General features: G+C 60.8%; 113 protein-coding genes and 1 tRNA gene (1 of these 114 cut by a window edge). 58 read left to right on the plus strand and 56 right to left on the minus strand.

Features of this window, described 5'->3' with window-relative positions; genetic code table 11:
• Positions 1–43: 43 nt before the first annotated feature.
• From AC1DX3_RS11895 to AC1DX3_RS11905, 3 genes are all read left to right on the plus strand, one after another.
• A complete protein-coding gene (locus AC1DX3_RS11895) occupies positions 44–1,117 on the plus strand; it encodes an SGNH/GDSL hydrolase family protein (RefSeq protein ID WP_476989510.1) in 1,074 nt (357 codons plus the stop codon).
• A gap of 94 nt (positions 1,118–1,211) precedes the next feature.
• Positions 1,212–1,841: a DUF2939 domain-containing protein gene (locus AC1DX3_RS11900; protein WP_476989511.1), complete on the plus strand. Its 630-nt coding sequence runs from the start codon at positions 1,212–1,214 to the stop codon at positions 1,839–1,841.
• A 71-nt stretch (positions 1,842–1,912) separates the two neighbouring features.
• On the plus strand, positions 1,913–2,305 hold the full coding sequence (locus AC1DX3_RS11905; protein ID WP_476989512.1) for a VOC family protein: 393 nt from the start codon (positions 1,913–1,915) through the stop codon (positions 2,303–2,305).
• Between the two features lie 160 nt (positions 2,306–2,465).
• On the opposite strand, the gene alaS is transcribed toward AC1DX3_RS11905, so the two are convergent.
• Positions 2,466–5,105, minus strand: coding sequence for an alanine--tRNA ligase (gene alaS, locus AC1DX3_RS11910; RefSeq protein WP_476989513.1), 2,640 nt, complete (start codon positions 5,103–5,105; stop codon positions 2,466–2,468).
• A gap of 237 nt (positions 5,106–5,342) precedes the next feature.
• Here alaS and recA point away from each other — a divergent pair, with 237 nt between their 5' ends.
• Positions 5,343–6,428, plus strand: a complete 1,086-nt coding sequence (gene recA, locus AC1DX3_RS11915) for a recombinase RecA (RefSeq protein WP_476989514.1) — start codon at positions 5,343–5,345, stop codon at positions 6,426–6,428.
• A 215-nt stretch (positions 6,429–6,643) separates the two neighbouring features.
• Here recA and AC1DX3_RS11920 read toward each other — a convergent pair whose 3' ends face one another.
• Together AC1DX3_RS11920 and AC1DX3_RS11925 are read right to left on the minus strand one after the other, a co-directional pair.
• The gene (locus tag AC1DX3_RS11920; protein ID WP_476989515.1) at positions 6,644–8,452 is read right to left on the minus strand and encodes a DUF885 domain-containing protein; all 1,809 of its coding nucleotides are present in this window, start codon (positions 8,450–8,452) and stop codon (positions 6,644–6,646) included.
• 19 nt (positions 8,453–8,471) lie between these two features.
• A complete protein-coding gene (locus AC1DX3_RS11925) occupies positions 8,472–10,457 on the minus strand; it encodes a DUF885 domain-containing protein (protein WP_476989516.1) in 1,986 nt (661 codons plus the stop codon).
• Between the two features lie 143 nt (positions 10,458–10,600).
• On the opposite strand from AC1DX3_RS11925, the gene AC1DX3_RS11930 reads away from it, so the two are divergent.
• Complete coding sequence (locus tag AC1DX3_RS11930) at positions 10,601–12,193, plus strand: FMN-binding glutamate synthase family protein (protein ID WP_476989517.1); 1,593 nt, start codon at positions 10,601–10,603, stop codon at positions 12,191–12,193.
• Between the two features lie 82 nt (positions 12,194–12,275).
• Positions 12,276–12,806 carry a superoxide dismutase[Cu-Zn] gene (gene sodC, locus AC1DX3_RS11935; protein ID WP_476989518.1) on the plus strand — a complete coding sequence of 177 codons (531 nt, stop codon included), beginning with the start codon at positions 12,276–12,278 and terminating at the stop codon, positions 12,804–12,806.
• A 17-nt stretch (positions 12,807–12,823) separates the two neighbouring features.
• On the opposite strand, the gene AC1DX3_RS11940 is transcribed toward sodC, so the two are convergent.
• The 4 genes from AC1DX3_RS11940 to AC1DX3_RS11955 form a co-directional block, all read right to left on the minus strand.
• Positions 12,824–13,168, minus strand: coding sequence for a hypothetical protein (locus tag AC1DX3_RS11940; RefSeq protein WP_476989519.1), 345 nt, complete (start codon positions 13,166–13,168; stop codon positions 12,824–12,826).
• A 96-nt stretch (positions 13,169–13,264) separates the two neighbouring features.
• Positions 13,265–13,678, minus strand: a complete 414-nt coding sequence (locus AC1DX3_RS11945; protein WP_476989520.1) for a hypothetical protein — start codon at positions 13,676–13,678, stop codon at positions 13,265–13,267.
• A gap of 87 nt (positions 13,679–13,765) precedes the next feature.
• Positions 13,766–14,494, minus strand: a complete 729-nt coding sequence (locus AC1DX3_RS11950; RefSeq protein WP_476989521.1) for an anti-sigma factor family protein — start codon at positions 14,492–14,494, stop codon at positions 13,766–13,768.
• Positions 14,487–15,005, minus strand: a complete 519-nt coding sequence (locus AC1DX3_RS11955) for a sigma-70 family RNA polymerase sigma factor (protein WP_476989522.1) — start codon at positions 15,003–15,005, stop codon at positions 14,487–14,489. The genes AC1DX3_RS11950 and AC1DX3_RS11955 overlap by 8 nt, the downstream gene beginning before the upstream one ends.
• Before the next feature lie 166 nt (positions 15,006–15,171).
• Here AC1DX3_RS11955 and AC1DX3_RS11960 point away from each other — a divergent pair, with 166 nt between their 5' ends.
• Complete coding sequence (locus AC1DX3_RS11960) at positions 15,172–16,086, plus strand: metallophosphoesterase family protein (RefSeq protein WP_476989523.1); 915 nt, start codon at positions 15,172–15,174, stop codon at positions 16,084–16,086.
• 8 nt (positions 16,087–16,094) lie between these two features.
• Positions 16,095–16,445, plus strand: coding sequence for a cupredoxin domain-containing protein (locus AC1DX3_RS11965; protein WP_476989524.1), 351 nt, complete (start codon positions 16,095–16,097; stop codon positions 16,443–16,445).
• Between the two features lie 197 nt (positions 16,446–16,642).
• Here the strand turns inward: AC1DX3_RS11965 and typA are convergent, their stop codons facing one another.
• Positions 16,643–18,478 carry a translational GTPase TypA gene (typA, locus tag AC1DX3_RS11970; RefSeq protein ID WP_476989525.1) on the minus strand — a complete coding sequence of 612 codons (1,836 nt, stop codon included), beginning with the start codon at positions 18,476–18,478 and terminating at the stop codon, positions 16,643–16,645.
• 278 nt (positions 18,479–18,756) lie between these two features.
• On the opposite strand from typA, the gene AC1DX3_RS11975 reads away from it, so the two are divergent.
• The 4 genes from AC1DX3_RS11975 to AC1DX3_RS11990 all read left to right on the plus strand — a co-directional run bounded on the left by AC1DX3_RS11975 (position 18,757) and on the right by AC1DX3_RS11990 (position 22,478).
• Positions 18,757–20,322, plus strand: a complete 1,566-nt coding sequence (locus AC1DX3_RS11975; protein WP_476989526.1) for an AAA family ATPase — start codon at positions 18,757–18,759, stop codon at positions 20,320–20,322.
• Positions 20,322–21,167, plus strand: coding sequence for an HNH endonuclease (locus AC1DX3_RS11980; protein WP_476989527.1), 846 nt, complete (start codon positions 20,322–20,324; stop codon positions 21,165–21,167). Before AC1DX3_RS11975 ends, AC1DX3_RS11980 begins: the two co-directional genes overlap by 1 nt.
• 88 nt (positions 21,168–21,255) lie before the next feature.
• Positions 21,256–22,128, plus strand: a complete 873-nt coding sequence (locus tag AC1DX3_RS11985; protein ID WP_476989528.1) for a ScoMcrA-related endonuclease — start codon at positions 21,256–21,258, stop codon at positions 22,126–22,128.
• Entirely contained in the window at positions 22,125–22,478 is a 354-nt protein-coding gene (locus tag AC1DX3_RS11990) for an HNH endonuclease (RefSeq protein ID WP_476989802.1), read from the plus strand. The genes AC1DX3_RS11985 and AC1DX3_RS11990 overlap by 4 nt, the downstream gene beginning before the upstream one ends.
• A 138-nt stretch (positions 22,479–22,616) precedes the next feature.
• Here AC1DX3_RS11990 and AC1DX3_RS11995 read toward each other — a convergent pair whose 3' ends face one another.
• Positions 22,617–24,344 carry a hypothetical protein gene (locus tag AC1DX3_RS11995; RefSeq protein ID WP_476989529.1) on the minus strand — a complete coding sequence of 576 codons (1,728 nt, stop codon included), beginning with the start codon at positions 24,342–24,344 and terminating at the stop codon, positions 22,617–22,619.
• 523 nt (positions 24,345–24,867) lie between these two features.
• Here AC1DX3_RS11995 and AC1DX3_RS12000 point away from each other — a divergent pair.
• The 3 genes from AC1DX3_RS12000 (at position 24,868) to AC1DX3_RS12010 (ending at position 27,166) form a co-directional block, all read left to right on the plus strand.
• Positions 24,868–25,770 (plus strand): alpha/beta hydrolase family protein, encoded by a 903-nt coding sequence (locus AC1DX3_RS12000; protein WP_476989530.1) that lies wholly within the window; start codon positions 24,868–24,870, stop codon positions 25,768–25,770.
• Entirely contained in the window at positions 25,771–26,235 is a 465-nt protein-coding gene (locus tag AC1DX3_RS12005) for a nucleoside 2-deoxyribosyltransferase domain-containing protein (protein ID WP_476989531.1), read from the plus strand. It abuts the gene before it with no gap.
• A 112-nt stretch (positions 26,236–26,347) separates the two neighbouring features.
• Positions 26,348–27,166 (plus strand): hypothetical protein, encoded by an 819-nt coding sequence (locus tag AC1DX3_RS12010; protein ID WP_476989532.1) that lies wholly within the window; start codon positions 26,348–26,350, stop codon positions 27,164–27,166.
• Between the two features lie 69 nt (positions 27,167–27,235).
• On the opposite strand, the gene AC1DX3_RS12015 is transcribed toward AC1DX3_RS12010, so the two are convergent.
• From AC1DX3_RS12015 to AC1DX3_RS12030, 4 genes are all read right to left on the minus strand, one after another.
• Complete coding sequence (locus AC1DX3_RS12015; protein ID WP_476989533.1) at positions 27,236–27,886, minus strand: cupin domain-containing protein; 651 nt, start codon at positions 27,884–27,886, stop codon at positions 27,236–27,238.
• Between the two features lie 104 nt (positions 27,887–27,990).
• Positions 27,991–29,175, minus strand: coding sequence for a S41 family peptidase (locus AC1DX3_RS12020; RefSeq protein ID WP_476989534.1), 1,185 nt, complete (start codon positions 29,173–29,175; stop codon positions 27,991–27,993).
• Between the two features lie 57 nt (positions 29,176–29,232).
• Positions 29,233–30,024 (minus strand): AraC family ligand binding domain-containing protein, encoded by a 792-nt coding sequence (locus AC1DX3_RS12025; protein WP_476989535.1) that lies wholly within the window; start codon positions 30,022–30,024, stop codon positions 29,233–29,235.
• A gap of 55 nt (positions 30,025–30,079) precedes the next feature.
• On the minus strand, positions 30,080–30,523 hold the full coding sequence (locus AC1DX3_RS12030; RefSeq protein WP_476989536.1) for a DUF1801 domain-containing protein: 444 nt from the start codon (positions 30,521–30,523) through the stop codon (positions 30,080–30,082).
• 112 nt (positions 30,524–30,635) lie between these two features.
• Here AC1DX3_RS12030 and AC1DX3_RS12035 point away from each other — a divergent pair, with 112 nt between their 5' ends.
• The 4 genes from AC1DX3_RS12035 (at position 30,636) to AC1DX3_RS12050 (ending at position 33,630) form a co-directional block, all read left to right on the plus strand.
• Positions 30,636–31,760 (plus strand): peptidoglycan DD-metalloendopeptidase family protein, encoded by a 1,125-nt coding sequence (locus AC1DX3_RS12035; protein WP_476989537.1) that lies wholly within the window; start codon positions 30,636–30,638, stop codon positions 31,758–31,760.
• Positions 31,761–31,821: 61 nt separating this feature from the next.
• Positions 31,822–32,187 (plus strand): hypothetical protein, encoded by a 366-nt coding sequence (locus AC1DX3_RS12040; protein WP_476989538.1) that lies wholly within the window; start codon positions 31,822–31,824, stop codon positions 32,185–32,187.
• Between the two features lie 60 nt (positions 32,188–32,247).
• A complete protein-coding gene (locus AC1DX3_RS12045; RefSeq protein ID WP_476989539.1) occupies positions 32,248–33,180 on the plus strand; it encodes a patatin-like phospholipase family protein in 933 nt (310 codons plus the stop codon).
• 75 nt (positions 33,181–33,255) lie between these two features.
• Positions 33,256–33,630, plus strand: coding sequence for a hypothetical protein (locus tag AC1DX3_RS12050; protein ID WP_476989540.1), 375 nt, complete (start codon positions 33,256–33,258; stop codon positions 33,628–33,630).
• A 31-nt stretch (positions 33,631–33,661) separates the two neighbouring features.
• Here the strand turns inward: AC1DX3_RS12050 and AC1DX3_RS12055 are convergent, their stop codons facing one another.
• The 5 genes from AC1DX3_RS12055 to cimA all read right to left on the minus strand — a co-directional run bounded on the left by AC1DX3_RS12055 (position 33,662) and on the right by cimA (position 36,952).
• On the minus strand, positions 33,662–34,024 hold the full coding sequence (locus AC1DX3_RS12055; RefSeq protein WP_476989541.1) for a DUF2200 domain-containing protein: 363 nt from the start codon (positions 34,022–34,024) through the stop codon (positions 33,662–33,664).
• 93 nt (positions 34,025–34,117) lie between these two features.
• Positions 34,118–34,519, minus strand: a complete 402-nt coding sequence (locus AC1DX3_RS12060; protein ID WP_476989542.1) for a hypothetical protein — start codon at positions 34,517–34,519, stop codon at positions 34,118–34,120.
• 53 nt (positions 34,520–34,572) lie between these two features.
• Complete coding sequence (locus AC1DX3_RS12065; RefSeq protein ID WP_476989543.1) at positions 34,573–34,830, minus strand: hypothetical protein; 258 nt, start codon at positions 34,828–34,830, stop codon at positions 34,573–34,575.
• A gap of 17 nt (positions 34,831–34,847) precedes the next feature.
• The gene (locus AC1DX3_RS12070; RefSeq protein ID WP_476989544.1) at positions 34,848–35,174 is read right to left on the minus strand and encodes an ArsR/SmtB family transcription factor; all 327 of its coding nucleotides are present in this window, start codon (positions 35,172–35,174) and stop codon (positions 34,848–34,850) included.
• A 197-nt stretch (positions 35,175–35,371) separates the two neighbouring features.
• Positions 35,372–36,952, minus strand: a complete 1,581-nt coding sequence (gene cimA, locus AC1DX3_RS12075) for a citramalate synthase (protein ID WP_476989545.1) — start codon at positions 36,950–36,952, stop codon at positions 35,372–35,374.
• Positions 36,953–37,094: 142 nt separating this feature from the next.
• On the opposite strand from cimA, the gene AC1DX3_RS12080 reads away from it, so the two are divergent.
• Complete coding sequence (locus AC1DX3_RS12080) at positions 37,095–37,994, plus strand: tetratricopeptide repeat protein (RefSeq protein ID WP_476989546.1); 900 nt, start codon at positions 37,095–37,097, stop codon at positions 37,992–37,994.
• Here AC1DX3_RS12080 and AC1DX3_RS12085 read toward each other — a convergent pair.
• From AC1DX3_RS12085 to AC1DX3_RS12095, 3 genes are read right to left on the minus strand one after another with little or no spacing between them, the layout of a single operon-like run.
• Positions 37,981–38,682, minus strand: coding sequence for an N-formylglutamate amidohydrolase (locus tag AC1DX3_RS12085; RefSeq protein ID WP_476989547.1), 702 nt, complete (start codon positions 38,680–38,682; stop codon positions 37,981–37,983). The genes AC1DX3_RS12080 and AC1DX3_RS12085 overlap by 14 nt on opposite strands.
• Positions 38,683–38,705: 23 nt before the next feature.
• The gene (locus AC1DX3_RS12090) at positions 38,706–39,521 is read right to left on the minus strand and encodes a transglutaminase-like domain-containing protein (RefSeq protein WP_476989548.1); all 816 of its coding nucleotides are present in this window, start codon (positions 39,519–39,521) and stop codon (positions 38,706–38,708) included.
• A gap of 9 nt (positions 39,522–39,530) precedes the next feature.
• A complete protein-coding gene (locus tag AC1DX3_RS12095; protein ID WP_476989549.1) occupies positions 39,531–40,529 on the minus strand; it encodes a transglutaminase family protein in 999 nt (332 codons plus the stop codon).
• Positions 40,530–40,531: 2 nt separating this feature from the next.
• On the opposite strand from AC1DX3_RS12095, the gene AC1DX3_RS12100 reads away from it, so the two are divergent.
• On the plus strand, positions 40,532–41,206 hold the full coding sequence (locus AC1DX3_RS12100) for a GNAT family N-acetyltransferase (protein ID WP_476989550.1): 675 nt from the start codon (positions 40,532–40,534) through the stop codon (positions 41,204–41,206).
• Here the strand turns inward: AC1DX3_RS12100 and lpdA are convergent.
• The 7 genes from lpdA to AC1DX3_RS12135 form a co-directional block, all read right to left on the minus strand.
• A complete protein-coding gene (gene lpdA, locus AC1DX3_RS12105; protein WP_476989551.1) occupies positions 41,203–42,588 on the minus strand; it encodes a dihydrolipoyl dehydrogenase in 1,386 nt (461 codons plus the stop codon). The two genes, AC1DX3_RS12100 and lpdA, sit on opposite strands and share 4 nt — an antisense overlap.
• A gap of 3 nt (positions 42,589–42,591) precedes the next feature.
• Positions 42,592–43,860, minus strand: a complete 1,269-nt coding sequence (locus AC1DX3_RS12110; RefSeq protein ID WP_476989552.1) for a dihydrolipoamide acetyltransferase family protein — start codon at positions 43,858–43,860, stop codon at positions 42,592–42,594.
• 3 nt (positions 43,861–43,863) lie between these two features.
• On the minus strand, positions 43,864–44,907 hold the full coding sequence (locus tag AC1DX3_RS12115) for an alpha-ketoacid dehydrogenase subunit beta (protein ID WP_476989553.1): 1,044 nt from the start codon (positions 44,905–44,907) through the stop codon (positions 43,864–43,866).
• Positions 44,908–44,909: 2 nt separating this feature from the next.
• Positions 44,910–46,139: a thiamine pyrophosphate-dependent enzyme gene (locus AC1DX3_RS12120; protein WP_476989554.1), complete on the minus strand. Its 1,230-nt coding sequence runs from the start codon at positions 46,137–46,139 to the stop codon at positions 44,910–44,912.
• A 276-nt stretch (positions 46,140–46,415) separates the two neighbouring features.
• A complete protein-coding gene (locus tag AC1DX3_RS12125; protein WP_476989555.1) occupies positions 46,416–47,237 on the minus strand; it encodes a glycine zipper 2TM domain-containing protein in 822 nt (273 codons plus the stop codon).
• Between the two features lie 101 nt (positions 47,238–47,338).
• Positions 47,339–48,637: a C4-dicarboxylate transporter DctA gene (gene dctA, locus AC1DX3_RS12130; RefSeq protein ID WP_476989556.1), complete on the minus strand. Its 1,299-nt coding sequence runs from the start codon at positions 48,635–48,637 to the stop codon at positions 47,339–47,341.
• Positions 48,634–49,332 (minus strand): fumarylacetoacetate hydrolase family protein, encoded by a 699-nt coding sequence (locus tag AC1DX3_RS12135; protein ID WP_476989557.1) that lies wholly within the window; start codon positions 49,330–49,332, stop codon positions 48,634–48,636. The genes dctA and AC1DX3_RS12135 overlap by 4 nt, the downstream gene beginning before the upstream one ends.
• A 39-nt stretch (positions 49,333–49,371) precedes the next feature.
• Between AC1DX3_RS12135 and AC1DX3_RS12140 the strand changes: the two genes are divergently transcribed.
• Positions 49,372–49,848, plus strand: coding sequence for a hypothetical protein (locus AC1DX3_RS12140; RefSeq protein ID WP_476989558.1), 477 nt, complete (start codon positions 49,372–49,374; stop codon positions 49,846–49,848).
• A complete protein-coding gene (locus tag AC1DX3_RS12145) occupies positions 49,841–50,653 on the plus strand; it encodes an NAD(P)H-hydrate dehydratase (protein WP_476989559.1) in 813 nt (270 codons plus the stop codon). Before AC1DX3_RS12140 ends, AC1DX3_RS12145 begins: the two co-directional genes overlap by 8 nt.
• On the opposite strand, the gene AC1DX3_RS12150 is transcribed toward AC1DX3_RS12145, so the two are convergent.
• Both AC1DX3_RS12150 and AC1DX3_RS12155 read right to left on the minus strand, forming a co-directional pair.
• Positions 50,610–51,026: a hypothetical protein gene (locus AC1DX3_RS12150; RefSeq protein ID WP_476989560.1), complete on the minus strand. Its 417-nt coding sequence runs from the start codon at positions 51,024–51,026 to the stop codon at positions 50,610–50,612. The two genes, AC1DX3_RS12145 and AC1DX3_RS12150, sit on opposite strands and share 44 nt — an antisense overlap.
• A gap of 68 nt (positions 51,027–51,094) precedes the next feature.
• Positions 51,095–52,192 carry a DUF3667 domain-containing protein gene (locus tag AC1DX3_RS12155; protein ID WP_476989561.1) on the minus strand — a complete coding sequence of 366 codons (1,098 nt, stop codon included), beginning with the start codon at positions 52,190–52,192 and terminating at the stop codon, positions 51,095–51,097.
• Positions 52,193–52,619: 427 nt separating this feature from the next.
• Between AC1DX3_RS12155 and AC1DX3_RS12160 the strand changes: the two genes are divergently transcribed.
• Entirely contained in the window at positions 52,620–53,495 is an 876-nt protein-coding gene (locus AC1DX3_RS12160) for a TolB-like translocation protein (RefSeq protein ID WP_476989562.1), read from the plus strand.
• 128 nt (positions 53,496–53,623) lie between these two features.
• Here the strand turns inward: AC1DX3_RS12160 and msrA are convergent, their stop codons facing one another.
• Positions 53,624–54,283 carry a peptide-methionine (S)-S-oxide reductase MsrA gene (msrA, locus tag AC1DX3_RS12165; RefSeq protein ID WP_476989563.1) on the minus strand — a complete coding sequence of 220 codons (660 nt, stop codon included), beginning with the start codon at positions 54,281–54,283 and terminating at the stop codon, positions 53,624–53,626.
• A gap of 148 nt (positions 54,284–54,431) precedes the next feature.
• Here msrA and AC1DX3_RS12170 point away from each other — a divergent pair.
• From AC1DX3_RS12170 to AC1DX3_RS12225, 12 genes are all read left to right on the plus strand, one after another.
• A tRNA-Ser gene (locus tag AC1DX3_RS12170) sits at positions 54,432–54,521 on the plus strand.
• A gap of 261 nt (positions 54,522–54,782) precedes the next feature.
• Positions 54,783–55,412 carry a DUF433 domain-containing protein gene (locus tag AC1DX3_RS12175; protein WP_476989564.1) on the plus strand — a complete coding sequence of 210 codons (630 nt, stop codon included), beginning with the start codon at positions 54,783–54,785 and terminating at the stop codon, positions 55,410–55,412.
• 6 nt (positions 55,413–55,418) lie between these two features.
• Positions 55,419–55,832, plus strand: a complete 414-nt coding sequence (locus AC1DX3_RS12180) for a DUF5615 family PIN-like protein (protein WP_476989565.1) — start codon at positions 55,419–55,421, stop codon at positions 55,830–55,832.
• Positions 55,833–55,920: 88 nt separating this feature from the next.
• Positions 55,921–56,139: a hypothetical protein gene (locus tag AC1DX3_RS12185; RefSeq protein ID WP_476989566.1), complete on the plus strand. Its 219-nt coding sequence runs from the start codon at positions 55,921–55,923 to the stop codon at positions 56,137–56,139.
• 866 nt (positions 56,140–57,005) lie between these two features.
• Positions 57,006–57,482 carry a hypothetical protein gene (locus tag AC1DX3_RS12190; RefSeq protein ID WP_476989567.1) on the plus strand — a complete coding sequence of 159 codons (477 nt, stop codon included), beginning with the start codon at positions 57,006–57,008 and terminating at the stop codon, positions 57,480–57,482.
• A gap of 93 nt (positions 57,483–57,575) precedes the next feature.
• Complete coding sequence (locus tag AC1DX3_RS12195; protein WP_476989568.1) at positions 57,576–58,751, plus strand: M23 family metallopeptidase; 1,176 nt, start codon at positions 57,576–57,578, stop codon at positions 58,749–58,751.
• Between the two features lie 188 nt (positions 58,752–58,939).
• The gene (locus tag AC1DX3_RS12200; protein ID WP_476989569.1) at positions 58,940–59,551 is read left to right on the plus strand and encodes an RNA polymerase sigma factor; all 612 of its coding nucleotides are present in this window, start codon (positions 58,940–58,942) and stop codon (positions 59,549–59,551) included.
• Complete coding sequence (locus tag AC1DX3_RS12205; protein WP_476989570.1) at positions 59,511–60,494, plus strand: FecR family protein; 984 nt, start codon at positions 59,511–59,513, stop codon at positions 60,492–60,494. The genes AC1DX3_RS12200 and AC1DX3_RS12205 overlap by 41 nt, the downstream gene beginning before the upstream one ends.
• 310 nt (positions 60,495–60,804) lie before the next feature.
• On the plus strand, positions 60,805–64,158 hold the full coding sequence (locus tag AC1DX3_RS12210; protein ID WP_476989571.1) for a TonB-dependent receptor domain-containing protein: 3,354 nt from the start codon (positions 60,805–60,807) through the stop codon (positions 64,156–64,158).
• A gap of 106 nt (positions 64,159–64,264) precedes the next feature.
• On the plus strand, positions 64,265–65,749 hold the full coding sequence (locus AC1DX3_RS12215; protein WP_476989572.1) for a glycoside hydrolase family 28 protein: 1,485 nt from the start codon (positions 64,265–64,267) through the stop codon (positions 65,747–65,749).
• Positions 65,742–67,310: a glycoside hydrolase family 43 protein gene (locus AC1DX3_RS12220; protein WP_476989573.1), complete on the plus strand. Its 1,569-nt coding sequence runs from the start codon at positions 65,742–65,744 to the stop codon at positions 67,308–67,310. The genes AC1DX3_RS12215 and AC1DX3_RS12220 overlap by 8 nt, the downstream gene beginning before the upstream one ends.
• Positions 67,307–68,848, plus strand: a complete 1,542-nt coding sequence (locus tag AC1DX3_RS12225; protein WP_476989574.1) for an MGH1-like glycoside hydrolase domain-containing protein — start codon at positions 67,307–67,309, stop codon at positions 68,846–68,848. Before AC1DX3_RS12220 ends, AC1DX3_RS12225 begins: the two co-directional genes overlap by 4 nt.
• Before the next feature lie 118 nt (positions 68,849–68,966).
• Here AC1DX3_RS12225 and AC1DX3_RS12230 read toward each other — a convergent pair whose 3' ends face one another.
• Entirely contained in the window at positions 68,967–70,262 is a 1,296-nt protein-coding gene (locus AC1DX3_RS12230; protein WP_476989575.1) for a sugar porter family MFS transporter, read from the minus strand.
• Between the two features lie 216 nt (positions 70,263–70,478).
• The gene (locus AC1DX3_RS12235) at positions 70,479–70,874 is read right to left on the minus strand and encodes a hypothetical protein (RefSeq protein WP_476989576.1); all 396 of its coding nucleotides are present in this window, start codon (positions 70,872–70,874) and stop codon (positions 70,479–70,481) included.
• A gap of 374 nt (positions 70,875–71,248) precedes the next feature.
• On the opposite strand from AC1DX3_RS12235, the gene AC1DX3_RS12240 reads away from it, so the two are divergent.
• Complete coding sequence (locus AC1DX3_RS12240) at positions 71,249–72,112, plus strand: hypothetical protein (protein WP_476989577.1); 864 nt, start codon at positions 71,249–71,251, stop codon at positions 72,110–72,112.
• A gap of 311 nt (positions 72,113–72,423) precedes the next feature.
• Here AC1DX3_RS12240 and AC1DX3_RS12245 read toward each other — a convergent pair whose 3' ends face one another.
• Together AC1DX3_RS12245 and AC1DX3_RS12250 are read right to left on the minus strand one after the other, a co-directional pair.
• Positions 72,424–73,578: a DUF2252 family protein gene (locus AC1DX3_RS12245; protein ID WP_476989578.1), complete on the minus strand. Its 1,155-nt coding sequence runs from the start codon at positions 73,576–73,578 to the stop codon at positions 72,424–72,426.
• 85 nt (positions 73,579–73,663) lie between these two features.
• Positions 73,664–74,485, minus strand: a complete 822-nt coding sequence (locus tag AC1DX3_RS12250) for an SDR family NAD(P)-dependent oxidoreductase (protein WP_476989579.1) — start codon at positions 74,483–74,485, stop codon at positions 73,664–73,666.
• Positions 74,486–74,690: 205 nt separating this feature from the next.
• Here AC1DX3_RS12250 and AC1DX3_RS12255 point away from each other — a divergent pair, with 205 nt between their 5' ends.
• Positions 74,691–74,951, plus strand: a complete 261-nt coding sequence (locus AC1DX3_RS12255) for a hypothetical protein (RefSeq protein WP_476989580.1) — start codon at positions 74,691–74,693, stop codon at positions 74,949–74,951.
• Positions 74,952–74,953: 2 nt separating this feature from the next.
• Here AC1DX3_RS12255 and AC1DX3_RS12260 read toward each other — a convergent pair whose 3' ends face one another.
• Together AC1DX3_RS12260 and AC1DX3_RS12265 are read right to left on the minus strand one after the other, a co-directional pair.
• The gene (locus tag AC1DX3_RS12260) at positions 74,954–75,583 is read right to left on the minus strand and encodes an esterase/lipase family protein (protein ID WP_476989581.1); all 630 of its coding nucleotides are present in this window, start codon (positions 75,581–75,583) and stop codon (positions 74,954–74,956) included.
• A gap of 49 nt (positions 75,584–75,632) precedes the next feature.
• A complete protein-coding gene (locus AC1DX3_RS12265) occupies positions 75,633–76,103 on the minus strand; it encodes a hemerythrin domain-containing protein (protein WP_476989582.1) in 471 nt (156 codons plus the stop codon).
• Between the two features lie 228 nt (positions 76,104–76,331).
• Between AC1DX3_RS12265 and AC1DX3_RS12270 the strand changes: the two genes are divergently transcribed.
• Positions 76,332–76,757, plus strand: coding sequence for a low affinity iron permease family protein (locus AC1DX3_RS12270; RefSeq protein WP_476989583.1), 426 nt, complete (start codon positions 76,332–76,334; stop codon positions 76,755–76,757).
• A gap of 3 nt (positions 76,758–76,760) precedes the next feature.
• Here the strand turns inward: AC1DX3_RS12270 and AC1DX3_RS12275 are convergent, their stop codons facing one another.
• Entirely contained in the window at positions 76,761–77,006 is a 246-nt protein-coding gene (locus AC1DX3_RS12275; RefSeq protein ID WP_476989584.1) for a hypothetical protein, read from the minus strand.
• Between the two features lie 243 nt (positions 77,007–77,249).
• Here AC1DX3_RS12275 and AC1DX3_RS12280 point away from each other — a divergent pair, with 243 nt between their 5' ends.
• The 3 genes from AC1DX3_RS12280 to AC1DX3_RS12290 all read left to right on the plus strand — a co-directional run bounded on the left by AC1DX3_RS12280 (position 77,250) and on the right by AC1DX3_RS12290 (position 78,623).
• Entirely contained in the window at positions 77,250–77,582 is a 333-nt protein-coding gene (locus AC1DX3_RS12280) for a hypothetical protein (protein WP_476989585.1), read from the plus strand.
• Complete coding sequence (locus AC1DX3_RS12285) at positions 77,579–77,752, plus strand: hypothetical protein (protein WP_476989586.1); 174 nt, start codon at positions 77,579–77,581, stop codon at positions 77,750–77,752. Before AC1DX3_RS12280 ends, AC1DX3_RS12285 begins: the two co-directional genes overlap by 4 nt.
• A gap of 61 nt (positions 77,753–77,813) precedes the next feature.
• Positions 77,814–78,623, plus strand: coding sequence for an IclR family transcriptional regulator (locus AC1DX3_RS12290; RefSeq protein ID WP_476989587.1), 810 nt, complete (start codon positions 77,814–77,816; stop codon positions 78,621–78,623).
• Here AC1DX3_RS12290 and AC1DX3_RS12295 read toward each other — a convergent pair.
• Positions 78,591–80,726, minus strand: a complete 2,136-nt coding sequence (locus AC1DX3_RS12295) for a malate synthase G (protein WP_476989588.1) — start codon at positions 80,724–80,726, stop codon at positions 78,591–78,593. The two genes, AC1DX3_RS12290 and AC1DX3_RS12295, sit on opposite strands and share 33 nt — an antisense overlap.
• 333 nt (positions 80,727–81,059) lie before the next feature.
• Between AC1DX3_RS12295 and AC1DX3_RS12300 the strand changes: the two genes are divergently transcribed.
• Positions 81,060–84,998 carry a beta strand repeat-containing protein gene (locus tag AC1DX3_RS12300; RefSeq protein WP_476989589.1) on the plus strand — a complete coding sequence of 1,313 codons (3,939 nt, stop codon included), beginning with the start codon at positions 81,060–81,062 and terminating at the stop codon, positions 84,996–84,998.
• Positions 84,999–85,125: 127 nt separating this feature from the next.
• Positions 85,126–85,740, plus strand: coding sequence for a CBS domain-containing protein (locus AC1DX3_RS12305; RefSeq protein WP_476989590.1), 615 nt, complete (start codon positions 85,126–85,128; stop codon positions 85,738–85,740).
• Positions 85,741–85,844: 104 nt separating this feature from the next.
• On the opposite strand, the gene AC1DX3_RS12310 is transcribed toward AC1DX3_RS12305, so the two are convergent.
• A complete protein-coding gene (locus tag AC1DX3_RS12310; RefSeq protein WP_476989591.1) occupies positions 85,845–86,009 on the minus strand; it encodes a hypothetical protein in 165 nt (54 codons plus the stop codon).
• Between the two features lie 245 nt (positions 86,010–86,254).
• Here AC1DX3_RS12310 and AC1DX3_RS12315 point away from each other — a divergent pair, with 245 nt between their 5' ends.
• Positions 86,255–87,373, plus strand: a complete 1,119-nt coding sequence (locus AC1DX3_RS12315) for a heavy metal-binding domain-containing protein (protein WP_476989592.1) — start codon at positions 86,255–86,257, stop codon at positions 87,371–87,373.
• Position 87,374: 1 nt separating this feature from the next.
• Here the strand turns inward: AC1DX3_RS12315 and AC1DX3_RS12320 are convergent, their stop codons facing one another.
• On the minus strand, positions 87,375–87,968 hold the full coding sequence (locus tag AC1DX3_RS12320) for a hypothetical protein (RefSeq protein ID WP_476989593.1): 594 nt from the start codon (positions 87,966–87,968) through the stop codon (positions 87,375–87,377).
• 13 nt (positions 87,969–87,981) lie between these two features.
• A complete protein-coding gene (locus tag AC1DX3_RS12325) occupies positions 87,982–88,659 on the minus strand; it encodes a hypothetical protein (RefSeq protein WP_476989594.1) in 678 nt (225 codons plus the stop codon).
• Positions 88,660–88,729: 70 nt separating this feature from the next.
• On the opposite strand from AC1DX3_RS12325, the gene AC1DX3_RS12330 reads away from it, so the two are divergent.
• Both AC1DX3_RS12330 and AC1DX3_RS12335 read left to right on the plus strand, forming a co-directional pair.
• Positions 88,730–89,299 carry a uracil-DNA glycosylase family protein gene (locus tag AC1DX3_RS12330; RefSeq protein ID WP_476989595.1) on the plus strand — a complete coding sequence of 190 codons (570 nt, stop codon included), beginning with the start codon at positions 88,730–88,732 and terminating at the stop codon, positions 89,297–89,299.
• Positions 89,300–89,301: 2 nt separating this feature from the next.
• Complete coding sequence (locus tag AC1DX3_RS12335; RefSeq protein ID WP_476989596.1) at positions 89,302–89,898, plus strand: SOS response-associated peptidase; 597 nt, start codon at positions 89,302–89,304, stop codon at positions 89,896–89,898.
• Here AC1DX3_RS12335 and AC1DX3_RS12340 read toward each other — a convergent pair.
• Both AC1DX3_RS12340 and AC1DX3_RS12345 read right to left on the minus strand, forming a co-directional pair.
• Positions 89,895–91,010, minus strand: coding sequence for an alpha/beta hydrolase (locus tag AC1DX3_RS12340; protein WP_476989597.1), 1,116 nt, complete (start codon positions 91,008–91,010; stop codon positions 89,895–89,897). The genes AC1DX3_RS12335 and AC1DX3_RS12340 overlap by 4 nt on opposite strands.
• 50 nt (positions 91,011–91,060) lie before the next feature.
• Positions 91,061–92,851: a chloride channel protein gene (locus AC1DX3_RS12345; RefSeq protein WP_476989598.1), complete on the minus strand. Its 1,791-nt coding sequence runs from the start codon at positions 92,849–92,851 to the stop codon at positions 91,061–91,063.
• Between the two features lie 147 nt (positions 92,852–92,998).
• Here AC1DX3_RS12345 and AC1DX3_RS12350 point away from each other — a divergent pair, with 147 nt between their 5' ends.
• Positions 92,999–93,562, plus strand: a complete 564-nt coding sequence (locus tag AC1DX3_RS12350; RefSeq protein ID WP_476989599.1) for a hypothetical protein — start codon at positions 92,999–93,001, stop codon at positions 93,560–93,562.
• Here the strand turns inward: AC1DX3_RS12350 and AC1DX3_RS12355 are convergent.
• Positions 93,559–94,125, minus strand: a complete 567-nt coding sequence (locus tag AC1DX3_RS12355) for a TetR/AcrR family transcriptional regulator (protein WP_476989600.1) — start codon at positions 94,123–94,125, stop codon at positions 93,559–93,561. The genes AC1DX3_RS12350 and AC1DX3_RS12355 overlap by 4 nt on opposite strands.
• Before the next feature lie 196 nt (positions 94,126–94,321).
• On the opposite strand from AC1DX3_RS12355, the gene AC1DX3_RS12360 reads away from it, so the two are divergent.
• Complete coding sequence (locus AC1DX3_RS12360; RefSeq protein WP_476989601.1) at positions 94,322–95,059, plus strand: SDR family NAD(P)-dependent oxidoreductase; 738 nt, start codon at positions 94,322–94,324, stop codon at positions 95,057–95,059.
• A gap of 35 nt (positions 95,060–95,094) precedes the next feature.
• Here AC1DX3_RS12360 and AC1DX3_RS12365 read toward each other — a convergent pair whose 3' ends face one another.
• Positions 95,095–95,988, minus strand: coding sequence for an NAD-dependent epimerase/dehydratase family protein (locus AC1DX3_RS12365; protein WP_476989602.1), 894 nt, complete (start codon positions 95,986–95,988; stop codon positions 95,095–95,097).
• Positions 95,985–96,404 carry a DUF4260 domain-containing protein gene (locus AC1DX3_RS12370; protein ID WP_476989603.1) on the minus strand — a complete coding sequence of 140 codons (420 nt, stop codon included), beginning with the start codon at positions 96,402–96,404 and terminating at the stop codon, positions 95,985–95,987. The genes AC1DX3_RS12365 and AC1DX3_RS12370 overlap by 4 nt, the downstream gene beginning before the upstream one ends.
• Before the next feature lie 106 nt (positions 96,405–96,510).
• On the opposite strand from AC1DX3_RS12370, the gene AC1DX3_RS12375 reads away from it, so the two are divergent.
• The 3 genes from AC1DX3_RS12375 (at position 96,511) to AC1DX3_RS12385 (ending at position 100,246) form a co-directional block, all read left to right on the plus strand.
• On the plus strand, positions 96,511–97,422 hold the full coding sequence (locus AC1DX3_RS12375) for a LysR family transcriptional regulator (protein ID WP_476989604.1): 912 nt from the start codon (positions 96,511–96,513) through the stop codon (positions 97,420–97,422).
• A gap of 129 nt (positions 97,423–97,551) precedes the next feature.
• Complete coding sequence (locus AC1DX3_RS12380; protein WP_476989605.1) at positions 97,552–99,153, plus strand: MFS transporter; 1,602 nt, start codon at positions 97,552–97,554, stop codon at positions 99,151–99,153.
• Positions 99,154–99,217: 64 nt separating this feature from the next.
• Positions 99,218–100,246, plus strand: a complete 1,029-nt coding sequence (locus AC1DX3_RS12385) for an adenosine deaminase (protein WP_476989606.1) — start codon at positions 99,218–99,220, stop codon at positions 100,244–100,246.
• Here the strand turns inward: AC1DX3_RS12385 and AC1DX3_RS12390 are convergent.
• The 5 genes from AC1DX3_RS12390 to AC1DX3_RS12410 form a co-directional block, all read right to left on the minus strand.
• Positions 100,208–100,774: a hypothetical protein gene (locus AC1DX3_RS12390; RefSeq protein ID WP_476989607.1), complete on the minus strand. Its 567-nt coding sequence runs from the start codon at positions 100,772–100,774 to the stop codon at positions 100,208–100,210. The genes AC1DX3_RS12385 and AC1DX3_RS12390 overlap by 39 nt on opposite strands.
• Complete coding sequence (locus AC1DX3_RS12395) at positions 100,771–101,391, minus strand: DUF1287 domain-containing protein (RefSeq protein ID WP_476989608.1); 621 nt, start codon at positions 101,389–101,391, stop codon at positions 100,771–100,773. Before AC1DX3_RS12395 ends, AC1DX3_RS12390 begins: the two co-directional genes overlap by 4 nt.
• Positions 101,392–101,517 carry an entericidin gene (locus AC1DX3_RS12400; protein WP_476989609.1) on the minus strand — a complete coding sequence of 42 codons (126 nt, stop codon included), beginning with the start codon at positions 101,515–101,517 and terminating at the stop codon, positions 101,392–101,394. It lies immediately after the preceding gene.
• Positions 101,518–101,661: 144 nt separating this feature from the next.
• Positions 101,662–101,790: an entericidin gene (locus AC1DX3_RS12405; RefSeq protein WP_476989610.1), complete on the minus strand. Its 129-nt coding sequence runs from the start codon at positions 101,788–101,790 to the stop codon at positions 101,662–101,664.
• A 101-nt stretch (positions 101,791–101,891) separates the two neighbouring features.
• Positions 101,892–102,578 carry a DUF6445 family protein gene (locus AC1DX3_RS12410; RefSeq protein WP_476989611.1) on the minus strand — a complete coding sequence of 229 codons (687 nt, stop codon included), beginning with the start codon at positions 102,576–102,578 and terminating at the stop codon, positions 101,892–101,894.
• Positions 102,579–102,652: 74 nt separating this feature from the next.
• Here AC1DX3_RS12410 and AC1DX3_RS12415 point away from each other — a divergent pair, with 74 nt between their 5' ends.
• From AC1DX3_RS12415 to AC1DX3_RS12440, 6 genes are all read left to right on the plus strand, one after another.
• On the plus strand, positions 102,653–103,831 hold the full coding sequence (locus AC1DX3_RS12415) for a BaiN/RdsA family NAD(P)/FAD-dependent oxidoreductase (RefSeq protein WP_476989612.1): 1,179 nt from the start codon (positions 102,653–102,655) through the stop codon (positions 103,829–103,831).
• A gap of 212 nt (positions 103,832–104,043) precedes the next feature.
• Complete coding sequence (gene putA / locus AC1DX3_RS12420; protein ID WP_476989613.1) at positions 104,044–107,163, plus strand: bifunctional proline dehydrogenase/L-glutamate gamma-semialdehyde dehydrogenase PutA; 3,120 nt, start codon at positions 104,044–104,046, stop codon at positions 107,161–107,163.
• 28 nt (positions 107,164–107,191) lie between these two features.
• On the plus strand, positions 107,192–107,515 hold the full coding sequence (locus AC1DX3_RS12425) for a low molecular weight protein tyrosine phosphatase family protein (protein WP_476989614.1): 324 nt from the start codon (positions 107,192–107,194) through the stop codon (positions 107,513–107,515).
• 232 nt (positions 107,516–107,747) lie between these two features.
• Positions 107,748–108,620: a sulfate ABC transporter permease subunit CysT gene (gene cysT, locus AC1DX3_RS12430; protein ID WP_476989615.1), complete on the plus strand. Its 873-nt coding sequence runs from the start codon at positions 107,748–107,750 to the stop codon at positions 108,618–108,620.
• Positions 108,617–109,462 carry a sulfate ABC transporter permease subunit CysW gene (cysW, locus tag AC1DX3_RS12435; protein ID WP_476989616.1) on the plus strand — a complete coding sequence of 282 codons (846 nt, stop codon included), beginning with the start codon at positions 108,617–108,619 and terminating at the stop codon, positions 109,460–109,462. Before cysT ends, cysW begins: the two co-directional genes overlap by 4 nt.
• Positions 109,463–109,475: 13 nt before the next feature.
• A complete protein-coding gene (locus tag AC1DX3_RS12440) occupies positions 109,476–110,513 on the plus strand; it encodes a sulfate/molybdate ABC transporter ATP-binding protein (RefSeq protein ID WP_476989617.1) in 1,038 nt (345 codons plus the stop codon).
• 176 nt (positions 110,514–110,689) lie between these two features.
• Here AC1DX3_RS12440 and AC1DX3_RS12445 read toward each other — a convergent pair whose 3' ends face one another.
• From AC1DX3_RS12445 to AC1DX3_RS12460, 4 genes are all read right to left on the minus strand, one after another.
• Complete coding sequence (locus AC1DX3_RS12445; protein ID WP_476989618.1) at positions 110,690–111,088, minus strand: DUF3658 domain-containing protein; 399 nt, start codon at positions 111,086–111,088, stop codon at positions 110,690–110,692.
• A gap of 9 nt (positions 111,089–111,097) precedes the next feature.
• Positions 111,098–111,505, minus strand: a complete 408-nt coding sequence (locus tag AC1DX3_RS12450; RefSeq protein WP_476989619.1) for a DUF1835 domain-containing protein — start codon at positions 111,503–111,505, stop codon at positions 111,098–111,100.
• A gap of 57 nt (positions 111,506–111,562) precedes the next feature.
• Entirely contained in the window at positions 111,563–111,829 is a 267-nt protein-coding gene (locus AC1DX3_RS12455) for a hypothetical protein (RefSeq protein ID WP_476989620.1), read from the minus strand.
• 413 nt (positions 111,830–112,242) lie between these two features.
• On the minus strand, positions 112,243–112,702 hold the 3' portion of the coding sequence (locus tag AC1DX3_RS12460; protein WP_476989621.1) for a hypothetical protein. Its footprint extends 2 nt past the window's final position; only the last 460 of its 462 coding nucleotides appear in the window; its start codon straddles the right edge of the window (only 1 of its three bases is visible, at position 112,702); the stop codon is at positions 112,243–112,245.

The raw sequence follows: 112,702 nt of genomic DNA on the forward strand, positions 1-112,702 counted from the left end.
GCCTTACATGCCTTACATCATCCAAAACAAGAGGTAGCCGACCATGCGCCGAGTCATATTGCTGGGAATTTCGCTGCTGACCTTGGCCGGCTGTGCGCGTGAGACACAATTACCCATGGATGTCGGCGGCCGCACCCTGGAGGTCACCGGCAAGAAAACGACCTCCCTGATGTACGAATGGCCGGCGATTTATTTCGAATCGCATTTCAAAGGGGAAACGGTGCGTCTCGACTTCAACGACGCCAACAACAATTTCAATGTCATTGTCGACAGCCGCACGATCATGCTGCTGAAAAAACCCGGCAAGACGAGCATCAACCTCGACCACCTTGGCGCGGGCGACCATACGATTCGCCTCGAGAAGCGTTCGGAGACCCAATATGCGCCCGGCGTGTTCGGCGGATTTTACGTGCCGGATGCAAAATTCGCCCTGCCCGCGGTGCGCCACGCCCGTCAGATCGAATTTATCGGCGATTCGCTCACCGTCGGTTATGGCAACACCTCGGCCTTTACCCAGTGCACGAAGGATGAAATTTTCGAGACGACCGACAGTCAGCAAGGTTTCGGCCCGCTAACCGCCAAGCATTTCAACGCCGACTATCAGGTCAATGCCTTTTCCGGTCTCGGCATGGTGCGCAATTATGACGGCCACGAGCATCCCAAATACCGCATGCCGATGCTCTATCCGCGGGCCGTCTTCGACGTTCCGACACCCGATAACCTCACCTGGCACCCGCAGGCCGTCGTCATCGGCATCGGCGGCAACGACTTTTCGACGCCGCTGCATCCCGACGAGCCGTGGAAGACCGAAGCCGACCTGCGCGCGGACTACGTCAAGACCTATACCGACTTCGTCCGCATGATCCGCAATAAGAATCCCGACGCCCTGATCGTCCTGGCCACCCCGCCCGGCCGTCAGGAAGGCTATACCGGCGGTACCGACGATGTCTTCAAGGCGATCAAGGCTGGCGGCGACACGCATATCGATCGCGTTACCTTGCCCGCCCTGCAATCGACCGGCTGCAACGGCCACCCCAATATCCATTCCGATGCCGACGTCGCCAACTTCTACATCGCCTATTTCGAGGCCCATCCCGAAGTCTCGCAGGGCAAGTAGGTCACACCTGTAACGGAAGCGTGAGGTCAGGGGCGACAAGCCCGATTTACCGTGTTAGGATTGGTTAACGAGTTTTTCCTGGGGGAGCCAGCGCGTGTCGAGACTTTTAAGTATCCTGATCTTGATCGTGGTTATCGGCGGCGGCGGCCTGTTCTACGCCGCGCCGGTTATTTCGTTTTATGACATTCGCAGCGCCTGTAAGAGCCAGGACATCGGCTCCCTCAGCAAACTGATCGATTTCGACGCCGTTCGCACTAGTTTGAAAACCCAGATCGACGCCGGCGACGCCGGTATTGCGGCCCCTGCCCCCAGCGCGCTCAACGACCCGGTCGGCGCCACCGGCGATGCCTTCTCAAAGGTCGCCAAGTCGGTCGGCAAGGCTTTCGACGAACTGGTCAACCCGAGCGCCCCCAAGGCTCCGCCGCCACCGGTCGTCGACGCCAACAGCTTCCTGACACCGAAAGCCATCCTGTCCCTGACCTATGGCGCCGGCAAGGATGCCTATAAAACCGATCCGGCGACCTTTGCCGGCAAGCCGCCCATGCCGAAAATCGCCTTTTTCAGCCTGGAGCACGCCCGCCTGACGGTCAGCGATGCCGAACACGGCACGACGACCTTTACCTTTGAACGCCACGGCATCACCCATTGGCAACTGGTCCATGTMGGCCTGCCGACCGTCGGCGTCGATGCCGTCGCCGCAGCTTCCTCGGCCGCGGGTTTCTGATCCGCACACTTTGTTCTTGATTTGTTCAAATTGCATGATAGGGTCCCAGCGTTCTGTGGGAGGGACACATCATGATCAGTTACGCAACATTCGGCTTCAAAGATAAAGACGCCTCGGTAAAATTTTTCGAAGCGGTGCTGACGCCGCTCGGCTACCAAAAATTCTATGACGACGGCATGGCTGGCTTCGCGCTCGGTGGCGATCCGTCAGGCCCCGGCACGATTTGGGTCGGCCCGCCGTTCGACGGCAACGAAGCCAAGCCGTCCAACGGCGCCATGATCGGCTTCACCGCGCCATCACGCGCCGCGGTTCGCGCTTTCCACGACGCGGCGCTGGCCAATGGCGGCTCCTGCGAAGGCCCGCCGGGCATTCGCGAGGCCTACGGCCCCAACATCTATATGGCCTATGTCCGCGACCCGGTCGGCAACAAGATGTCCGCCATCTGCATGGCCGACAGCGAGTAACAGGTGTTAAATCCACAGATAAGCCAGATAAGGCCAGATGGCGCTTCGCGCCTAAAATAGCCTGCGGCACTAAGAAATTGCCCAGAAATCTGTGCTTATCTGGCTTATCTGTGGACAAAAACCTTATCAAGCCCTGCCACGAACACAGCCGTCAATAAATCTACCCAATCAACGCCTTAACCGCGGCAATGCCCTCATCGGCCTTGCTGTCGTCCGGAGCACCGCCCTGGGCAAAGTCCGGTTTACCGCCGGCGCCCTGACCGCCCATGGCGATCACAGCCGCCTTAGCCAGATCAGCCGCGTTAAACCGGCCAACCAGGTCCGGCGACACCGACACCGTAATCGCCGCCTTGCCATCCAACTTGCCGACCAGGGCGACAATGCCGCTGCCGACCWGCTTCTTGAAGTCCTCGGTTAAAGGCCGCAGATCCTTGCCGCCAACGCCATCCAACACGCGCGCGATCACCTTGACGCCATTGATGTCTTCCGGACCCGAAGCCCCGCCGCCACCGCCGACCGCCAAAGCGCGCTTGGCTTCGGACAGTTCCTTTTCCAACCGCTTGCGGTCATTGATCAAGGCTTCGACCCGGGCCTCGACCTGGCTGACCGGCACCTTGAACTGATCGGCCAGCGATGTCGCGACACCGGCCTGTTCCAGCAGATATTGCCGCGCCGATTCACCGGTGTAGGCTTCGATACGGCGAATGCCGGCGGCAACCCCGCCTTCGGAAATGATCTTGAACAAAGCGATATCGCCGGTCCGCCCGACGTGGGTACCGCCGCACAGTTCGACCGAATAGTCGCCCTCGCCGTCCAATGCGTGGCCGAGCGCCAAAACCCGCACCTCTTCGCCGTACTTTTCACCGAACAAGGCGACAGCGCCCGCTTCGATCGCCTTTTCCGGCGACATCAGCTTGGTCGAAGCCGCTTCGTTCTGCAGGATAACCGCATTAACCTCGGCCTCGATGCGCTTGATCTCGTCATCCGTCAAAGGCGCGCCGTGGCTGAAGTCGAAGCGCATGCGGTCGGCATCGACCAACTGCCCCTTCTGCGCCACATGCGGCCCCAAGACATGCTTCAAGGCCGCGTGCATCAGGTGCGCCGCCGAGTGATTGGCCCGCGTCGTCTGGCGCTTATGGCCATCGACGCGCAGCTCCGCCTTGTCGCCGACCTTGACCTTGCCCTCGGTGATTTCAACACGATGAACGATCAGCTCGCCGGCCTGACGGTGCGTATCCAGCACCTTGCCCTTGCCGTGCAGGAACTCGGCCTCGCCGGTATCGCCGGCCTGGCCGCCGCCTTCCGGATAGAAGGGCGTCTTCTCGAACACGATCTCTACCGTATCGCCGGCCATGGCGTCGTCGGCGCTACCACCGTCGCGGACAATCGCCTGGACGTGGGCCTGGGCATTGAGATGGTCATAACCGACGAAATCCGAGGCGCCGACGGCGTCCTTGATAGTGAACCATTCGGCGGCCGTCGCCTTTTCACCGGATCCGGCCCAGTTCTCCCGGCCCATGCCGCGTTGCTCTTCCATGGCGGCTTCATAGCCGGCCGTATCGACCGTCAAGCCCTTGGCGCGCACGGCGTCCTGGGTCAGATCGAGCGGGAAGCCATAGGTGTCGTAAAGCTTGAACGCGGTGCGGCCGTCCATGACGTCGCCCGCTTTCAGGCCTTGCGTCGCCTCGTCCAGCAAGGTCATGCCGCGGCCCAGGGTCCGGCGGAAACGTTCTTCTTCCTGGCGCAGCGTATCGACAATACTGGCCTCGGCGCGGCGCAGCTCGCCATAATGATCGCCCATCTCGGCCACCAAAGTCGGCGCCAAGCGATGCAATAACGGCTCCTGCGCCCCCAACAGGTAGGCATGGCGCATGGCCCGACGCATGATCCGCCGCAACACATAGCCACGCCCTTCGTTCGACGGCGTAACCCCATCGGCGATCAGGAAGGACGACGAGCGCAGATGGTCGGCGATCACCCGGTGCGACGGCAGATTGTCGCCCTCGGCCGCCACGCCCGTAGCGTCGACACTGGCCTGGATCAGGTTTTTGAACAGGTCGATATCGTAATTATTATGCACGCCCTGCAACACCGCGGCGACGCGCTCCAAGCCCATGCCGGTATCGATCGACGGCTTGGGCAGGTTCAACCGCGTGCCGTCCGGCTGCTGGTCGAACTGCATGAAGACCAGGTTCCAGATTTCGACGAAACGATCGCCGTCCTCCTCCGGCGTCCCCGGAGGACCGCCCCAGATATGGTCGCCGTGATCATAGAAAATTTCGGTACACGGCCCGCATGGCCCGGTATCGCCCATCGACCAGAAATTGTCCGATCCGGCGATGCGGGCGATCTTCGATTCGGGCAGGCCGGCGATCTTCTTCCACAGTTCGAACGCCTCGTCGTCGTCGATATAGACGGTCGCCATCAGGCGATTCTTGTCTAGCCCGTAATCCTTGGTCATCAAATTCCAGGCGAACTCGATAGCGTCGGCCTTGAAATAGTCGCCAAACGAGAAATTCCCCAGCATTTCGAAGAAGGTATGGTGCCGCGCCGTATAGCCGACATTGTCGAGATCGTTGTGCTTGCCGCCGGCCCGCACCACCTTCTGCGACGTCGTCGCGCGCTTGTACGGCCGCGTTTCCGCACCGGTGAACACGTTCTTGAACTGCACCATGCCCGCATTGGTGAACATCAGAGTCGGATCGTTCTGCGGCACCAGGGATGAGGAGCTCACCACCTCATGATCATGCTTGGCAAAGTAGTCGAGGAAGGTCTGACGAATCTGGTTCAAGGAAGGCATGGATAAGACGGAAAAACCGCTCCGATGGTGTGGAATATCGCTCGTATATAGAGGGCGAACGCGCCGCCGCAAAGACCATAATTTGTTATTTCAAATCAGCTGCTTGAAAAATAGTTCACAAATGTTCACGTGAACATATTGCGAACATGGAACAAATGGGGTACGTAGTAGTTCGTCAAACGCGATTGCATTTAACAGCCCGGCAGCGGGAATCGTGACATAGAAGGGAAATTGGTTATGTCATCTCAGGCGGTATTGAAATTGGTAGGCAAGAACGACTCGGAAAAACAACGCGCCCTCGAAGCGGCGCTGGCGCAGATCGACCGCGCTTTCGGCAAGGGCTCGGTGATGAAGCTCGGCCACGGCGGCAAGGTGGCGGATATCGAATCCGTCTCGACCGGCTCGCTGGGCCTCGACATGGCGCTCGGCATCGGCGGTCTGCCGAAAGGCCGCGTCGTCGAAATCTACGGTCCGGAATCGTCGGGTAAGACGACTCTCGCCCTGCACACCGTTGCCGAAATTCAGAAGCTGGGCGGCACGGCTGCCTTCGTCGACGCCGAACACGCGCTGGACGCCTCCTATGCCCAAAAGCTCGGCGTCAATCTCGACGACCTCCTGGTCTCGCAGCCCGACACCGGCGAACAGGCCCTTGAAATCACCGATACCCTGGTGCGTTCCGGCGCCGTCGACATCATCGTCATCGACTCTGTCGCCGCCCTCACCCCGCGCGCCGAAATCGAAGGCGACATGGGCGACAGCCTGCCCGGCCTGCAAGCCCGCCTGATGAGCCAGGCCCTGCGCAAGCTGACCGGCTCGATCTCGAAGTCGAAATGCCTAGTTATCTTCATCAACCAGATCCGCATGAAGATCGGCGTCATGTATGGCTCGCCCGAAACCACGACCGGCGGCAATGCGCTGAAATTCTACGCCTCGGTCCGCCTCGACATCCGCCGCACCGGCTCGATCAAGGTCCGCGACGAAGTCATCGGCAACAATGTCAAGGTCAAGGTTGTCAAGAACAAGATCGCCCCGCCCTTCCGCGAAGTCGAATTCGACATCCTCTACGGACAAGGCATCTCCAAGATCGGTGAAATCATTGATCTCGGCGTCAAGGCCGGCCTCGTCGAAAAGTCGGGCTCCTGGTACTCCTACAACTCGACCCGTATCGGTCAGGGCCGCGACAATGCCCGCGACTTCCTCAAGGCCAATCCCGCCATGTGCGACGAAATCGAAAAGGGCATCCGCAACAAGGCGGTCGTCCTGGCCGAAGAACTGCTGGGCGCCCCCGAACCCGACGCCAATGAAGGCGACGAGTCGCTCTAAAAGATTGACTCGGCCGGGCGTAGCCCTTCACCAACCACACCGTCCGGTCCTGTCATGGAAAAGGCGCCTCGCAAGGGCGCCTTTTTACTTAGGTAGGAGGACAAGGGGGCGAGCCCCCTTGACCCCAAACACGATGACCAACCGAAAACCGTGCCGATGTCAGCGTGAACCGGCGTTTGAGAGCGTCAGTTTCGGGTCAAGGGCATGCCCCCTTGCTAAATCAACCCCGCATCCGCATACACCTGCTCCAACACTGCCAAGGGCACAGCCCCCGCCAGCAAGCCCGTATCGTGGAACTTTTTGATATCGAACGCGCTCCCCTGCTTCGCCGTCATCTTGGCGCGCAGATCCAGCCACTTGATCTTGCCGACCATATAACCCAGCGCCTGGCCCGGCCACACGCAGTAACGCTCGATCTCGGTCTCGTTCAGATCGCCCGTATAGGTCTCCATGAACTGCATGGCTTGTTCACGCGACCACTTCTTGCTGTGCATCCCCGTATCGACCACCAACCGGCAGGCACGGAACATGGCGTCATGCAGATACCCCACCTTACCGAACGGATCGTTGTCGTACATCCCCATATCCGTCCCGGCCAGTTGCTCGGCATACAAAGCCCAGCCCTCGACATAGGAATTGAACCCGGAAATCTTGCGCAATTCCGGCAGGTTCTTGTTCTCCTGCTGGATCGAAATCTGCATATGGTGACCGGGAATCGCCTCGTGATAGGTCAGGGTTGGCAAGGTCCAGCTCGGCACTTCGGCCGTGTCGCGCAAATTGATATAATAGGCGCCCGGACGCGAACCATCCAGCGACGCGCCCTGATAATAACCGCCCGGCGCGCCCAATTCCGTCGCCACCGGCACGCGCTTCACCGTCACCTTCGACGTCGGCAAGACACCAAAGAACTGCGGCAGTTTCGCAAACACCACGTCGATCTGGGCATTGAGATCGGCCAGCAGCTTGGCCTTGCCGGCGTCCGTATTGGGATAGATGAACTTCGGGTCCTTGCTCATCGCCGCCATGCGTTCGCCGGTCGTGCCCTTGGTCATGCCCTGGGCCGACAGGATCTTTTCCAGCTCGGCATTGATCTCCTTGACCTTGTCCATGCCGATCTGATGCACCTCGTCCGGCGTATAGTCGGTCGAGGTATTGGCCTTGACGCTATAGGCATAGCGCGCGTCACCGCCCGGAATATGCCAGATGCCGGCATCATGCGTCGCCTTCGGCAAGGCTGCTTCAACCGCCGCCATCTGCCGCTTCAAGGCATCCAGCACCGGACCTTCGTAAACCTTGGTCGCCGCCGCCTGCCAATCGCCGGCAATCCCCTTGGCCTTGGCGCGATCGGTCACCGACATGACCAGAGTCGACTTGGTCGACGGCGTCCCGGCCTGCGTCTTCATCTGCGCTAACGCCTTTTGCAAGGCAAAGTCCGGCGGTACGATTCCGGCCGCGATGCTCTGCTTGAAGCGTTCCGTCTCCTGGTCGAGTACGACGGCGTAATCGGCCAGGCGTGACATATAGGCGTCGGCATCGTCCTTGGTTTCGATACTGTGCTGCGAATCGAGGAAATCCGGGATCGATTGATAGGCGCCGGTCAGTTGCGTCAACGGATACGGCCCCCAATAGGTGCCGCCGTCGCCAAACTGATAGCTCTTATATCCCTTCAACGTATTGTCGAAATCCCACAGCACGGTGTCGTAATTGATGCGGTCCATGCCGGTCAGCTTCGAACGGTCGATTCCTTTCAAGGCCGTCACCGACTTGTCGTAAAACGCCGTAACACGGGCGCGTTCTTCCGGCGTCGAGGGATCCAGCTTCGACTTCAACCCGGCCAACTTACCCTTGTCGAGCCCCAGCGACGTCGCCAAACCGGGCGAATTCTCCAACTGCTCGTCATAGATCGACTGTAACAGGGCCGCCAGCTTGGGATCCGGCCCCGCGGGCTTCGGCGGCGTGCAGGCGGTCAGGCCGCTAACGGTCAGGGCGCTGGCGCCGGCCAGCAACATACGTCGGTTCATCATGGCATTTTCCGTTTCTTCGTTAGGTCAAATTGCGGTCTTCATAGATGTTTTCGAGCACGGCCAAAGGCACCGAGCCCGACAGCAGTCCCGTATCGTGGAACTTTTTGATGTCGAACGACGCCCCGGCCTTGGCCTTCATGGCGTCGCGGATCTTCAGCCAGGTCAGCTTGCCGACCATGTAACCGAGCGCCTGGCCCGGCCACGCGCAATAACGCTCGATCTCAGTCGCGGCGGCCGATTCGACGTCGCCCGTCTTGTCGACCATATAGGCGACCGCCTGTTCGCGGCTCCAACCCAGGCTGTGCATGCCGGTATCGACCACCAGGCGCACAGCGCGGAACAGGGCGTCGTGCAAATAGCCGATGCGGCCGAACGGATCATTGTCGTACATGCCCATTTCGCTGGCCAGTTGCTCGGCATACAAGGCCCAGCCCTCGACATAGGCATTGTAGCTCGACACCTTGCGCAGCATGGGAATCGACGCCTCCTGCTGCAACGAAATCTGCATATGGTGCCCCGGGATCGCCTCATGATAGGTCAGGGTCGACAACAGGAATTTCGGCGTTTCGGCCGTGTCGCGCAGATTGATATAATAGGTCCCGGGCCGCGAACCATCCAGGGCCGCCGGCTGATAATAACCGCCCGGCTGGCCGGCCTCGATGGCCTCGGGGATGCGCTTGATGACCACCTTGGTCTTCGGCAAGGTACCGAAATAGCCCGGCAGCCGCGCGAACACCTTGGCGACCTTGGCGTTCAGATCGGTCAACAACTGCGCCTTGCCGGCCTCGTCATTAGGATAGAGTTGCGTCGGATCGGTATAGAGCGCGTGCATGCGCTCGCCGGTCGTACCCTGGGTACGGTTCAAGGTCCGCAGCCGCGCATCCAGCTCGATATTGATATCCGAAACCTTTTGCAGGCCCAGCGTATGGATATCCTTCGGCGTCATGTCGACCGAGGTCCCCATCCGCGCGGTATAGGCATAATAGGCCGCGCCATTGGGAAGATTCAACACGCCGGCGTCGTGGGTGGCGCGCTCTTTCAAGACCGTCAAGGCCTCGATCTGTCGCGTCAAGGCGTCCTTCAACGGCCCCGTCACCCGGGCCTCGGCTTGCGCCTTCCAGTCACCGGGAATAGCCAGCTTGGTCGTACGCGTGTCGATCGAGTTGATCAACGTGCTTTGCGCCGGATCGAGGTCGCGCAGCTTGGTCAGACCGTCGATGGCGCCTTGCAGGATGAAATCGGGCGGCAGGATGCCGCGCGCCGCGTCCTGGTTCAGCCGCGCCGTTTCCTGATCGAGGCCGGCGGCAAAGCCGTCCAACCGCGCAATATAGGCGTCGGCGTCGGCCTTATTGGCGACGACGTGCTGGCTGTCGAGGAAGTCCGGCATAACGCACCACAGCCCGGTGAGCTGACTGACGACATAGGGTGTATCGGCATAGAAGGCCGTATTCATCGGGGTGGCATTGTCGCCGAAAGTCCAGATCTGCGCCCCTTCCAGCTGGATCGACTGATCCCAAAGGACCGTGTCGTAATCGGTGCGGTCGGCATAGGACAGTCGCGCCCTTGGAATGGCCTGCAACAGTCCAACCGCCTTGCGCAGCCGCGCCGCGTTGGCGTTCAAGCCGGCGGCGCTGCGGTCGTCGACGCGCGACTTTTGCCCGGCGAAATTTCCCCGGTCCATGCCGAGCGACGTCGTCAGCAGCGGCGACGCGGCCAGCAGGTCGTTGAGAACGGTCTCGAAGGCCGACGTTAAGGCCGCCTTCACGTCGGGGTCCGTCTGATCCGGCACGGGGGGCGGCGGGGGCGGAGGCGGCGGTGCCGGCGGCGCGTGCCTGACCGGCTTGGTCTTCTTCGACGGCTTGCCCTTTTTGCCCTTCTTGCTGCTCTTGCTCGCTTTTCCTGACTTCTTGGCCGGCGCTTTTTTCCTGGCCTTCGCCAAGGCGTCCGTGGCTGTCGCCCCCAATAAAGCCGCCAGCGAACTCAAGATAAAACGGCGATCGAGCATGATAAACCTTCGGCAAGCCACAAAGAATTCACGAGCCTATGCGCAAGTCGTAGCCGCTGCAACGGCTGGCACATGAATTAATTGTCATGTGCGTTGCACCGCCCGCCAAAGGTGGTATCCACAGGCGAAACCGGAGTCGGATCATGTCGCGTTTCTTCACCCTTCAAGTCGTCATTATCCTGACCGTCATCGCGGCCGTTCTTGGCCTTTGGGTGCATCCGGATTTTTACCTGGCCCTGATCGTATTGGCCCCCCTGACCGCGCTCGGTATCTGGGACCTGATCCAAACCCACCATTCGATCCTGCGCAACTACCCGCTGATGGGCCATTTCCGCTACATCTTCGAATATATTCGTCCGGAGATCCGCCAATACCTTATCGAAGACGAACGCGATCCCCTGCCCTTCTCGCGCGATCAACGCGCCATCGTCTACCAACGCGCCAAGAACGAATCCGATATGCGGCCGTTCGGCACGGTCATGGACGTCAATGCCGTCGGCTATGGCTGGGTGTCGCATTCGATCATGCCGTCGGAAATTACCAGTTCCGACTTCCGCGTCACCATCGGCGGCAAGGCCTGTACCCAACCCTATAACGCCTCGATCCTCAACATCTCGGGCATGAGCTTCGGCGCCATCGGCATGAACGCCATCCTGGCTTTGAACAACGGCGCCCGCATGGGCAATTTCGCCCAGGACACCGGCGAAGGCTCGATCAGCGACTATCACCGTCAGGGCGGTGGCGACATCATCTGGCAGGTCGCCACCGGCTATTTCGGCTGCCGCACGGCCGACGGCAAGTTCGATCCCGACCTGTTCGCCAAAACCGCTCGCGAGCCCCAGGTCAAGATGATCGAGCTCAAGCTCAGCCAGGGCGCCAAGCCCGGCCACGGCGGCGTCCTGCCCAAGGCCAAAATCACGCCGGAAATCGCCCGCACGCGCCTGATCGACAATACGAAAGACTGTGTCTCGCCGGCGCGCCATTCAGCCTTTTCGACACCTTCGGAAATGATGCACTTCATTTCTACCTTGCGGGAACTGTCTGGCGGTAAGCCTGTCGGCATCAAGCTGTGCGTCGGCCACCGCTTTGAATTTCTTGCCCTTTTGAAAGCCATGCTGAAAACCGGCATCGTGCCGGACTTCATTACGGTCGACGGCGGCGAAGGCGGTACGGGCGCCGCGCCGATGGAATTGAGCGATCATGTCGGCCTGCCTTTGATCGAGGGCCTAAGCTTCGTCCACAACGCCCTGACCGGTGCCGGCCTGCGCGACGACCTGGTTTTGGGCGCGTCGGGCAAGGTGGTGACGGCCTTCGATTTCTGCCGCATCCATGCCTTGGGCGCCGACTATGTCATGCAGGCCCGCGCCTTCATGTTTAGCCTGGGTTGCGTCCAGGCGCGCGCCTGCCACACCAACAAGTGCCCGACGGGCGTCACCACCCAGGACAAGGGCCGGCAACGCGCCCTGGTGGTCGAAGACAAGGCGCCGCGCGTCGCCAACTATCACCGCAATACCTTAAACGCCATCGGCCAGGTCATCGGTGCCGCCGGCCTCAGCCACCCGTCCGATTTGCGGCCGTGGCATATCCATGTCCGATCGACCACTGGCGAGGTCGTCCGCGGCGACGTTGCCTATCCGCATGTCACACGCGGGGCGCTTCTGACCGGCGATGTCGAGGACAAACTGGCGCGCGAATGGAAACGCGCTAGCCCCGATAGCTTCGCTCCGCAGTTTTAACTCTTATGACTTCCTTATTTTCGCGCCATGGCATGGTCATGGTTCTTGCGTAGCGTCAGGCAACATAAAAGGGAGCCTCCCCATGATCCGCCTTGCCCTGGCCGCCTTGGCCGTGACCGCCGCCCCGGCCCTGGCTCAGGAACAATCCTCAACCGCGCCGGCGCCCCTGAAAGGCGCCCTGACTGCACCGGACGGCGGTGAACGCGGCACGGTCACCGTGGCCGTGGCGCCCAACGGCGTCTTCCTGCGGGTCGAAGCCAAGGGCCTGACACCCGGTTGGCACGGCATGCATTTTCATGAAAAAGGTGCCTGCAACGACGACAAGTTCGCCAGCGCCGGCGGCCATGTTCACAGCATGACACCGGTGATCCACGGCCTGATGAATAAGGACGCCAACGATGCCGGCGATTTGCCCAACCTGTTCGTCGCGGCCGACGGCACGGCGACGGTCGAGCTCTATTCGTCCTTGGTCACGGCCACCAAGGTCGATGCCCGGCCCTATCTGATGGACGAAGACGGTTCGTCGGTGATCATCCACGACATGCCCGACGATTATGCCAGTCAGCCGATCGGCAATGCCGGCGCCCGCGCGGCCTGCGCAGCTTTGAAATAATACCGCCGAAGATGCCGCTAAGCGTGCGCGTCCGTCGTGTCGTGCGGCTCCTTCACGACGCGCATGTCGCGCGGCGGGCGCAGCATGCGCATCAAGGGCCGGCGGAAGCTGCTGCCGATAAAGAAGACCAGCAGGACGAGCGAGGCCACCAGCCACAGAGAGAGGCCGAGCGCAATCAAGCGGTCTTGTTCGGAGATGAAATAGGTGATGCCATGGCTGGCGCGGGGCACGACGAAATCGCTGCCGATACCCGTCGTGTGCGGACGATGGCTTGCCAGATAACCCAGCCACTGCGGTAAGGCGAGGGCCGGGGCGATGGTCAGGGCACCTAAGACTAAGGTCGGGAACTTAGGGATTCGCATGTTGAGCTCTTTACCATTCTTGCAATATTGCGCCGAAAAATGCGCACTTCCTGGCCACAATACCGCCACAAGACCTAAAGGCTCAATGTGGAAGTGTTAATGCCCCCGCGCCTGCAAAGGTAGCGACAATTGCCGCCGCGACGCCGGAATCATCGGCGGCGCATAAGTCCGCGGCTTGACCACAGCCTTGATCGGATAGGGCAGGACCTGGGCGGTGCGCATCGGTTTCGCCCGCACGGGCACAGCCACGGCCGCCGGCGCTTCGTTGACAACCGTCACGCCTTCGATGGCGAACCGCACCATGCCGCCGCACGATTCGTCCACACAGCGATACTTCCATTCCAGCAGGTCGACATATTCGACGCCCATCCGGTGCGTCTCGCATAGCTGACGCACACTCTCGCCCCACGCCTTCCCGCAGCTGCGGCAGGTGACATGGATTTCGGTGTCGCGCGGCAGGTCCTTAACTTGCGGCGGGCACGTCCAGCTCTGGGTTTGCGTATCGAACATCGGAACATCCTTTATCTGATGTTCTCATTTTGTTCCAACTGTGGATAAATGTCAAACAGAAATTTTCAGGTGCCAGTTTGGGCGGCCTCACGCATGCGCCTGAATGAACCGGGCCAGCCGCAAAAGCTGCGCCTGATCTAGATCCGACACAGCCTGGCATGCCAGTTTCGGCCCCCGCCACGACACCATATGGTAACCGTCGCGCGCCGTCGCCACAGGGGCCTTTACGCCCTTGGCCGACGGTTCGACATAGACCGTGACCAGGTGCCCGCCGCAGCTATAGGCTACGGCTGCCGTCTTCTTGTCAGCGATATCGGCGATCCGGCCGCCCATCAGCTCGCAGCCGACTTCGGCGGCCGGCAAGACCGGCGGCGCATAGGCTACCTTTTGGACAAACCATGGTTTCAACGCCGCGACATCGGTCGCCACGATCTCGGTGGTATGCTGGCTGGCCACGGCGTGAACATGGTCTGCGAAGCGCGCGTCATTGGCGGTCGGCATCAAGACCACAACCACCAACAAAGCCGCCGCCGTCGCCGCCGGTATGGCCAGCCACCGCCCCCAAAATGTCAGATAAAACCTTGGTTTGCGCGCCGCCGCCACAGTCGCCCGGACACGTGTCGCCAACCCCACCGGCGCCGCCTCCGCCATATCCGGCTGCTGCAAACGCTCATTCACCGCCTCCAAAGACGCCGTAAAGGCTCGGCAATCGGCGCACCCTTCCAGATGCCCGGCCAGGGCCAGTTCCTGGCGCAGCGGCAATTCGCCGTCATGCCTGGCCGATGCCCAGGTGCGGAATGTCTCGCAATTATCCATGCCCATTTTCCGTCAACATCACCCGCAACATCTCCCGTGCCCGCGACAACCGCGACATGACCGTACCGACCGGCACCCCGGTCACCCGCGCTATATCCTTATAGGCCATGTCTTCGAACGCCTTGAGGATAATGACTTCGCGAAAGGCCTCTGGCAAGCGCCGGACCGCATCGCGCACAACCGCGGTCGTTTGCCCTGCGATCACAGCCGCCTCCTGCTCGGGCGCATAGCTCATCCGCCCCAGGTCGTCGGGCGACAAGGTCTCGTCGTCCAGCTCGACACCCGCATGCCGCCGGCTGGCCTTCAACCAGGTCAGCGCCCGCCGCCGCACGATCGTCAGCAGCCACGCCTTTTCATGCCCCGGCGTATACCGCCACCACGCGCGCATCGCGCGGACATAGCTGTCCTGCACGATATCCTGGGCCGCCGCATCGTCGCGCGTCAGCCCCACGGCCAGGCGATAGGCCGCGTCCAGATGCGGTAGCATCAGGCGTTCAAAATCGTGGCTCATAACCCGGGTTTCATGCGGCGTACCCTTTAAGAACCTTGCTAAAGAGCAGTTTATTCCCGCCGATGCAAAAAATATTTTGCCGCACGATTTCCGGGAATAAGCCGCCGGTCCGTGAGGTTTCCCTGGGGCGTGCCGCATTGGGCGCGCGTCCCAACCGGAGCCTGCCATGGACACTCAGCTTTCACGACGACATCTTCTTCACTGTTCGGCCTGGGCCGGCACCGGCGTGGTCTGGGCCATGGCCGGCGGCATCCCCAAGGCCTTCGCCATGGATGATGCCGCCCTCCCCGCTTCAGGCTTCCATTTCGTCCAGATCTCCGACAGCCATATCGGCTTCGACAAGGCCGCCAACCCCGAGCCGCTCAAAACCCTGAATGAGGCCAAGGCCCGTATCCTCGCCCTGCCGACCAGGCCGTCGCTCATCCTCCATACCGGCGACATCACCCATTTGTCGCGCCCGGACGAGTTCGACACCGCCGCGCAAGTATTGGGAGACTTAGGAAGCGTCCACTATGTCCCCGGCGAGCACGACACCTTGGACGAAGGCGGAGGCCGCGCCTATCTCGACCGCTACGGCAAGGGCACCAAGGGCAATGGCTGGTACAGTTTCGACGACCACGGCGTCCATTTCATCGCCCTGGTCAATGTCTTCGACTTCAAGCCGGGTCAGGAGGCCACGCTCGGCGCCGACCAGCTGACCTGGCTGGCCGACGACCTGCGCGCCGTGTCGTCCAGCACCCCCATCGTCGTCTTCGCCCATATTCCGTTGTGGGATATCTATGCACCGTGGGGATGGGGGACGTCCGACGCAGAACTGGCCATCAAGATGCTGCGCCCCTACGGCTCGGTGACTGTGCTCAATGGCCATATCCATCAGATCATCCAGAAGGTCGAAGGCAATATCACCTTCCACACGGCGCGTGGCACGGCCTACCCGCAACCCCAGCCCGGCGCCGCCCCTTCGCCCGGTCCGCTGCTGGTCCCGCGGGACCAATTGCGCAGCTATCTCGGCCTGTCCGACATCCGCGTCGTCCCCGGCACAAAAGCTCTCGCCTTTACCGATACCACCCTATCCTCTTGAGAAACCTTATGAAAAAACTGCTTATCGCCCTCGCCCTCTTTTTCGCTTCGACCGGCATAGCCCACGCGCAAGACCAGACCATCGAGATCAAGAACTTCATGTTCATGGTGGTTACGGTCACCGCCGGCAGCAAGGTCACCTGGGTCAATCGCGACCAAGTCCCGCATACGGTCGTCGAAAAGAACAAGCTGTTCCGCTCGGCCGCCCTCGATACCGATGACAGCTACAGCTATGTCTTCACCGCCCCCGGGACTTACGAATATTTCTGCTCGTTGCACCCGCAAATGGTGGCGAAAGTCATCGTCACAGCCCCGCCCCCACCGGCGAGGAAGCCCGCCCGCAAGCGCCGGCCGGGGTAACATTTCGTAGAGACGGAATGGGGTGCGCTATGCAGTAGTCAAGGCGCTGYATGAGCATCATGATGCAATTGATTTTGTTACGTTTTCAGGAATTAAAGCAGAGGCGGGCCTTGGGTAATAGGGCACCGCTTATGCGTTTTCCATCCGCCAGATCGCCACAAAAAAACGGCCCCGTCACCGGAGCCGTTCTTTTTTTCTTAGGCGTCGACCTTGACGCGCTTCTTGCGGAAGGAGGGATTGAGTTCCTTTTTGCGAAGACGGATGCTCTTCGGCGTCACTTCGACCAATTCATCGTCATCGATATAGGCAATCGCCTGTTCCAGGGTCGGACGGCGCGGCGGCGTCAAGCGAATCGCTTCGTCCGTACCCGAAGCGCGGATATTGGTCAGCTGCTTGGTCTTCATCGGATTGACGTCAAGGTCGTCATGGCGCGAATTTTCGCCGATGATCATGCCCATATAGGTCTTCTCATTGCCGCCGACGAACATGGTGCCGCGTTCTTCCAGCTTCCACAACGCGAACGCCGAGGTCTCGCCGTCGCCATTGGAGACCAGCACGCCCTTGCGGTTCTGATCGATCAGACCCTTGTACGGCTCATAGTGCGAGAACACGCGGTTCAACACGCCCGAACCGCGCGTATCGGTCAGGAACTCGCCCTGATAACCGATCAGCGAACGCGACGGCGACTTCAAGGTAATGCGCGTCTTGCCGGCGCCCGAAGGCCCCATGTCCTTCAATTCAGCCTTACGCGCCGACAGCTTTTCGATCACGATACCGGTATAGTCGTCGTCGACATCGATCATGACGTCTTCGATCGGCTCCAGCTTTTCGCCGGTTTCCGGATCGGTCTGGAAGACCACGCGCGGACGCGAAATCGCGACTTCAAAACCTTCGCGGCGCATGTTTTCGATCAACACGCCCAGCTGCAGTTCACCGCGGCCGGCCACTTCATAAGCGTCCTTCTCGGCCGTTTCGGTGACGCGGATAGCCACGTTCGACTCGGCTTCGCGCAGCAGACGCTCGCGGATCACGCGCGACTGCACCTTGGTGCCTTCACGGCCGGCCAGGGGCGAATCGTTGACCGACACGGTCATGGAGATGGTCGGCGGATCGATCGGTTGCGCCGGCAAGGCTTCGGTCAGGCTCATGTCGCAAAGCGTATCGGCCACGGTCGCCTTGCTCAGACCTGCGATGGCGACAATATCGCCGGCTTCGGCCGAATCGACCGGCTGGCGCTTCAAGCCGCGGAACGCCAGCACCTTGGTGATGCGGCCGCGCTCGATTTCATTACCGTTACGGTCCAAAGCCTTGATGGCCAGGCCCGGAACGGCCTTGCCCGAAGCGATCTCGCCGGTCAGCAGACGGCCGAGGAACGGATCGTTTTCGATCAGCACGGACAGCATCTGGAAGGGCTCGTCAACGCGCTTGACGGCCTTGGGCTCATGCACGTGCTCGACGATCAGGTCGAACAAAGGCGCCAGGGTGTCATTGGGCTTGTCCATATCCAGGGTCGCCCAGCCGTTCTTGCCCGACGCATAGATGTGCGGGAAATCGAGCTGTTCGTCCGTCGCGCCCATCGAGGCGAACAGGTCGAAGGCTTCATTGTGGACGCGATCGGGATCGGCGTGCGGACGGTCGACCTTGTTCAGGCACAGGATCGGACGCAGGCCCAGCTTCAACGCCTTGCCCAGCACGAACTTGGTTTGCGGCATGACGCCTTCTTCGGCGTCGACCAACAGCACGCAGCCGTCGACCATCCCCAGGATGCGTTCGACTTCACCGCCGAAGTCGGCGTGGCCCGGCGTGTCGATGATATTGATGCGCGTGTCGCCGGCCTTGCCGTGCCACAACACCGAGGTGCACTTGGCCAGGATGGTGATGCCGCGCTCGCGCTCCTGGTCGTTGGAATCCATGGCGCGCTCGGTGGTGGCTTCATTGGCGCGGAACACGCCGGACTGAGCGAGCAATTGGTCGACAAGAGTGGTCTTGCCGTGGTCGACGTGGGCGATGATCGCGATATTACGTAGGTTCATAACGGGCCTTTAAACGCACAAAAGCCTCTCAGCGAGAGAGGCCGACGGGGTGTATTTGTCTGAATTGCGCGGGGTATAACCGAATCCCGCCCAAAAGGCCATAGCGCGGTGTGGATTATTTTTGTGCACCTGCGAGGAAGGGGGCGTGCCCCCTTCACCCATATGATTGGAGTGTGTGGCTCACCGGTTGTACCACTAAAATAAATCTATTGCAGGTGGGTGGCAACTAGTGGCAGCATATCTTCATCAAGAAACGTTAGTTCTATAAGGGGAATAAATTGAAGTTCGTAGTTGGAAATTTTCCCCAACCTGAAAACGAGCCGATCATCGTGCTATTCAAAGACAACTGGAACGACTGGTTCCTGTGGGAGACAATGTATTCGGTCCTAGTAGTCTTACCTAATGGCCAAAGAGTGCAATTGGGATCAGTAAAAATTGGTCAAAAAGGCATGTCGGCTGCAAACCCATCGACAAACTTGCCGGATGAATTTCGAGAATTAGACGACTCCTATTTTTCAATTGGACAGTCTGAGAATTACTATGAGACGTTGATTTCTTTGGGCGACGATCTCAGAAAAGCTTACTTAGAGGCAATTCGCGACTGTGCCTATGCCACTCTCAGACTGGACAGGTTTCACTCAGAGCCAGTTATGAGCAATTCATTACTCCGGGACATTGAACTCAACAGAGTTAAGACAAGACTCCATAGGCTGGCAACCGGCCAAGCACAACTAACAGGTTATAGTTTTGTCTACCATTTCCCCGAAAGCTCGAAAGCACTTACGCCTCCGCCGGTGTTAAGCTTCCTGGTTATACCAGCCCAAATTCCCGCCAGCAATATACACGTTATCATTGGTAGAAATGGCGTTGGCAAAACTCGATGTTTTGATTTTTTAGCAAGGACATTCTTAGGCGTCCCGGCCCTTGTCAGCGACCAACCAACGGGCATTTTAAAAAACATGGCGCCCTCCAGTCCATTTGCCATTAGCCCGGAAAATGGCGATCCAGGTTTTGCAGGCCTAGTCACCGTGTCGTTTAGTGCTTTTGATAGCAAAGGACCTATTATTGCTGAAGGAAAATCATCAAAGAGGTATGCTTATGTGGGCTTGGTTGAAGTCCGCAAGGGAATTGATGACTCCGAAGATACTCTACACATTAAATCTATAAATCAACTAACGGAAGAGTTTGCGGCATCTCTAAAGGTTTGCCGAGTGGGCGTGCGCAGGGAGAGATGGAAGCGCGCACTAAAGACCCTAGAGGGCGACCCTTTGTTCGCGGAAACGAATGTGTCTTCCTTGGCTGACCAGCCTGAAGACGTAGTTGATGCCTACGCTCGGTTTATTTTTCGGAATTTGAGTTCTGGACACGCTGTTGTGTTGTTTTCCATTACACGCCTCGTCGAATTCGTTGAAGAGCGCTCCCTTGTTCTTATCGACGAACCTGAGTGCCATCTCCACCCGCCTCTTTTAGCGGCATTCGTTCGAGCGCTTTCTGATCTCCTCATCAATCGCAATGGCGTAGCCATCGTTGCCACACATTCGCCTGTAGTATTGCAAGAGGTTCCCCGGCAATGTGTTTGGAAGTTAGATCGAGCGGGATGGGAAGCTCGCGCTGATAGGCCAGAGATCGAGACATTCGGCGAGAACGTCGGTGTCCTCACTCGCGAGGTTTTCGGCCTTGAAGTAACTCAGACGGGATTCCACAAGCTTATTTCAGATGCGGCTATTGGTCGAGATTATATATCAATTTTGAGCTATTTTAGGGACCAGCTTGGTGCTGAAGGTAGAGGTCTCGCGCGCGCGCTAAGTTTAATTCCACCGCAGTCGGACGGCGAAGACGACTGATGCGAACAGTCCAATTTCCCAATTTGTCCGGCCCGATTGTACTATCTGACTGCATTAGCGGAGTGAAGGACGTTGCGCTAGCGACACGTCTAAAATCGATACAACCTGCGTTGGATGCATGGGGCAAAATATATCACGCTGAAGCAAGTTCTTCAACACTATACAACTTGCCGCGAATGACTGAACTTGGGTCTGTCACAAAAAAAGAGTTGGAAAGTCTTTATAGTGAACAGATGAGCGCCGTAAATGGCGCAGCTCGACGCTATTACAATGCTTTGAGAAATAGTACCGCGAACAGCAAATGCCCGCTATGTGGAATCGGAACCGTTACGGTCTTGGACCACCATCTTCCCAAATCTAAATACCCATACCTTGCAGTATTTCCTCCCAATCTCGTACCGGCTTGCGACTTTTGCAACAATGCTAAAAAAGCAAAATACCCCAAAAATGCAGGACAACAGACGCTTCATCCCTACTACGATGATTTCACTTCTCAACAATGGATATTTGGTAACCTAGATACAGGCGGACCGCCAACGCTCCTATTTTTTGTTGCGCCACCTGCACATTGGACACCAATCGACTGCCAACGTGTAGGGCGCCACTTCGATGCCATTAAACTAGGCATTTCTTATGTCTCAAATGCTAATGATGATATGATCCTACTACGGGAATACTTAGAGAAATTATCCCTCCGCGGCGGCACAAAGGCGGTAGAAAGTTATCTGTTGGAAGAAAGAGACAAATATTCCGGCCGTCTGAATAGCTGGCAGCACGTTATGTACCAGACTCTTGCAGGCAGTCCTTGGTTTATATCCGGAGGCTTTTTAAACATACCCACTTAATTTAGGATCACAGTTAATAACACTCGGTCACGCAGTCACGCAGTCACGCAGTCACGCAGTCACGCAGTCACGCAAGTGAAGGTATTCCATGATGCTAAAGGACATAACTAGCCCAGACCACATCCTTGCGGCCATAGCTGAACATGATCAACTCGGCAGGCAAACATTCCTTGAGAATTACGGCTTTGCGCCTTCTCGTTCCTATCAACTGATCCAACGCGGGAAAAGGTATGACTCCAAGGCCATAATTGGCGTGGCGCACAAGTACGCGCGTCCCGATCTAGGCCCACTTCATGCCTCGGAATTCAGCGGCGGCAGAGCCTCGGTTGAACGCATTCTGACTTCATTGGGCTTCGATGTGGCCGTGGACCACGCCTTGCAGCAGCAGTATTTCAATAGTGTACTGGCTGATATTGGTTTGTCGCCTAAGGACGTTGTCCTACTGAAACATAAAGATACCCGGTCAGGAGTAACACGATCCCCTTTTGAGCTTTGGCGGCACGCTCGACCTGATTTTGAGATTTACCAATCTACTCAGGAAACTATAAATAGGGCTAAGTTGGCGCGCCCTCCCTATTGGGCTTCGTTCGTGGTCAATCCTGAAGGTGAGACAATATTCGCGGGCCTCTATAACGTTAGATTCGATGGCCTTCTTAAAGAAGACCGGCCATACGTGCATGCCCCCGGGCGCGTAGATAAAGCAGGGACCTGCGACGTCTACGAAACACAATACAATGACTCACTTGCGGCGTTAGAGGGCGAACTCATCATCGAGTGGGGCAAAGGGGCCAGAGCATGGATTCAACGCGCTGACCTGAAAAACAAGCTTATCCTGCGCAGTATTGAACCCCGATCGGCACTATCCGGTCTCTCTTCACAAACTTTGGCTGAGGATCTTGCGGAGATCGAGGCGAGCAACGTATCGCCCACAACCAAAAGGCTCAAATCGATGCCCGCATAGGACAAGGCCGCTTCAAAGCGGACGCGTACGCTCTAGAACCCCACTGTCGTGTTACCGGTGTAACCGACCTTCGCCACTTGCGGGCCAGCCACATTAAACCTTGGAAAGATAGCAACGACGCCGAACGTCTTGATGGCAACAACGGCCTGATCCTGGCACCCCACATCGACCATCTATTTGACCAAGGATATATATCGTTTCTCGACGATGGTACCATGCTCATTTCGCCGCAACTCGATAGAAACGTTCTACATCTTTGGACCATACCGGCATCTATATCCTCACGCCCGTTTAATCCGCTCCAGGCCAATTATCTGGAGTTTCATCGCCGTCACTGCTTCAAGAATTAGAATTGCGGTGACATAGCGTAAGGGCTTTATCCTTCCCACGTCTTGAAGACTGCCGATCGGGCAGCCATCAAGCGAGGAGGAAGGGGCATGACCGAAGCCTATACGGGCTTAGATATTCGTCCAGCCTTTACGCAGGTATTAGTCAGAGCCGGAAAGGGTCGCCATAAACTCCTTGAGCGCTTTAAGGGTGTTTAAATTTTTCCTATCACTGTTTCCCGACACAGCAATCAATTCAATATCCCTTAAATTGTAGTCGGTCGCCACGTAACCGGGAACAACCAAAATCGCTGTACAGGTGTAATGGATTCCTTTGTGACACACGCCGCCCCTGGCGACGACCTCCTGGAGCTTTATATCATGGGGCACCATTGCCGACCGAACGGTTTGGGCCATAAGGCCGTACCCAATACTGCTAGGATGCATATTATCCGCGCTGAATAATCCGCCCTGCACGATGCCGTGGCAAAACTCATCCTTTCTACGACCGATAATATTAGCGCCGGCAAGCCGCAAAGGCTGATTGTCTACCTTTGTCACACACGTTAGTCCGACTTGTGGGCCAAGCGTATAGGATTTGGCGGACGAATTGCATCCGGCTCTGACTTTACCATCCCCCCCCAGGCAACCCTTTACATCATATCCGGCAAATGCCGCATCCATGTCAACAAAGACGAATTTCTCATGCCCCAGCGTCGCATTCGCCTTTTTTATAGCATCTTTAATAGTGTTATTTACACTATCGACAAATAAATCGGTATCCCTGACCTGGGCGCCACTTATAGAAGTTCTATTTGGAAATAGATCTAATTGGTATGCATCCGCATATTTGCTATCTGTCTCTAGAGAACTATTCGAATCCGGGACAACATTTGCGGCACGGCTGGGATGAATGAGGCCATTTATATAAACTTCTTCTATGCTTGGATCGGATGCTAACTTCGCAATCATGAGATTCATGTCGCTGACATATGTCTTGCCCAGCGAAGTTCTTATTGTGGAATCGCATCGACGCTCACCGGTAATGGCAACTATTTTTTCGTCTGGCTGATCGCACTTAACCACGGAATCGACACTTAGCCCGCTAAAGCCGGCCCTCCAAACACCATTGTTTGAACCGATATTGATAAGCAGGACCTTAGGATGGCGAAGAAGCACCTGATCCAACGGCGTTTTATCCTCCAGACATGAAACATGCATGGGATTTAGGACGAAGGCAGCATTCGCGGCGGTAAAGGCATTTCGCCCTTTTCCGGCGGCGATCGAGGTTGTTGCGGCCGCGCGAAACAGTTCTGGGGATACACCAACTAGGTCCGTGCTATTGGCACCGGAAAAGGCGATATTATCGACCAAGGCGCGTTGATTGGGAGGCCTGTAGCTTTCCAAAAGGTAATTAAGATTATTCGCAGTATTTCGATCAAGACTCAACGCATCCGTCCAGTAGGGCGCATGCTCAATATCAGTCCCAAATTCCGTGGAGTTCAGGCCTTTAGGTCTTGCCGCCGGATACTGCGGTACAACGAATTGCCGCGACCCTTTACGATCAGCTTCCAACTCATCTATGAGGTCTAATCGCAGCGCGACATAAACAGGCGCCGACCATTCCGCAAGCACCCAATTTATACGGCCGGATTGAACGCCGTTATAGAGACTGTCGCCCATGGCCATCAGCGGAGGATACATATATGCCGCTGGAATTATAGGTTGATTGCCGCTGCATTGAATCGCCTCCCCCTTCGAAGAGTCCCAATAGTTATGGTTCCGCGTTACGTACTCAGTTGGGACATGAAGGCCAGCATGTGTTGTTGAACAACCTGAACCTATGGCAATTATGGCTGCCGCAAGGGCATAAAAGCGAAATGATGTCACGACATTTCCCCAGTTCTCGTATATTTTTCAATCTATACATTTATTTAAAAATTATACAAGTTTTCATGACAAGAGATTAACCCTTTTTAAAGCTTTAAAGGCTGGGGAGCGTCAAAAGGGGTCAGAGTTAATTACGCCCCATCGGCGCCAGGGCGTGGATCGCCGATTGGGAAAACTGGCTGGGCATCATTATGTCGCCACAAAAACGCTGACGAAAGCCTGCGCAAAGCGACGAAATAGCGATGAAAAATGAGTCATATGCGCGGGCTTTGCCAGGCTTTATGAGCTTGGATGACGCGAAAAGGTGACGGATGGACGCTAAATCGGCACCGGCGATCGCGTGGAAAGCCGAAATTTGACGACCCGAACGGATAATCGGCCGGAAAAGTTATCCAATTCTATCCAATTAATTGGGTCATATTTTATGCAGTTCGCAAGGCGCTGCCGAAATTGAGCAAAGGGAGGCAGAACCTTGTCGCCGGTGGGAGCCAATGCTACGCTTCTCACTTTGGGGGACAACAGAATGACAACGCGTCGAGGCATACTTTTGGGCACTGCCGGATTTTTCCTGGCCGGCTGCGCTAAGGCAGAGGGACAGGCGCCCGAGATCGTCGGCCAGGGCTTGCGCCTCAAGACCAGCGACTACGCCACCGACCGCGCCGCGTTCCGCACCAAATTGCTCGTTAAGGGCCCGTCGCCTCAGCGGGATATTATGCCCAAGCCTCCGGCGGACGTCCAAGCCATCGACTATACCTCCGGCAGCCTCATGCTGAAGGCCTGGGTTGGTCGGCCCGCCGGGCCCGCCACAACATTACCGGTCGTTATCTTCCTCCACGGTGGCTTTGGCTTCGGCGAAGAGGATTTCGATATGGCGCGCCCCTTCCTCGACGCCGGTTATGCGATTGTGACGCCGATCCTGCGCGGTGAGAACGGCCAGGCGGGCACGTTCAGCATGTTTTATGACGAAGTCGACGACGTCCTTGCCGTCGCAGACCATGTCCGCACTCTGTCCTGGGCCGATCCGGACCATATCTATCTGGCTGGCCACAGTGTCGGCGGCACCCACACGATGTTGGCCTGCCAGGCTTCGCCGCGTTTTCGCGCCGTTGCCGCCTTTTCCGGCTCGCCCGATCAAATCGCCTTCACCAGCGGTAAGCCCTGGTCTCAGATCGTGCCCTTCGACACCACGGACAAGGCCGAATTCGAACTTCGCTCACCGCTCGCCTATGCCCGCAGCTTCAAGTCGCCGGCGCGTCTATTCTGCGGGTCCGAGGAGACCTTCTTCACCAAGTCGACCGCGGCCATCGCGGCCATAGCCCGCCAGGCAGGCCTCGATGTTGAAGCCGTCGTCGTGCCCGGCGACCATTTCGGTGCGGTACCCAAGGAAATCGAACTGGCCATCGCCTTTTTTCGCGCGCACGCATAGATGACGCCCGTCTTCGCCCTTACGCCTTTGCCGAAATCCATCTTCCTGGCCGGTCCGACGCCGCGTCGCGCTGCGACCGCGTCGTGGCGGCCGGAAGCGCTGCGCATCCTGGAAGACCTGGCCTTTGACGGCCAGGTCTATGTCCCGGAAAGTGCCGATTGGGGAGCGCACGGACACTATGACGATCAACTGCACTGGGAATGGGAAGCGCTGAATCTGTGCACCGTCGCCGTTTTCTGGGTGCCGCGCGATCTCGAGACCATGCCCGCCTTCACCACCAATGTCGAATTCGGCCTGCTGATCCAAAGCGGCAAGCTCATCCTGGGTTTCCCCGAAGCCGCGCCGAAAATGACCTATCTGGCGAAATTGGCCGGGCGCCACGGGGCGCCCGTCTTTCACACCCTGGAAGACACTCTGAAGGCCGCCCTCGCCGCCACCCGCCGGCCGTTCGGGGCACAACCTTAGTCAGCGCGTTACGGCCCCCGCTTGCAAAAGCTTCCCTTTCTGGCAAGTTGCCGTTCAACGCGCATATGGACTGCCACGCCTGGCAACCACGGCGCGCCCAACGGGGGACTTTATGAAAACCATAGCCTTTATCGGCGCCGTTTTGGCACTCATTCTGCCGGCATCCGCTTGGGCCAGCGACAACAGCAAATTCTTGCTCACCGTCAGCTCCGAGCATTATAATGCCGGCAAGACCTATACCTCGAAACCCGATCAAATGCTGGCCGAGGTCAGGATTTCCCCGACATCAGCCATACAGTTGGACGGCGATGTACCGCCCGAGCTGACGGATGTCATAGGCATCGACAAGAAATCGCCTTTGATCACCGGTTCGGTCTTGTACTCAGCCGGTAACGACCGAAGCATGTATTGCGGCAAGGCCTGGACCACACTACTGCACGGACCTCGGTGGGCGCCGTGTCTGATCGACAGCGACCACGACGGAAAGTTCGACCACTCCGTCATGACGGCTCAGGTTCTGGTAAAACCGGGCGCCCTGGTCATCGACAAGCAGATCTTCGCCGGTCACTTTATGTACCCGGAATTTACCCTTCAAGCACCCATTCCTTACCACCCTCTCGGCAAGGCTGCCGTGCCGCAAATCGGTGGCCAGATTGCGTGGCGGTCCGATTACAACAAGAAAAAACCGGGGCCTATCCACTATCTGTTTGGCTTTCTCACCTATAGCGCCACGGCAGGCAGCCTATTCTCGGAAAGCGTCGACGTGACCTTCGACGGCGCGCCGGTCTCTGTCGACCTTTACGGCATCACGATTACCGTCGTCGGAGTCGGCAAACGCGGTGCCCCCATCTGCCAGTTTCAAGGCAGTGTCGACGACGTAACCATACCCTTCACCATTCAAAATGTGACTTATCACGTTTTCTATTATTAGCGGATTGGGGCGGCATGGCGTAACTGGCTGACAATATAAGTGTCGACTTGATCTCATACGGCCGTGAGCTCAACCCGCGTGGCAAAGCCCCTTCGGCGTCCAATCTTGAACCATGGTCGTCGGCGGCGCGTCCGGTCTGTGCAGGATAAGCGCGAAGCCCCGCCGCGTCTCGCTGCCGACGGCCATCAACAACATGGGCGGCCCCTGGCGGATGATCAGGCTGCTGCCGGCGCCTTTTGCCGTCTGCACGCCATCGGGGCTTTCCAGGCAGGAATCACCGCTGACGACATAAAAGGCTTCGGGTCCGGAGTGGACATGGACGGGGGCGGTCATGCCGGGCGTGAAGGTCGATTTCAGGTATTCGGCGACGAAATGGCCGTTCCGGTCATCGAGAGGTAGCGGACCGACCTGGACCGTGCCGGCGGCATCCGGCGTCCTCGGGCCGATGGAAAACACAAACGCCTTGCCAAAGGAGTCGACGACGACTTCGGTCGGTTTTGCCGCCGCCCGGGCCGCGGCCAGGTCGGCAAACTCCGTGACGTGCCAATAAATATCGCCGGCGGGAAGGTCTCCGATATCGACGTGGGCCAGGAGGCATGCCGGGCCCGGTTGATCGCTCTCCGGCCCGGTTTCCGGGCAGGGGCGAGATGTCGCCTGCGCAAAGGCCGAAGGCGCCAGCAGGGCGAACGCCGCCACAACGAGAAGGGTTTTCCAGATCATGGCTGCGCTCCCGATAGTCGATGGCTGGAACCTTAGCCATTTTTGCCGCTCTGCCAAGCCCCTCATTCGGCATCCGGTCACCGTCTGCCGTGGGTATCACAGGTTTAGTTCTCGCAAGGCGGCAGGACGACCGTCTGGCGCGGTTGCCCCGAAACCGTGTAGAGGCGCTCGGCCGGGAACTTGACCGTCATGCCGGTCTTGGGCAGGTCGAAATCGTACACCGCCCCTTTCAGCCCGGCCATGGCGCCGCCGCAGGCCGGCTTGCCCAGGGCCATGAAGCCGACCGCCAGGCCTTCGCCGAGACTGCCGGTCCAGCGGCCGGCGCGCACCTGGACCGGTCCCGGATGATACCGCCCCGCGCGCGGCAGGACCTCTTCGATCCATTGCCGCTCAATGCCGGTTTCGCGGGCCTCCGCCGGCAGGTTGTGCACCTGGTACGGTGAGGCCCTGGTCACGAACCATCCCATGATCGCCCGGGCGACGACGGTATTGCCGCCGCTGGGGGTATCGGTCAGGTCGATGATCACCGTGGCATCGGGCGGGACCTTCGCCATGGCGTCGTCGAAAGCTGTGATCGTCGCCGATTGGTCCAGTTGGTTATTGAGCCGGATCGTCGTCGCGCCGCCGGGGTCGTTTGATACGGTGACCGGCGGCAGGTCGGGCTGAGCCGTATAGAGGCTGGCCAGGGTCAGGTCGCGCGTCGTTTTACCGGAGGCTATGGTGAGATGACGGTCGCGGTCGCGCCGTCCTGCCGCCAGGACGCGGGCGGCATAGGGTGCGCGCTCGCCGATGGCTTCTAGCCCCAGCCGCGCCCAAAAGGCAGTGACGGCGGAATCGATGGCGACGCCGTCGACCGCGGTCAGACGGTCGCCGCGCCGCACGCCGGCGCGCGCCGCCGGACTGTCCGGTCTGACCGCATCGATGACATAGCCTTCCGCCGCTTTGACGATCCACAGGTCGCTGAAGGTCGGCACGATGGCCCAGTCGTCCTTGAACGAATTCTGCGTCAGGCCGTGGTGGTCGGCCAGGACCGCGATCATGTCCTCGGCATAGTGCAGCAGGCTGTCATGGTCGTGGACGGCCTCGCGTTCGGCGTCCAGCACGGCGGATTGCGGCACGGCGCCGCCGGGCAGGTCATCGAGATAGGCGTAGTTAGCCTTGATCAGGTCCGGCAGGCTGCGCGCATCGGCCAGATAGTCGGCGGCGGACAGGACCGGCGTCTCGGCAACCGCCGGAGAGGTTGCGAGAAGGAGGCCGGTGAAGAGGAAAAGCGTCGATTTGAGCGTCATGGATGTGGGTTCCTTTGGGGTCCACTAAACCAGGCGCGCACCGCTGCGTCTTGAACGCTATTGCTGTCGATAGAGCGCGGGCGACACGCCGATCAGCTTCTGGAACTGTCGCGTCAGGTGGCTTTGGTCGGCAAAGCCCAGGTCGCAGGCGATCGCTGCGATGTTTTCGCCCGCGACCAGCCGCCGGCGGGCTTCGTGGACGCGGCGCAGATTGCGGTAAGCAAGCGGGCTCAGGCCCACGGCGGCCTTGAAGCTGCGGGCCATGTGGAAGACGCTGAGACCGGCGACCGCGGACAGAGCCGGCAGGCCGAAATCGTCGGCGAAATGGGCGTCGATAAAGTCGCGGACGCGGTCGATCGCCGGACCGCCGCGCGACGGGGGCGTGGTGTCGCCTGTCGCGCCGCCCAGCGCACGTACGACGGTCATCAGGGCGGTCTCCTGCTCCAGAGCGCCCGTGCCGTCGCGGCTGAGGATCGCGTGGCAGTCGGTCAGGATGTGCGCGTACCGGGAGGCATGGACGACGGGGCTGGCGAAGACCGGCATCCGCTCGTTGTCCAGCCAGGGGCGGATCGCCTCGGCGGGCAGGTAGAAAACGCTGTAGCTCAGAGTGTCGGGGCCAAGCGTGCGGTTAGCGTGCGGCTCACCCGGATGCAGTTGCAGGACATCGCCCGCCGCCACGATATGGCTGCTGCCGCCCGCGTCAAGTTGCTCGGCGCCGGAGGTGACGACGCCCACGACATATTCGGCATGCATGTGGACGGGAAAGGCCCGGTCGCGATAGGCGACCCGGACCAGTTCCACCCCCGGCAGATGCGCGGGCCGGACAAAGCTGACGGAGTTCTGGCTCATGGGCTCAGTATCCAACCTTATGCGGCGATCGTCAAACCAGGTGATGAAGGGGAAATTACGACGCTAAAGCTTGCTCGTTCTGGATTCTGACGCCGTCTTTTATGGCCTCCGCCAGTACATCGACATCGATATTTTTAAGCGTTTTAAACTTGATGCAATAGCCGCTGACGCTGGCCTTGCCCAGCCTGTCGCCAAAGGTTTTGGCCAGGTAGGTCTTGTCTTCGAGACCGATGATATAGACCGAGATCCCGGTCGTGTTGGCGCTTAAACCAATTTGATAGAACTCCCGGGTTTCCCCACCGGCATACTTCATCATCTGAGAGCCATAGCCGATATTGGGGTTGGAAACGGTCTTGCCTTCGCTGTTCAGACCGTCCAGAAACCACAATTTGCAGCCCGGCATCACGTGCAAGATGCGCTTGTGCAGGTCCTGCATCTCGCTCCGCTTGGGCTCTGGCTGACTGGCAATATAAAGGTCGATTTGATCTTGTACGGTCATGTGAACCTGTCCTCTCCCGATATGTCCCGGTTTTTGCCGCACGATAGCGCAACCTCGTCGTGGCGGGAAGGCATGCCGACAGCGCGATCTCTGGCAAGTTAATGCATTTCAGGTGGGTAGACGCTATTCCAAATCGACCATTTGCGTCGTACAAGATAACAAGTATTTATGGGGGAACGGCATGTTTTTTTTACCTTCGCTATGGGGAGCCAGCATCATATTGATGCTGAGTGGCACGGATGCCCCGGCGGCGCAGTCCCAATATGCCGTACCACGTCCGCCAATCGCTGTGCCTGTCGCGAAGTCAAACGCCCCCGCTATCGTCCTCGGCAAGCCGTTGGATTGTGAGCTGGGCTCGACATGCTTTATCCAAAACTATGCCGACCATGATCCTGATGACGGCGTGCGGGACTACGCATGTGGAACGAGAACAAATGACGGCAACGGCGGCACCGCTTTTCGCCTTCCTGACAAGGTGGCGCAGGATCGTGGCGTAAATGTCTTAGCCGCCGCGCCCGGCGTCGTCAGTGCCATTCGCGATGGCATACCCGATTTTGATGCCGGCGTCGCGGATGCAGATCTCGTCCGGGGTAAGGAATGTGGCAATGGCGTCGTCATCGATCACCGCGATGGCTGGCAAACCCAGTACTGCAATATGCGGCAAGGATCGGTTCGTGTGCACCAAGGCCAGAAAGTCGACACCGGTACGGTCCTGGGCCTGGCGGGTCAGTCAGGGTTCACGAGCTTTATCGACGTTTTTTTCATCGTGCGCCATTACGGCAGGGCGGTCGATCCTTTCGCGCCGGACGCCGTTGGCTGTACCTCCGCCCCCTCCAGCCTGTGGGCCCCGGCGCTTCAGCCGGAGATGGCCTATCACGATGTCCAGGTGATGAATACGGGCTTTGCTTCCACGGCCGTCAGCAACGACGATATTGAGCGCGGTAACATTCCTGTTCCGACGGCGGACAGCCCGGCCTTGGTGGCCTATGTCCGTGCGATCCATTTGCGGCAGGGGGATGTGCAGTCCTTGGTCCTCACCGCGCCCGACGATCATGTTGTGGCACAAAATACCATGCCTGCCGCCGATCACGACAAGGCGCAATTTATGATGTTTGAGGGTGCGAAAGCGGACGCCACCTGGCAGGCAGGACTTTACACTGCCCATTATGAAGTCCTGCGCGCCGGCGTTAAGATTCTCGGTCAGGATTGGTCGTTCCGCTATGATCCGCAGAAATAAGAGGATCAGAGCCATTCCGCACTACGACCGCCGAACGGAAGAGACTTAGGGGGAATACAGCATGGAACACGTCACGATACAGTCGCTGAACGGCACTACGGTCCATTTGTCACGCGACGGCAAAAAGGTCGCGGTTCGCATCCAGGCCGGCGCCCAGTGGCACAAGGGCACGCTCGCGACCGTCGACGGCGACACCCTGCGTCTCACCAATGGAACAACGGTGCAAATCTCGCCGCAGGACGCGGCGCTTGCGCTTCACTATCAACGGGATGCGTTGACGGCTCCGGTGAAGATACCGCTGGCGATTATCATCGTGCTGACTCTCGTGGCCATTTTCTTGGTTTACAACTTCTATATCGGATGGGAGCGTGGCGTTGCGGAGGGAATGGCCGAACTGGCGAGCAAGCCCACTTCTTCGCAGGAGTAGCGCAATTAGTGGGCGCCTTACCCCTCGACAGGTCCGCTCAGGGACGGATAGACTAGACGCATGGTTCATAAAAACATGGCTCTGGTTCTCGGTGGCGGTGGCGCTGCCGGCAATGCATGGATGATCGGCATCGTCGCCGGCCTGGCCGAAGCCGGCTTCGACCTGACCGAGGCCGCCGATCTGGTCATCGGCACCTCGTCCGGCGCCACCGCGGCGGCGTGGGTGCGCAGCGGTATAGCACCGGCTGACCTGTACGCCTCGGTGATGGCCGAGCCGGCTCAACCGGCGGGTCAGAGGCCGGCGCCATCCCTGCCCCAAGCCCTGCCGTCTTCCCTGCCCATGGCGACGGTGTTCGAACGCATGCGGGCCATCGGCGCCGCCGCTACCTCGGCCGCCGATCTGTGCCGCGCCATGGGGGCATTCGGGCTGGAAAGCGACGCCTTGCTGGATCCTGCGGCGGCGCTAAGGCGGCGCGCCCTGGTCGCCTCACGCTTGCCCAGCCAGGCATGGCCTGAGCGCCCGATGACCATCGTCGCCGTCAACGCCCATACCGGCGACCTGGCCGCCTTTGACCGCGATTCCGGCATCGAGCTGGCGGACGCGGTCACCGCCAGCACCGCCTTGCCCGGCGGACCGACGCACGACATCAACGGCGTTCGCTATATCAATGGCGGCGTGCGCTCCACCGACAATGCCGACCTGGCCTCGGGCTATGCCAAGGTCGTCGTGCTCACACCGTTCAGCGAACGCAGCGGGCCGCTCCCGCCAGGCCAGTTCGAGGGCCTGCGCCGGTCGGCGGAATGGGGCAATGATTTGCCAAGCCAGGTCGCAGCTTTGCGCCAGGAGGGCAGCCGCGTCGAGGTCCTCTCGCCTGACGCCCTGTCCCGGACCGCCATGGGCGTAAACCAGATGGATCCGGCGACCCGCATCCCCTCCGCCCGCGCCGGTTTCGACCAGGGCCAGCAGGAAGCGGCCCGGCTGAGCGGTCTCTGACACCCCACAACTCGACATTGCACCCCAAGGTCAGCGGTGATAACCTGCGGTAAAATTATAAACCGGAGGAAGACCGTGAAGATCCTGATCGTTACCATCATCGCGGCATCCGTCGCCGTCTGTCTCGCGGGTTGCGCCACCTCCCCCAGGATGTCGGCGGAGGAAACACGAAGCCAGCTGGCTCTGGCTATCGGCCAGGGCGGCCGTGACGCGTGCAATGTCGTTGATTACAAGGCATTCCGCTACCCGGATATGTCGTGGGGCGGCGAGCCGGACAAGCCCGTGGTGCAAAACCAGCCGAAGGAGATACCCTCCCCGCAGGTGGGTAATAGTGGCGGCGGCACCGGCTATATGGTCGACTGTGACGGCGGCAAGACCTATGAAGTCAGTCTGAACGGCGATGCGGCGCAGTTTCCGGCTCGGGTTACCGAGGTAACCAGGCGTCCATAGCCGGAGGATCGGTTTTGGAGCTCGGTTGGACCTAGCCCCGGAGGATCTTCTCCATCTTCTTGCCCTTGGCCAACTCGTCGATCAGCTTGTCGAGATAGCGGATTTCCCGCATGAGCGGGTCTTCGATCTCCTCGATGCGGACACCGCAGATCAGTCCCTTGATCAAGGCCCGGGCCGGATGCAGCCGCGGCGCCTGCGCGAAAAAGTCTTCGAAATTTGTTCCGGCGTCCAGGTGGGCTTGAAGCTGCGCCTGACTATAACCCGTCATCCAGAGAATGATCTCATCTACCTCGGCCTGGGTCCGGCCTTTCCTCTCCACCTTGGCGATATAGAGGGGATAAACCTTGGAAAAACTCATGGCATAGATGCGGTGCGGGGTCTTGACGTCTTCCATTTTCGCCATCTCCTGAGGCCTGGCCCTGGCCAAGCTAAGTCAGCGTGCCAGGGTTTGGCAAGGGTAACGCGGTTTTCCGTTTTGGGAAACACCTTACGCCCACCGTTCGCCACGGCCCAGGCCGTAAGTGGTGACGACATAGCGCCACGGTATGACCAGGAAGAAGGCCAGGATCGGCACGCACTCATAAAAGGTTTCCAGCGTATCGCCGTCCAGTTGATGGTTCAGCCACGCCGGCAAGGCCACCAGGCCCAGCCACAACACCTTCCACGCCATCTCGAACAGCAGCAGTGGCAGCATTTGCAACGGATAGCGCAGACCCAGCAAACACAGCAGCGACAAGGCGCCCAGCATGGCCTTGACGACGCCCTGCATCAGGCCCCACGGCTGATCGTGATGCAGAATGGATGGCCACATAAAGAAGCCCAGGCCAAAGGCGATCAGGGCATAGCAGGCCCTGAGGGCATAGAGACGAAACAGCGAGACTTGGGTCATTTTGACGTTCCTTCGGTTATCATTTTGATGTCGATCGGGGCGGCTAAATCGCCCTACTCCACGGTCTTGAGCAGGGTTTCGATCGCCGTAAAACGCTTCTGCACGTCTTCCAGTGACGCCTGGATGGCGCTCAGGGCAGCGGCATTTTCGCTTTCGGCCTTGGCGGCTTTTTCTGCCAATTGACGATAGGCGTCGTCATTGGCCAGGCGCGCCCTGGCTTGCAGAACGGCGGAGGCATAACGCATGCCGAAGATCAGTAAAACGGTCAGGAGCGGCAGGCAGATGGTCAGCAGATAGATCGGCGCGGACATGGTGTTTCCTCAAGGTTTCAGGTGTCGGATTTAAGGGTGAGCGTGGCGGCGGCTTCGGCAAGCACGGCCGGGGTCAGGTTGAGGACGAAATCGCTGACCTCGAAATAGTTGAGCGCCTTGCCGTCGGCGGACAGTTCCAGTTGGCTGGTCACCAGGCCCGCCTCCTCCAGCTTTTGCAGATGCAGGTGCAGTAAGGGCCGGCTGATGCCGATATCGCGCGCCATCTGGCTGACATAGGCACGCCCGCCACGCTGCAAGGCCGCGATAATGCGCATCCGGTGCGGACTGGCCAGGGCCAGCAGGCGCAAGAGTAATTGATCTCCGGTCGGATGACTTTCTTTCATGTGTCAGAAATATCTGACATATGAAAGAAAGTCAATTTAATCTTTTGAGTGCGTCCTGAGGGGTAATTTGCCCATTCGGAGCGTGCGTTTCGGGGAATCTGCCCAAAACTACTCCGAATCCCGGCCACGGCCTGTCACAGCGGCACCAAAACCGTTGCCGCCTAAGGGAATCCGTGACCGCCACACGCGGCTGGAACCTATTGAGTCTTCATCAAATGATAGGTGATGGCGTCGACCAGGGCATTATAGGACGCGTCGATGACATTGTGGCTGACACCCAGGGTGTTCCAGGTGTGGCCCTTGTCATCGCGGCTTTCGATCATCACCCGGGTCAGGGCCGCGGTCGCTTCCGACGGCGTCAGGATGCGCACCTTATAGTCGTTGAGGTGCATGCCCGCCAGTTGCGGATAGTGCGGTAAAAGCGCCTTGCGCAGGGCGGCGTCCAGGGCGTTGACCGGGCCATTGCCCTCCGCCACCGTCATGATCGATTCGCCGGCCACCGTCAGCTTCACTGTCGCCTCGACCACGGCAAAGCGCCGGCCCGAAGCATCGACGCGGTATTCATTGAGCGCGCGATAGCTTTGCAGGTCGTAATAGTGCGGCAGGACGCCGAGCAACTGACGCGCCATGAGCTCGAAACTGGCGCTGGCGTCCTCATAGGCATAGCCCACGGCCTCGCGCTCCTTCACCGACTTGACCAGCTCGGCGATGTGGTGATCGGTGGCGGCGACCTCTATGCCCATCTGCTCCAGGCGCGTCAGGATATTGGCGCGGCCGGCCTTGTCCGACACCAGGATCAGGCGGCTGTTGCCGACCAGGGCCGGGTCGATGTGTTCGTATGACCGGCTGTCCTTGGTCATGGCGCTGACGTGCAGCCCGCCCTTGTGGGCAAAGGCGCTGGCGCCGACATAGGCGGCGTGGCGGTTGGGTGCGCGGTTGAGCCGGTCGTCGACCAGGCGCGACAATTGGCCGATGCGGCTCAGTTGTTCCATGCTCAAACCGGTGTCATAGCCCATTTTGAGCATCAGGGTCGGGATGATGGAAATCAGATTGGCATTGCCGCAGCGCTCGCCGATACCGTTGATCGTGCCCTGGATCTGGCGCACCCCGGCCTCGACCGCGGCCAGCGAATTGGCCACCGCCTGTTCGGTGTCGTTGTGGCAATGGATGCCCAATCGGGCGTCGGGCAACGCCGCTTTGACGGCGGTAACGATGGCGCGGACCTCCGACGGCAATGAGCCGCCATTGGTGTCGCACAGCACCAGCCAGGCAGCGCCGGCCTCATGGGCTGCCCGCAAGGCGTCCAAGGCATAGCCGGGATTGGCCTTGTAACCGTCAAAGAAGTGTTCGGCGTCGAAGACGGCCTCGCGGGCGCTCGCCACCATATGGGCGATCGATTCGCCGATCATGCGCAGGTTTTCCACCTTGGAAACCTTGAGCGCCGTTTCGACCTGCCAGTCCCACGCCTTGCCGACCAGGCAGACGCTGGGGGTCTTGACCGCCAGCAGGTCCTGCAATCCCGGGTCGTTGGAGGCCGATCGGCCACTGCGCCGCGTCATGCCGAAAGCCGCAATGCGCGCATGGGTCATGGCCGGCTGGGCGGCGAAAAAGACGTCGTCGGTCGGGTTGGCGCCTGGCCAACCGCCTTCGATATAATCGATACCGAAAGCATCGAGCGCCGTCGCGATCGCCTGCTTGTCCGCCGCCGAAAAATCGATGCCCTGCGCCTGCGCACCGTCGCGCAGCGTGGAATCGTAAAGATAAATCCGTTCACCCATAGCCCATCTATAAAGACGCACGCCATAGATCAACCGATTTCGTCTCGCCCCTCACCGCAGCGGAACTAAACCTGGTCGGTGAAGGGGCTTGTTTCTTCAGCCCGATCTTATATGTTTGTTCAATCGCAACCGGGGGATGATGATGAAAAAAAATCAGGACAGGAAGAGTCTCTTTATCGCGACCGGCGCGGTCGTGGCAGTCTTCGTCGTCGGTCTCGGCGCCATAACACAGGACTGGAAGACGGGACACAATAACCTGGTCGACTATGCCCGTGCCGAGATGGGCGACCCCAAAATGCAATATGAGCTGGGCCTCAAGGCCGCCGCCGGCGCCAAAAACATGACCGGAGAGGTGCCGCAGATCGCCTGGTTCGAAAAATCGGCCAGTCACGGCTATGCGCCAGCCATGCTGGCGCTCGGCGATCTCTACAATGCCCAACCCGACGAGGAAAGCGGCGACCTGGCCGTCAAGTGGTTCCAAAAGGCCGATGCCGCGGGCAATGCCGAGGCGACACGCAAGCTGGGCGAAGCCTATGCCATGGGCCGCGGCACCCTGGTTCCGGACTACGCCAAGTCGAAGGCGCTCTACGAAAAGGCGGCCAAGGCCGGCGATCCGGTAGGTGAAACCCTCTATGGCGCGACCCTGGCCAATGACGGCGACTATGCGAACGGCGAAGCCTGGATGTTGAAGGGCGAGGCCGCCGGCGACATCCACGCCGATGTCGGCCTCGGCAATCTCTACTATGCCGAATTCAGCCCGCTGAAGGACGACGCCAAGGCGGCCAAATATTACGGCAAGGCGGCCAATGGCGGCGCGACGGCCATCATGATCAACTATGCCAACATGTATTATGCCGGCACCGGCGTCACCAAGGATCCGGCCGAAGCCTACAAATGGGTACTGATCGCCCAACAGCGCAAGGTCCCAGGCCTGGCCTACGCCGTCAACCGGCTGGAAACGACGCTGACGCCTGAACAGGTCAATGACGGCAAGCAACGCGCCAATGCCTGGCTGCAAAGCCATCCACCTAAGGATATCTAAGCGCTCGGGTCAGCCGGTCGGCCCACTCCGCCACGCCGGCCTCATCGCCAATCAGGTCGTTGCGCATCTCGATCAGCACGGCCGGAATGCCGCGGTCATCGCCGTGGACCGGCACGCCGTAATCTTCGGTGCGGTTGGTGGCATAGGGGACATTGGCGCCGATATTGAGCCCCGGCGTCTGTAATTTGGCCAGCAGGTCGAGGCCGAAGGTTTCGGCCTCACCGAACAAAACCCCGCCATGCCAGGTCCGCGTTTCACCGAGATAAACCGGTGTAAAGCTATGGACGCAGACCAGCCGCGTCACCCTGCCCGCCTTTTGCCGCGCCTCGAGAAACGCGCTCACCTGGGCGTGGTAAGGCAGGAAGATGGTCTCGATTCGCCGGCGGATTTCGGCCTCGTCCAGGTTGACATTGCCGGGGATGTCGGTGGCTTCCGAGCGCGTGACGATACTGCTGGGCGCCGCCAGCGGCCGATTGAGATCGATCAATAGGCGGCTGTAGGTCCCGAGAAACGCCGGCGCATCCAGGCTTTGCGACAGGCGGCGCGTCACCTCGGCGGCGCCGGGATCCCAGGCGATATGACGTTGCAGGTCGGCCGGCGAGACGCCCAAGCCATCATATTCAGCCGGAATATGGTTGGAGGCGTGCTCGCACAACAGGACGATGTCGCCCGTGCCAGCGAGGTTCATGGCTTCCACGGGCGGCGGCCAATCTAAAGGGATGACACGACCTCCTCCGTCACCACGATGAACTCGCTCAAGACGGCCGGGCCGAACTGGGTCGAAATGGCGACGTCGGTGGCGTCGCGGCCGATCGCCATCAGGATACGGCCGACCCGCGGCTTGTTGTGGCGGGCGTCGGCCGTGTACCAATGACCTCCGAGATAGACTTCGAACCAGCCGGAAAAGTCCATCGGCCCCAGCACCGGTTCGATCTTGATATCGCCGAGATAGCCGGTGCAATAACGCGCGGGGATGTTCATGCAACGGCAGAGCGTCAGGGCCAGGTGGGCGAAATCGCGGCATACGCCGACCTGAGCCACATAGCCGTCATAGGCGCTGCGCGTCCGGTCGGCCAACTGATAATCGAAGCGGATATGGGCATGGACAAAGTCGAGAATGGCCTGGACGCGCGGCCATCCCGGCTGGGTCTGGCCGAACAAATTCCAGGCGATGTCGGACAGCTTGTCGGTTTCGCAATAGCGCGAGCCCAGCAGAAAAACCAGGACATCGTCGGGCAGATCGCGGATGTCGTGCTGGGCGGCGTCATGCGGCACATGGTCGGGCTCGCCGTCGTCATAAATAACAAATTCGGTCGAAATCGTCGTCTTGCCCGGCGGCGCCGTGATGCGCGTGCAGACATTGCCGAAGCTGTCGTGATAGTCCCAGGACTTCAGGCCGTGCGAGAAATTGAGGGTTTGCGGGGTCAGCAGATCCTTGCGCCGTGAGGGATGAATGTTGAGGCACAACATCATCGGCGTCGGGGCGAGGCACTCATAGGTCAGCGAATAGCCGGCTTTAATCTGCATGGTCTGCTTTCAAAGGGGATGGGTCGGCAACTCGAAGGGGTCGGCCGTTGTCACATTTACTTGCACAGTCATGCCTAAAGAATCGATGCGGGAACCGGTGTGCGTTCCCCAAAGCGGTATAGCCTGGCGCGGGTCGCGGGTAACGCCGACGCGGATCAGGTCGCGGTTGCCGATAATGCCGTTGGTCGGATCGAATTCGACCCAACCGGCGCCGGGCAGAAAGACCTGGACCCAGGCATGGGTCGCCCCGCCCCCCAGGTGTTCATGGCCGTYGCGTGACGGCACATAGATGTAGCCGGTGACGAAACGCGCCGCGAAACCCAGCGACCGCACCGCTTCCATCATCAGCAGGGCGAAGTCGCGGCAGGTTCCGCTTAAGGAGTAGAGGGTCATTTCCGGCGTCTGGGTGCCCGGATTGGTGCGCCGGTTATATTTGAAGCCGGTCTTGACCGCGTGGGTCATGTTTTCCAGCAGGATCGCCGTATTGGTCGGGCCGTTGTGATTGATGAACCGCCTTGCCCAGTTGAGGGTCGAGCCGTCGTCGGGATATTGCCTTTGCTGATAGGGCGCCAGGTCCGCCAGGTCTTCGTCGTCATAGGGAAACGGCCATGTCTTGGCATGATCGTCGCTGCGGAAGTGCGGGCTGAACTGCGGCGAGTGATCCAGCACGATATCGGTCTCGAAGCACAGGTGATCGGCCTCTGTGTCGAACTCGGCGACGGCGACACAGTTGCCGAAGACATCGTGAATCCAGAAGATATCGCTGGGTTCCGGCGACACGCTCAGGCTGGAACTGATCAAACGCTGGTCATAGCTGTCGCGCGGCCGGAACATCAGGCGATGTTGTCCGAAGCCGACCGGACGACGATAGTCATAGCGGGTGAGATGATGGACGCGCAGAATAGTCATCGGCAAGCCTTGGGAAAGAATCTGCTTTGTCACGATGCCTTCTTGGGCGACCTTTTGCAAACTTTGCGCTATGGCGGTGGTGATTTCGTTCGGAGACATAGGTGACACATCCCCTCGACCGGCCCGTATGGAGCGCCCTGAATTCCGGCTGGGCGGAGCTGTCCCAGGGCGATGCGCGGGCGAAACGCCTGAATCCGGACTATGGTCCCTTCGCCGCGCCGGCGGATATGTCGCGGGAAAGCTTGACGGCCTTGGCGGCGCTGGATTTCCGTGACGGGGTGTGGATCGTCGAAACCGGCGATCTCCCCCCCGTGCCCGGAACCTCGGTGGCCCGCGCGGCCCTGTGTCACCAGATGACCATGAAGGCAGCCTCCCCAGCCCGGCCGGTCGATTTCGTTGCGTTGGGCGATGACGATGCGGCCGAGATGCTGGCCCTGGCCACCCTGACCAAGCCGGGGCCGTTTTCAACTCAAACCCACCGTTTCGGCGGCTTTATCGGGGTCAAGGTCGACCGCCGGCTGGTCGCCATGGCCGGCCAGCGCATGAAGATACCGGGCTTTCGCGAACTGAGCGGCGTATGCACCCACCCGGATTTCCGCGGTCGGGGCTATGCCGCCGGCTTGATGAGCATCGTCACCGAACGGATGCTGAGCCGCGGCGAGACGCCGTTCCTGCACACCTATGCCGACAATGCCGGCGCCATTGCGCTCTATGAAGCGCTGGGTTTTGAATCCCGCACTGAGATCATGGCGACGGTTTTGACCAAGATCGCCTAAATATGGATGGCGTGGCCGAGCGCTTTCAAAGACGCCTCATGGAAGGCTTCACCGAGCGTCGGGTGGGCGTGGATAATGCCCGTGACGTCTTCCAGCACCAGGCCGGTTTCGATCGCCATGGTGAAGGTCGCGACCAGTTCCGAAATATGCTGGCCGACCGCCTGGACGCCGACAATGCGATGATCGACCTTACGCGCCACAACCCGGACAAAGCCGCCATCGTCCCCGGCATCCATCGATAGCGCCCGGCCATTGGCGGCAAAGGGGAAGATGCCGACGATGGTGTCCGGCGCCTCGGGTCCCTGACCGACACTGACGATTTCGGGTTCGGTAAAGCACACCGCCGGAATGGCGACCGGATCGAACCTGCGACGTTTGCCGGCGATTATCTCCGCCACCATTTCGCCCTGGGCCGACGCCTTGTGCGCCAGCATGGGTTCGCCGACCAGGTCACCGATCGCCCAGACATGCTTCGCCGAGGTCGAACAGGTGTCATCAACGCGGACGAAGCGGCCGTCCATGGCGACAGCCATTTCCTCAAGGCCCCAGCCGGTCGTAGCCGGCTTGCGGCCGACCGTGACCAGGATGTTATCGGCCGGCAGAACCATGCGCTCGCCCGACTTGGCCTCAACGGCAAGGCCCTCGCCCTCGGCACCCAAAGCCTTGGCTTCGAGATGCAAGGTGACGCCGTGCTTTTCCAGCCATTTACGCACAGGCTCGACCAGCTTGGCGTCGTAGAGCGGCAGGATGCGGTCCTGTGCTTCGACCACGGTCACCTTGGCGCCCATCTTGGCATAGGCGATGCCCAGTTCGAGGCCGATATAGCCGGCGCCAACAACGACCAGGTTCTTGGGCACGGCCGACAAGGCCAGGGCTTCGGTCGAGGAAATGACCTTGTCGCCGAACTTTAGAAACGGCAGTTCGACTGGCACCGATCCCGTCGCCAGGATGACGTGGTCGGCATCGATGCGGACCTCGCCGTCGGCGGTGGTGACCACGCAACTGCGGGCACTGTCGAAACGGGCATAGCCCGACACCGAACGCACCTTGGCGCGCTTCAGCAGGGCCGCAACACCACCATTCAGGCGATCGACAATGGTTTCCTTCCAGCGCACGGTCTCGGCCAGGTCGATGACCGGCGCCGAGGCCCGTTTGATACCGAACTGGCCGGATTTCGCCGCGTGCGTCATGCCTTCAAAGGCTGTCGCAGCATGGATCATCGCCTTGGACGGGATGCAGCCGCGGATCAGGCAGGTGCCGCCGACACGGTCGGCTTCGACGATGACGGTGTCGAGGCCCAACTGGCCGCAGCGGATAGCGGCGACATAGCCGCCCGGTCCGCCGCCGATGACCAAAACGCCGGCTTTGATAGTTTCAGTCATGGATCAGTTCACAAACAACAGGGCCGGCCGCTCGATCAGGCGCTTGAGACGCTGGACGTAGCTGGCCGCGGTATGACCGTCGACGATGCGATGGTCGAACGAGGTCGACAGGTTCATGATGGTGCGGATGACGACCTGGCCATTGCGCACGACCGGCCTTTCGACCAGCTTGTTCGGGCCGATAATGGCGACTTCGGGTGCATTGATCACCGGCGTCGCCGCGATACCGCCGAGCGTCCCCAGACTGGTCAAGGTGATGGTCGATCCCGACAGTTCGTCGCGCGTGGCGCTGCCGTCGCGGGCGGCTGAGGTGACGCGCATCATTTCGCGAGCACAGTCATAGATGTCGAGCGCCTCGGCGTGGCGGACAACCGGCACCATCAAGCCACCGGGCGTTTGGGTGGCGATGCCGATATGGACGCCGTCATAGGTGTGCAGGACGCCGGCTTCGTCGTCGTAACGGGCATTGACGGTCGGGAATTCCGCCTGCAACAGGGCCAGGCCGCGCATGAAGAACGGCAGCAGGGTCAGCTTGGGCTGATCGCCTTTACGGTCGTCATTGAGGTCCTTGCGCAGGCCCTCCAGCTCGGTCAGATCGAACTCTTCGACATAGGAGAAGTGCGGGATGCGGCGCTTCGATTCCTGCATCTTTTCAGCGATCTTGCGGCGCAGGCCGATGATCTTGGTCTCGTGCACCGCCTTACGTTTGGCGAGACCGCGGCCGCCCGACGGCTGGGCACCGCCGCTGGCAATATAGGCGTCGAGATCGTCGGGCGTGATGCGGCCAGCAGGACCGCTGCCGGCAACGAATTGCAGCGGAATGCCCAGTTCATGGGCGCGTTTGCGCGTCGCCGGCGCGGCCAAGGGGGCGTCACCGACCGGGCGCGTGGCGAAAGCCGGCTTGGTCACGGCCGCAGCCATAGGCGCCGGCACATGGACTTGTGCCGGCTTGGGGGCTTCAACGACGGGCGCAGGTTTCGGCTTTTCAGCAACCGGTGCAGGCGCAGCCGCCGGTTTGGCATTACCCGCGCCTTCGACCTCGATTTCGACCAGGACGGAGCCGACGGCCATGACGCCGCCCGGTTCGCCATAGATGGCCTTGACCGTACCCGAAACCGGCGAGGTCATGTCGACGGTGGCCTTATCGGTCATGACGTCGCACAGCGCCTGGTCTTCGGCGATGACGTCACCCGGCTTGACATGCCACGCGGCGATTTCCGCCTCGGCGACGCCTTCGCCGATGTCCGGGAGATGGAATTGGAACAAACCCATAGACTAGTCCTCCATGCAGGCGCGCAGGGCCGGTATCACCCGCGACGGCCCCGGGAAATAATCCCATTCGAAGGCGTGCGGATACGGCGTATCCCAGCCGCCAACGCGACGGACGGCGCTTTTCAGGTGGTAGAAGCAGCGCTCCTGGACCAGGGCCGACAGCTCACCGCCAAAGCCGCCGAATCGCGACGCTTCATGGACGATGACACAGCGGCCGGTCTTTTTCACCGAGGCGACGATGGCGTCGATATCGAGCGGCACGATCGAACGCAGGTCGATCAGTTCGGCGTCGATGCCGGTTTCCTCGATGGCCGACAAAGCGACATGGACCATGGTGCCATAGGCCAGGACGGTGACCTCCTTGCCTTCACGCACGGTCGCGGCCTTGCCGAGCGGCACGGTGTAATAGCCTTCGGGGACCTCCGCCATGGCGTGGCCGGCCCAGGTCTTGACCTGGACATCGGGGCGGCCTTCGAAGGGACCGTTATATAGCCGTTTGGGTTCGAGGAAGATGACCGGATCGTCGCATTCGATCGAGGCGATCAGCAGGCCCTTGGCGTCATAGGGATTGGACGGGATGACGGTCTTCAGGCCGGTAATGTGGGCGAAGATGGCTTCGGGGCTCTGGCTGTGGGTCTGGCCGCCGAAAATGCCGCCGCCATAGGGCGAACGCACGGTGATCGGCGCCCAGAACTGGCCGTTCGACCGGTAACGCAGGCGCGCCGCTTCGGACACCAGTTGGTCGAAGGCCGGCAGGATATAGTCGGCGAACTGGATCTCGACCACCGGGCGCAAACCATAGGCGCCCATGCCGACCGCCGTGGCGATGATGCCGCCTTCGGAAATCGGCGTATCGAAACAGCGGGTCAGGCCGTATTTTTCCTGCAGCTTGTCAGTAACGCGGAAAACACCGCCGAAATAGCCGACATCCTCGCCGAAGACCAGGGTATCGGGATCGCGGTCCAGGGTGACGTCCAGCGCGCTGTTGAGCGCCTGGATCATGTTCATCGTCTTCACCTTGACGGCGTTCGTATCATCCAAGGCCATGATCAGATCCCCATCTCGTTGCGTTGTTCGATGTGGCGCCAGTCGGGCTCCTTGAACACGCCTTCGAACATTTCGCGGACATGCGGCTTGGACTTGCCGAGCGTGCCGATGGCCTCGCCTGCCTTGACCGCGGCGCGGATGGTCTCGATGACCTCGGCGACCAGGGCGTCGTGGCGGGCGTCGTCCCATTCACCGATCATGATCAGGTGCTGTTTCAAACGCTCGATCGGATCGCCCAGCGGCCAGTGGTTAGGCTCGTCGGCGGGACGGTACTTGGTCGGGTCGTCGCTGGTCGAATGGCCGGCGGCGCGGTAGGTGAAGAGCTCGATCAAGGTGGCGCCGTGATTGGTGCGAGCGCGTTCGGCCGCCCACTCCGTCGCCGCCCACACGGCCAAAAAGTCGTTGCCGTCGACGCGCAGGCCCGGCAGGCCATAGGCGATGGCCTTGGCGGCAAAGGTCGTGGCTTCGGCACCGGCAAATCCCGAATAGCTCGAAATGGCCCACTGGTTGTTGGTGACGCAAAGAATCGCCGGGGCGCGATAGACCGAGGCGAAGGTCAGGGCTTCGTGGAAGCCGCCTTCGGCCGTGGTGCCGTCGCCGACATAGCCGATGGCGATCTTGTCGTCGCCCTTATAGGCCGAGGCCATGGCCCAGCCGACGGCGTGGCCGAAACGGCTGCCGAGATTGCCTGAGATCGAATAGAAACCGTAGTCGCGCGCCGAGGTCAGGATCGGCAATTGACGCCCCTTAAGCGGGTCGGCTGCGTTGGAGAATATCTGGTTGACCATGTCGATCAGCGGATAGTCGCGCGCCATCAGCCAGGCCGACATGCGATAGGTCGGGAAGCTCATATCGCCGGCGCCAAGGCACAGGGATTGCGCCGCGCCGATCGCCTCTTCGCCGGTCGACTTCATATAGAAGCTGGTCTTGCCCTGGCGGTGGGCGCGGAACATGCGATCGTCGAAATGGCGCGTCAGCAACATGGCGCGCAGACCTTTCAGCATGACAGCCGGATCGAGCTTGGGGTCCCAGGGCCCTACCGCCTTGCCCTCATCGTCGAGCACGCGGACCAGGGTATAGGCCAGGTCGCGCATGTCGCGCTCATGGGCGGCGCTGTCGGGACGACGGACGCTGCCGGCGGCCGGAACCTCGACGTGCTCGAAATTGACGACGTCGCCGGGGCGCGCCGTCGGCTCGGGGATATGGAGTTGCAGCCTGGGAAGATTGGACATCTACGCTCCTGCCTGTACCTGTTCATTTATGTTTGGGCTTTGTGGCTACCCTTGAGGCATAGTTTCGCATGAAACTTGGTCATTTTCCATGCCCATTATGCAATCAACACAAAAATATTTCGCCCATTGCCCTAAATGCCGGTCAAACCATAGCGCATACACGCAAATATCGGCAATATTTCATCGCCCAGACGTTCAGAAGATTGTGATCTCATCGGTGGGCACTATGGCATCGCCCAGAAAAAACCCCGGGGCGGCGCCCCGGGGTTTCGTTTTTCAGTAGCCGCTGCTCGAATAGCTGCTGCTTTGGTAGCTCGACGATTCTTCATGCCAGCCACCCGAGTTGTCGCGCCAGCCATAGGCCACGACCTGTCCGACGTGCCAATTGCCGTATTCGTCCTGCCAACCGACGGCGCGTGGGCGGCCGTTATGCCAGACGCCCCGATCGTCGCGCCAGCCAGCGACCGCATAGCGCGGACGGGCATAGCCGTCCTGATAGTTGCTGTCGTCATTATAGCCGGAATTGTCGCCATAGTGATGATAGGGCTGACCATTATCGTAGGGCGCGGGCGGCGGTGGCGGCGTATCGTCGTCGTCATAGCCGTCGTTCTGGTCGGGATATTGCGTAAAGCCCGGTTGGCCGTTGTCGGTGGCGTAGACCGGTCGGCTGGTGTGATAATGTTGATAATAGTTCGAGCCGGGGCGATCGCGGAAATAGACCGTCTCATAGCCTTGCGGCGGCGGCGGCGGAGCGTAATAACCGCTCTGATAGGAATAATAGTCGCCGTTATAGCAAGTGACGGACGATTTGCCGACCTGGTTGCCGATCACGCCGCCGATAACGGCACCGGCCGCGGTGCCGACGCCTTTGTGGTGGGTATCGGAAAAGGTGCCGCCGATGGCGCCGCCGGCCACCGCGCCGATGATCGTGCCGTTGGTCTGGGCGTTCTTCTTGCGGGCGTAGCAGTAGCCGTCATAGTCGTTGGTGTTGTCGTTCTGATAGCCCTGATTGTAGGGCTGGTAGTTTTGCGCCTGAGCCATTGCAGGCAGGCCAAGAGCCATGGCCAGGGCAACGGTTGTGACATAGGTCAGTTTCATGTGGCGTCTCCTTGAGCGCGGTATTATGTACCAAGTGTGCGCCGTCGATCATAAGTTTACAATAAGGCGAGCTTTGGGCGCGACATTGTCACGCCGCGGTCTCACGCAGCGGGTTCTGGCGCCTCGGTCGCTTCAACGTCGCGGCTCAGGCCGGCCTTCATTTTTTCGCGGTCGAGTTCGTTTTCCCAGCGCGAAATAACGACACAGGCGACGCCATTGCCGATAAAATTGGTCAGGGCACGGCACTCGCTCATGAACTTGTCGATCCCCAGGACGATGGCCATGCCAGGTACCAGGGCGGGATGGACGACGGCCAGGGTTGCCCCCAGGGTGATGAAGCCGGCGCCGGTGACGCCCGATGCCCCTTTGGAGGTCAGCATGGCGACACCCAGAAGCGTCAGTTGCTGCATCAGGGTCATGTCATAGCCCATGGCCTGGGCGATAAACAGCGATGCCAGGGTCATGTAGATATTGGTGCCGTCGAGATTGAAGCTGTAGCCGGTCGGGATGACTAGGCCGACGACCGACTGCGAACAGCCCAGGCGCTCCATCTTGTTCATCAGGCCCGGCAAGGCGCTTTCCGAAGACGAGGTGCCGAGCACGATCAGGAGTTCGTCCTTGAGGTAGGCGACAAAGCGAAAGATGGAAAAGCCGGTCAGCCAGGCGACGATGCCGAGGACAACGAAGATAAAGAAGGCCGCCGTGGCGTAGAAGGTGCCGATCAGGGCCAGCAGGCTGCCCAGCGCCGCGGCGCCGTACTTACCAAGTGTAAAGGCCATGGCGGCGCCGGCGCCAAGGGGGGCCGCCTTCATGATCATGCCGATGATGTCGAACATGATCTTCGAACCCTGGTCGATCAGGTTGCGCACGCCTTGGGCCTGAGGACCCAGCCGCATCAGGGCGAAACCGGTCAGGACGGCGACCAGCAGGACCTGGAGGATATTGCCCTCGGCAAAGCCGCTGAGGAAGGTGTCGGGGATCAGTTTAAGGAAGAAGTCGCTCAGGGATTCGTGGGTTTCCGGCGCAACATATTTGGCGATGGCGGCGGCGTCGCCGGCGGCGTGCAGGCCGGCGCCCGGGCGCACGACATTGGCAACCACCAACCCTATGATCAGGGCGACGGTCGACAGGACTTCGAAATAGAGGATGGCCTTGACGCCGACGCGGCCGACCTGCTTGGCTTCCTTGACCTGGCCGATGCCGGAAACGACGGTGCAGAAGATCAGTATGGCAATGGTCATCTTGATCAGCTTGACGAAGCCGTCGCCGACGGCCTTGACCCAAGGCTGGGCCGCGACCTGGGGCCAGATCAGGCCGATGGCCGCCCCGATGACGACACCGATCAGGACCTGGACATAGAGATGCTTGTAGAAGGGTTTCTTGCTTACGTCGCTGGTCATGATTGGGCCGCCTCGCCGATGGTGATAACGCAGTCGCTTAAGCCGGCGATGGACACGGTGATGACGTCGCCGGGCACGACGGGACCGACTCCCGCCGGCGTGCCGGTATAGATCAGGTCGCCGGCTTCGAGGCGATAAAAGCGCGAAACATAGGCCACGACATCACCGACCGGCCAGATCATGTCGGCAAGGTCGCCCTGCTGTTTGACCTCGCCATTGAGGGTCAAGGCGATGGGGCCGCGGTTCATGGGGACAAGACCGTCGGCCGGATGGATCAGACCGATGGGCGCCGCCTGCTCGACATTCTTGGCGATGTCCCACGGTCGGCCCTTGTCGCGGGCGGCGAATTGCAGGTCGCGGCGTGTCATGTCGAGGCCTGTGGCATAGCCATAGATATGGTCGGCGGCGTGGCTGGGCGTGATATAGCGGCCGGGTTTGCCGATGGCGACGACCAGTTCCGCCTCGTAATGATAGTTCTGGGTTTCCGGCGGATAGGCAATGGTGCTGCCTGACGGCACGATGGTTTCGGCCCATTTGGTGAAGAAGAACGGCGGTTCGCGTTCGGCGTCGCCGCCCATTTCGGCGGCGTGGGCTGCATAGTTGCGGCCGATGCAGAAGACCCGGCGGACCGGAAAACCCTGGCCGCGCGTGGTAGGGATGACAACGGGCGGCTGGGGTTCGAAGAGAAGCTGCATTCCGGTTTCCTCAGGTTTCGCGGCAGACTATAAGGACGGATGACCACTGGCAATGATTCACGCAAATTGACCGCAACAGAGATCGCCGGCCTGCCTGCCGGTCTGGTTAAGGCGGTCGATATAGCCGGGGTCGAACTGGTTGGGCGGCATAGCTGGGTGTCGCGGTTGGCCATGCTCATCGGCCGCGGGGCGCAAATCGTGGTGCGGGGGCGACGCGTCTTCTGGCCCAGGCTGCAGGCCGATTTCAGTGATGATGCGGTCGCCATGTCGTTACTGGCGCACGAGTTGGTCCATGTCTGGCAATATGCCAACGGCATGACCTTGTGGGCCTATATCCTGCGCGAACGTGGAGTTTACCGGTACCAACTGGATGGCCGGTCCTATGGTGCGTACGGCTATGAACAGCAGGCGGCCATGGTCGAAGACTGGGTGCGACTGCATAACGGATTGGCGGCGCGCTGGGGCCATGGGGTTGACAGGAAGAGCCTGGAAGCGATTGTGCCTTTTCATGACTGACAACTCCCCCGACCTGTGGGCCCTGCCCCGCCTGAAGCTCGACGGCAGCAAGTACGACCGCGGCCATGCCGTCGTGGTCGGCGGGCCGGTGGCGGCGACGGGCGCGGCCAGATTGGCGGCCAGGGCGGCTTTGCGGGCCGGCGCCGGTTTGGTCAGTGTCGCTTGCGATCCGTCGAGCCTGATCGTCTATGCCACGCCCCTGGAAGCCGTGATGACCAAGGTAGTGCGCGATGTCGCGGGTTTTTCAGAGCTGGTCGGCGACCAGCGCGTGACGGCTGTGCTGATCGGTCCGGCGGCCGGGATCAATGACCGCACGCGCGGCCTGGTCCTGGCGGCGCTTAAGGCCGGGAAGTCTTGTGTGTTGGATGCCGACGCCTTGACCGTGTTTCAGGAGGCGCCCGGCGACCTGTTTCAGGCCATCGCCTCGCCGGTCCTGTTGACACCGCACGAAGGCGAATTCGCGCGACTGTTCGGCAAGGTGACGAACCGTGAGGCGGATGCCCTGAAAGCCGCAAAGGCGTCCGGCGCGGTGGTTCTGTTGAAGGGGTCGGATACGATTATCGCTGCGCCGGACGGCCGGGTCGTCGTCAACCGCGCGGCGCCGGCGTGGCTGGCGACGGCAGGATCTGGCGATGTGTTGGCCGGTATCGCGACGGGCCTGATCGCCCAGGGCATGGAAGTGTTCGACGCCGCCTGTGCCGCCGCTTGGCTGCATGCCGAGGCGGCCAGGCGCTTCGGGCCGGGCCTGATCGCCGAGGACCTCAGCGAGCAGTTGCCGGCGGTGCTGCGTGACCTGTTGAGCTGATCCGGCGTTCGCTGCGTTCGACGCCAAGAAAGGCAAGGATCAGCAAGGTTTCCAGGCCGAACGCAAAGCTAATGCCCCAGCCGACATGGCCGCTGGCCAGTTCGTAGAGCCCAAGCACGATCAGGGTGGCGCAGGCGGTGATGACGCCCCGTCCGGCCGCCACGCGGGCTTCACGCGACACGGTGTTTCTGAGGCTGAACAGGATGACGGCGATGGCGAAGAACAGGCAGGCCATGCGCCGCGAGACGAAGCCGCCGCCATAGTCGTAATCGAGGCGCCAATGCGTCAATATCCATTGCGGCAAGGCAAACCAGACGACGCCCAGGGCGAGGCAGAGGGCGGATGTGGCGGTCGCCAGCGGTTTGAAGGTCATGGGACGTATCCGGGGTGAGTTATGGCTTTTACGCCGTTAACTCTGCCCCGGTTCACCTGGCAGGCGAATTAGGCCGCCGCGGTCAGGCTTATGAACATCACGCCCAACAGCAGGATGGCAAAGCTGATCCCCGTCATGGCCCACAGGATCAAGGACTTGATAACGGCGCCGAAGACCGACGAGCCATAGCCGCCGCGCAGGGTCATGAAGAAGGTCACCAGCGTCCACAGGGCCACGATCAGGCCCGACCACGGCTTGACGATATTGGGCAGGACAAGATTGAAGGCGCTGGTCAAAAAGACGAAGGACAGCAGGTTCATCGCCACCAGCAAGTGGTCGTAAAGATAGAATTTTCGCCGGTATTTTTTGCCGGCGTACAACAGGCCCAAGGACAGGCCGATGATCGGCAGCAGCAGCAAGGCCAGGCGATGGCCCCAGGTGAACAGGGTATGGAAGAAGCCGTCGGGATTGTTCAGCGCCTTGATCAGGTCGGCCTTCAGCCACAGGGGGTGCAGGTCGGATTTTGAGACCATGTCGGACATGAAACGGGCGTCGTCGTCCGACATGGCGAAGATCTGGATGTTGCGGGTGACCGTGGTGTTGACCGTACCATCCGCGTTCTTTTTCCGCGTGACCGTGATGTTTTCGGCGTGCGGATCGAGGCCCGAAATCATGACATTGTCGGGATCCTTAGCCGCCTTGACCTGGCTCGATTGGGCCTTGGCGAGGTCGATATTGACCAGGGCGGTGTTTTCCGCCGCTGACGAGCCTTCATGTTTGCGCATCTCTTCGGATTTGTGCTCGGCGGCGAACATGAAGATCAGCAGGGCGACCAGGAAGATGCGAAACGGCGGCACGTGGCGCGCCATGCGGCCTTCCATCAGGTCGCGCGCCAGCTTGCCGGGGGCGAAGAAGAGCGGCGGCAGGGTCTGCCAGATACGGCCGTCAAGGTGGAACAGGCCCTCGAAGGCCTCGAGCAGAAGATGGAAGATCGAGCGGTGGTGGATATCGGCGTCCTGGCCGCAGCTCGAGCAATAGCGGCCGTGCAGTTCGGTATCGCAATTCAGACATTTTTGCCCCGGCGCCGGCACGAAGGCGTGGCCTTTGGTGCGGCGAAACCAGCCGCCGAAACCGTCCAGTGAAAAGAGTTCGAGTTCCTTCGACATGCCCCTGCCCGCGCAACACACCCACCGGAAAGGTGTTACGGCCGGCTGAAAAAGTAAAGACCAAATCGAGTACCGTGCTGGACCGGCGACATTTCCCACCATTGAGAAATATGTCAGCAGGGAAGCCGGCCCCTCTGCATAACGCATGCGCGGCTTGCTGATATTTCCAATCATCATGAAATATGTCGGCAGGGAATGGCGTTGTGGCGGCCTGGGTATTTCGGACATGGCTGCCTTGGCTTTAGGTTCAGGGGCTTTAGGTTCAGGAAACCCGACAGCGTGGCAAATGCGCTTTGTCATGTCAAGAAAAATTACGAACTATAGTCGTTTTACGAATTATAGATCGCATTGACCGCAAGACGGGCGAATGACAGAGGGCTTATCTGTCGCTATCATGGGTGAAACAGGCTGGGAGGTTCGCGCCGTGATGTTGATGAAAGCTGGTCTATGGGCGCTGTTGGCCTGCGGCGTGCTGGTGGCGGGCACCCGTGCCGAGACCGTCACATGGGGGCAACCGACTGCCTACGCGCCGGGCCAGGTGTCGACGGCCAATTCCGAGGTGCGGCTGAGCATCAGCCCGGACGGCCGACACGAGCTGTGGGGCGTGATTTCCGCCAGCAAGTCCGATCTCGATATCTATGAACGCGTCAAGACCGGTGCGACGTGGTCGCCGCCGCAACCGGTCGCTTTCAATAGCGAGGCCGACGATTTCGACCCAGCCTTCGCGGCGGACGGCAGCGGCGCCTATTTCTTCTCGAAGCGCGAAGGCGGGGTCGGCGGCGACGATATCTGGTTCGCGCCCTTGAGCGGCGGGCACTGGGGGACCGCGGTCAATCTCGGCTCGGGCATCAATACGACGCAAAACGAATGGGCGCCGACGCCCATGCCGCATGGCTGTTTAATGGTGGCGACGGGTGGCCACGATGGCAAGGGCGGCATGGATTTGATGGTGTTTTGCCGCACCGGCGGCGTCTGGGCGCGCTCGGCTGCCGTCGCGCCGGCGCTCGACAGCCTGAACACGGTGTCGAACGAATATGACGCGGCGTGGTTGGATGAGCGGCATATCGTCTTTGCCCATTCGGACAATCCGGACGAAGGCGCCAGCTTGTGGTTGGGGACGTTGAGCGACGGGCGATTTAGCGTTGAGGCTTTGCCGGCGGCGGTGAATGGCGAGTCCGGCTGGACTTTGGGGCCCAGTGTCAGTGGGCGCGAACGCGGCCAGCTGTATATTTCGTCGGGCCGCCAGGGAGGCCCTGGCCGCATGGATATTTGGCGGGTGTCTTGGGATGTGAGCGCGGATTAGGGTGATTGGAAGTAAGCAGGAAGGAAGACACCCCACCACCAACGCGCAAGGGCGCGTCGGTCCCCTTCTCCGCGCAAGGACGCAGGGAGGCATAAGAAATAGGCTACTTCAAATGCTATTTAACGTTTTTAGATAGCGCAGACGGCGCCGGTGCCTTTGAGGCCGCAATAGCCGTCGGGATTCTTGTCGAGATAGCCCTGGTGATAGCCTTCAGCGAAATAGAAGGGATGGCGGGCGGTGTCGGGATTGGTGGCGTCGGACGGCAAAAAGAGCTCGGTGGTGATGTCGCCCTTGCCGAGCGCGCGCATCTCGACCGCAAAGGCGTCGCGGCTGATCATGGCGAGGTCGTATTGCTCCGCAGTCGACGGGAAAATGGCCGAACGGTATTGCGTGCCGACATCATTGCCCTGGCGGTAGCCTTGGGTCGGGTCGTGGTTTTCCCAGAAGACCTTCAGCAGGTGCTGGAAGGTGACTTTCTTGGGGTCATAGACGACCAGCACGCCTTCGGTGTGGCCGGTCTGGCCGGTGCAGACCTCTTTATAGGTCGGGTTGGCGGTATAACCGCCGATATAGCCGGCGGCGGTGACATAGACACCCGCTTCCTGCCAGAACTTACGCTCGACGCCCCAGAAACAGCCCATGGCGAAGACGACGGTCTCTAAGCCGTCGGGATAGGGCCCTTTCAGCGGGGTATGCAGGACGATGTGGGTGTCGTCGGTCGGGATGGGCTCAGTGCGGCCTTTCAGCGCCTGGGCGGCATCCACCATTTGTGACTTGAGGCCGAACATTTGATGCTCCTTTGTCTGTGGAGACGGTTATACGCCGACGGCCTTTATATGGTTACAAAAAAAGCCTGCCGAAAGGGCTTGCTCTTCGTCGTCGTGTCGTTATAAAGGCCGCCTTCCGCGCGCCCTGACCCGGTGCGATTTGATGGATGGACAGGTGGCGGAGTGGTCGATCGCGCACGCTTGGAAAGCGTGTGTACGTGAAAGCGTACCGAGGGTTCGAATCCCTCTCTGTCCGCCATTAAAAAAGGCTCCCGCGAGGGGGCCTTTTTTTTTACGACTATCGGTCGAGGGGTTCGAACCCTCGAAGGAAAAAGTGGGTTCGTAACCGGAGTGCCGCAGGCACGCAGGTTCGGCGGACCGCAGCGCAGCCAATCCCTCTCTAAGCACCGACCGATTCTCCCTTGCTTCCCTTCTTTGATATCCTCGCAAACACAGAGATTGAAAAATCCACCAAAGTTGATTATATTCCGCTCCATCGGAAGACTTTTTGGAGATGAGCATGACAGCGGACTTGCTGAGCGCCACAGAGGTAGCGGCAGTTTCGCGAGTCGGCCTGCGCAACGTCAATCGCGTCATCGACGAACATATCTTGCCGGAAGCTATGGTGTCGCGCGTCAATGGTCGCTGGTTGTCGTCCGACGCTTGCATGTTCATCGCCTTCTATTACCAGACCGCGAGTCAACTTACGGCCGACGAACGCAAGCTGACTATCTCCAGCGCCAGCAAATTGTTGAAGCGATGGCGCGCGCCAAAGGCCAAACCCTCGGATTGGGTGATCTGGCGCGATTCCGTCGGCATAGATTTGGCGCCGTTTGCCAAGACAATAGACGAGCGCCTTTGCCGTCTGGCCGAGGCGCGCGAGATGGTCGCTAGTGATCCGGACATTCTCGGCGGCGTTCCCGTCTTCAAGGGCAGCCGCGTTCCTGTGCATGATGTCGCCGCATCCGTTGCCGCCGGTATATCGCACGAGCGCATTCTTGGGGCCTACCCTTCGCTTGACGCAAACAAGATCGATTTGGCCGTGCTCTATGCCGAAGCCAATCCATTGCAGGGGCGGCCACGTGCCGGCAAGGAGCGTCTGACTGGCGTAATGATGGTGGAAGACCGCCGTGTTGCACGACACCGATAGGGCCGGATGAAATTCCTGATTGATGAATGTCTTTCACCTGAGCTTGCCAAAATCGCACAGGCCGAGGGCTACGGCGAGAGTTCGCACATTGTCTGGCTGGGCCTGGCAGGCCGCAAGGATTGGGAACTTAAGCCTGTTATCCTGAACGGTGACTGGACATTCGTGACTAAGAATTCAGTGGACTTCCGTGGCTCTGCGTCAAAGCCGGGCAGCAAGGGACAATATGCCGATGTAGCCATCCATGCCGGACTGATCTGTCTTAACGGCCAAGGTATGGACCTTGACCTGCAAATCGAGCTTTTCCGGCAAGCATTGGATGCTGTGCACGCTGACAGCGACCTTATCAATCGCGTTCTTGAAGTCAGCTTGTCCGAAGGGTATTTCCATATCCAGCGCTATGCCCTGCCGCCGGAAGATTAGCGGCGGACAGAGAGGGATTGGCTGTGCTTTGCTTCGCCGAACTCCGTTTCGAACTCTTGGCAAAGATAATCACACTGGAGGCTTCATTTTGAAAATTGGCATGTACGGACCAGATTGGCCCAGACTCGTCGATCGCCGCAAAGAGCTGGGAAATTATGAGCCCAGAGACGAACCTGCGTTTGAACTTTTGGTCACGAATCTCGGCGAAGCGATATTAAAATATGAGGAAGCGTTTTCAGTTTCGATAGAGCCTTACGATGGTAGCTATCCGGAGATTCCGTTCACGCTGGATGAGCCACCACGTTAATTTTTCTATTCAAATGCCAGACGCCAAAAGCAATTAGTGGATATTCATATATTCCGAGCCGCGGAAGAGTTATGCGCAAAGCAAGATATACAATTCGCGCTGCGTGACGGCGATATTATCGAGATCGGCGAATTTGTCTGTTAGTCAACTGACGAACGGCTCAGAATTATTTTCTGATCCGTCAGTATCTAAATCGCGACCTTCGCCCGCCGTATTTCCTCCCTTTTGGGCCTGTTATCAGGGTTTAACAGGTGTGTTTCGGCTCATTGCGGGCGGATTTTCGCCGGTTGGAACTGCGCGAACGCCGCCCAATCTACCCTGTCGGCCGAAAGACGCGTGACCTTAGACCGCCTTATCGGGCTGCGGGGCCGGCCTATTCACCCATTTACACCCATTTAGCGGGGGAGGTTTGCGCGTTGTTGCCTGTTATAGCGCTCTTAGAGGCGGGTTGTGGGCACAGTTTCGGGTGTGCGTGGGGCCATCGACGGACCTCAAGTGGCTTTTGCAGCAAGGCACCCCACCGCCGCATCTAGAAAGCTGCGCTTTCGTCGTGCGGTCCCGTCGCTGTGAACGATATACGTTCACGACGCACCGCCCCGCCCGGGGGCAGGGAGGCATAAGAATGAATAGGCTGTTCTCGGCCGCTAGCCACTATGACTCGGTGAAAGTCAAATAGACGGATCTGTAAACCCGCCGCCCCGCATCACAGGGTGGACGGAAGAAGGTCAATATCCATAGCCACGGATATTCGCAGCTCGGCGCCGGCCGGCAGCCATATTCCACCCTTTGCAACAATTTGCGACATGGTCAAATGCGAGAAATAATTTCATATTTACAATAGTTTAATTTGAAAAACGAGGGACACAATGAAACACATCACACGTCGCCTATCCTTCGCCGTGCCGGCCCTGTTGGTGTTCGCGTCGCTGTCCACCACTGCCCAAATACCCAGTGTCGGCCCTGCGCCAGATCTGTCGACCCTGCGCGCCGCCACCTGCCCGGCCGGCTATTGGCTGCAGACCCAGGCCGCACCCGGGAGCTCGCTGCCAGCGGGCATGGTGGCGCAGGCCGGGCCCCGGCTGGTCGCTCGCTGTGTCGGCTTGGTGGTGGCGCCCGCGCCCACCTGCCCCGCCGGCGCACAGACGGTCGTGGTCAGGGGCGCCGATAGCTGCGTCGTTAAGGGCTTCAGCGCTCCGGCCAAGCCGGTTCGACCGGTCTGTGCCGGCTCGGCGCAACTGCGATTGGATGGCGCCGGCGACGCCGATCTGTGCGTTTCCGAGCAGATTGCGTTGCCTCAGGATGAGATCCGGTTGGGGTTGCCGTGGGGGTTTTCACTGAATTAAGCTACGCGCCGCCCCTTGTGATTTCATCGGCAACAACATAGCGTGCACGGGTTACCGAAGGTCATGGGGCCTTCGGTTCGGGAGTTCGGTGGCATGGGTGGGATGACAAAGATCGGCCGGGGTTTGGCGCTGGCGGGGTTGTTGGCTCTCGGTGCGGGAAACGCCAGAGCGGAGACGGCGCCGGTCGAGGCGCATCTGGTGTTTGCGCCGCAGGTCGTGCCCGCCAGCGACGGGTTGCGGCATCTGGCTTACGAAATCGAGCTCGGGAATTTTTACGACAGCACGGGCGTGTTGAAGCTCAGCGATGTTGAGGTGTTCGCCGATGGTTCGGCCAAGCCGTTGGCGCACATTACCGGTGCCGATCTTGCTGCCCTGTTGCCGCCGGGCGTCGAATTGGAGCCTGATAAAACCTTGGCCATCAAGGCGGGTGGACACGCGGTGGTCCTGATCTGGCTGACCCTGCCCAAGGATGCCGCCGCGCCGCGGATTTTGACTCATCATTTGGAGTTCAAGGCGCCGTCGGGCGCGGTGCAGACCGTCGACGGCGTGCCTGTTCCTGTCGATACGACGCCGCCCGTGATTATCGGTCCTCCCCTGCGCGGCGGGCTGTGGCTGGCCGACGAAGGACCGGGCAACGCGCAGTCGCACCATTGGGGCAGTTTGATCGCCGATAATGGCCGGCTGACCATCCCGCAGCGCTATGCCATCGACCTGTTCGGGCTCGATGCCAAGGGCCACGCGGTGGCCGTGCCGATCGACAAGCTGGCGCAAAGCCGGTTGACGGATTGGGCCGGGTTCGAGCGCGAGGTTTTGGCGGTCGCCGACGGTGTCGTGCGCGACGTCCAGGACGGCGTACCGGCGCATGATCCTTTGGCGGCGCAAGATCCCTCCGGCGACCTGACACCGAAGGCGCTCTATGGCAACTATGTCATCCTGGAGATCGCGCCGAATGTGTTCGTGCACTATGCCCATCTGAACACGGGCAGTGTGGCCGTGAAGATCGGCGACCATGTCAAGCGCGGCGACGTTCTCGGGCATTTGGGCGATACCGGTCAGGCCGGGGCGCCGCATCTGCATATTCATGTCTCCAATTCGGTCGGTTTCGCCGATTCCGAGGGGCTGCCGTTCGAGATCGACGGCTTCACCCTGGCCGGACGCGGCACGGAAAGCGACGCCTTGAACAGGGAGTCCGATATGCATTTGACCGCCGGTGAAGCCAAGTCCGTTCATGATGCCATGCCATTGAATGGCGATGTCCTGGGTTTTTAGGTCAGATAATCACCCACAATGTGACATATTTATCCACCATTCGGGACAAAATCGCTTCGGAACGTCCTCTTTGGCGAATGCCATTTGACAAAAAAGAGACCGGTGTCATTTCATGATAGCGCTATCAGATACGGCGCCCCCGAAACGATAAAAAGCGCCGGCGATATCGAAAACGGGAGAATGGGTGCATGGTTCGCGCCAGCGATGAACGGGCCCTGTGGTTGTCACGCTTTGTGCTGCAGCACGAGCCAGCCCTGCGTGCCTGGCTGAGCCACCGCCGCCCGGCCGGGCTGGAAATCGATGACATCGTCCAGGAAACCTATGCCCGGTTGATCACCGTCGAATCGATCGCCGGCATCAGCAATGTGCGCAACTACATGTTCCAGACGGCGTACTCGGTCATGGTCAGCCACATCCGCCGCTCCAAGGTGGTGTCGTTTCAGGCCGTCAACGATCTCGACGAACTGGGGGCCAGCGCCCACGAATCGAGCCCGGAGGATCAGGTCGCCGATCGCGACGAATTGAGGCGGCTGGCGCAATCGATCGCGACCCTGCCCGGCAAGATCCGGGACGTCTTTATCCTTCGGCGGGTCAGCGGATTGTCGCAGCGCGAGGTCGCCGGAAAACTGGGGCTTTCCGAGAGCACCGTCGAAAAACATATGAGCCGTGGCATTTTTTTGCTGATGGACTTAATTTCACATAGTGGAAATGATACCACCCGTGCGTCTAGGGCGTGGGGGAGCAAAACACACAGAGATCATGCCCGACCTGACGCCCAAAGAGACCGCAAAACAGATTGACGCCGCCGCGGCCGATTGGGCCGCCCGGGTGGATCGCGGTGTCTTGTCCGTGGCGGAGGAAAAAGAGCTCGACGACTGGTTGGCGGCCGATCCGCGCCGCGCCGGCGCCTATGCCCGGGCGCGGGCGGTTTCCATCTATTCCGAACGCGCGCGGGCCCTGGGTGAGCAGTTCGATCCCGCCAAGTTTAGAGCCGCCAAACCCGTCGCGTCGCGCCGGCAGTTCCTGTGGGGCGGCGCCGCGGCCGCGGCCATGGGCGGGGTGATGACGGCCGGGCTTGTCTTCGCCACGCGCGGCCAGGCCTATGTTACCAAGCGCGGCGAGATGCGCGTCGTGCCGTTGTCGGACGGCTCGGTCATCAGTTTGAACACGGACTCGCGTATGCGTGTGGCGTTTTCGGCGACGCAGCGTTTGATCCATCTCGACGCCGGTGAGGCTTTGTTCGACGTCGCCAAGGACAAGGCGCGGCCCTTTGTCGTTCATGCCGGCGACGCGGTGGTGTCGGCTGTCGGGACAAGTTTCATCGTGCAAAAGCTGGAAGGCTCGCCGGTTCAGGTTTTGGTGCGTGAGGGGTTGGTCGATGTGCGTCAGGCGGCGGCTGCCGTGCCAGTGCGCCTGGGGGTCAATATGCGTGCGACGGCGAATGAGGATGCCGGGGCATTGAAGCCGATCGTCACAGCTTCGGTCCAGCCGGCCGAGGTCGACCGGGTTCTGGCCTGGCGCGAAGGGCGGATCGCCTTCGAAGGCGAGACCCTGGCGCAGGCGGTTAGCGAATTACAGCGTTATAGCGATACGCGGATTGTGATCGACGATCCGTCTATCGCGAAGGAAGAGATCACCGGGCTGTTCCAGGCCAATGACCCTGTCGGGTTCGCTCAGGCCGTGGCGGCCAGTTTCGGGCTGCATGCGGATGTGAGCGAAAAGCAGGTGCGGATTCACCGGTAGGGTTTGGCAAGACCGTTTTGCCCCGCTTCCGGACAATAGGGCATCAAGAAGCTGTCAGGTTCAACCGGAATCAAGCGTTCTACATCTTGTCGTCATCGGCGGCCCCTCACCCGCCGGGCTGAAGCCCGGCACCCTCTCCCCATGAATGGGGCGAGGGGGAAGATAGCGTTCAAGTGGACGTAGCTGGCCGGGATTCGTACGTGAAGAAAGTTTCTTAACGGCACCATGGTGGAAATTTTCGGGTCCGTGCGTCTAGCCTTTCAGAAAGCCCGCATGCCATCAAAAAGGCGGGCTCGAACAGGAGGCAGGAATGCACACGATATATAAGGCAACGGGCAAATCGTTATTATTCGCAGGTACGGCACTGATCGGCCTGATGCTGGGCACGGGCGCCTGGGCACAAGCCAAGACGTTTAACGTCCCCGCCGAAGACGCCGTCAAGGCCATCCCCGAATTCGCCAGCCAGGCCGGCATCCAGTTGATCGCTCCGGCCGGGCGTCTGAGAGGCATTAAGACCCAGGCCGTCCAGGGCAATATGGACTTGCATGCCGCGCTTCAGCAATTGATCGCCGGCACCGGGCTCGAAGTCGCCTCGGACAACGGCACGGTCATTTCGCTGCGCGCCAAGGCCGACATTGGTGCCGACGCGCCTGCCCCGTCGGCGCCCGCCGCACCGGTGGCCGCGCCGCAAGCCGAGGCTGAAGAAACGGTCGTCGTCGTCACCGGTTCGCGCTTGAGCAATCGCGGTTTCAAGGCGCCGACGCCGGTCACCGTGCTCGACCAGCAGGAAGTCAAGCTGTCGGGCACGCAGAATGTCGACGTCCTGCTCCGCGACACGCCGCAGTTCACCGGTTCGCAGCTCAACAGCCCGACCGCCAATACCGTCCAGGCCGGCCAGCCGATCGGCACCGCCACCTTGAACCTGCGCAATTTCGGGCCGCAGCGTAACCTGGTCCTGGTCAATGGCCGCCGCTTCGCGATTACCGGCCCCGACTTCACCACCGACATCAACACCATCCCGGCGGCGCTGCTCAAGCGCGTCGAAGTTGTCACCGGCGGATCGTCCGCTGTCTATGGCTCCGACGCCATCACCGGCGTCGTCAACTTCATCATGCGCGACGACTTCGAAGGCGTCGAGATGAACGTGCAAAGAAGCTGGGACGAACATACCGGCACGCCGACCTCGACGGTCGACATCACGGCGGGCGGCAATTTCGCCGACGGCCGCGGCAATGTCGTCGCATCGCTCGACTATCTCAACCGCGGCGGCTATACGCGCGGCGACCGCGGAGGTTGGGCCGGGACCTCCTTAGGCGACGGCTGCGTCACCGCCGATTCGTGGAGCGACGACCGCGCCGGCACGCCGATGCCGGTGCCGTCCGGCCAGACCTGTTTGTCGGCCGGCGGCCGCCCGGGCTTGATTTTCAGCGGTTCGGCCACTGTCCCCAATGGCCGCATCGGCAATTTGCCGGTCGTCGGATCGGCCAATTCCAATCCGGCGCTGGACGCGGCCCTGATCGCGGCCGGTTTGCAGAACATGACGACCCTGGGCGCCATTTTCGACACGACCGGCAAGACGGTGCGGCCCTATGTGGCGCCGGGCGATGCCTATGATCTGGGCCCCCTGTCCTATATCATCACGCCGCAGACGCGATGGATGGGTAATATCTTTGCCCATTACGATTTCAACGACCATATGACCGGCTATATGGAAATGCATTACAGCGACAATGTCGCCGATGTGCAGATCGCGCCGACCTCGGCATCCGGCAACTTCCTGGTCAATACCAACAATCCGTATCTCAGCCCCGAAATGCGCAATGTTCTGGTCCAGTTGGATGCCAAGGAAACCGGGCCGGCCAATATCACCGAAGGCAGCCAGACCCTGACGACCACGCCGAATGACGGGTTGGCCATCCTGAACCTCAACCGCCGCCTGCCCGATATCGGCACGCGCTTCTCGACCTCGGACCATTCGGTCTTCCGTACGGCCATCGGCATGCGCGGCCATTTGGGCGACGCTTCGCCGAATTTCCTGCGCAACCTGAATTACGACGTCTATTACACCTATGCCAGGACGTCGGAATCCGACACCCAGACCGGCTCGATCTCACTTAGCCACTTCCAGAACGCCATCCTGTCGCAAGGCGGCGCGGCGCCGGTGCTCAATCCGTTCGGCCAAAACATGACGGACGCCGGCAAAACGGCCATCCTGATCTCGTCCAATGCCGGGCTGCGCGCCGAACAACAGGTCGTTGCCGGCAACCTCACCGGTGAGGCGTTCGACCTGCCGGCTGGGCCCGTCGACTTCTCGACCGGTTTCGAATGGCGCTACGACAACGCCAAATATATTCCCGACGCCTATTTGGCCTCGGGCGATGTCTCGGGCTGGAACGCCGCCAAGGCGACCAGCGGTTCGACCACGGTCAAGGAAATCTATGGCGAAGTCCGCGCTCCGCTGCTGTCCGGGATGGCCTTGGCCAAGCGTCTCAGCATCAATGGCGCCTTCCGCTATTCCGACTATAATTTGAAGGGCGTCGGCGATGTCTGGACCTATTCCCTGGGGTCGGAATGGGCGGTCAATAACGACATCGCCTTCCGCGCCCAGTACCAACACGCCATTCGCGCACCGAATGTCGGCGAACTGTTCGGCGGCGCTGGCACCAATGGACCGTCGGCGAGCGACCCGTGCTCGAGCCGCCAGCCCGCCAGCCAGCAGACCGATGCCGTCAGGCAACTTTGCATCGCTACGGGCGTGCCGGCCGGCCTGGTCTTCGATCCGTCGATTCAACCTTCCAACTTCCTGATCCAGGTTACGGGCGGTAATCCTGATCTGACGGCGGAAACCTCCAACACCACGACGATCGGCGCCGTCTTCACGCCGACGGCGATCCGCGGCCTGGTGGTCAGTGTCGATTATTACAAGATTACCCTGGAGGACGCCATCTCGACCCTGGGCGGCGGCAGCCTGCAAAACGTGTTGAACCTGTGTTACAACACCATTCAGAAGGCCGACAGCGTCTATTGCCAGGCCATCCATCGCGATCCGATCACCGGCCAGATCGCCGCCCCCAACTATGTCACGACCACCAATGCCAATATCGGCGGCATCAAGACATCGGGCGTCGATATCGAAGGCCATTACGGCTTCGGCACCGATTGGGGTATGCTGGGGTCCAGCCGTTGGGATCTTGGCGCCAATGTAACCTATGTGAAAGAGTTCACCGTCACACCGATCCAGGACATCCCGACGATCAAGAACGCCTGCGTCGGGGCCTTCGGCTCCACCTGCGGTCAACCGATTCCGCACTGGAAAGGCTCCGGCCGCGTGACGTGGAAGACGGGCCCGCTCACCCTGTCGGCGCGCGCCCGCTATATCGGCAAGGTGACGGTAGACAGCTACGTTGTCCCCAAGGCCCAGGGCAAGACCTATCCGGCGCTGGAAAACCTGACCAATCCGGTCATCGACGCCCAGACCTATCTCGACCTGACCATGGTCTATGATTTGAACTCGTCGCTTCAGTTGACGGCCGGCCTACGTAACGCGCTGGACAGGGATCCGCCGGTCCTGGGCTCGACCCAGTTACCGAGCGACAACACCATACCGGCGACCTATGACGTCCAGGGCCGCGTGATCTTCGTAGGTATCGACGCGAAGTTCTAACCCTTCCCGCCAGGGAGCGGCCCCCGACGCCTACCCTGGTTACCTGAGCCCGGCGTTTCATACCGCCGGGCTCGTTTTCTTTTCCCGAGAGGACTAAGGTATTGTCATGAGCCAATCGTTTCAACCGTCCCGTCGTAGTGTTGCCCTGGGCGTGGGTGCCGCGCTGGCCCTGACCGGGCCGGCGCGCGGCGACACTATCGGGCCGGTGTGGGCCGATGAGCTGCGCACATCACTGGAACGGATGGCGGATGAGTTGAAGGCAGTTTTAAAACCGTGGCACGGGCCGAAGTTGATCGTCACGCCGGAGGATTTTGGCTATGCCGGTGGCAAGGCGACGACGACCATCCAGGCCGCGATCGATCAGGCAGCACAGCGCGGCGGCGGCACGGTGCGTTTGCGGCACGGCGACTATGTCAGCGGCACGATCGACCTGCGCAGCGGTGTAAGGCTGGATATTGCCAGGGGGGCGCGGCTGCTGGCCAGCCTTGATCTCGCTGACTTTCCCGACCGCATCGCGAAACGCCCGACCGTGATGGACAGCAATATGGGCATGAACCAGTCGCTGATCTTCGCCGAGGGTTGCAGCGATATCGCGCTCTCCGGTGAAGGCACGATCGACGGTCGCGGCGCGTCGTTCCATGGCGAGGAGACCATCCACGGCACGCCAGGTCGGCCGTTTTTGATCCGCGTCATCGACTGCACGCGCGTCCATGTCAGCGGTTTGCGCATGGTGGATTCGCCGTGCTGGATGCAGAACTACCTCAATTGCGACGACCTTTTGATCGAAGGCCTGCATGTCGAGAACCAGGCCAATTTCAACAATGACGGGCTTGATATCGATGGCTGCCGGCGCGTGATCGTGCGCCATTGTTATATCAGCTCGGGCGACGACTCGATCTGTTTTAAGGGCGCGTCGGAACGGCCGACCGAACAGGTCCTGGTCGAACATTGCACGCTGTACAGCTCATGCAATGCGCTGAAATTGGGGACGGATTCGCAGAGCGTCTTTCGCAATGTGCTGGCGCGTCATCTCGAGATCGGCGGGGTGTCGGACACGATGCGGCATATCAAGCCGGTGGGCGCGGATTCCGGCATTTCATGGGAAATTGTCGACGGCGGCACGGCGGAGAATATCCTGGCCAGCGACATCCATATCGTCCGCGCCCGCAGTCCGCTGTTCCTGCGGCTGGACGACCGTGGGCGGGTGCGGCCGGAGGAGCCGAAGCCGGGGGTCGGCACGTTGCGGCGGATCGTCTTCGAGCGCATCACCGGTGAGGATAACGGTCCGCGCGGGTCGTATTTCATCGGCATTCCGGCCAGGGCGATCGAGGACGTGGCCCTGCGCGATGTCCGTCTCGACAGCCTGCCCACGGTCAAGCCTCCGTTGAACGAGGCGGATATTCCGGAGCTCTACGGTGTCTATCCGGACGCCCACATGCTTGATACGTTGGGGGACGCGCCGGCCTACGGCTTGTGGACGCGGCATGTGACCGGGCTTACCTTAGTGAACGTCAAGGTGGTTCCGACCGGGCCGGACGCCCGGCCGATGCTGCGGGTGACGGCGGATACGAAGGGGGTGCGCATTGCTTAAATATCTCGTTCTCGCGGCCGCCCTTGTCGCAGCGCCGGTGCATGCGGCGCCGGCGACTTACAGCAATCCCGTCCTCTATGCCGACTATTCCGACCCGGACATCATTCGCGTCGGCAAGACCTATTACCTGGTGGCGTCGAGCTTCCATTTCTCACCAGGCATTCCGGTGTTGAAATCCGAGGATCTGGTGCATTGGACGATTATCGGTCATGTCCTGCCGAAACTGACCTTCGGGCCCGACTACGACATGCCCGGGCCGGTCGTTTTGACCGATGCGACGTCCAAGCCGACCACCGGGACGCGCTATGGCGGCGGGGTGTGGGCGCCGGCTCTGCGTTTTCATGACGGGCTGTTCTACGTCTATTGGCCGACGCCCGATGAGGGCGTGTTCATGGCGACGGCGAAGGATCCGGCCGGGCCGTGGTCGGCGCCTGTGCAGGTCATGGCCGGCCCGGGCTACGAAGACCCCTGCCCGTTCTGGGACGATGACGGCCAGGCGTGGTTGATCCATGGCAAGGTCGGCGCCGGGCCGCTGATCCTGCATCACATGAGCGCCGATGGCACCAAGGTGTTGGATGACGGCAAGATCGTCGCCGAGGACAGGGTCAACCTGCCCTATCTCGAGGGGCCGAAACTCTATAAGCGACACGGGTGGTACTATATTTTCGCCCCCTATGGCGGGGTCGAAACCGGCAATGAGGCCGTGTTGCGGTCGCGCAGCGTCGAAGGGCCTTATGAAGCACGGACCGTGTTGGAAAAAGGTACGACCTCTGTGCAAGGACCGCATCAGGGCGGCTATGTCGAGACGCCGTCGGGCCAGGGCTGGTTCATGCATTTTAACAGCACAGGCGCTTTCGGGCGTATCGGCCATTTGCAGCCGGTGCGGTGGCAAGACGATTGGCCGGTCATAGGTGATCCTATCCCCGGCACGACGTCGGGCCAGCCGGTCATGCGCTATAGATTGCCCGATACCGGTGTGGTGTCGCATGCGCGGATTCAGGACTCCGATGAGTTCGCGAGCGAGACGCTGGGCTTGCAGTGGGAATGGAACCATAATCCCGACGACAGGCTTTGGTCGCTTAAAGCGCGGCCGGGCTACTTGCGCCTGCATGCGGGAAGCGCGGAGCATCTGGTGGCGGCGCGCAATACGTTGACGCAAGTTTTGCACGGGCCGAACGAGACGATGACGGCGCGGATCGATATTGCCCACATGACGGACGGACAGCGCGCCGGTTTGGCGCTGTTCGGGGTGCGGCCGATCTGGATCGGGGTCGTGCGCGAGGGCAGGCAAAATCATGTCACCCTGTCGTCCGCCGGGGTCGAGACGACGGGGCCTTTGGTGGCCGGGAGTACGATCGAGCTGCGGGCCGAGGTGTCTGAGGATCGTTCGGCGGTCATGTCCTACAGTTTCGACGGGAAGACCTTCGTGCCGATGGGCGGGGCCAATCTGTGGCGGTTCTCGTGGTGGAAGGGCAGCCGCCCGGCTCTGTTCAGCTATACCACCGGCGCAGATGGCGGTTTTGTCGATGTCGACTGGTTCCATGCGGAGAACCGGCCGTGATCCGGCGTCAGGTTCTTTTGGGCATGGCGGCGGCGGCCGTGCCGGTCGGTGCGCGGGCCGACACCGTTGCGCCGAAGTTTCGCACTTCCAATGCAGGTTGGCAGGCGGCCTATGACAAGGCGCTGAACGTTCTCGCCGCCAATGTTCAGATGATGCCGCGCTATTCGCAGCCGGTGCTGATCGAGGGCGCGGTCTATCAGGGCATCTGGATGGAATGTGGGCCGCACGAGGCCACGGTCTATCGCAAATTCCGCCCGGATGTGGCGCGCAACAGCCATATGAGCTTTTTCGAACTGCAGCGCGCCGACGGGCAATTACCGTGCAACAACAAGGTGGCCGAGACCGGCTTCGGCCAGATCCAGATGGTCGTGCCGATCGCCGCCACGGCGTGGGAGGTGGCGAAGGCCACCGGCGATGATGAATTGTTGCAGGCGGCCTATCGCGGGTGTTCGATATGGGACGACTGGCTGATGCGGTACCGCAATATGCGCGGCACGGGGCTGGTCGAGGGCTTCTGCACCTACGATACCGGCCACGACAATTCGCCGCGCTGGGCTGGTATCCCGCCGCAGTGCCCGAACAAGGACGCCAAGCGTTTTCCGGCCGGGTTTGCCCTGCCGCGGCTGTGTCCGGATCTGTCGGCGACGAGTTATGGCGGGCGGGTGGCGCTGAGCGAGATGGCGAAGGCTTTGGGCAAGGCCGCCGAGGCCGATATGTGGGCGGACAAGGCGGAAAGCTTGCGCCGGTTGATCCTGGAGCGTTTGTATGTCGCCGCGGATGCGGCTTTTTATGACTTGGATGCCGACGGCAATTTCGTCCGTATTCGCGGCGATATACTGACGCGGGTGTGCGGTGAGCATGTGCCGGACCAGGCCTTATTCGATGAGCTGTGGACGCGGCAGATCCATAATCCGCAGGCCTTCTGGGCGCCGTACCCGTTGCCGTCGATCGCTCTGGATGACCCGCAATTCGTGCGGCCGATCCCGGCCAATTCGTGGGGTGGGGCAAGCCAAGCCCTGACCGCCCTGCGCGCCGGACGGTGGATGGAGCGTTACGGCCGGCCTTCGGCGTTTGCAGTGATGATGGACGCGTGGTGCCGCGCCTTACAGGCCGATATGACGTTCCGCCAGCAGCTCGATCCGGTGAGCGGCGCGGTGACCGAGGCCGAGGCGCCTGGTTATTCGCCGGCGGCGCTGGTGATGATGGACTATACCTGGCGGCTGGCGGGCGTGTGCGAGCTGCCCAATGTCCTGCACTGGAATGTTCGGCCGGGCCATCCGGCGGCGCAGGCGGCGGTATTCCGTTTGCCATTGGACAAGGGCGGGACGGCGGAAATGCATTATGACGCGAAAGGCGCGGTGTTGAGCCTTTCGGGTAAGGTTCTGGGGCGGATCGACGGAACAGCGCGGCTGGTGACCGATTTGTCCGGAAAGCCGTTGTCATTGATCGGCGTAGCGGAGACCGCGGCCACGGTGCGCGTGCGGTTGGGGCCGGCGCGCAAGGTGACGCTGAAATCGGATGATATTGTCCAGTTGTAGCGAGATGATCTCAGATTGAAACTGTGAGTTCAAGAAAGAACCCCTCACCCGGCCTTCGACCACCCTCTCCTCTTGAAAAGGGAGAGGGCATTGCGTGGCGACGTAGAGCCATTGGGCCCTATAGTGTCTTCTGCATGTCCTCGAGTTCGACACCCTTGGTTTCGGGGAAGAATTTCGAGATGACCAGAAACTGGATCACCGTGCAGACGGCGAAGAAGACGAACGGCAGGGCGCGCGTCTGGGCGGCGATCATCGGGAAAACCGCCGCGATCAGGGCGTTGACAACCCAGTGGGTGGCGCTGCCCAGGCTTTGGCCGGTGGCGCGGACGGGCGTCGGGAAGATTTCGCTCATATAGACCCAGATGACCGCGCCCTGGCTGAAGGCGAACGAGACGATGAACAGGATCAGAAGCGCCAGCAGCCATTGCTGACCCTGGCCCGTCGCCATGATGACCGCCACGCCGGCCAGGGCGATGGCACAGCCGATGGCGCCCGTGGTCAGCAGGCGTTTGCGGCCGAAACGATCGATCAGGCTCATGCCCAGGACGGTCGCCAGCAGGTTGGCGCCGCCGACCGCAATGCTCTGCTGTTCGGCCGAGACGCTGGAAAAGCCGGCGGCGGCGAAGATGTCGCTGAGATAGTAGAGGATGGCGTTGATGCCGGTCAGTTGGTTGAACAGGGCGAGCAGGACGGCGAACACGATGGGCTTCTTGTGCAGGGCCCAGCTCAGCTTGCCCTGGCCGATGTCGGAGCGGCTGAATTCGGCGATCATGGCGGCCGGATCCGGGATGTTGAGGCGCTTGAGGCTGGTCATGGCGTCGTCGAGCCGGCCCTTGGCGACCAGCCAGCGTGCGCTTTGGCTGATCGCGAACAGCAGGACGAAGAAGACGCCAGCGGGCACCGCGGCCAGGCCGAGTTTCCACCTCCAGGCATTGTCACCGGTGAGGATTTCGCTGACGGCGTAATTGCTGAGATAGGCCAGCAGGATGCCGAAAACGATATTGAACTGGAACAAACCGACCAGGGCGCCGCGACGCTCGGCCGGTACGATTTCGGAGATATAGACCGGCGCCAGGACCGACGAGCCGCCGATGGCGAGGCCTAAGATGAAGCGGAAGGTTACAAACGACGGCAGGCCCCACGACAGGGCGCAGCCAAGGCTGGCGGCGATATACATAGCGGCGATAACGCGCAAAGCGTCGCGTCCGCCCATCCTGTCGCCCAGCCGGCCCATAAACAGGGCGCCGATACAGGTGCCGACCAGGCCGGCCGCGACGACCAGGCCGAGATTGGCTTCGCTGAGATGATAGACGGCGCGCAGGGCGCCTGTGACCCCGGAAATCACCACCGTGTCGAAGCCGAACAAAAGCCCGGCCAGGCTGGCGATGATAACACCGGTGAGATTGATCTTCATGACGCGTCTTCCCCTTGTTTTTAGCTCAAACGCCGCATGGCTCCTCGCACAAGCTCGGGCGGGCGGTCGCCCTTGCCAAGCACGACGAATGAGAGCGATCGCGGCTGGAATACTTATTTTTGATTATCTTATGCCACGGGGAAGGCGTTCGGCAAAGCGCCGTTTTCAGCGATGAAAGGCGCCGCGGCCGGTGAGGTGGCCGCGGCGCCTCGGGGATTACCAGCCGCGATGGTCGCCGCGGCGGTCGTCCCAACGATGATCGCCATGACGGTAACGGTCGTGGCGATGATGGCGATGATAGGGGTCACGGTCGCAGTCACGATCGCGGGCACGGCGGTCGTCGCGATCCCAACGGTCGTTCCGGCTCCAGGCGTCCCCGGTCCAGGCGTCATTGTCGTCCCAGCGGCTATCGTCCGACCAGGCATCGTCGTCCCAGCTATTAGCCATCCAACGGTCGTTGCGGCGGTCGCGGTGATCGCCGCGATCATGGTAGCCGCCGCTATAGGTCGTCACCTGATAGGTGGTGTTGGCATTTTGGGCGGACGCCATGCCCGGCGCCGCCACGGCGGCGACCGTCACGGTCAGGGCCGCCAAAATAATAGTCCTGGTCAAACGAAACCCGGCCATAACGCACTCTCTCCTCGGATAGGCCTGCGGGCATGACGGACATCGTCGGGGCCTGGCCTTGCGACGACCTTGCACCCGCCGATATGAACGGGATTTGATGGGCGCGTTCATGTGCGTTCATATTGGCAACGAAGGGAGCCGGGAGCGATCAGCGGAGCTCCCCGCGCCTTACATCTTCATTACGAAAATCCGCGAAGTAACGCATATCGCGGCGATGGCCTTCTCCCTATCATGACCTTCGAACATCAATATTTACAGGAGGTTGCTATGGGTAAAGGTATTCTGCTTTGGCTTCTCGGGGTTCCGATCCCCGTCATCATCATTCTCGCGCTTCTGTTTCACTGAGCGGGGATAACATCATGAAAGCACCACAACCGCTAGCCGACCTGAGTCCGGCCGTCACGGACGGGCCCAATGACGAATCGAGTTCGTCCGGCATTCACTGGTCGTCGATTCTCGGCGGCGCCGCCGTAGCCGCCGCCATTTCACTTATTCTGATTCCCCTCGGATCGGCCTTGGGCTTTTCGTCGTTTTCGGTGTTTACGGCCACAGCCGGAAGCGCCGTCACCTTTACGGCCGGCTGGGCCATCTGGCTGGTCATCATGCAGTGGGTGTCGTCGGGCGTCGGCGGCTATATCGCCGGCCGGCTGCGCGTCAAATGGGCCGACCTGCATAGCGACGAGGTCTTCTTCCGCGACACGGCGCATGGCTTTATCGCCTGGGCGGTCGCCACCATCTTCACGCTGGGGCTGGTCGCCAGCGTCACCATGAATACAGTTCATGCCGGTGTCGAGGCCGGATCGACCGTTGCTGCCGGCACGGCTATGGGCGCCGCGAGCAATGACGCCCTCGCCTATCAGGTCGATACCCTCTATCGCAGCAACACGCCGTCCGCGACAGCTACCACGGCCGAGGTGACAGCGGAGACCACGCGCATTGTTGTGACCAGCATCAAGAACGGCGCCGTCAGCCCGCAGGACAAGGCCTATCTTGATGCTCAGGTGGCGGCCCGCGCCGGTATTTCGCCGCAAGAGGCCGACGACCGCGTCAACGCCATGTTCACCCAGATCGATCTGGCCAAGCAAAAGGCCGCCCAAGCGGCGGAAACGGCGCGCAAGACGGCGGTCGGTGTCTTTACCGTGTTGTTCCTGTCGCTGCTGATCGGGGCCTTTATCGCCAGTGTTGCGGCGGCCCTCGGCGGCCGGTTGCGGGATAAGTATTGAGTTTGCGTTAGTAGGCATGAAAGGCGTCGGCTTCGGCCGGCGCCTTTTTGTGTGCGCCCGGGATGGGCTTGCCGAGATTCGGAGTAGTGGATCCCTTATTCACACAAAACCGCCGCTCCGAATGGCCAGAGCTTATAGTTATGCGTTATTTTAATACCACATCAATGGACACCGCCTGCGCCACGTCATGGCAAAGAATTTAACCGCCAAAAGGCCCGCCGCATCTCATTCGGAGTGCGGATTTTCCGTGAATCAGGCCTCAGCTACTCCGTATCTCGCCAGGACCTTGGAATCCACGACGCGCAGGACGCCTACGCGACATTCATCGCGTATTTACGGCAGTGTTCGAGATAGCCGCCCTCGTGGCTTTCGACCAGCTTGACCACGCTCGACCACAGCCATGACGGCGCGTCCAGGGTTTTCGAGCGGTTGCGGCTGAGTTCCACCTGCCACGCCTTGCGGGTCGCCTCGTCCATCTGGCGGGCATGGGCCTTGCCGACGACCAGGGCCAGGAAGCGCGCTACCCGCGTCGCCTCGGCCTGGGTCAGGTGATCTATATCGAACTTGATATCCTGCGGCAGCAGTTCGCGTACGAACACCGAGTGATCCAGTAATCGCCCGGCCAATATCCGACCGCCCAGGGCAGGTGATATATGCCAGGCGCCTTCGACAACGCGCTCGGCATTGTCCTTGGGCATGCCCTTAACAGCCGCCTTTGGCGCGATCGCCTTCACCGCCTCCTTGACGTCCATCAGACACAGTTCACGGTCCTTGCCTTTGCCGATAGCGACCAGGACGGCGTAGCGCAAATTGCCAAGCGAACTGCAGCCCTTGACCCAAAAGGCGGTGTCGAGCACCTCGATTGTCGCGTCGTCGTCGCGCGAGCGCAGGGAGGTCACCAGCCGGCGCATCTTCTCACCGTCGAACAGGGCGCGCAGTGCCTCGTCTTCCGTCTTCGCGACCGGCCAATAGGTTTTACCCAGGGGAATGGCCGGCGTGACGTCACCGATGCGTTCGCGCGCCAGGTCCTTCCATTTGCGCTGGACGGCGGCTTGCATGGCCTGCTCGACCGACTGTGGCTCGTCGACGGCGGTTTCTTCGTCGTCGGAAGCGAAGGCCTGTTCGTAGCCGAGCACCATGTGCTCGATCATCTTGGCGGTGGTGACGCCGGGCAGATCGGAGCCGCGGGACGCGCTGGCCAAGGAAAGCCCCATGCGGATCAGGTCGTGGGCCGGATTACCGATCACGGTTTGGTCGAGGTCGCGGATCTGGACGTCGATGCGGCCCTTGGCGCTGGCCAGGGGGCCGAGATTGCCGACATGGCAGTCACCGCAAATCCATACTGGCGGTCCCTGCGGCAGGGCGAGGTCCTGGCCGCCCAGCCAGTTGTAGAACTGCGAGGTATTGCCCCTGACATAGGCATGGACGGAGCGCGCCATCTTGAGATTGCGCAGGCCGTCGAGCACCGCTTTGCGATCCTCGACGGCCGTGTAGGCTGGCTTTTTGATGTTTATGCTCCCGCCGGTAAGCGACTAAATGATGCGTGCAGACTTAGTGGTGTTTTTGGCCCGAACCCGGCGCCGCCATCGCGGCATGCCGTGCCGCCTTCATGCCGTCGGGCATCAGGCCGGACAGGCTGCCTTGTAACTTCGTCGCCAATTCGCTGAAGTTTTGGCCGCCAGCAACGACCTGGTCCTTGCCGTCCATCAGCGCCTTGAAGGCAAGTTCGGCGACATGGGCCGGATCTTCTTTGTCGGCGGTCGCGACCCTGGTGTCAGCCATGCCGGCGCGATGGAAGAAGTTGGTGTCGGTCGGTCCCGGCAGGACGGCGGTGACCGAAATACCCTTGTCCTTGAGCTCATAGTGCAGGGACAGGGCCAGGGATTGGACGAAGGCTTTCGACGCCGAATAGACGGCTTCATAGGGTCCGGGCATCAAGGAAGCGATCGACGAGGTGAACAGGATTTTACCGCCTTGGCCGCCTTGCACCATATATTGCGCCACATGCTTGGCCAGGTGCCAGGTGCCGACGACATTGAGATTGATCAGGTTGAGCTCGTCTTTCAGGTCGGTTTCAATGAATTTACCGCCGACGCCCACACCGGCATTGATGGCGGCGGCGGCCAGAGGCCGGCCCGAAGCGCGGATATGGCCGTTGAGCGTGTCGACGCCGTCGAGACGCGCCAGGTCGATCTGCATGGCGACAACTTCGGTACCGAAGACGCGCAGGTCTTCGGCGGCCTCGCGGATGGCGTTGGTATCGGAGACGATCAACAGGTCGTAGCCATGCTGTGCGAACTGGATGGCCAGTTGGTAACCGATGCCCGACGAAGCGCCGGTCACAAGAGCCAGGGGTTTCAGGGCATGGTCCATGGTGCATCCTCCGTAAAGAAGCATAGTCTAGGCGTTACGGCGCAAGGTTATGGTAAGGATGGCGGGCCGCGCTTATAAGGAAGCCGTTGCCAGGGAAGCTATGCACCAATTGGGCCTTATGTTTTCTTGATGTCGTGGCGGAAGGTCCGGCGGCGTTTCTTACGGCCTTGCGGTTATGTTGGCGCTTTCGCAGAGGAGACGCGCCATGGATAACCTCGCCACACCGTCGGTCGGCAAGCTGCCGCCGCAATTGCCGCCCTGGGATCCGGATGCGGAGATATCGGAAGATGAAGCCCCCGGAGTCTGGGATTGGACGCCGCGCGAAGACATGGTCGTCAGGGCGCCTAAGGACGGCCCGGACGGCGCGTCGGACAATGACAATCTGCTGAATATCGTTCTGGCTATCGTTACCGGCCTGGCGGTGGTGGCGGTCACCAATGCCTTGGTGCGGACGATCACGAGATAGGTTTAGGCCACCGCCTGGCGACCCGGCTGGAAGGCTTTGAGGCGGCCGAAAGGCAAGAGGCGGAAGAAGACGCCGTGCTTCAGGAAGTGCATGATCTGGAAGATTGCCAAAGGATAGCTGGCCGTCAGGTCTGGCGCCGACGGCACCACGATCTGGTCTGCGGCATGGCGCAGGCGTTTGCGCGTCTTGCGGCCGGCCATGACACCGAGATCGTAAGGACTATTCTGTGCCAGCGTATCGGCGAAACCGTCGCCGCGAGTCGCCGCTGGCCCCAGCAGCGTTCTGACCATCCAGTTGTGACGGTAGAGATCGGTGGCATGGGTCTGATCCAGGCCGGGGGCGATCATCACCACGCGGCCGAGATGAGCCGGCCGGCGTTTTTGCAAGGCGGCGTGCAGCATGGCGCCGCCCAGGCCATGGGTGACGAAATGCAGGCGGGCGGCGTCGGGCCATGCATCAAGCAGAGGCGCCACCAGGGTTTCCGTCATGTCTTGCAGCGACTCCGGTGGCACGGGATAGGCAATGTTGCTGACGTCATAGCGGGCTTTTTTAAGGGCGAACTCCAGGGCTTTCATGGTGAGCGGCGACTCACCGGCGCCATGGAGAAGGACAACGCGTTCACGGGCAGACATAACTAACTTGCTTTCAATTCAAGGCGTGGGAGCCGCCGCTCCCGCAAAATCATTGGGCCGGAACCTCGGCGGGTTGCCGGGCCTTGGCTTGTTTTTTCAGCGCATCCATATCCTTGGCCAATTGGGTGGCGTCTTCGGCGCTGAGGTACTTTTTGGCCTTTTCGAAGATGTCCTGTTCCTCTTCCTCGACATGGTGGGTCACCGAGTGCTTGAACTCGCCGAAGGTTTCGATCCACGCTTCCTCTTCGACGGGTGTTGCCGTCAATTTTTCGAGATAGTCGCGAATTTCGTCGTGTTCGTGATGGGCATGTTCCATCTGCTCCTCGACGTTCTTGCTGCGCGTCGCATCCTCGATCGCCTTGTAAAAGGTCTGCTCTTCGGTATCGGCATGCAAGGTCAGTTCCGCCTTGATCTGCTCGAACAACGACTGACGCAGCGACGGGTCGCCGCCGCTGACGACCTGTTCCATCAAATCAGCGACCTTGCGGTGATCCTTTTTCAGGTAGTTATAAATATCCATGTCACTCATTCTTTCGGTTAACGCCACATTGGCAGGAATGAGCATGATGATGGCGGCATAAGTTAGAAATGGGGTGGGCAAGCCGTGAGATAAGTGCCGCGTAAAATGCCTTATCCAATCTCCGCAACCCTTATCCAGACAGGGTTTTTGAGCCACATTGCTTTCTTATCGCGCTCTGCGGCAGCATGATGCATGACGACAAACCCACTCAGGAGGTCTTTCAATATCATGGTCAATTCCACCCCGAAAAAAGGCTGGTTCACCTGCTTCGCCCAGCAAACTGCCGCGGCTGCCGGCAGCCCGCCGGCCTTCCTGCTGGCGATCGGAGTCGTCGCAGTATGGGCCCTCACGGGTCCGATCTTCCATTATTCCGATGTCTGGCAGTTGGTCATCAATACCGGTACGACCATCGTCACCTTCCTGATGGTGTTCCTGGTCCAGAACGCGCAGAATCGCGACGGCAAGATCATCCAGCTCAAGCTCGACGAACTGATCCGGGCCCTCGAGGGCGCCGAGACGGCCTATGTCAATATGGAGGATATGAGCGAGGCGGAACTGGAAGCGCTGCACAAGAAATATATGCGTCTCGCGGAAAAGGCCGCGAAACGCACGAAGGAAGAACGTGAGGAGAGCGCTGCCGAAAAGGCCGCTTAGGACCTAAAGATTAAAGCCCGAATTCGGATTATAGTCGGCCTTCAGGCCGGCTTCCTTGGCCGATTGCAGATTGTAAATGGCGACGATCTTCGGCGCGCCGGAAGAGGCCGGCATGGGGCGCCCGTCGATGTCGTATTGATAGTCGCCGATGTTGAAGGCCGCGGCATTTTTCGGGTCCTTGTGCGCCTGAACCGGACGCTCCTGCCCTTCCAAATCGACCCACGCACTTTCGTACAGACGAATACTCATAATCCAACTCACGCCTTAAGGGTTTTGGCTTGAAAAAATACGTCGCGCGGTTCGGACTGCGCGGTTCCTCTAACAATACAGTGTCGTGGTAACGGATCAAGCTTTCTTCTGTTAACGACACGCGATTTTGCACAGGCGCGTGCTGTGGCGCATCCCTTATGGGAGATTTACCGCCCTGCCCCGACTTCGTCACGCCCTCCTTATGGCTTTCCGCCTAGACTGGCGGCACAAAGGGAGGCTCCGATGACAGACAAATTCCCACCGACCCACTTTATCAAGGCGCGCGACCGCAACCATGCGATCGACGACGCCGACCGCATGTGGGCGCCGCAAAGCGCCGAAGATATCGATCCGGTTCTGCTGCATCCCGCCGAAGACGCCCCTGACCAGCCAGCCGACCCGGCGCCGGCCGACGCCGATTTTGAATCCGGACGCCAGGGCCGCTATAGCGACGTTCACCGCCAAACGGCCGAAATCGCCAAGGGCCGAACGCCGACCGAGCCCGGCACCTACGGCCAGGGCGATATCTCGCCGGCAACCCAAGGCAGTCTGAAAGACAAGGAGATCAAGACATGAAGACGGTTGTTACCTTTATCAACGGCTTTTTCACCGGATTTTTCCGCCGCACGCCGCACAAGACCTGCATGCGCAACGACCGGCGCATGCGCGATAATATGGACGAGAACCAGATCGATTCCATGATCGACGATAGCTTCCCAGCCAGCGATCCACCGAGCAGCTATTAATTTTTGAAAATCATTTCCATTTTATGTTAAGCCTCCGTGCATTTTCCGCGGAGGCTTCATCATGACCACCGAACGCCGGCCGCGCGGCCGGCCGCGTGAGGACAAGAACGACGTCAAGGTCAATCAGTCGCTGGAAAAGGCGCTGGGGCTGTTGAAAGCCATCTCGGCCCAGGACGGCATGACACTAACCGATATTTCGCAGGCGACCGGCCTGGCGCCGTCGACGGCCCATCGTCTCCTCGCCACTCTGGCCGGTCACGACCTGGTCGCTGTCGACGAGGTCCGTCAGACCTGGGCCATCGGTATCGAGGCCTTGCGCATCGGCATGGCCTTCCAGCGTCGCAACAAGCTGCTGATGGCCGGGCGTCCGGCCATGCTGGACCTGATGCAGGCGACGGGAGAAACGGTCAATCTGGCCATGTTGGACAAGCACGAGGTCGTCTTCGTCTCGCAGGTCGAGTGCGACGCGCCGATTCGCGCCTTCTTCCGCATCGGCGAGCGCCGCGCCCTGCACGCCTCGGGTATCGGCAAGGCGTTGCTGGCGCAGATGGCGCCGGCGGCCCTAGACGACTTTTTGCGCCGGCCGATGCCGCGCCTGACGGCGGCCACGATTACCGAGCCCGACGCCATGCGCGATGAATTGGCCACTATCCGTCAGCGCGGCTGGTCGATCGACGACGAGGAAGCGACGCCCGGCATGCGCTGCGTCGCGGCCGCGGTGTTCAACGAGTTCGGCGAGGCGCGCGCCGGTATCTCCCTGTCGGGCCCGTCATCGCGCCTGGCGCCGGATCGGCTGGACGCCCTGGGGCAACGGGTGCGGGCCACGGCCGATGAGGTCTCACGCCTGATCGGCGGTCACCTGCTCACGTGATTTCGCCCGTCGGCGCCGGTCATGCAGGATGAACTCGGTATAGCCGTTGGGCTGGGTGCCGCCCAGGAAGACCAGGTCGCAGGCCGCCTGGAAGGCTTGACCGTCGAAGTTCGGCGCCATCGGGCGATACAGAGGATCACCGGCGTTCTGGCCGTCGACGACGGCCGCCATATGTTTCAGGCGATCGAGCACCTGGGCCTTGTCGATCAGACCATGGCGCAGCCAGTTGGCGACGTGCTGGCTCGAGATGCGCAAGGTGGCGCGGTCTTCCATCAGGCCGATATTGTGGATGTCCGGCACCTTGGAACAACCGACGCCCTGGTCGATCCAGCGTACGACATAACCCAATATGCCTTGGAGATTGTTGTCCAGTTCCTTGGCGATCTCCGCGGGCGAAAGCGTCTCCGTCAATAAGGGCGGGGTCAGCAAATCGTCCAGACTGGCGCGTTGACGTGACGCCAGTTCGGCCTGACGCGCGGCGACATCCAGCTGATGATAATGGATGGCGTGCAAGGTCGCCGCGGTCGGTGACGGCACCCAGGCGGTCGTCGCGCCGGCCTTGGGGTGGGCGATCTTTTGCGCCAGCATGTCATTCATACGATCCGGCGCCGCCCACATGCCCTTGCCGATCTGGGCGTGGCCCGGCAGACCGCACGCAAAACCGATATCGACATTGGCGTCTTCATAGGCCTTGATCCAGGCGGCGTTTTTCATATCGCCCTTGCGCAGGACCGGGCCTGCCGTGAGGCTGGTATGGATTTCGTCGCCGGTGCGATCGAGGAAGCCGGTATTGATAAAGAAGACGCGGTCACGCGCGGCATGGATACAGGCCATCAGATTGGCGCTGGTGCGGCGTTCCTCGTCCATGATACCGATCTTCAAGGTCTTGTCGGGCAGGCCCAGGGCAGTTTCCGCGAAGGCGAAGGTTTCAACGGCGAAGGCGACCTCGTCGGGGCCGTGCATCTTCGGCTTGACGATATAGGCCGAACCGGCGCGGCTGTTGGCCCCGGCGTCATGGCGGGCGATCAAGGCGGTGACCATGAGGTCGACCAGGCCTTCAGGCACGTCCCGCCCCTCGCCGTCCTTGACCATGTCGCTATACATATGCAGGCCGACATTGCGTGTCAGCATCAGGCTGCGGCCATGCAAGGTGACGGTTCCGCCGTCCGTCGCCGTGTAGACACGGTCCGGATTGAGGCGGCGGACCAGGGTCTTGCCGCCTTTGGCGAAAGTATCGCTGAGGTCGCCGCGCATCAGGCCCAGCCAGTTGCGATAGAGCCCGACCTTGTCGTCGGCGTCGACGGCGGCGACGCTGTCTTCCATATCCATGATGGCCGACAAGGCGGCTTCCAGCACGACATCGGCGACGCCGGCCGGATCGGTGCGGCCGACCGTGCTCAAGCGATCGATGCTGATATCGATGTGCAGGCCATTGTGGCGCAACAGGATGGAGGCCGGCGCGTCGGCCGCACCGGTAAAGCCGGCGAACTGTCCGGGCGTTTGCAAGGGATGGCCGTCGGCGGTCAGGGCGCCGGCGATGACGCTATAGCCGGTGACATCGGCATGGCTGATGCCCGCCAACGGCACGAAATCGTCCAGCCAGGCCTTGGCCCGGGCGGTGACGGCGGCGCCGCGTTCGGCATCGTAGCCTGGCTTTGCCGGCAGGGGCATCAGGGCGTCGGTGCCGTAGAGCGCGTCGTACAGGCTGCCCCAACGCGCATTGGCGGCGTTCAGGGCGTAGCGGGCGTTCGACACCGGCACGACCAGTTGCGGTCCGGCCAGTTTGGCGATTTCATCGTCGACACCGGCCGTGGTTACCGTGAACGGCGCGGGCTCGGCGGCGACATAGCCAATCTCATGCAAGAAGGCGCGATAGGCGTCGGCGTCGAGGGCATGCGCGCCGTGCCAGGCATCGATCCGCGCCCGGATGTCATCGCGCCGGGCCAGCAGGCCGGCATTGCGGGCCGCGAATCGCGCCACCAAGCCGCCAAGTCCCGACCAAAAGACATCGGCCGCCAGCCCCGAGCCCGGGGCGGCTTCGCGGTTGATGAAATCGTACAGCGGTTCGGCGACGGACAGGCCGGCAACGGAGACATAGGACATGATGTTTTCCTCGATGAGGTCGACAGGTTACGCCCCGAACGCGCCACCGTCAATTTTTCTGAAAAATATTTCCGTTTTTACAATTAAATTACAAGCTGCTGATTTATTTCATTTTTGTATTTTTCATCTTTTGCCGCTCCATGCCTCAGGCCTGCCTATATAGGCAATAGACAGGCGATGGCCGCGAGATCAAAATCAGCGAAAGGCCCCATTGACGCCTGTGAAAAGTGCGCCGGCTACGGTCTTCAGTCACCGCGAGGCGTGCCGCCGCGGTTTTGTTGCGTCCCCCACTTTTCAATAGACGACATATTCCCAGCGATTTCGGAGACACCCATGACCACCTATAACGGCACGACAGGCGATGACGTTTTCGGCACCACCGTACGGGCCGGCGATACGGTCGACGGCAAGACCGGCGACGACACCATCACCCTGGTCGACCTGTCGAGCCAAACCGGCGCGGTCGTCTATGACGCGGTCGCCGCCGCGACCAGCGCGGGCACCGCGCCAATCGCCGGCATGCTGATCAAGAATGTCGAACATCTCACCGCGCTGAAGACCGGGGCGGGCGATGATATCCTGACCATCTCCCAGGCCCAGGGGCCGTTCACCTGGTCCGCCTTTTCCGGCACGGACCGCCTCGTTCTCAACTATGCCGCCGACACGGCGGGCTTTACCGTGGCGAAGAACGGCTCCGACTACATAATCGGCGGCGGCAGCGTCGTTCATGGCGTTGAATTGCTGACCATCACCGGCGGCGCGGGCGACGACAGCTTCGATGGCCTGGCGGGCGGCGACATCATCGACGGCGGCGCCGGCGACGACACGGCCAGCTTCGTGTTCACCGGTTCGGCCAATGTCGGCTATAATGCCAAGTCGGCGGCGACCGCGACCGGCCTGACCCTGGCCGACGGTACGGTCGTCAAACGCGTCGAACATCTGGGCGACCTGACAACGGGATCTGGCAACGACACCCTGACCATTGCGGCGGCGCAAGGCGCCTTCACCTGGCACGCCGGCAGCGGCACGGATACGCTGGTCGCCGACTATTCGGCCGTCACCAGCGATATCACCGCCTATACCAACGCCGGCTACTATTATATCAATACCTATAATTCATACGCCTATGCCGTCGAAAAAGTCACCCTGACCGGCGGGTCCGGCAACGATACGCTGAGCGGCACTGCCAGCAAGGATACACTGAACGGCGGCACCGGAGATGACGTTTTGGACGGCCTGAAGGGCGTCAGCCTGATCGATGGGGGTAGCGGCAGCGACAAGGTTGCACTCGACTATGCCGACCTGTCCATCGCCATCAACTATAATGGCATCGCTGCGGCCACGGCGACCGGCACCACCCTGGGCGATGGCAGCCTTATCAAGAATGTCGAGCACCTGGCCACCCTGGCTACGGGCAGCGGCGACGATACCCTGACCTTGAAAGGTGACGCCACCGGCTTCGTCTGGCATGCCGGCGACGGCAATGACCGGCTGGTAATCGACTATACCGGCTATGGCAGCGGCCTGACGGCCTATCATAACACCGACTACTATTACATAAACGTCGACAACACCTTTGCCTACGACATCGAAAGCGTCAACGTCACCGGCGGCTCCGGCGGCGATACCATCTCGGGCACGGATGGCGATGATAGTCTGAGCGGTGGGGCCGGCGATGACGTGCTGGATGGCCTCGGCGGCGTCAACCAAATCGACGGCGGCGCCGATGACGACACCGTATCGCTGGACATGCACCTGTCGCATAGCGATATCGCTTTCGACGCGGTGGCGGCAACCCAGGCGGCCGGCATCACCACCGCCGATGGCAGCACCATCAAGAATGTCGAGCATATCGGCGAACTGGATACCGGCAGCGGCAACGACACCTTGACCATCACCTCGGTGCAGGGCGTGTTCGTCTGGCGCGCCAATTCCGGCAACGACCATCTGATAGCCGACTACAGCGCCGTCATTACTGACATCCATGCCTATGCCGCCAGCGACTATTTCTACATCGACACCTTCAACGCCTATGCCTACGACGTCGAGAGCGTAACGGTGACCGGCGGGTCCGGCAATGACACCTTGAACGGCACGACGGGTGACGACTGGATCGAAGGCAATGGCGGCGACGACGACCTAGACGGCATTTCCGGCAACGACACCGCGGTCTATAGCCTGGCCACGGCCGGTGTTCATGTCAGCCTGGCCAACGCCAGCCGTCAGGATACGCAGGGCGCCGGCCACGATCTGCTGGCCAATTTCGACAACCTGACCGGATCGGCCTTCGGCGACCAACTGACCGGTAACGGCTCGGCCAACATCCTCGACGGTGGCGCCGGCGCCGATTCCCTGACGGGGGGCACGGGCGACGACAGCTACTATGTCGACAATGCCGGCGACACCACGGTCGAAGCCGCTGCCTCAGGCAAGGACACGGTCTTCGCTACAGTGAGCTGGACGGCTGGGGCCAATATCGAAAACATCACCCTGCTGGGCGGCACGGCCAGCCTGAACGCCACGGGCAACGATCTCGACAACGTGCTGACCGGCAATGCCGGCTGGAACAGGCTAGACGGCAAGGCCGGCGCCGACACCATGATCGGCGGGCTTGGCAACGATACCTATACGGTCGACAATTCCGGTGACATCGTCACTGAACTGGCCGGCCAGGGCGCCGACACCGTCTCCAGCAGCCTCAACTATGTCATCGTCGACAATGTCGAAAACCTGATCCTGACGGGCGGCGCCCTGATCGGCCAGGGCAACGACCTCAACAATACCATCACCGGCAATACAGAAGCCAATAACTTGTCGGGTGGCCTCGGCCTCGATGTCATCAGCGGCGGCGAGGGCAATGACGTCCTCGACGGTGGCGCCGGCGCCGATACGCTGAAGGGTGGCGCGGGTAATGACAGCTATTATGTCAATAATGGCGAGGACATAGTCACTGAATACAGCCTCCAAGGCACGGACACGGTCTACAGTTCAGTCAACTACACACTGACGGCCAATGTCGAGAACCTTTACCTGGCCGGAGCCGCGGTGACCGGGATCGGCAATGCCCTGGCTAACACGATCACCGGCAACGACCTCGCCAATATGCTGAGCGGCGGCGACGGCGCCGATATACTGGACGGCGGCCTCGGCGCGGATACGATGAAGGGCGGCAACGGCGCCGACAGCTATTATGTCGACAACGCCCACGACGTCGTCACCGAATATGCCAGCGACACCAGTATCGACCAGGTCTACGCCTCGGTCAGCTATGCCATGACCGACAATGTCGAAAAGCTAACCCTGACCGGCTCAGCCAATCTTAGCGGCAACGGCAATGCCGGTGACAACACCATCTTCGGCAATGACGGCAACAATGGCTTGAAGGGCGGTGACGGCAACGATACCCTGATCGGCGGCCTCGGCAACGACACGCTGAATGGCGGGACCGGCGCCGATATCATGAAGGGCGGCGACGGCAATGACATCTATTCTGTCGACAATGCCGGCGACACTATCACGGAGTTCTCAACCGGCGGCGTCGACCTGGTCAACAGCTCGATCAGCTTCACCCTGGGCAACTATGTCGAAAACCTGACCCTGACGGGGACCGCTGCCGTCAACGGCAGCGGTAACGGGCTCGACAACATCCTGGTCGGCAATGCCGGCAATAATCAGCTCTTCGGCAGCAGCGGCTCCGATACCCTGACCGGAGGCGACGGCAATGATACCCTGGACGGCGGTACCGGTATCGACAATCTGAAGGGGGGCAACGGCGATGACGGCTATGTCGTCGACAATACCAGCGATGTCGTCACCGAATACAGCAATGCCGGCCATGACACAGTCTATGCCGCCATTTCGTGGACCCTGGGCGCCAATCTCGAAGACCTCGATTTCAGCGGTGGCGGCAACTATAACGGCACCGGCAACAGCCTGGACAATTTCATCACCGGCAATGTCGGCGCCAATATTCTGAGCGGGCTGAGCGGCAATGACTGGATTGACGCCTATTGGGGTAATGACACCTATGTCGGCGGTACCGGCACGGACACCTTCAACTTCAGCCAGAACTCGGGTCACGACGTCATCAGCGATTTTAGTTTGAGCGATGGCGATGTCATCCGCGTCCACGACGCCTTGGATCCCGGCGACAACCTGATCATCACCCAGGTCGGCGCCGATGTGAAACTCGACTTTGGCAATGGCAACTATGTCATGGTGCTGAACGCCACCGATAATGCCACCTTCGAGTCGCATATCGCCTATCTTTGACCTTGGCAGCCGGGTCGGCTTAGCGATCTTTTACAGCCGCCCCTGGCCATGGGCATGATAAACTTACGCACGTGCGCCTAAGCTCCCAGCCGGCGACGCCAGTCGGTGTCGCCGGCTGGGATATGTCATGTCGCGATCCAAATCTGTAGAGCCGGACCATCATCAGGACGCCTTCGATTCGCACGTCGATCTTAACGACCGACAAAACGGATGGCAGAACGGACCGCGTATCGACGCGCCCAATAATGACCGCGAACGCGACAGCTGGCGGGCCGGAACAGCCAACCCGTCGTCCCCCCAACAACCAAAAAACCTGAAGAGAAACATCATGCAAGTCAAAGACCTAATGAGCAGCGATTTCCGCACGGCCGCCCCCAACATGTCGCTGCAGGAAGTGGCGGAAATGATGCGCGACGGCGATTATGGCTATGTTCCGGTCATGGAGGACGAACGGCTGATCGGCGCCGTTACCGATCGTGACATCGTGATCCGCGGCGTCGCCCTGGGCCTGGAGGCCGGGTCGTCCGTGCGCCAGGTCATGACCGAAGACATCCTCTATTGCCTCGAGGACGACGATATCCAGGATGCGGCTGATATCATGAAGGACAAGCAGGTCCGGCGCCTGGCCGTGCTGACCGCCGCCAAGCGGCTGGCTGGCATTATCAGCCTGGGCGACATCGCCCGCGACGGCAACGAACGCCGCCTGACCGGGGACATCGAGACCCAGGTCGCCCGCCAGTAGACCTGACGGCAAAATTAGACGTCCTTAAGCGAAATGACTGTGAAAGGTCATTTCGCTTTGTTTTTGCGCGGAAGTCCCCAAAATCAGCTGTCTTGAAGGCACTTTTAGCGGTGGAGCATGTCCAACAGGAAGCTGATCAGCAAAATTCCGGTATATCCGGCGAAGGCGATCAGCGCCACGACCAGCAGGACGATGCCCATCTTGGTTTCGTCGCTGACGCTTTTGCGGTCGCCGCGATGGTCGTCGCGGTGGTTGTGGAAGGTGCGCATGCCAAATCCTTTAAGGGCCGTGTCCATTTAAAGGAAAAATCAGCGGCCAGCCCCGGTCCGTAAGGTTTAACCTCCACCCTAACAGTCACAAAATAATATTGCGGTGCCGCAAAACAACGCAATTTATAAGGGAGCCATAAGCCGCTTTTTTGCGTGATCTCAGACGCCGGCCGGCCATTGACAAATTCTCCAAACGCGCGACACCTTGGCCGCGCGAATTTTACCGCAAAAGGGAGCAAAAGCACATGGCCAGAGTGACGGGTTTATCGGGTAACGAAATCTACTGCATGGCCTTGAAGGGCTATACCGCCGGCGAACTGGTTGTCGGCAACAGTGTCAATTCCATGGGCTTTCTGGGCTCGCTGGGCGCCGGCCTGAACAATATCCTGGGCGGCGAAATCCCTCAGGTGACCCAGGCGATCCAGGACGGCCGCATGCACGCCTTTGCCCGCATGGCCAAGGAAGCGCAAGGCCACGGCGCCTCGGGCGTCGCCGGTGTGGCGGGCGACCTGCGCGGCCTGTCCGGCAACACCGAATTCCTCTTCGTCGGCTCCTGCGTCTTTTCCAAGGCCGGCGGCGGCCAGTTCTTCACCACGGCGGGCGATGCCCAGGAACTGTGGTGCCATATGGATGCCGGTTATCGTCCGATACAGCACGTCTTCGGCAATATCGCCTATTCCATGGGCGTTGGCGGCGGTATCATGGGCGCGCTCAAGCAACTGGCACGCGGGGAGATCTCCGACTATTCCGACATCTTCAACAAGACCCGTCATAAGGCTCTGGAACGTATCACCAATGCCGCGCGCGAAGACGGCGCCAATGCCGTGCTCGGCATCCGCACCACGGTCCTACCGTGGATGGGGACGCACGAAATGGTCATGACCGGCACGGCCGCGCATCACCCCGGCCTGCCCAGCAACGGCACGGTCGTGTCGTCGGACCTGACCGGCGAGGAAATGTGGGCCATGGCGTCCCTCGGCTACGCGCCGGTGAAACTGCTCATGTCGACCTCGATCTATTCGCTGGGTGTCGTCGGCGGCATCTTCTCGGCACTGAAAGCCTTCGCCAAGGGCGAGATCAGCGAACTGACCTCACTGGTTCACGACGCGCGCGAACATTGCCTCGATCGCTTGAAGCGCGAGGCCGATTCCATCGGCGCCGAGGAAGTGGTCGGCGTGAAGACCTATATCATCGAGATCGGCCAGGGCCTGATCGAGTTCATGGCCATCGGTACCGCTGTGCAAAAGGTCTCGGGGATGGGCGTGCAAACCCAGGTCATGCCGGCCCAGGCCATCATCCGCGACAAGGACACCTGGATGGACGGCGATACGGGCTTCAACCTGATGCGCTCGACGGATAGCTGAGTCAGTCGCCGGCCCAATAGGCAAAGCCGACATTTTTGAACGTCTTGCCGGCGATCGTCAGGTCGCCGGTAATAACCGCGTCTTCGCTCTCGCTCGTCCATGTAACATCGCTGGATTGTCGCGTTATAAAGGCCGGGTCGATCTTACCTTCGAAGCGAACTTCACCGACATCCTTGTCATACCCGGTAAAGCTGATCTTGTCGGCCGTCAGCGAGTAGCTTTTACAGAAAACCCGGGGCGACCGTTCGCGGTTGGGCCCCATTTCACCCTGAAGCTCGGGGCTGCTCATGTCCGAAAATGAAAATTCGAAGGGTGTCCAGGTCGAAAGAGTCTGACCTTCAGTTTCCAGTTTTCGGAAGTCGCTGTCGTCGCCCATATCGATATGGTCGAGATGAAAATTGCCGACCTGAATTTCCGTTGTCGGATAATAATAGCCGGTCAGGTTGAAGGAGCGGTCCCTGACAAATTCGCCGGATATGACGACTTGACTGTTGTCCAACGGCTGCGCCTTCGCTGGAATTCCCCAAAAGGCCGCATTGCCCAGACACAGGGACAATACGACCAGCGAGACGCGCCGAGCCTTTTGTTTTTTCATAATATTTTTCGGCCTATTCATCTTTCCAATAGGCCAGGGACAGGTCCTTCGCGACCGTCTTGCCGACCGTCAGATCGCCGGTGACAGCGCCTTCGTCGAAAAAGGCCGTGCTGTCGCCGGTGACCGCGATCTTGGTGACGAAGTCCGGCGATATCTTGCCGCGGAAGGTGACCTTGCCGAATTGGGCATCATCGCCGTCGCAGCTCAAGGCATCACGGGTCACGACATAGCGCCGGCAGACAAGCTGGATCGACTCGGGCTTGCGCGCGTCACCGGAGCCGGCAACCGCTCCGGGGCGGGAGAAGACGATGGTGAACGGCGCCTCGTGGTCGGCGCTGAGACCGTTGGTTTCCGTGGCGGTGAAATCGGTGGAAGGCCCCAGGCGAACGGCGACCAACTGAAACACGCCGATATTGACGTCGGTCTGCGATTTATAGAAGCCCGTCATCTGCAGGCTGCGGTCGCGAACAAAAGCGCCGTCCTCGGACGTAAAGACATCCGGCTTGGCCGGCACGGGCGCGTCCGTCGGCTCACCCTCAATCGGCGGCGTATCATGGTGTAGCGGGACGGCCTTCCCGAGTTTCTCGATGAAATTGAAGATCACATAACCCGTGCCGCCGATCAGGACGACGAGCAAGGTCACCATGATGACTGCCAGCAGCCCACCGCCTGAATTCGATTTTTTCGCCATAATACCCCCGTGGCGTTTTCGCCTCCACGCGCCTATTTATGGCACGAACCCCGCCATCATGAAAGTCACCATGAGTCTGATCGACGATATCGCCGCCTGCCGGGTGTGCGCCGAGCACTTGCCGCTGGGGCCGCGGCCGGTGGTGCGTGCTTCCGACCCGCGCGCGACGGTGTTGATCATCGGCCAGGCGCCCGGCACCAAGGTCCATGCGTCGGGCGTGCCATGGGACGACGCTTCGGGCAAGCGACTGCGGGCATGGATGGGTGTGACGGCGGACGACTTTTACGATCAGAGCCGCTTTGCCATCGTACCCATGGGTTTCTGCTACCCCGGTCGTGGAAAGGGGGGCGACAACCCGCCCCGGCCGGAGTGCGCGCCGCTATGGCACGAACGCGTGCTTGCCAGCCTGCCCAACGTCAAACTTACCCTGCTGATCGGCGCTTATGCCCAGGTGCGCTATCTTGGTGACAAACGCAAAAAGACTCTGGGCGAGACGGTGCAGGCATGGCAGGATTATGCCAAGGACGGGTTTCTGCCGCTGGTTCATCCGTCACCGCGCAACGGCATCTGGCTGAGGCGCAATCCGTGGTTCGAGGCCGAGATGGTGCCCTATCTGCAAAACGTCGTCGCCAAGGCCTGATCATGTGCGGACAATATGACGCTCTCCTCTACCTGACCCAGATCCTACTCGGTTTTAATATCAAGCCGGGGCTTTATGAGCATTCCCAACTGGCAAAACGTGTCGCCCCAACGGATGGTGCCCCGATCCTCATTCAAAACCCAGAAAACGGCGCCGTCGAAATCATTCCGGCGCGCTTCGGCCTGATCCCGCACTGGTATGCCAAGTCGGTCAAGGACTGGAAGGCGACGACCTTCAATGCCCGCCTGGACACCGCCGGCACCCTGCCGGTGTTCCGCGGCGCCTGGACCTATCGCCACTGCATCGTGCCGGCGGAAGCCTTTTACGAATGGTCGGGGCCGAAGAACGCCCGGCAAAAGTGGCGCATCACGCGCGGCGATAACCAGCCTTTGGGTTTCGCCGGTCTATGGGACTGCGCCAGTCTGCCCGAGGGCGAGATCTGGAGTTTCACCATCCTGACCCGCGACGCCGGGCCGGACATGACTGCGGTTCATACGCGCGAACCGGTCATTCTGCATCCGGATCAGTGGGAGGATTGGCTGCGGCTGAAGCCGGTGGGCTTGCGCCGGCCGTCGCCGCTGACTCTGACGGCGGCTTAGTTCGCCGGTTTATACCCCTGCCACAGCCATTCCAGGGCTTCCGGTAAGGTCTGTTGTTTGACGTTGCGATCGACGTGGCCTGCGTTGCGTGCAAAGGTGAACTGGTAGTGATAGCCCTTCGCCGCCAGAGCTTTCGCCATTTTCTCGTTGGCGTCGGCCCAGTCGTGCATGCCGTCACGCATGACGTTCGGGTTATAGAGATCGCGATCGCCGACCTCCATCCACAGGCGGATAGGTTTGACCGGTGTGTTCATCACCAGGTGTTCCGGAAATTCGAATGCACCGTGCGGCGTCGCCGGATCGGACGGCCATTGCTGATTGATATAGGTGCCGGAATAGTTCAGCACGCGGTGATAGAGGTCGGGACGATACCACGCCATGATCAGGGCGCAGGAGCCGCCCGAGCTGCCACCCATGGCGGCGCGACCGTCGGGGTCGTGGGTCAGGGTGACGCCATACTGCTTTTCGACCAGGGGCAGGACCTCGGTTTCGACGAACCGGGCATAGCGGTCGGACATGGTGTCGTATTCGAGGCCGCGCTGGCTACCCTGGGCATCGCCGGTCCCGTTGGCGATCGAGATGGCGATCATCGCCGGCACCTTCTTGGCGGCGATGAGGTTGTCAAGCGCGGTAAACAGCATCGTATCGGGACCATCCATGCCGACGATAAAGGGCGCCGGCGTGCCGGGAACATATTGTTTCGGCACGTAGACCGTGACCTTGCGGGTATAGGGTGCCGGGTGGCTGGTGGTCACGATCAGCTTGGCGGGGTCATTGGGATCTGGTGTGCCGAACGTGCCCGGTTCGCGCATGATGCCCGGATAGATGACGCTGTCGGCCGAGTTCATGGTGAAGGTATAGACCGTGCCTTGCGGTACACCCGGCTGCACCAGACTGTCGGGCGACGGCAGGTGGCTGGGGCCGAGGATGAAATCGCCGTCGGCATCGACGGGCGGCACGGCGCCGTCGGGCAGTTCGGTCGCCGCGACATAGCCCGGGGTGTGCGGATCGCGCACCGGCACCGGCGGGCGGTCGTCGGCCGTGGCGGCGGCAGAGAAGCCGGCCAGGATGGCTGTGACCGCAACTCCATACAGTGTGTGACGCAGTTTCATGGCGGCTTTCCCTTATTTTGAGAGCAGCCTAACCCGGGCTTGCCGCAGGGTCAAACCTCGCCGAAGAACTCGCGTTGCGACCGCTCCAGTTCTTCGGCGTAACGCCGGCTGACATAGCGTTCGGTCAGCAGGCCCAGCAACTGGTGATGCTCGTCGACCACGGCCAGGTCGTCGACGGCGAACTGCTCGAACATGCGTTGGATCGCGATAATGTCCATATCGGGGCGGACATAGACCTCGGTCTGCTTGGCCAGTTGGCTAAGGGGTGTCTCAGGCACGACGGTCTCGATATAGGCCTCGGCCGTCGGGATGATGCCACGATATTCCCCCTTGGCATCGGTCAGCAGGACGCGCGAGGTCGAGCCGAGCGGCACCTGTTCACGGAGTTCGGAGATATTTTGCGCGTCCTTCATCGTCGTATGGTTCTTGCGCATCAGCGTCGCGGCCGTCAGGGCCCTCACCCAGCCGATATCGCGCGCCGTGCGGATGGCTTCGCCGCGCAAATGCAGGCGCCAGGTCGAAAACGAATAGCCGAAACGGTCGCGGATAATGGCGCTGGAGCACAGGGCCGCCGTCACCACCGCGGCGGTCAGGGCGAAGTCGTGGGTGACTTCCAGGACCATCAGCGACATGGTCATGGGGCCGCCCACGACGGCGACAGCCAAAGCCGCCATACCGACCAGGGCGGCATTGACCGTGTCGAGATTGGCGGCCGGCCAGATGTGGTTGACGATCTGGGCAAAGGCGGCGCCCAGCAGGGAGCCGAGAAACAGCGAGGCGAAGAACAGCCCGCCGCGGAAACCGAAGGACAGCGACAGGACCGAAGCGATCAGTTTCAGGCAAAACACGCCGAGGAGCGTGACGATCAGGGCCTGTTCGCCGAGATAGAGCTGCATGGCGCCGTGGCCGGACGACAGGGCCTGGGGCGCCGCCCACGCCACCGGCATCAGGAACAGCCCGCCGACCAGGGGCCGCCAGATATCGCCCAACGGCAGATGGCGCACCAGAGCCTCGACCGTCGACACCATGCGGATGATGACTATGCCGACGCCGGCGCAGATGACCCCCAGCAGGGCGTAGAGCATATAACCGCTGATGGCGATGTCGCGCCCAATCGTGCTGGCGATAACGAAGGGCTCGGCGTGCATCAGGTTGGCGGCGACCACGGCCATCAGCGACGCCGCCGCGACAGGGGCCAGGGCATTGGCGGTATAGCCGCCGAGCACGATCTCGAAGGCATAGAAGCTGCCGGCGAGGGGCGCGCCGAACGCCGCCCCGATCGCCGAACCGGCGCCGGCTCCGACCAGGGTGCGTAGGGATGAGCGCTTGAGATCCAGCCATTGGCCGATCTTCGAGGCGATGCCGCCGCCCATCTGGGCATAGGCGGCCTCCAAGCCGACTGAGGCGCCGAAGCCATTAGAGATCAGGGTTTGCAGCGACACGATCAAGCTGTCGCGCAAGGGGATGCGGCCGCCGTAAAGGGCATTGGCCTCGATGACGTCGATCGGGGCGCGCGTGCGGCGCGGAAACAGGAAACGCACCAAGCCCAGGACCGCGCCACCGAACGGCAGGGCCAACAGATGCCAGGGCTGGATGTCGGGCAAGGCCGACAACCGCAGGTCCGGCGAAAAGCCGAACAATATCGACTGCATGGTGTGGGCGACGTGGCTGAGCAAGGCCGACAACACGCCGGCGATCAGGCCGACCCCGGCCGCCAGGACGATGAACCACAGCTCGCTGCCCTGGATATGGCGGCGCAGCAGGGCAACACCCCGCAGGACGGGACGTTTGACCGCCTTGCCCAGACTTGAGTCGCCGATATTTACATCCTGAAACGCCATGGCCGCTCCTGAGTAACCTTAGGCTCATGGAGGAGTCTTGGGAAGGCAGATCGCGCGCAGGGCGTTACCGTAACGATCATTTTTTGTGGCCGGTGTTTACAAACCGGCTGCGGGAAGCCTAGCCTGACGTCATCAAAGGAGATGATCATGAAAATCGCCGTTCTCGCGCTGGCCGCTTTCATCGCCGGCCCTGTCATGGCCCAGACGGCGCCGAGTACGATTGCGCCGGAAAACGTTCTGAGCGCGGCGGTGGCCGACTGGAATGACGACGGCACGATGGATCGTGCCATATTGGTCGATAATGGTGACGCCGCCGCGGACCTGTTTGTCTACTTGTCGGACGGTGACAATGGCCTGAAGTTGGCGGCCTATGCGCCAGGCCTTGTTTTTTCAGGCTCTATGGCAGGCACTTTGGCGGACCTGCAGTTGTCACCGCAGGGCGGACTTCAGGTCCATTCCGAAAACGGCGCGGTGGGACGCGACCGGTGGGACCAGGTGCTGACCCTGGCCTGGCGCAAGGATCAGTTTGTCGTAGCGGGGGTCACCTATGGCGCCGTCGATACGTTGGACCCGACCGCCGGCGGCAATTGCGACATCAACCTTTTGACCGGCAAAGGCACATCGAACGACAAGGCGGTCAATGGGGCGCCGGTGACCATCCCGGTGGCCAAATGGACGGATGACTCGCTGCCGGCGGCTTGTCAGTTTTAAGCCAGCAACAGCGCCAGCGTCTGCTTGGCTGCGTCGAAGGCGGTCGTTTCCCGCCGCATCTGCGACAGCGCAACCGCGCCTTGCAATAACATGTTGATCTGCAGCGCGGTGCCGCCGGGATCTTTCATGCCGGCTTTTTCGCACAAGGCCTTGAGGTGGTTTTCGACGAGATAGCCGGAAATCTTGCCGCGCGCCTCGATGCCGGCATGCTTGCCCATATATTCCTGGGCCGCCTTTTGCGCCAGGCAGCCCTGGCAAGCGAAGCTGTCCATCATCTCGCGCCGGACATCGAAAATCGCCTTGATCTGTTCGCGCGGATCGTCGCTGCGCGCCAGGGCCGGGCAGAACAGGGCGCCTTCGACGTCGTCGCCATATTTATCGAGCACAGCCTCGATCAGGTCTTCCTTGGACGGGAAGTACTTATAGAGGGTGCGCTTGGAAATGCCGGTATCGGCCATGACGGTATCGATGCCGGTGGCGTGGAATCCGCCGTCGTAAAAACAGCGGTAGGCGGCGTCGATAATCTCCTGCCGCTTGGTCGATGTCCGGGTGATGTCGTCCATGGTCTGGTCCGTTTAAGCTTGCCGCAATTTTCAACGAAAAAGTGGGAGGCACTTTTTCTAAATTGCTTGGTCGAAAAATTTCTAGCACAACCGCTTGACAAAGTAAACCGATCTGTTTACCTACAGCGATGTAAACCGATCTGTTTACATCGTTTGCCGCCCACCACGACGGCTTGTTTTTTAAGGAGCCTCCCCAATGTCCTATTCGAACCAAACCGTCCTCGTTTCTGGCGCCAACCGCGGTATCGGCCTTGCCACCGTCCGCGAACTGCTGAAGACCGACGTCAAGAAAATCTACGCCGGCGCCCGTAAGCCGTCGTCCCTGCCCGACTTTAACGACAGCCGCGTCGTGCCGCTGGCGCTCGATATCACCGACGCCACCTCAATCGCCGCCGCCGCCAAGACGGCCAATGATGTCGATATCCTGCTCAACAACGCCGGCACAGCCGCCTTCGTCGACCTGTTCGATGCCGATGCCGACAAGGTCAATGCCGACTTTACCACCAACTATTTCGGCACGCTCAATGTCATCCGCGCCTTCACGCCGGCCTTTACGGCGCGCAAGTCGGGCACGATCGTCAATGTCGTCAGCGTCGTCGGCCTGACCGCCGCGCCGGGCCTGCCGGGCTATTCGGCCTCGAAAGCCGCGCTGCAATCCCTGACCCAAAGCCTGCGCTCCACCCTGGCCCCGTCGGGCATTAAAGTGCTGGGCGTCTATCCCGGCCCGATCGACACCGACATGGCCAAGGAAATTCCGATGGAGAAGGCGACGCCGGAATCGGCCGCCGAGGTCATCGTCGCCGGCATTGCTCGCGGCGACACCTACATCTTCCCGGATCCGGTTGCGGTCAATATCGGCAAGCTGTGGGAAAGCGATGGTCGTACACTCGACGTCGCCCTTGCCCCGGTCGCCGAAGCGGCCGAAGCGGCCTAATCACAAAAGGCGGGGTTTCGGCCCCGCCTTTCTTTTTATATCAAAGTCTTAAGCGCGACATCGAGAGGCGATTTCGGCACATCGCCGATTACCTGCCTCAGCCGTTCGTCGCGCAAGGCGTGCGGCACATCCCATAGGTACAACATCTCCAAAGCCGCCTTCATGAACGGATCGAAGATGGCGATCAGCGAGAAGACGAACCGCGGCATGTGGCTGAGTTTCGCTCCTGTCGCCTGCGCCAACTGTCGCGCCGAGACATTGTGATTTTCGAAGTGAAAGACTTCGTAGTCTCCCAATGTGCTTTCGATTTCCGCCAATCTGACGATCGTCGCGGCCAGGTCCGGTAAAAAGGCCCAGGCGTGGATCGTGTCGTACTTGCCCGGTGTGACCAGCTTGCCCTTGGCCAGATCCTTGGCGACCAGGGCGTTCATCCAGCTTGTCTTCGCCTTGGCGCCGAAGAAATCACCGGCGCGGATGACGATCGTTTTCAATCGTCCGGCCTCGGCGCGTTCTTGCAGCATGGCCTCGACCGCGACGCGGATGCGGCCCTTGACAGTCGTCGGGGCAAACGGCGTTTGCGGCGTCAGTATAGCCGGCATGTTGGCGCCGAAATTATAGACGCTGCCTGGATAGATATGGCGAGCGCCCAAGGCTTCGGCGATATCGGCCGCTGCCGTATAGAGTGGCAAGGCCTCGGTCGGCCATACCGGATAGGGCGCGTTGAGGCCGTTGAAAACCACATCGACATGGCCGGCGGCATAGGCGCCCGACTTCGCGTCGAACAGATCGGCGGTGATCGTGACGATCCCCTCGCCAGCAGTCTTGCCGGCACGGACGAGCCCCAGGACACGCCAACCGGCGGCGAGGAATGCCTTGGCGGCGGCCTTGCCGACACTGCCATTGGGACCGAGAATAAGGACGGTTTTCATGCGGCGATCTCCTGAGTCTTACCGACCTTGGCCTTGCCGGCGCGGCCAAGGTGGGTGAAGCCGAAGCCCTCGCTGTATTTCAGCCCATAGCCCAGCAAGCGGTCGAAACCGATATGGGCGATCCAGATCAAGGCCAGGCTGACAGCAGCCGGCGTTGCCGTGGCCAGGCCGAAAACCAGCAGGCCCAGCGGCAGAACATAGCTATGGCCGGCATTATAGGCAGCGGCGCCGATCTTGCGGCCGCCGAGATAGCCCAGCATGCTGAGGTCGGGCGTCAGGAACAGCAGGGCGAAACCACCCCAACCGCCCAATCCATCCATGGCAAAATGTGAATAGGCGAAGACGCTGGTGGCCAGGACCGCCAAACCTTCGAAGCGCAGCAGGCTCTTCGGCCCGCCAGTGACATATCCGTTCATAATCATCTCCTTGTGGTGACGATCCGTATATGCACCCTTTAAATTTGTATGTTTATTGCGTAAATTTCGCAATATAATATGCATTTATGAATAGCTGGAGACAACCATGCTCGACTGGACCTTGCTGCGCTCTTTCCTGGCTACCGCCGACACGGGGTCATTGTCGGCTGCGGCCACACGCCTCGGCACCACCCAGCCGACGCTCAGCCGGCATATCAAGGAACTGGAAACGGCGCTCGGCGTGCCGCTGTTCCGCCGCTCGGTCAAGGGGCTGGAGCCGACCGAAGCGGCCTTGAGCCTCATGGACGACGCACGCGCCATGGGCCATGCCGCCGAAGCCCTGGCGCTCAAAGCCACGGGCAAGGCCGAAACCCTGTCCGGCACAGTGCGCATCACGGCGTCCGTCGTGGTCAGCAACCTCATCCTGCCGCCGATCATTGCCGATTTGCGCCGGGCCGAACCCGCCATCCAGGTCGAACTGGTCGCGTCCGACGCCTCGCAGAACCTGCTGCGCCGCGACGCCGATATCGCGCTGCGTATGTTCGACCCGACTCAGAACGCGCTGATCGCCCGTAAGCTCGGCGACACACCTCTCGGAGTCTATGCTTCCAGGGACTATCTCGCCCATCGCGGCCGGCCGCAAACCTTGCGTGACATTCTCGACCATGACGTTATCGGTTTCGACCGTGCCGACGACATTATTCGCGGCTATGCGGCCCTCGGTTTCCCCGTCACACGTCACCAATTCCCTGTCCGCTGTGACGACCAGATGGTGTGCTGGCATCTCCTGCTGGCCGGCGCCGGAATCGGCTTCGCCCAGGACCTGCTGGCCCGCGGCCGGCCGGAACTGGAAAAGCTCGACATCGGCATGACGCTGCCCGCCCTGCCCGTCTGGCTAGTTATGCACGAAGAGGTGCGCAGCAATGCCCGCATCCGCCGTGTCGCCGATTTCGTCGCCGAGGCGGTCGCGAAGCGGTTGAAAGCGCAGGACGTTACCAACGTAGCAACATTTATTTGAGAGCCATTCGCACACTATCTGGCGGAAGTCTATGAAATTAAAAGCTTTATTTTTTTGAAAATGCAGTTATGCCATGAGATAAAGATATATAAACGCGCGATATTTCCTCCGCGCTCAGGGGCACAGAGTATGAATTCCAAGGTTTTTCTCGGCAGGCAGGGCGTGTGGGCTTTCGCGCTTGGCTGTATCATGGTCTCCGCCGGCGTGCTGCTGCACCTGCCCATGTTCATGATGGGCAAGGATATGGGCTTTAAGCTCGCCGGCATGCCGATGGGCAATGACATGCTGTTCGGTATGTTCCTGATCGTCGCCGGCATCGGCGTAGCAGGCTATGGCCTGTTACCGAAAGGCGTAGGCCAACAGGTCAAGTCGGGCGCGCGCATCTCCGTCGTCGCCCCGGAAGACGCTAAGCTCGGACCCGCCCACATCATGCTGATGGTCGTCCTGGTCATCGCCCTGATCATCGATGTCATGAAGCCGGCCAGCCTCGGCTTCGTCATGCCGGGCCTGATAAAGGAATACGGCGTCACCAAGGCCCAGGCGTCGGGCGTCCCCTTCTTCGCCCTGGTCGGCACCGTGACCGGTTCGATCCTGTGGGGCATTATCGCCGACATCTATGGCCGCAAGGCATCGATCCTGCTGTCGGCCGTGGTCTTCGTCGGCACCTCGATCTGCGGCGCCATGCCGTCCCTGTTGTGGAACGAGATCATGTGCTTCCTGATGGGCGCCGGCGCCGGCGGCATGCTGCCCGTCACTTACGCTCTGCTGGCCGAAACCATGCCGTCGCGTCACCGCGGCTGGGCCCTGGTCCTGGTCGGTGGTTTGGGCGCCGTCGGCGGCTATTTCGCCGCCTCAGGCTTCTCCTATCTTCTCGTCCCGGAGTTCTCGTGGCGCATCATGTGGCTGATCAACATGCCGACCGGCCTGATCCTGGTTCTGATGGGCGGCCTGATTCCCGAATCGGCTAAGTTCCTGTTGTCGCGCGGCCGCGACGATGAGGCGCACAAGATCATGGCGCGCTTCGGCACGGTCAGCCACAAGTTGGAGGCCAACGAAGAGGATACCGACGACACGTTCGCGCACCATCATGCCAAGCATGACGGCACGGAACCGAAATTGTGGACGCCCGGCCTGATCGGCAAGACCGCCGCCCTGACGATTGCGGCCCTGGCCTGGGGCCTGATCAATTTCGGCCTTCTGCTGTGGATGCCCAACGACCTTGTCAGCAAGGGCTATTCCATGGCCCTGTCCAGCAAGCTGCTGGCGCAGTCGGCGCTGATTGCCTTCCCGACCGTTTTCGTCTGTACCTGGATCTACAGCCAGTGGAGCACCAAGTGGGCCTTCACCACCATGATAGCCATTACCCTTGTAGGCCTCGGTTGGGTTCTGGCACTGGAAACCGTCGGCGGCAGCCCGGTATGGCCGATCGCCTTGTTGATCATTGGCAGTAACGGCATCCTGGCCATCCTCCTGCCCTATGCGTCCGAAAGCTATCCGCTCAAGATTCGCGGTCGCGCCACAGGCTGGGTGGCGGCCTGCACTAAAGCCGGCGGAGTCCTGGCCCAAACCCTCAGCATCACCGCCTTGGTGCCGCCGCTCGGCGTCGCCGCCGGCATGATCATCGTGCCGATCCTGCTGACGCTCGGCCTGTTCATCAAGTTCGGCACCGAGACGCGCGGCCTCGACCTGCGCGATCTGGAGAAACCCAGCAAGAAGATCGCGGCGGAATAACCTTTTCCGCTTGTAAAAGCACAAGGATTGGCGTGAAAATGGCTCCGCACAGGAGCCATTTTTTATGCCCGATACCATCGCTATCGCTTCGCTGGATACGTTCGTCGACGGTCTGCCCAAGGCCGAACTGCATCTGCATATTGAAGGCTCGCTCGAGCCCGAACTGATGTTCGAACTGGCGCAAAGAAATAGCATCGCCCTGCCTTTCGCGACGATCGAAGATGTCCGAGCCGCCTATGCTTTTGGCAATCTTCAGGACTTCCTCGACATCTATTACCAGGGCGCCAATGTCCTGCAGACGGAAGCCGACTTCTACGACCTGGCCATGGCCTATTTTCGCCGTGCGGCCGCCGATAACGTCCGTCATACCGAGATTTTCTTCGACCCGCAGACCCATACCGACCGCGGCATCCCTTATAGCATGGTCATCGAGGGTTTGAGCCGTGCAGCCCGTGACGCGCAAAGCCTGGGTCTGTCGGTCTGCCTGATTCACAGTTTCCTCCGCCATCTCTCCGAGGAGGCGGCCCTGGAAAGCTTGGCCATGGCCGAACCGTACCTGGATCGCCTGGTCGGTGTCGGTCTAGATTCGTCCGAGGTAGGCTTCCCGCCGTCGAAGTTCCAACAGGTGTTCCAAAAGGCCCACGACCTCGGTCTGAAGCTCTGCGCCCATGCCGGCGAGGAAGGCCCGCCCGAATATGTTTACGAGGCCCTCGACCTGCTGCATATCGACCGCATCGACCATGGCAACCGCTCGCTCGAAGATCCGTTGCTGGTCGAACGCATCGTCAAGGAAGGCCTGACCCTGACGGTCTGCCCATTATCGAATCACAAGCTGTGCGTCGTTTCCGACCTGCGCGACCATCCGATCCCGCTGATGCTGGGTTACGGCCTGCACGCCACCATCAATTCCGACGATCCGGCCTATTTCGGCGGCTATGTGAACGATAATTTCAAGGCCCTGACGCGGATGGGCCTGATCGATCGCGGCAACTGCCTGACCCTGGCGCGCAACAGTATCAATGGGTCCTTCGCCGCGCCGGCGCGCAAGGCGGAGCTACTGGCTGAGCTCGAAACCTATGCGGCGCGGCCCTGAGGTCTGGACAGCCATTTTCCGCGGCCGCAAATGCCCATCGAGGCCGGCGCCGAAACGCGCACTCTCTGCCACGACCAGCAGACCCAATACGAACAGGGCCACGCCCATACGAACCATCTCATAGTCGTAAGCATGGACGAAACGCAGGCAGAAGATAGCGAAGCCGGCGACATAGGCTACCAAGGCGGAGAGAACATAGTGCCGATGCGATAGCAGGCAGGCCAGCAGCGAGGTGAAGATATAGAGGCTGGATACGTAGCCGTAGAAGACAATGACATAGGCCGCCGCCGCATAGGTTTTCAGCGCATAGAGCCCGTAGGAACCGTCCATGAAGGTCCGCGTGACATAGGCTGCGTCGTCCAGGCTGGCACGCCAAGTCTCACTTACGCCATTGGCAAAGGCAGGAAAACTGTCGAAGCTTTGCGGCGTCAGCGGCAGGCAGAACTTGACGATCAGCAACACGAAAACGGCGAGGTTCAGTTCGAACAGCTTTTCCCCCAGCCATGTCGCGAACCGCCGGAAAGTCATGACAGGCCGAACCGGTAATGCCCAAGCAAGGGATAGCTGAGCAGGTGGTCGTTCTGCTGGACGCCACCGCCGATGTTTTCGATTACCCACAAACGATCGGAATTGGCCGGCTTCTGGTCACTGACCAAGGCGATATGGGTGCCGAAAGGTTTGGTCGCCAGGATGTCGCCCGGTTGATAATCTCCCGGGTCTTGCGTCAACGGCAGAACGCTGCCGAAGCGCGAGAAAAACACCATCAAATTGGGCACGCGACGGTGATCAATACTGCTGTCCGGCGCTTTCAGTCCCCAGCTCTTGGGGTAGAGGTCGAAATGCGCCTGCATGTCCTCGTGCACCAGCTTTTGCAAGTCGATGCCGAGCGTGCGATAGGCGCGAATCAAGACGTCGGAACAAACGCCCTTGTCGGGCGAGACGTCGCCGCCGGGATAGCCGAGCTTGGTGTAACCGCTGTCATAGGTCACAAAATGCCGGGTTTGCTGATGAGCGGCATCCAGCAACTGCGCGGCCTTGCCGGTCGTCGGTTCGGTAACCGTCCCGCCGGCCAAGGCCGTCAACGGTTTCGAACAGCCGCCGAGCGCAGCTAAACCCAGCCCGGCCAAAAACGCCCGGCGTTGCATTTAGTTCGTGGCGTCTTGCATGCCTCTGCCGACCGCAGTGATGTCCTGGCCCACACCCTGGATGGTGTGGCAGGCCGACAACAGCGGCATCAGGGCCAGTACGGAAATGATGACAAGGCGCTTCATGGGGGATCTCCTCAGATGGACACCCCTACTATGAGTCGGGATTATGGCCAATTTATGCAAGTTCCTCAGGCCTGGCAATGGAGACACGAAAACGGGCCGTGGCGATTTTCGCTCCGGCCCGTATTCAGATTTTAGTCCGCTGGCTTAGTTGCTGGCGGCGCTTTCCATGCCCTTGCCGACGGCCGTGACGTCCTTGCCGGCGCCCTGGATGGTGTGGCAGGCAGTGGTGGCCAGAAGAGCGGCCAAAAAGGTAAGTGTGATGATGCGTTTCATGATGGCTGTCCTTATTTTACCTCAGATGAACTCCAAGGCCGTCATGATGATCCAAGCCGCGTAAGGATGTAATGCCTAGGTTAATCCGGATCGTAAGCGTCTCATTCGGCCTGTACGAAGATATTGAAGGTTAGCCGTCCTGTCTCGGGGTCGTCGGCATAGGCAAAGTCCGGCGGGATAAAGCCCGAGTGCAGAATCGAGCCCTGATAGATCAGCAGGCGGTTATACAGGCCCTCGAAAAAACCGGTGCGCTCGAACAGGTCGGTCGACTCGCTGATAAAGCCCACGGGCGGCGGGCCAAGCGCCGCCAACTCACGCGCCCGCGCCAACTCGTAGCCCGCCACGCGGCTTTCATCGATACGTTCATAACCCGTAGCGCGGTGGCGGTAAAAACTGGTCCCGCCCTGGGGCTTCGGACTGAGGAAATGCAGAAAGGCGAAGAACTTGGGGTCGAGCCTGTCGATGTGTGGAACATGCTGGACCATGGCCAAGTCTTCCGGCCGTTTGGTTACCAGGCAAAATGTCGCCTCGGTCGCCGTCAATTGGCTCAGGCCGAAAGCCTTTTGCATCAGGGGCGCCAGGGCGGTCATCGCCTCATAGACATGTTGCCGGGTAGCGCTGTCGCTATCGGTGATGATGCGTCGCAGACCGGGGTAATAGGTTTCGGCCTCCGGCTCGAACGGCGCCATGGCCATGGCCTGGGCGCGCAAAAGATGGGCCTCGTCCATGAAGTCGTCGACGACGAGAATGCGCGTTTCGCGGCCGATATCGTGAATTCTGGCGACCATGTGAACCTCTCGTGGACAGCTGGGTTAGTACGAATTTTCATAGCGGGCAATGATTTTAGCGGCTATGAGGCGCCATGTCGCAAAGCCCACCCGTTATCATTATCGGCGCCGGTCCGGCCGGCCTGATGGCCGCCGAGATCCTGAGTCAGGCCGGCCATAGAGTCACCGTCTATGACCGCATGCCGTCGGTGGCGCGCAAGTTCCTCATGGCCGGCCGCGGCGGGTTGAACCTCACCCATTCCGAACCGTTCGAGCGCTTCTTGTCGCGTTACAACAAACGTGCGATTTGGCTGCGCCCGGCGCTTGAGGCCTTTCCGCCGTCCGCCCTGCGCGCCTGGGCCGACGGCCTGGGGGCCGGTACCTTTGTCGGCTCCAGCGGCCGCGTTTTTCCCAAGGCCATGAAGGCGTCTCCCTTGTTGCGCGCCTGGTTGCAGCGGTTGGAACGCCAGGGCGTCACCTTCCACCTGCGCCACGACTGGCTGGGCTGGCAAGGCGACGACCTGGTTTTCGACAATGGAAGCAAGATCCTGGTCACACCCGGCACGACCGTCCTGGCGCTCGGCGGCGCTTCGTGGCCGCGCCTGGGTGGAGACGGCGGCTGGGCACCCATTTTGAGCGACAAGGGTGTTGAGATTGCGCCGCTGCAACCGGCCAATGTCGGTTTTACGGCGGTATGGACGCAAGATTTCGCCGCGCGCTTTGCCGGTACGCCGCTAAAAAACATAGCCGTCACCTTCGCCGGCAAGACGGTTCCCGGCGAGCTCATGCTGACCCAAACCGGCCTGGAAGGGGGCGCTGTCTATGCTGTCAGCGCCGCCTTGCGCGACGCCATAAACAGGACCGGCCATGCCGACCTGATCATCGATCTCCGGCCCGATCTCAATGCCGGCCAGGTCATTTCGAAACTCGGCCGCGCGTCACCAAAGGACAGTTTGAGCAATCGCCTGCGCAAGAGCCTGAACCTGACGCCGGCGGCCATTGCCCTGGTTCATGAGACCAAATCCGCCGACATCAAACAGGTGACGGTGCGCCTGACCAACGCCCAAGGCCTCGACCGCGCCATCTCAACGGCGGGCGGAATCATGCAGAGCTCGCTGACCGCCGATTTCGAACTGAAAGCCTTACCTGGGACTTATGCCGTCGGCGAAATGCTGGACTGGGAAGCTCCCACCGGTGGCTACCTGCTCCAGGCCTGTTTTTCGACCGCCGTATGGGTGGCCAAGGCTATTTTAGAAAAAACGTCCGCAGATTAACGCAGATTTTAAGCGGTGATTTTTCACGGTCTCATTTTCGACGTTAGAGCTCTGAAAAATCACCGCTTAAAATCTGCGTTAATCTGCGGACAAAACCTTTATTTCAACAGCCGGCAGCTCATGGCTCAGCCACACGGAAATATGTCCCGGGCGGCGCTAGCTTTTCCCCTTGGGCGGTTGTATCACCTGAGACAAAACAGGAGTGATAATCCATGCCAGATTCCGCCGCCATGAAGTCGTACGTCTTCGACTGGGACAGCCTCGACAACCACAAATATATCTCCGACAAGGCGATCTGTGCCCAGCTCCTGGCGGCGAACCCCTTAAGTGACGAGACGCGCGCCGTGGTGCGGGCCGAAGCAGAATCCCTGGTGCGCGCCACGCGCAAGGCGGCGCAAAGGCAGGGCGTGGTCGAAAGTTTCCTGAAAGAGTTTTCATTGGGCACCCGCGAAGGTCTGGCCTTGATGTGCCTGGCCGAGGCCCTGTTGCGCACACCGGACGAAGCCACCCGCGATCAGCTTATTGCCGAGAAAATTGCCCCGGCCGACTGGGCCTCGCATCTTGGTCAATCGGACAACTGGTTCGTCAACGCCTCGACCTGGGGCCTGATGCTGACCGGCAAGATTATCGATGTCGACGAACACGCCAAGAAGGACCTGCGCGGCTATTTGACCGGCCTGACGGCGCGCCTTGGCGAACCCGTCATCCGCCAGGCCGTCGCCCAGGCGATCCGCATCATGGGCGAGCAATTTGTCCTTGGCCGCACCATGGAAGACGCGCTGAAACGCTCGAAAAAGGAAGGCTATCTGTGCTCCTTCGACATGCTGGGCGAAGGCGCGCGCACCGAAGGCGACGCCGAGCGTTATACCAAGTCCTATGCCGACGCCATCGCAGCTCTGGCCAAGGTCGTCAAAAAGGGCCCGACCGCCGACCACGGCATTTCGGTCAAGCTGTCGGCGCTTTATTCGCGTTATGAAGCCGCCAAGCTCGATGACGTCATGATGGCGCTGTATCCGCGCCTGAAGTCGCTGGCCATCCTGGCCGCGCGCGCCGATATCAACTTCACCCTGGATGCCGAGGAAACAGATCGCCTGGCTCTGTCGCTGAAGATCCTCGACAAGCTGGCGCACGAGCCGGAACTGGGTGAATGGCAGGGGCTCGGCCTCGCCGTCCAGGCCTATCAAAAGCGCTGCCCCGAGGTTATCGCGGCCCTGCGCACCCTGGCCGAAAAGAGCGGCCGCCGGCTGATGGTGCGCCTGGTCAAGGGCGCCTATTGGGACACCGAAATCAAGCGCGCCCAGGTCTATGGCCGGGATGATTACCCTGTCCACACCACGAAAGCCGCGACCGACCTGAGCTACCTGGTCTGCGCAAAGGCCCTGATCGACGCGGCGCCGCACATCTATTCACAGTTCGCCACCCACAATGCCCATTCGCTGGCCGCCGTCCGCCGCATGGCCAATGCCGCCGGCGTCACGGTCGAATTCCAGCGCCTCCATGGCATGGGCGAACAACTCTATGCCCAGGCCGAAGAGCAGTTCGAAGCCTTCCCGTTGCGCGCCTATGCGCCGGTCGGAGGCCATGAAGACCTCCTGCCCTATTTGGTCCGGCGGCTGCTGGAGAACGGCGCCAACTCGTCCTTCGTTAACGCGCTGTTAGACGACAATATCCAGCCCAAGGACGTCATTTCCGATCCCGTGGAAAAGGTCCGCGCCCACCCTGACCGCCACGCCAAGCTGCCTTTGCCGCGTGACATGTATGGCGACCGCCTGAATTCCATGGGCGCCGACGTTTCGATCGCCGCGGTGCGCGACCGGCTGACGGCCGCCGTGCGCGCCATCGACACCGACCCCAAGGAAGCCAGCGCGCTGATCTCGGCCAAGCCACATCCCGGCACGATGGGCGAGCGGGTCGTTGCTCCGGCGCACCTGGCCCAGGTCGTCGGCGAGGTCCACGACGCTGATCCCTCCATGATCGCCGAAGCCTTCGACAAGGCCGCCGCAGCGCAACCGGCATGGAATGCGTTGGGTGGTGCGGGCCGCGCGCCGGTCCTCGAGGCCATGGCCGATGCCTTGGAAGCCAAGCACGACAAGCTGTGCGCCGTCCTGTGCCGCGAAGCCGGCAAGACCTGGGCCGACGCTATTGCCGAAGTTCGCGAAGCGGCGGACTTCTGCCGCTATTACGCCAAGCTGGCCCGCGAGCAATTTAGCGGCGCCAAGCCGCTGAATGGCCCGGTCGGCGAACGCAATTCGCACGAACTGCACGGCCGCGGCGTCTTTGTCTGCATCTCGCCGTGGAACTTCCCGCTGGCCATCTTCACCGGTCAGATTGCTGCAGCGCTGGCCGCCGGCAATGCCGTGTTGGCCAAGCCGGCCGAGCAGACGCCACTGATCGCCTATAAGGCCGTCAAGCTGTTCTACGGCGCCGGTTTGAAGCCCGACCTGCTGGCCCTCCTGCCCGGCCTCGGCACCACGATCGGCGCCGCCCTGGTCGCTCATCCCGGCATTGCCGGCGTCGCCTTTACCGGCGGCACCGACACCGCCCGCGCCATCAATATGACCCTGGCGGCCAAGGATGGGCCGATCGTGCCCTTCATCGCCGAGACCGGCGGATTGAACGGCATGTTCGTCGACACCACGGCGTTGAAGGAACAGGTGGTCGATGACGTCATTCAATCGGCCTTCGGTTCGGCCGGCCAACGCTGCTCGGCGCTGCGCTTGCTGTTCCTGCCCAATGACGTCGCCGACAGCTATATCGAAACCCTCAAAGGCGCCATGGACCAATTGGTCGTCGGTGACCCGGCCTCGTTCGAGACCGACACCGGTCCGGTCATCGATGCCGACGCGCAAGGGCTTCTGCAGGCCCATTTCGACAAGCTCAAGGGCCAGGGCAAGATCCTGCACCAGACGCCCTTGCCTACCGGTTTGGACGGTCACTTCTTCGCTCCGACCCTGGCGGAACTGCAATCGCCCGAGGAACTGGAGCGCGAGGTTTTCGGCCCGATCCTGCACGTTGTGCGTTACGATTCGCAAAAGCCGGAGGTCATGGCGAAGGCCTTGGCCGATCGCAAATATGGTCTGACCCTGGGCGTCCATTCGCGTCTCGAAGCCTTTGCGCAACAGATCATGGACGCGGTTCCCGCCGGCAATGTCTATGTCAACCGCACGGTCGTCGGCGCCGTTGTCGGTGTGCAGCCCTTCGGCGGCGAAGGCCTGTCGGGCACCGGTCCCAAGGCGGGCGGTCCGTACTCGCTGACGCGCTTCGCCTCCGAACGCGCCGTCAGCGTCAATATCACGGCCCAGGGTGGCGACCCGGCCTTGCTGAACCTGTGAACCCGGCCCATTCCCAACGGCGCCGGGTTTGAAGTCCGTCCTGTTCGTTTGTTCCCGCAATCGCCTGCGCAGCCCGACGGCTGAGCAGGTCTTTGCCGACTGGCCGGACATCGAGACCGCTTCGGCCGGGCTGGCGCCCGACGCCGACGACCTCCTGACGCCGGAGCATCTTGACGGCGTCTCCATCGTCTTCGTCATGGAAAAGGCCCACCTGCGCCGGCTGAAAGCGCGCTTCTCGGCCTATCTCAAAGGCATCAAGATCGTCTGCCTCAACATTCCGGACGATTACGAATTCATGCAGCCGGAACTCATTGCCATCCTGAAAGCCCGCGTCACACCGCACTTGAGGTAGGCTCTGTCCCACCGGCGGTCACGCCCCTGTCACGGCATTGTCACCCCGCCACATCAGGCGTTCTAATGCCATGTCACAAGATTTCTGATATGACGACGGCGAACTCCTGAGCTATAGGCTAAACTACACTGGATTAGTTGATTATCGATCCAGCGTGTCCGGCGTCCACCTTCCCATCGTCCATAGGCCATTTATGACCTCCAGTACTCCCACCGCACATGCGGAGGCCCCTTTGGCGGCGGCACCAGAAGGCTTCAAACCGCCGAAGACGACGCTGCATACGCGCGTCCTGCCGGGGTTCAAGTCGTCCCTGGTCCTTACCGTCACCTACATCTCGTTGATCGTGCTGATCCCGCTGGCCGCCCTGATCGTCCGGCCGTGGGAGCATGGCTGGCAAGGCTTTGTCGACGTCATCACCGATAAGCGGGTCCTGCTTTCCTTGCGCCTTTCCTTCGGCATGGCGGCCCTGGCGGCGGCGTTGAACCTGGTCGTCGGCCTGATCGTCGCCTGGGTTTTGACGCGTTATAAATTCCCGGGCGTCAAAATCCTCGATGCCTTTGTCGATTTGCCGTTCGCCCTGCCGACCGCCGTCGCTGGCGTCGCCCTGTCGGCGCTGTATGCCCCCAATGGCTGGATCGGCCACCTGTTCAACGACTTCGGCATCAAGATCGCCTATACGCCCTGGGGTATTTTCGTCGCCCTGGTCTTTGTCGGCCTGCCGTTTGTCGTGCGCAGCGTTCAGCCGGTCCTGGCCGAATTCGATGCCGAGGTCGAGGAAGCCGCATTGACGCTTGGCGCCACGCCTTTGCAAACAGCGATCCGCGTCATCCTCCCGTCCCTGGCGCCGGCCCTGGTGACCGGCTTCTCGCTGGCCTTTGCCCGCGCCGTCGGTGAGTATGGCAGCGTCATTTTCATCGCCGGCAATATGCCCTATATCTCGGAAATCTCGCCGCTGTTGATCGTTATCAAGCTGGAAGAGTTCGACTATGCCGGCGCGGCTAGCGTCGCCCTGGCCATGCTGCTCCTGTCGTTTGCCGTCCTCATCCTTATCAACGCCCTCCAGCTGTGGCTGCAACGCCGCGGCCAATCGGGAGTGTCGCAATGAGAGCGCGTCCGGCCGAAGCCCCGAACACCGTCCGCGCCGTCGGCCTCAGCGTAACCGCCGTGGTATGGATGGGCGTCATCATCTTCCTGCCCCTGGTCAGCGTTCTTTATGAGGCCCTGAAGGGCGGCATCGGTCCCTACCTGACGGCCCTGAAACAGCCGGACGCCATCAGCGCTGTCCTGCTGACACTGACCGTCGCCGGCATAGCCGTACCGCTGAACGCCCTGTTCGGGATCGCGGCGGCGTGGTGCATCACGCGCTTTGAATTCAAGGGCAAGGGTTTGCTGCTGACCCTGCTCGACCTGCCCTTCACCATCTCGCCGGTCATTTCCGGCCTGGTGTGGATCCTGCTGTTTGGCAGCCAGGGCTGGTTCGGTTCGTGGCTGCGCGAGAACGACATCCATATCGTCTTTGCCTTGCCCGGCCTGGTGTTGGCGACCGTTTTGGTCACCCTGCCCTTCGTCGCCCGCGAGCTGATCCCGTTGATGACCGACCAGGGTACGGACGAGGAAGTCGCCGCCGTGACCCTGGGCGCCCGGGGCTGGGACGTCTTCTTCCGCGTCACCCTGCCCAATATCAAATGGGCATTGCTGTATGGCGTGTTGCTGTGCACCGCGCGGGCCATGGGTGAGTTCGGCGCCGTGTCGGTCGTGTCCGGCCATATCCGCGGCGTCACCAACACCTTGCCCCTGCATATCCAGACCCTCTATGACGGTTACGACACCGTCGGCGCCTTTGCCTGTGCCTCACTTTTGGCCGGCCTGGCCATCATCACCCTTGTCCTGAAATCCCTGCTTGAATGGCGCTTCTCCGGTGAGCTCGCCGCCAATCGCAGACATTAATCCGGCGGTCGTCATGTCTCTCAGTGTTTCCAATATTACCAAGAAATTCGACAAGTTCGCCGCGCTGGACAGCGTGTCGTTCGAAGCGAAAAAGGGCGAATTCCTTGCCCTGCTTGGCCCGTCGGGTTCCGGCAAGACGACGCTTTTGCGCCTGCTGGCCGGGTTGGATACACCCGATTCCGGCGCCATTTCCTTCGACGGCGCCGACTTCCTCAAGCTCAACGCCCGCGATCGCCGGATCGGCATGGTCTTCCAATCCTATGCCTTGTTCCGCCATATGACCGTGGCGCAGAACATCGCTTTTGGCCTGACGGTGCGGCCGGCGGCCGAGCGCCCGTCGCGGTCCGAGATCAAGGCCAAGGTCGAGAGCCTGCTCAAGCTGATCCAGATGGAGGACTTCGGCAAACGCTTCCCCAGCCAGCTTTCGGGCGGTCAGCGGCAACGCGTGGCCCTGGCCCGGGCGCTGGCCATTTCGCCGCGTCTGCTGCTGCTGGATGAGCCCTTCGGCGCGCTGGATGCCTTGGTGCGCAAGGACCTGCGCCGCTGGCTGCGCCGCATCCATAATGAAACCGGCGTCACCACGGTTTTCGTGACCCACGACCAGGAAGAGGCGCTGGATCTGGCCGACCGGGTGGTGGTGTTGAAACAGGGCCGCATCGAGCAGATCGGTGAGCCGCTGGAGCTTTATCGCGAGCCGAAAACGGCCTTTGTTTTCGACTTCCTGGGCACCGCAAACCAAGTCTCCGGCACGCTTTCCGGCAAGACGGTGGTGTTTGACGGCTTCAGCGTTCCGGCGGTCGCGGCCGGCGCTTCCGACGGTCAGGTCACGGCGCGTTTCCGGCCGTTCGACACCCAGATCGCCCGCGGCGGCCCGGGTTTCAAGGCCAGTGTCCTGTCGATCCTGCCGGCCGGCGCCAATCTGCGCCTGGAACTGCGCGGCGACGACGGCCAGGTTTATGAGACCCAGCACGCCCACGATTCCGAAGCCAGCTCGCTCAAGATCGGCGAAGCGGTCAGCCTGCTGCCGACCAAGGTTTACGTCTTCGGTTGATTTGACGGCCGCCTTTTTTAAGGTTTTGATCGACAGATTACGCAGATAAGCGGACCGCTGCCGCGTCCCTGAAACGCAGGTTTTATAAGGCCTGCGCGGGATTCGGAGTAGTCATGGCCATATTTGGCCAAAACCCGCACTCCGAATGGAATGAGAGCACTTTTAAAGCGGTACTATTATACTTGGAAAAGACGGCGGACTTTGAGTTGCGGGCTATAGATGTCGCCCTGTGAGTCCAGGGCGCCTTGTTCCACGAGGGCCCTGAGACGGGCGAACAAGACCAGGTCACTGCATTGGGACACCGCGCCGCCGCCGACCTGCTGGGATTGCAACGCGGCCAAAGTCTCGCCGACAACCCGGTTGGCGCGGGTCCATTCCGAGCCGACATGGCTCAGGAGGTCGGCGTCAAAGTGATTCAGGGGCGCGGACACCAGGCCGTCATCCGTGAGGATGCGTAAGGGGGCATTTTCAGCGCGCAGTTTGGACCACAGGGCGGCCCAAGACGCCAGGTCGGCGGGATCGGGCGCTTTGGCCAGCGACCAGAGGGCGTTTTTGTAGATATCCGCCGCCGGCACACGGGCGGTTCACCCGACTGGAACCAAGGTGGCTGGGGCGTTCGGGTCGGGTATCTTTACGTCGGTCAAATCGACAAGGCGGAACGGCGCTTGTCCGTTTCGGGTGAGCCATTCCAGGAAGCCGCCATATTCCATGGCCGAGCGGCGCGAAAGCCAGACAATGCGGTCGCGGGAGGTAGCGAGGGCTTGCTGCCAAAAGGATCGGGTCAGGTCGGAAAGGTCGTCGTGGCACGCGCAGCCCAGAACATCTTCGATAAATTGCCGGCGGGTGTCGGGCTGTAGGTCGACAATCGGCCCATAGGACAGGTCGTCAGGCAATTTGAGGACGCTGTCGGATTTTCCCGCAAGTTCGAGAGCGGCAACGAGACTCCCGCCCGCCGACATCGAGAAGACAATGTGCTGGATGTGATCGGTCATGTCCCCTCCTCCCGTGTGAGATGCAATTCACCTTGCGAGATAAACACCAAAGCAGCGCTACTTCTTTAATGTCCGGCCCAGGATACGCAGAAACACGAGAACTGCGCCGCTGCCGGTGGCCAGCGCAAGCCCCGCTTTCAGTCTGAACGCAATGTCGGGCGCGAGATAGCGACAATTCGGACCGTGGCAAACCTTCTCCGTTTGAGTGGCCGTCGGAAATTCGGAGGCATAGTCGGTACTCATATTGAAGTTGGCCACGAGATAGATGCCGCCCGCGAAAGTAAGGACTGCGAGAATGCCCGTTACAATCATGATTTTGGCCATTGTCAGCTTCAATATTTGCTCTCCAGCTTAGATTGGTGGGCTTTGGACGACACAGGCTGAGAGTCATATATTAATTTGCCGCTGGCGTGGCTGCAAAGTTGCTTCTGCTCCTTTCCCTTAGCAAGACGACGCGAAATGGGGACCGAATATGAGCGTTTCGGGTTGGTTTTTTTGTGGAGTTGGAGCGGCTTGGACGGGGCTGCGAGGTGTTTGGCGGGCGATAAACGGGGGTTGCTCGTCGCGCCGTTTGACGAAGTTGGGGGCGCTCGATCAGGATATCGGCCGGGATATCGCTCAGAGTTCATCCAATTTCATCCAATTAATTGGTAAGATGTTGCCGGCCTTCTGGCGTTGGAGATATCCCGTTGGCACGCCCGGCCATCCGGGGATGGCAGGATCTGACTGCGTGGTATTCAGTTATGGTGAACCATACTCAGATCGTCGTTGCCGGGTCTAAATGGGCTGTTCACGAGTGCGTCGAGAATTTCGTGACCATAAAAATAGATCGCGGCGATCGCGACCGCTGCACCCAGGAGTTGGAATATAATTATCGGCAGGTCAGCACGCGTCATGCGCCTCCGCCGGAAGGCATTTTCCCCGTAGGCGGCATTTGCAATCAGTATACCCACCGCCGCCGTACCCCAGACCGGAAGATACAGATGCGACGCCGTCGATTGCAGGGCGTTGAAGTAGGTCAAGCCACCGTGTTCGACGTGCGCGTAGATGAAGTCGCCGGTAGGTGTCTGTGGACCGGTCATTTTCCATTTGTCGACGAAATGGAAAAGCGCGAACCAACTCGCCAGGCCGGCCCCGCTCAACCATCCGCCTATTGCAAGCGCAAACCCGTTCGGTGGTTTCGGTGATGTCGCTGTC

The organism is Asticcacaulis sp. P2_B1 (assembly GCF_056404915.1).

Excerpts from the sequence above, each read along its gene's own strand:
- AC1DX3_RS12400 (WP_476989609.1), bottom strand. The coding sequence starts at position 101,517 with ATGAAGCGCCTTGTCATCATTTCCGTACTGGCCCTGATGCCGCTGTTG.
- AC1DX3_RS12325 (WP_476989594.1), bottom strand. The coding sequence starts at position 88,659 with ATGGCGAAAAAATCGAATTCAGGCGGTGGGCTGCTGGCAGTCATCATG.
- AC1DX3_RS12140 (WP_476989558.1), top strand. The coding sequence starts at position 49,372 with ATGACCACTGGCAATGATTCACGCAAATTGACCGCAACAGAGATCGCC.
- AC1DX3_RS12320 (WP_476989593.1), bottom strand. The coding sequence starts at position 87,968 with ATGAAAAAACAAAAGGCTCGGCGCGTCTCGCTGGTCGTATTGTCCCTG.
- AC1DX3_RS12345 (WP_476989598.1), bottom strand. The coding sequence starts at position 92,851 with ATGGCGTTTCAGGATGTAAATATCGGCGACTCAAGTCTGGGCAAGGCG.
- AC1DX3_RS11925 (WP_476989516.1), bottom strand. The coding sequence starts at position 10,457 with ATGCTCGATCGCCGTTTTATCTTGAGTTCGCTGGCGGCTTTATTGGGG.
- AC1DX3_RS12180 (WP_476989565.1), top strand. The coding sequence starts at position 55,419 with ATGAAATTCCTGATTGATGAATGTCTTTCACCTGAGCTTGCCAAAATC.
- AC1DX3_RS12090 (WP_476989548.1), bottom strand. The coding sequence starts at position 39,521 with ATGCAGATTAAAGCCGGCTATTCGCTGACCTATGAGTGCCTCGCCCCG.
- AC1DX3_RS12370 (WP_476989603.1), bottom strand. The coding sequence starts at position 96,404 with ATGAACGGATATGTCACTGGCGGGCCGAAGAGCCTGCTGCGCTTCGAA.
- AC1DX3_RS11950 (WP_476989521.1), bottom strand. The coding sequence starts at position 14,494 with ATGGATAATTGCGAGACATTCCGCACCTGGGCATCGGCCAGGCATGAC.
- AC1DX3_RS12250 (WP_476989579.1), bottom strand. The coding sequence starts at position 74,485 with ATGGACCATGCCCTGAAACCCCTGGCTCTTGTGACCGGCGCTTCGTCG.
- AC1DX3_RS12085 (WP_476989547.1), bottom strand. The coding sequence starts at position 38,682 with ATGAACCTCGCTGGCACGGGCGACATCGTCCTGTTGTGCGAGCACGCC.
- AC1DX3_RS12280 (WP_476989585.1), top strand. The coding sequence starts at position 77,250 with ATGACAGACAAATTCCCACCGACCCACTTTATCAAGGCGCGCGACCGC.
- AC1DX3_RS12230 (WP_476989575.1), bottom strand. The coding sequence starts at position 70,262 with ATGAAGATCAATCTCACCGGTGTTATCATCGCCAGCCTGGCCGGGCTT.
- AC1DX3_RS12385 (WP_476989606.1), top strand. The coding sequence starts at position 99,218 with ATGCCCGATACCATCGCTATCGCTTCGCTGGATACGTTCGTCGACGGT.
- AC1DX3_RS12045 (WP_476989539.1), top strand. The coding sequence starts at position 32,248 with ATGGTTCATAAAAACATGGCTCTGGTTCTCGGTGGCGGTGGCGCTGCC.
- AC1DX3_RS11960 (WP_476989523.1), top strand. The coding sequence starts at position 15,172 with ATGGACACTCAGCTTTCACGACGACATCTTCTTCACTGTTCGGCCTGG.
- AC1DX3_RS12055 (WP_476989541.1), bottom strand. The coding sequence starts at position 34,024 with ATGGAAGACGTCAAGACCCCGCACCGCATCTATGCCATGAGTTTTTCC.
- AC1DX3_RS12455 (WP_476989620.1), bottom strand. The coding sequence starts at position 111,829 with ATGGCCAAAATCATGATTGTAACGGGCATTCTCGCAGTCCTTACTTTC.
- AC1DX3_RS12375 (WP_476989604.1), top strand. The coding sequence starts at position 96,511 with ATGCTCGACTGGACCTTGCTGCGCTCTTTCCTGGCTACCGCCGACACG.
- AC1DX3_RS12200 (WP_476989569.1), top strand. The coding sequence starts at position 58,940 with ATGGTTCGCGCCAGCGATGAACGGGCCCTGTGGTTGTCACGCTTTGTG.
- AC1DX3_RS12415 (WP_476989612.1), top strand. The coding sequence starts at position 102,653 with ATGTCGCAAAGCCCACCCGTTATCATTATCGGCGCCGGTCCGGCCGGC.
- AC1DX3_RS12440 (WP_476989617.1), top strand. The coding sequence starts at position 109,476 with ATGTCTCTCAGTGTTTCCAATATTACCAAGAAATTCGACAAGTTCGCC.
- AC1DX3_RS12210 (WP_476989571.1), top strand. The coding sequence starts at position 60,805 with ATGCACACGATATATAAGGCAACGGGCAAATCGTTATTATTCGCAGGT.
- lpdA (WP_476989551.1), bottom strand. The coding sequence starts at position 42,588 with ATGACTGAAACTATCAAAGCCGGCGTTTTGGTCATCGGCGGCGGACCG.
- AC1DX3_RS12310 (WP_476989591.1), bottom strand. The coding sequence starts at position 86,009 with ATGCGCACCTTCCACAACCACCGCGACGACCATCGCGGCGACCGCAAA.
- AC1DX3_RS12190 (WP_476989567.1), top strand. The coding sequence starts at position 57,006 with ATGAAACACATCACACGTCGCCTATCCTTCGCCGTGCCGGCCCTGTTG.
- AC1DX3_RS12260 (WP_476989581.1), bottom strand. The coding sequence starts at position 75,583 with ATGTCTGCCCGTGAACGCGTTGTCCTTCTCCATGGCGCCGGTGAGTCG.
- dctA (WP_476989556.1), bottom strand. The coding sequence starts at position 48,637 with ATGACCAGCGACGTAAGCAAGAAACCCTTCTACAAGCATCTCTATGTC.
- AC1DX3_RS12160 (WP_476989562.1), top strand. The coding sequence starts at position 52,620 with ATGTTGATGAAAGCTGGTCTATGGGCGCTGTTGGCCTGCGGCGTGCTG.
- AC1DX3_RS12240 (WP_476989577.1), top strand. The coding sequence starts at position 71,249 with ATGAAAGCACCACAACCGCTAGCCGACCTGAGTCCGGCCGTCACGGAC.
- AC1DX3_RS12275 (WP_476989584.1), bottom strand. The coding sequence starts at position 77,006 with ATGAGTATTCGTCTGTACGAAAGTGCGTGGGTCGATTTGGAAGGGCAG.
- AC1DX3_RS12195 (WP_476989568.1), top strand. The coding sequence starts at position 57,576 with ATGGGTGGGATGACAAAGATCGGCCGGGGTTTGGCGCTGGCGGGGTTG.
- AC1DX3_RS12405 (WP_476989610.1), bottom strand. The coding sequence starts at position 101,790 with ATGAAACGCATCATCACACTTACCTTTTTGGCCGCTCTTCTGGCCACC.
- AC1DX3_RS12125 (WP_476989555.1), bottom strand. The coding sequence starts at position 47,237 with ATGAAACTGACCTATGTCACAACCGTTGCCCTGGCCATGGCTCTTGGC.
- AC1DX3_RS11980 (WP_476989527.1), top strand. The coding sequence starts at position 20,322 with ATGCGAACAGTCCAATTTCCCAATTTGTCCGGCCCGATTGTACTATCT.
- AC1DX3_RS12020 (WP_476989534.1), bottom strand. The coding sequence starts at position 29,175 with ATGACGCTCAAATCGACGCTTTTCCTCTTCACCGGCCTCCTTCTCGCA.
- AC1DX3_RS12115 (WP_476989553.1), bottom strand. The coding sequence starts at position 44,907 with ATGGCCTTGGATGATACGAACGCCGTCAAGGTGAAGACGATGAACATG.
- AC1DX3_RS12135 (WP_476989557.1), bottom strand. The coding sequence starts at position 49,332 with ATGCAGCTTCTCTTCGAACCCCAGCCGCCCGTTGTCATCCCTACCACG.
- AC1DX3_RS12070 (WP_476989544.1), bottom strand. The coding sequence starts at position 35,174 with ATGAAAGAAAGTCATCCGACCGGAGATCAATTACTCTTGCGCCTGCTG.
- AC1DX3_RS12380 (WP_476989605.1), top strand. The coding sequence starts at position 97,552 with ATGAATTCCAAGGTTTTTCTCGGCAGGCAGGGCGTGTGGGCTTTCGCG.
- AC1DX3_RS12255 (WP_476989580.1), top strand. The coding sequence starts at position 74,691 with ATGGATAACCTCGCCACACCGTCGGTCGGCAAGCTGCCGCCGCAATTG.
- putA (WP_476989613.1), top strand. The coding sequence starts at position 104,044 with ATGCCAGATTCCGCCGCCATGAAGTCGTACGTCTTCGACTGGGACAGC.
- AC1DX3_RS12005 (WP_476989531.1), top strand. The coding sequence starts at position 25,771 with ATGACGCCCGTCTTCGCCCTTACGCCTTTGCCGAAATCCATCTTCCTG.
- AC1DX3_RS12290 (WP_476989587.1), top strand. The coding sequence starts at position 77,814 with ATGACCACCGAACGCCGGCCGCGCGGCCGGCCGCGTGAGGACAAGAAC.
- AC1DX3_RS12360 (WP_476989601.1), top strand. The coding sequence starts at position 94,322 with ATGTCCTATTCGAACCAAACCGTCCTCGTTTCTGGCGCCAACCGCGGT.
- AC1DX3_RS12175 (WP_476989564.1), top strand. The coding sequence starts at position 54,783 with ATGACAGCGGACTTGCTGAGCGCCACAGAGGTAGCGGCAGTTTCGCGA.
- AC1DX3_RS12350 (WP_476989599.1), top strand. The coding sequence starts at position 92,999 with ATGAAAATCGCCGTTCTCGCGCTGGCCGCTTTCATCGCCGGCCCTGTC.
- AC1DX3_RS12265 (WP_476989582.1), bottom strand. The coding sequence starts at position 76,103 with ATGGATATTTATAACTACCTGAAAAAGGATCACCGCAAGGTCGCTGAT.
- AC1DX3_RS12155 (WP_476989561.1), bottom strand. The coding sequence starts at position 52,192 with ATGTCGAAGGAACTCGAACTCTTTTCACTGGACGGTTTCGGCGGCTGG.
- AC1DX3_RS12060 (WP_476989542.1), bottom strand. The coding sequence starts at position 34,519 with ATGACCCAAGTCTCGCTGTTTCGTCTCTATGCCCTCAGGGCCTGCTAT.
- AC1DX3_RS12450 (WP_476989619.1), bottom strand. The coding sequence starts at position 111,505 with ATGACCGATCACATCCAGCACATTGTCTTCTCGATGTCGGCGGGCGGG.
- AC1DX3_RS12315 (WP_476989592.1), top strand. The coding sequence starts at position 86,255 with ATGGCCAGAGTGACGGGTTTATCGGGTAACGAAATCTACTGCATGGCC.
- AC1DX3_RS12410 (WP_476989611.1), bottom strand. The coding sequence starts at position 102,578 with ATGGTCGCCAGAATTCACGATATCGGCCGCGAAACGCGCATTCTCGTC.
- typA (WP_476989525.1), bottom strand. The coding sequence starts at position 18,478 with ATGAACCTACGTAATATCGCGATCATCGCCCACGTCGACCACGGCAAG.
- AC1DX3_RS12025 (WP_476989535.1), bottom strand. The coding sequence starts at position 30,024 with ATGAGCCAGAACTCCGTCAGCTTTGTCCGGCCCGCGCATCTGCCGGGG.
- recA (WP_476989514.1), top strand. The coding sequence starts at position 5,343 with ATGTCATCTCAGGCGGTATTGAAATTGGTAGGCAAGAACGACTCGGAA.
- AC1DX3_RS12010 (WP_476989532.1), top strand. The coding sequence starts at position 26,348 with ATGAAAACCATAGCCTTTATCGGCGCCGTTTTGGCACTCATTCTGCCG.
- AC1DX3_RS11930 (WP_476989517.1), top strand. The coding sequence starts at position 10,601 with ATGTCGCGTTTCTTCACCCTTCAAGTCGTCATTATCCTGACCGTCATC.
- sodC (WP_476989518.1), top strand. The coding sequence starts at position 12,276 with ATGATCCGCCTTGCCCTGGCCGCCTTGGCCGTGACCGCCGCCCCGGCC.
- AC1DX3_RS12145 (WP_476989559.1), top strand. The coding sequence starts at position 49,841 with ATGACTGACAACTCCCCCGACCTGTGGGCCCTGCCCCGCCTGAAGCTC.
- cimA (WP_476989545.1), bottom strand. The coding sequence starts at position 36,952 with ATGGGTGAACGGATTTATCTTTACGATTCCACGCTGCGCGACGGTGCG.
- AC1DX3_RS12080 (WP_476989546.1), top strand. The coding sequence starts at position 37,095 with ATGAAAAAAAATCAGGACAGGAAGAGTCTCTTTATCGCGACCGGCGCG.
- AC1DX3_RS11985 (WP_476989528.1), top strand. The coding sequence starts at position 21,256 with ATGATGCTAAAGGACATAACTAGCCCAGACCACATCCTTGCGGCCATA.
- cysW (WP_476989616.1), top strand. The coding sequence starts at position 108,617 with ATGAGAGCGCGTCCGGCCGAAGCCCCGAACACCGTCCGCGCCGTCGGC.
- AC1DX3_RS12205 (WP_476989570.1), top strand. The coding sequence starts at position 59,511 with ATGCCCGACCTGACGCCCAAAGAGACCGCAAAACAGATTGACGCCGCC.
- AC1DX3_RS12120 (WP_476989554.1), bottom strand. The coding sequence starts at position 46,139 with ATGTCCAATCTTCCCAGGCTGCAACTCCATATCCCCGAGCCGACGGCG.
- AC1DX3_RS11965 (WP_476989524.1), top strand. The coding sequence starts at position 16,095 with ATGAAAAAACTGCTTATCGCCCTCGCCCTCTTTTTCGCTTCGACCGGC.
- AC1DX3_RS12150 (WP_476989560.1), bottom strand. The coding sequence starts at position 51,026 with ATGACCTTCAAACCGCTGGCGACCGCCACATCCGCCCTCTGCCTCGCC.
- AC1DX3_RS12040 (WP_476989538.1), top strand. The coding sequence starts at position 31,822 with ATGGAACACGTCACGATACAGTCGCTGAACGGCACTACGGTCCATTTG.
- AC1DX3_RS11895 (WP_476989510.1), top strand. The coding sequence starts at position 44 with ATGCGCCGAGTCATATTGCTGGGAATTTCGCTGCTGACCTTGGCCGGC.
- AC1DX3_RS11945 (WP_476989520.1), bottom strand. The coding sequence starts at position 13,678 with ATGTTCGATACGCAAACCCAGAGCTGGACGTGCCCGCCGCAAGTTAAG.
- AC1DX3_RS12305 (WP_476989590.1), top strand. The coding sequence starts at position 85,126 with ATGTCGCGATCCAAATCTGTAGAGCCGGACCATCATCAGGACGCCTTC.
- AC1DX3_RS12270 (WP_476989583.1), top strand. The coding sequence starts at position 76,332 with ATGGTCAATTCCACCCCGAAAAAAGGCTGGTTCACCTGCTTCGCCCAG.
- AC1DX3_RS11940 (WP_476989519.1), bottom strand. The coding sequence starts at position 13,168 with ATGCGAATCCCTAAGTTCCCGACCTTAGTCTTAGGTGCCCTGACCATC.
- AC1DX3_RS12355 (WP_476989600.1), bottom strand. The coding sequence starts at position 94,125 with ATGGACGACATCACCCGGACATCGACCAAGCGGCAGGAGATTATCGAC.
- AC1DX3_RS12215 (WP_476989572.1), top strand. The coding sequence starts at position 64,265 with ATGAGCCAATCGTTTCAACCGTCCCGTCGTAGTGTTGCCCTGGGCGTG.
- AC1DX3_RS12000 (WP_476989530.1), top strand. The coding sequence starts at position 24,868 with ATGACAACGCGTCGAGGCATACTTTTGGGCACTGCCGGATTTTTCCTG.
- AC1DX3_RS12295 (WP_476989588.1), bottom strand. The coding sequence starts at position 80,726 with ATGTCCTATGTCTCCGTTGCCGGCCTGTCCGTCGCCGAACCGCTGTAC.
- AC1DX3_RS12300 (WP_476989589.1), top strand. The coding sequence starts at position 81,060 with ATGACCACCTATAACGGCACGACAGGCGATGACGTTTTCGGCACCACC.
- AC1DX3_RS12395 (WP_476989608.1), bottom strand. The coding sequence starts at position 101,391 with ATGCAACGCCGGGCGTTTTTGGCCGGGCTGGGTTTAGCTGCGCTCGGC.
- AC1DX3_RS12340 (WP_476989597.1), bottom strand. The coding sequence starts at position 91,010 with ATGAAACTGCGTCACACACTGTATGGAGTTGCGGTCACAGCCATCCTG.
- AC1DX3_RS12015 (WP_476989533.1), bottom strand. The coding sequence starts at position 27,886 with ATGATCTGGAAAACCCTTCTCGTTGTGGCGGCGTTCGCCCTGCTGGCG.
- AC1DX3_RS11920 (WP_476989515.1), bottom strand. The coding sequence starts at position 8,452 with ATGATGAACCGACGTATGTTGCTGGCCGGCGCCAGCGCCCTGACCGTT.
- AC1DX3_RS12065 (WP_476989543.1), bottom strand. The coding sequence starts at position 34,830 with ATGTCCGCGCCGATCTATCTGCTGACCATCTGCCTGCCGCTCCTGACC.
- AC1DX3_RS12110 (WP_476989552.1), bottom strand. The coding sequence starts at position 43,860 with ATGGGTTTGTTCCAATTCCATCTCCCGGACATCGGCGAAGGCGTCGCC.
- AC1DX3_RS11955 (WP_476989522.1), bottom strand. The coding sequence starts at position 15,005 with ATGAGCCACGATTTTGAACGCCTGATGCTACCGCATCTGGACGCGGCC.
- AC1DX3_RS12365 (WP_476989602.1), bottom strand. The coding sequence starts at position 95,988 with ATGAAAACCGTCCTTATTCTCGGTCCCAATGGCAGTGTCGGCAAGGCC.
- AC1DX3_RS11905 (WP_476989512.1), top strand. The coding sequence starts at position 1,913 with ATGATCAGTTACGCAACATTCGGCTTCAAAGATAAAGACGCCTCGGTA.
- AC1DX3_RS12390 (WP_476989607.1), bottom strand. The coding sequence starts at position 100,774 with ATGACTTTCCGGCGGTTCGCGACATGGCTGGGGGAAAAGCTGTTCGAA.
- AC1DX3_RS12030 (WP_476989536.1), bottom strand. The coding sequence starts at position 30,523 with ATGACCGTACAAGATCAAATCGACCTTTATATTGCCAGTCAGCCAGAG.
- AC1DX3_RS12335 (WP_476989596.1), top strand. The coding sequence starts at position 89,302 with ATGTGCGGACAATATGACGCTCTCCTCTACCTGACCCAGATCCTACTC.
- AC1DX3_RS12285 (WP_476989586.1), top strand. The coding sequence starts at position 77,579 with ATGAAGACGGTTGTTACCTTTATCAACGGCTTTTTCACCGGATTTTTC.
- AC1DX3_RS12330 (WP_476989595.1), top strand. The coding sequence starts at position 88,730 with ATGAGTCTGATCGACGATATCGCCGCCTGCCGGGTGTGCGCCGAGCAC.
- msrA (WP_476989563.1), bottom strand. The coding sequence starts at position 54,283 with ATGTTCGGCCTCAAGTCACAAATGGTGGATGCCGCCCAGGCGCTGAAA.